General features: G+C 41.6%; 95 protein-coding genes and 1 pseudogene (1 of these 96 cut by a window edge). 14 read left to right on the forward strand and 82 right to left on the reverse strand.

What is annotated here, in order from left to right:
- The 14 genes and pseudogenes from G589_RS22310 to G589_RS0117880 all read right to left on the reverse strand — a co-directional run.
- Nucleotides 1-323 carry the 5' portion of a WecB/TagA/CpsF family glycosyltransferase gene (locus G589_RS22310; RefSeq protein WP_242826480.1) on the reverse strand. The gene continues 1,111 nt to the left of window position 1, outside the view, so 323 of the gene's 1,434 nt are visible here — the first part of the coding sequence; it begins with the start codon at nt 321-323; its stop codon lies beyond the left edge, outside the window.
- Between the two features lie 11 nt (nt 324-334).
- Complete coding sequence (locus tag G589_RS0117835) at nt 335-1,774, reverse strand: hypothetical protein (protein WP_026523061.1); 1,440 nt, start codon at nt 1,772-1,774, stop codon at nt 335-337.
- A gap of 8 nt (nt 1,775-1,782) precedes the next feature.
- A complete protein-coding gene (locus G589_RS0117840) occupies nt 1,783-3,261 on the reverse strand; it encodes an MBOAT family O-acyltransferase (RefSeq protein ID WP_026523062.1) in 1,479 nt (492 codons plus the stop codon).
- A gap of 6 nt (nt 3,262-3,267) precedes the next feature.
- The gene (locus tag G589_RS22500; RefSeq protein ID WP_442855625.1) at nt 3,268-3,360 is read right to left on the reverse strand and encodes a Fe-Mn family superoxide dismutase; all 93 of its coding nucleotides are present in this window, start codon (nt 3,358-3,360) and stop codon (nt 3,268-3,270) included.
- 49 nt (nt 3,361-3,409) lie between these two features.
- Nucleotides 3,410-3,568 carry a Fe-Mn family superoxide dismutase gene (locus G589_RS22475; protein ID WP_334291258.1) on the reverse strand — a complete coding sequence of 53 codons (159 nt, stop codon included), beginning with the start codon at nt 3,566-3,568 and terminating at the stop codon, nt 3,410-3,412.
- Between the two features lie 51 nt (nt 3,569-3,619).
- The gene (locus G589_RS22405) at nt 3,620-3,886 is read right to left on the reverse strand and encodes a hypothetical protein (RefSeq protein ID WP_330366754.1); all 267 of its coding nucleotides are present in this window, start codon (nt 3,884-3,886) and stop codon (nt 3,620-3,622) included.
- A gap of 70 nt (nt 3,887-3,956) precedes the next feature.
- The gene (locus G589_RS0117850; protein WP_026523063.1) at nt 3,957-5,774 is read right to left on the reverse strand and encodes a hypothetical protein; all 1,818 of its coding nucleotides are present in this window, start codon (nt 5,772-5,774) and stop codon (nt 3,957-3,959) included.
- 1 nt (nt 5,775) lies between these two features.
- Nucleotides 5,776-7,374, reverse strand: a complete 1,599-nt coding sequence (locus G589_RS0117855; RefSeq protein ID WP_155832585.1) for a hypothetical protein — start codon at nt 7,372-7,374, stop codon at nt 5,776-5,778.
- Nucleotides 7,375-7,394: 20 nt separating this feature from the next.
- Nucleotides 7,395-7,868: a hypothetical protein gene (locus G589_RS20650; protein WP_051192577.1), complete on the reverse strand. Its 474-nt coding sequence runs from the start codon at nt 7,866-7,868 to the stop codon at nt 7,395-7,397.
- Nucleotides 7,849-7,959, reverse strand: a pseudogene (locus tag G589_RS21765) (Fe-Mn family superoxide dismutase); the annotation flags it as partial. The pseudogene G589_RS21765 and the gene G589_RS20650, both read right to left, overlap by 20 nt.
- A gap of 24 nt (nt 7,960-7,983) precedes the next feature.
- Entirely contained in the window at nt 7,984-9,471 is a 1,488-nt protein-coding gene (locus G589_RS0117865; RefSeq protein WP_026523065.1) for a hypothetical protein, read from the reverse strand.
- A gap of 73 nt (nt 9,472-9,544) precedes the next feature.
- Nucleotides 9,545-9,901 carry a hypothetical protein gene (locus G589_RS0117870; RefSeq protein WP_026523066.1) on the reverse strand — a complete coding sequence of 119 codons (357 nt, stop codon included), beginning with the start codon at nt 9,899-9,901 and terminating at the stop codon, nt 9,545-9,547.
- A 555-nt stretch (nt 9,902-10,456) separates the two neighbouring features.
- A complete protein-coding gene (locus G589_RS20655; RefSeq protein WP_051192580.1) occupies nt 10,457-11,227 on the reverse strand; it encodes a TylF/MycF/NovP-related O-methyltransferase in 771 nt (256 codons plus the stop codon).
- 59 nt (nt 11,228-11,286) lie between these two features.
- Nucleotides 11,287-12,768, reverse strand: a complete 1,482-nt coding sequence (locus G589_RS0117880) for a flippase (protein ID WP_026523067.1) — start codon at nt 12,766-12,768, stop codon at nt 11,287-11,289.
- Between the two features lie 247 nt (nt 12,769-13,015).
- Between G589_RS0117880 and G589_RS22355 the strand changes: the two genes are divergently transcribed.
- Nucleotides 13,016-13,600, forward strand: coding sequence for a hypothetical protein (locus tag G589_RS22355; RefSeq protein ID WP_026523068.1), 585 nt, complete (start codon nt 13,016-13,018; stop codon nt 13,598-13,600).
- A 20-nt stretch (nt 13,601-13,620) separates the two neighbouring features.
- Complete coding sequence (locus G589_RS22505; protein WP_442855624.1) at nt 13,621-13,740, forward strand: hypothetical protein; 120 nt, start codon at nt 13,621-13,623, stop codon at nt 13,738-13,740.
- Between the two features lie 114 nt (nt 13,741-13,854).
- Here G589_RS22505 and G589_RS0117890 read toward each other — a convergent pair whose 3' ends face one another.
- The 25 genes from G589_RS0117890 to G589_RS0118020 all read right to left on the reverse strand — a co-directional run bounded on the left by G589_RS0117890 (nt 13,855) and on the right by G589_RS0118020 (nt 45,449).
- On the reverse strand, nt 13,855-14,472 hold the full coding sequence (locus tag G589_RS0117890; protein WP_026523069.1) for a CatB-related O-acetyltransferase: 618 nt from the start codon (nt 14,470-14,472) through the stop codon (nt 13,855-13,857).
- A complete protein-coding gene (locus G589_RS0117895) occupies nt 14,473-15,555 on the reverse strand; it encodes a glycosyltransferase WbsX family protein (RefSeq protein WP_026523070.1) in 1,083 nt (360 codons plus the stop codon).
- A gap of 15 nt (nt 15,556-15,570) precedes the next feature.
- Nucleotides 15,571-16,716, reverse strand: a complete 1,146-nt coding sequence (locus G589_RS0117900) for a DegT/DnrJ/EryC1/StrS family aminotransferase (RefSeq protein ID WP_026523071.1) — start codon at nt 16,714-16,716, stop codon at nt 15,571-15,573.
- A gap of 9 nt (nt 16,717-16,725) precedes the next feature.
- Nucleotides 16,726-17,235, reverse strand: coding sequence for an acyltransferase (locus G589_RS20660; RefSeq protein ID WP_035776609.1), 510 nt, complete (start codon nt 17,233-17,235; stop codon nt 16,726-16,728).
- Between the two features lie 35 nt (nt 17,236-17,270).
- Nucleotides 17,271-18,350 carry a Gfo/Idh/MocA family protein gene (locus G589_RS0117910; protein ID WP_035776611.1) on the reverse strand — a complete coding sequence of 360 codons (1,080 nt, stop codon included), beginning with the start codon at nt 18,348-18,350 and terminating at the stop codon, nt 17,271-17,273.
- A 48-nt stretch (nt 18,351-18,398) separates the two neighbouring features.
- Complete coding sequence (locus tag G589_RS0117915; protein ID WP_026523073.1) at nt 18,399-19,535, reverse strand: glycosyltransferase family 4 protein; 1,137 nt, start codon at nt 19,533-19,535, stop codon at nt 18,399-18,401.
- Nucleotides 19,536-19,576: 41 nt separating this feature from the next.
- On the reverse strand, nt 19,577-21,514 hold the full coding sequence (asnB, locus tag G589_RS0117920; RefSeq protein ID WP_026523074.1) for an asparagine synthase (glutamine-hydrolyzing): 1,938 nt from the start codon (nt 21,512-21,514) through the stop codon (nt 19,577-19,579).
- A gap of 256 nt (nt 21,515-21,770) precedes the next feature.
- Nucleotides 21,771-22,970, reverse strand: a complete 1,200-nt coding sequence (locus G589_RS20665) for a glycosyltransferase (protein WP_051192581.1) — start codon at nt 22,968-22,970, stop codon at nt 21,771-21,773.
- A gap of 458 nt (nt 22,971-23,428) precedes the next feature.
- Nucleotides 23,429-24,574, reverse strand: coding sequence for a PIN domain-containing protein (locus tag G589_RS0117935; protein WP_026523076.1), 1,146 nt, complete (start codon nt 24,572-24,574; stop codon nt 23,429-23,431).
- Nucleotides 24,575-24,582: 8 nt separating this feature from the next.
- Complete coding sequence (locus G589_RS0117940; protein WP_026523077.1) at nt 24,583-25,287, reverse strand: hypothetical protein; 705 nt, start codon at nt 25,285-25,287, stop codon at nt 24,583-24,585.
- A 99-nt stretch (nt 25,288-25,386) separates the two neighbouring features.
- On the reverse strand, nt 25,387-25,578 hold the full coding sequence (locus G589_RS0117945) for a hypothetical protein (protein WP_155832586.1): 192 nt from the start codon (nt 25,576-25,578) through the stop codon (nt 25,387-25,389).
- A 224-nt stretch (nt 25,579-25,802) separates the two neighbouring features.
- A complete protein-coding gene (locus G589_RS0117950; protein WP_026523079.1) occupies nt 25,803-26,579 on the reverse strand; it encodes an AglZ/HisF2 family acetamidino modification protein in 777 nt (258 codons plus the stop codon).
- Nucleotides 26,580-26,588: 9 nt separating this feature from the next.
- Entirely contained in the window at nt 26,589-27,200 is a 612-nt protein-coding gene (hisH, locus tag G589_RS0117955) for an imidazole glycerol phosphate synthase subunit HisH (protein WP_026523080.1), read from the reverse strand.
- 19 nt (nt 27,201-27,219) lie between these two features.
- On the reverse strand, nt 27,220-28,383 hold the full coding sequence (locus G589_RS0117960; protein WP_026523081.1) for an N-acetyl sugar amidotransferase: 1,164 nt from the start codon (nt 28,381-28,383) through the stop codon (nt 27,220-27,222).
- A gap of 4 nt (nt 28,384-28,387) precedes the next feature.
- Entirely contained in the window at nt 28,388-29,551 is a 1,164-nt protein-coding gene (locus tag G589_RS0117965; RefSeq protein WP_051192583.1) for an N-acetyl sugar amidotransferase, read from the reverse strand.
- Between the two features lie 71 nt (nt 29,552-29,622).
- Nucleotides 29,623-30,759: a dTDP-4-amino-4,6-dideoxygalactose transaminase gene (gene rffA / locus G589_RS0117970; protein ID WP_026523083.1), complete on the reverse strand. Its 1,137-nt coding sequence runs from the start codon at nt 30,757-30,759 to the stop codon at nt 29,623-29,625.
- A gap of 610 nt (nt 30,760-31,369) precedes the next feature.
- Nucleotides 31,370-32,962: an AAA family ATPase gene (locus tag G589_RS0117980; protein WP_026523084.1), complete on the reverse strand. Its 1,593-nt coding sequence runs from the start codon at nt 32,960-32,962 to the stop codon at nt 31,370-31,372.
- A 335-nt stretch (nt 32,963-33,297) separates the two neighbouring features.
- Nucleotides 33,298-34,536 carry a polysaccharide biosynthesis C-terminal domain-containing protein gene (locus G589_RS0117985; RefSeq protein WP_026523085.1) on the reverse strand — a complete coding sequence of 413 codons (1,239 nt, stop codon included), beginning with the start codon at nt 34,534-34,536 and terminating at the stop codon, nt 33,298-33,300.
- An 18-nt stretch (nt 34,537-34,554) separates the two neighbouring features.
- Nucleotides 34,555-35,601: a polysaccharide biosynthesis protein gene (locus G589_RS0117990; protein WP_026523086.1), complete on the reverse strand. Its 1,047-nt coding sequence runs from the start codon at nt 35,599-35,601 to the stop codon at nt 34,555-34,557.
- Between the two features lie 24 nt (nt 35,602-35,625).
- The gene (gene wecB / locus G589_RS0117995; protein ID WP_026523087.1) at nt 35,626-36,786 is read right to left on the reverse strand and encodes a non-hydrolyzing UDP-N-acetylglucosamine 2-epimerase; all 1,161 of its coding nucleotides are present in this window, start codon (nt 36,784-36,786) and stop codon (nt 35,626-35,628) included.
- Nucleotides 36,787-36,789: 3 nt separating this feature from the next.
- Nucleotides 36,790-38,049: a glycosyltransferase family 4 protein gene (locus G589_RS0118000; RefSeq protein ID WP_026523088.1), complete on the reverse strand. Its 1,260-nt coding sequence runs from the start codon at nt 38,047-38,049 to the stop codon at nt 36,790-36,792.
- Entirely contained in the window at nt 38,042-39,418 is a 1,377-nt protein-coding gene (locus G589_RS20670) for a sugar transferase (protein ID WP_035776617.1), read from the reverse strand. The genes G589_RS0118000 and G589_RS20670 overlap by 8 nt, the downstream gene beginning before the upstream one ends.
- Before the next feature lie 80 nt (nt 39,419-39,498).
- Nucleotides 39,499-42,336: an LTA synthase family protein gene (locus G589_RS21525; RefSeq protein WP_051192584.1), complete on the reverse strand. Its 2,838-nt coding sequence runs from the start codon at nt 42,334-42,336 to the stop codon at nt 39,499-39,501.
- Nucleotides 42,337-42,442: 106 nt separating this feature from the next.
- On the reverse strand, nt 42,443-43,924 hold the full coding sequence (locus G589_RS0118015; RefSeq protein ID WP_026523089.1) for a DUF6056 family protein: 1,482 nt from the start codon (nt 43,922-43,924) through the stop codon (nt 42,443-42,445).
- Nucleotides 43,902-45,449, reverse strand: coding sequence for a hypothetical protein (locus G589_RS0118020; protein ID WP_026523090.1), 1,548 nt, complete (start codon nt 45,447-45,449; stop codon nt 43,902-43,904). The genes G589_RS0118015 and G589_RS0118020 overlap by 23 nt, the downstream gene beginning before the upstream one ends.
- 124 nt (nt 45,450-45,573) lie before the next feature.
- On the opposite strand from G589_RS0118020, the gene G589_RS20680 reads away from it, so the two are divergent.
- Both G589_RS20680 and G589_RS0118030 read left to right on the forward strand, forming a co-directional pair.
- Entirely contained in the window at nt 45,574-46,968 is a 1,395-nt protein-coding gene (locus G589_RS20680; protein WP_051192586.1) for an MBOAT family O-acyltransferase, read from the forward strand.
- A 13-nt stretch (nt 46,969-46,981) separates the two neighbouring features.
- Nucleotides 46,982-47,995, forward strand: coding sequence for a hypothetical protein (locus G589_RS0118030; RefSeq protein WP_155832587.1), 1,014 nt, complete (start codon nt 46,982-46,984; stop codon nt 47,993-47,995).
- Here the strand turns inward: G589_RS0118030 and G589_RS0118035 are convergent.
- The 7 genes from G589_RS0118035 to G589_RS0118065 all read right to left on the reverse strand — a co-directional run bounded on the left by G589_RS0118035 (nt 47,978) and on the right by G589_RS0118065 (nt 54,468).
- Entirely contained in the window at nt 47,978-49,471 is a 1,494-nt protein-coding gene (locus tag G589_RS0118035) for a hypothetical protein (RefSeq protein ID WP_026523092.1), read from the reverse strand. The two genes, G589_RS0118030 and G589_RS0118035, sit on opposite strands and share 18 nt — an antisense overlap.
- 32 nt (nt 49,472-49,503) lie before the next feature.
- Complete coding sequence (locus G589_RS0118040; RefSeq protein ID WP_026523093.1) at nt 49,504-50,124, reverse strand: RloB family protein; 621 nt, start codon at nt 50,122-50,124, stop codon at nt 49,504-49,506.
- Nucleotides 50,124-51,296: an AAA family ATPase gene (locus G589_RS20685; protein ID WP_026523094.1), complete on the reverse strand. Its 1,173-nt coding sequence runs from the start codon at nt 51,294-51,296 to the stop codon at nt 50,124-50,126. Before G589_RS20685 ends, G589_RS0118040 begins: the two co-directional genes overlap by 1 nt.
- A gap of 56 nt (nt 51,297-51,352) precedes the next feature.
- Nucleotides 51,353-53,074 (reverse strand): hypothetical protein, encoded by a 1,722-nt coding sequence (locus tag G589_RS0118050; RefSeq protein ID WP_026523095.1) that lies wholly within the window; start codon nt 53,072-53,074, stop codon nt 51,353-51,355.
- Between the two features lie 154 nt (nt 53,075-53,228).
- On the reverse strand, nt 53,229-53,603 hold the full coding sequence (locus tag G589_RS0118055) for a desulfoferrodoxin family protein (RefSeq protein WP_026523096.1): 375 nt from the start codon (nt 53,601-53,603) through the stop codon (nt 53,229-53,231).
- 19 nt (nt 53,604-53,622) lie between these two features.
- Nucleotides 53,623-53,781 carry a rubredoxin gene (gene rd / locus G589_RS0118060; RefSeq protein ID WP_026523097.1) on the reverse strand — a complete coding sequence of 53 codons (159 nt, stop codon included), beginning with the start codon at nt 53,779-53,781 and terminating at the stop codon, nt 53,623-53,625.
- 45 nt (nt 53,782-53,826) lie between these two features.
- The gene (locus tag G589_RS0118065) at nt 53,827-54,468 is read right to left on the reverse strand and encodes a flavin reductase (protein ID WP_026523098.1); all 642 of its coding nucleotides are present in this window, start codon (nt 54,466-54,468) and stop codon (nt 53,827-53,829) included.
- Between the two features lie 296 nt (nt 54,469-54,764).
- Here G589_RS0118065 and G589_RS20690 point away from each other — a divergent pair, with 296 nt between their 5' ends.
- On the forward strand, nt 54,765-55,766 hold the full coding sequence (locus G589_RS20690) for a type II toxin-antitoxin system antitoxin SocA domain-containing protein (RefSeq protein WP_051192588.1): 1,002 nt from the start codon (nt 54,765-54,767) through the stop codon (nt 55,764-55,766).
- A 2-nt stretch (nt 55,767-55,768) separates the two neighbouring features.
- Nucleotides 55,769-56,425: a DUF3800 domain-containing protein gene (locus G589_RS0118075; RefSeq protein WP_026523099.1), complete on the forward strand. Its 657-nt coding sequence runs from the start codon at nt 55,769-55,771 to the stop codon at nt 56,423-56,425.
- A 150-nt stretch (nt 56,426-56,575) separates the two neighbouring features.
- Here the strand turns inward: G589_RS0118075 and rfbG are convergent, their stop codons facing one another.
- The 5 genes from rfbG to pseC form a co-directional block, all read right to left on the reverse strand.
- A complete protein-coding gene (gene rfbG / locus G589_RS0118080) occupies nt 56,576-57,649 on the reverse strand; it encodes a CDP-glucose 4,6-dehydratase (RefSeq protein ID WP_035776622.1) in 1,074 nt (357 codons plus the stop codon).
- Nucleotides 57,650-57,669: 20 nt separating this feature from the next.
- Complete coding sequence (locus tag G589_RS20695) at nt 57,670-58,962, reverse strand: type II toxin-antitoxin system HipA family toxin (protein WP_035776623.1); 1,293 nt, start codon at nt 58,960-58,962, stop codon at nt 57,670-57,672.
- Entirely contained in the window at nt 58,959-59,300 is a 342-nt protein-coding gene (locus G589_RS21530; protein ID WP_051192590.1) for a helix-turn-helix domain-containing protein, read from the reverse strand. The genes G589_RS20695 and G589_RS21530 overlap by 4 nt, the downstream gene beginning before the upstream one ends.
- A 169-nt stretch (nt 59,301-59,469) precedes the next feature.
- A complete protein-coding gene (locus G589_RS20705) occupies nt 59,470-60,270 on the reverse strand; it encodes a hypothetical protein (protein ID WP_035776624.1) in 801 nt (266 codons plus the stop codon).
- A 600-nt stretch (nt 60,271-60,870) separates the two neighbouring features.
- Nucleotides 60,871-62,067, reverse strand: coding sequence for a UDP-4-amino-4,6-dideoxy-N-acetyl-beta-L-altrosamine transaminase (gene pseC, locus G589_RS0118100; RefSeq protein ID WP_026523101.1), 1,197 nt, complete (start codon nt 62,065-62,067; stop codon nt 60,871-60,873).
- Between the two features lie 133 nt (nt 62,068-62,200).
- On the opposite strand from pseC, the gene G589_RS20710 reads away from it, so the two are divergent.
- The gene (locus G589_RS20710; RefSeq protein ID WP_022768282.1) at nt 62,201-62,395 is read left to right on the forward strand and encodes a DUF6465 family protein; all 195 of its coding nucleotides are present in this window, start codon (nt 62,201-62,203) and stop codon (nt 62,393-62,395) included.
- 58 nt (nt 62,396-62,453) lie between these two features.
- On the opposite strand, the gene G589_RS0118110 is transcribed toward G589_RS20710, so the two are convergent.
- From G589_RS0118110 to G589_RS0118125, 4 genes are all read right to left on the reverse strand, one after another.
- Nucleotides 62,454-62,921 carry a putative toxin-antitoxin system toxin component, PIN family gene (locus tag G589_RS0118110; protein WP_051192592.1) on the reverse strand — a complete coding sequence of 156 codons (468 nt, stop codon included), beginning with the start codon at nt 62,919-62,921 and terminating at the stop codon, nt 62,454-62,456.
- Nucleotides 62,872-63,177 (reverse strand): type II toxin-antitoxin system RelB/DinJ family antitoxin, encoded by a 306-nt coding sequence (locus G589_RS0118115; RefSeq protein ID WP_026523103.1) that lies wholly within the window; start codon nt 63,175-63,177, stop codon nt 62,872-62,874. The genes G589_RS0118110 and G589_RS0118115 overlap by 50 nt, the downstream gene beginning before the upstream one ends.
- Nucleotides 63,178-63,362: 185 nt before the next feature.
- Nucleotides 63,363-63,548 (reverse strand): hypothetical protein, encoded by a 186-nt coding sequence (locus tag G589_RS0118120; RefSeq protein WP_022768284.1) that lies wholly within the window; start codon nt 63,546-63,548, stop codon nt 63,363-63,365.
- Nucleotides 63,545-64,411 (reverse strand): hypothetical protein, encoded by an 867-nt coding sequence (locus G589_RS0118125; protein ID WP_026523104.1) that lies wholly within the window; start codon nt 64,409-64,411, stop codon nt 63,545-63,547. The genes G589_RS0118120 and G589_RS0118125 overlap by 4 nt, the downstream gene beginning before the upstream one ends.
- Before the next feature lie 151 nt (nt 64,412-64,562).
- Between G589_RS0118125 and G589_RS0118130 the strand changes: the two genes are divergently transcribed.
- Entirely contained in the window at nt 64,563-65,726 is a 1,164-nt protein-coding gene (locus G589_RS0118130) for a sensor histidine kinase (protein ID WP_026523105.1), read from the forward strand.
- Between the two features lie 167 nt (nt 65,727-65,893).
- On the opposite strand, the gene G589_RS0118135 is transcribed toward G589_RS0118130, so the two are convergent.
- The 26 genes from G589_RS0118135 to G589_RS0118260 all read right to left on the reverse strand — a co-directional run bounded on the left by G589_RS0118135 (nt 65,894) and on the right by G589_RS0118260 (nt 97,024).
- Entirely contained in the window at nt 65,894-66,619 is a 726-nt protein-coding gene (locus G589_RS0118135) for a lysophospholipid acyltransferase family protein (protein ID WP_026523106.1), read from the reverse strand.
- Between the two features lie 4 nt (nt 66,620-66,623).
- The gene (locus G589_RS0118140; RefSeq protein WP_026523107.1) at nt 66,624-67,670 is read right to left on the reverse strand and encodes a 5'-3' exonuclease; all 1,047 of its coding nucleotides are present in this window, start codon (nt 67,668-67,670) and stop codon (nt 66,624-66,626) included.
- 131 nt (nt 67,671-67,801) lie between these two features.
- Nucleotides 67,802-68,386 (reverse strand): GNAT family N-acetyltransferase, encoded by a 585-nt coding sequence (locus G589_RS0118145; protein ID WP_242826481.1) that lies wholly within the window; start codon nt 68,384-68,386, stop codon nt 67,802-67,804.
- Nucleotides 68,387-68,681: 295 nt separating this feature from the next.
- Entirely contained in the window at nt 68,682-69,509 is an 828-nt protein-coding gene (locus tag G589_RS0118150) for an endo alpha-1,4 polygalactosaminidase (protein ID WP_026523109.1), read from the reverse strand.
- Between the two features lie 17 nt (nt 69,510-69,526).
- Nucleotides 69,527-70,291: a hypothetical protein gene (locus G589_RS21535; protein ID WP_051192594.1), complete on the reverse strand. Its 765-nt coding sequence runs from the start codon at nt 70,289-70,291 to the stop codon at nt 69,527-69,529.
- 1,448 nt (nt 70,292-71,739) lie between these two features.
- A complete protein-coding gene (locus G589_RS0118160; protein WP_026523110.1) occupies nt 71,740-72,378 on the reverse strand; it encodes a cytidylate kinase-like family protein in 639 nt (212 codons plus the stop codon).
- A 151-nt stretch (nt 72,379-72,529) separates the two neighbouring features.
- Nucleotides 72,530-73,246 (reverse strand): ABC transporter ATP-binding protein, encoded by a 717-nt coding sequence (locus G589_RS0118165; protein ID WP_026523111.1) that lies wholly within the window; start codon nt 73,244-73,246, stop codon nt 72,530-72,532.
- A 29-nt stretch (nt 73,247-73,275) separates the two neighbouring features.
- Complete coding sequence (locus tag G589_RS0118170; RefSeq protein WP_026523112.1) at nt 73,276-74,034, reverse strand: ABC transporter ATP-binding protein; 759 nt, start codon at nt 74,032-74,034, stop codon at nt 73,276-73,278.
- Nucleotides 74,035-75,111 (reverse strand): branched-chain amino acid ABC transporter permease, encoded by a 1,077-nt coding sequence (locus G589_RS20720; protein ID WP_051192596.1) that lies wholly within the window; start codon nt 75,109-75,111, stop codon nt 74,035-74,037. It lies immediately after the preceding gene.
- Between the two features lie 37 nt (nt 75,112-75,148).
- A complete protein-coding gene (locus tag G589_RS0118180) occupies nt 75,149-76,033 on the reverse strand; it encodes a branched-chain amino acid ABC transporter permease (RefSeq protein WP_026523113.1) in 885 nt (294 codons plus the stop codon).
- 97 nt (nt 76,034-76,130) lie between these two features.
- Nucleotides 76,131-77,291: an ABC transporter substrate-binding protein gene (locus G589_RS0118185; RefSeq protein WP_026523114.1), complete on the reverse strand. Its 1,161-nt coding sequence runs from the start codon at nt 77,289-77,291 to the stop codon at nt 76,131-76,133.
- 146 nt (nt 77,292-77,437) lie between these two features.
- Nucleotides 77,438-77,962 carry a hypothetical protein gene (locus G589_RS0118190; RefSeq protein WP_026523115.1) on the reverse strand — a complete coding sequence of 175 codons (525 nt, stop codon included), beginning with the start codon at nt 77,960-77,962 and terminating at the stop codon, nt 77,438-77,440.
- A gap of 129 nt (nt 77,963-78,091) precedes the next feature.
- A complete protein-coding gene (locus G589_RS0118195; RefSeq protein WP_026523116.1) occupies nt 78,092-78,361 on the reverse strand; it encodes a hypothetical protein in 270 nt (89 codons plus the stop codon).
- A gap of 142 nt (nt 78,362-78,503) precedes the next feature.
- Nucleotides 78,504-79,124, reverse strand: coding sequence for a DUF4234 domain-containing protein (locus G589_RS0118200; RefSeq protein WP_026523117.1), 621 nt, complete (start codon nt 79,122-79,124; stop codon nt 78,504-78,506).
- A gap of 89 nt (nt 79,125-79,213) precedes the next feature.
- Nucleotides 79,214-80,497, reverse strand: coding sequence for a chloride channel protein (locus tag G589_RS0118205; protein ID WP_026523118.1), 1,284 nt, complete (start codon nt 80,495-80,497; stop codon nt 79,214-79,216).
- A gap of 4 nt (nt 80,498-80,501) precedes the next feature.
- Nucleotides 80,502-80,837, reverse strand: a complete 336-nt coding sequence (locus G589_RS20725) for an Hpt domain-containing protein (protein WP_051192600.1) — start codon at nt 80,835-80,837, stop codon at nt 80,502-80,504.
- Entirely contained in the window at nt 80,827-82,551 is a 1,725-nt protein-coding gene (locus G589_RS0118215) for a two-component system response regulator (protein WP_026523119.1), read from the reverse strand. The genes G589_RS20725 and G589_RS0118215 overlap by 11 nt, the downstream gene beginning before the upstream one ends.
- Nucleotides 82,552-82,793: 242 nt before the next feature.
- Complete coding sequence (locus tag G589_RS21775; RefSeq protein ID WP_022768304.1) at nt 82,794-83,108, reverse strand: DUF1858 domain-containing protein; 315 nt, start codon at nt 83,106-83,108, stop codon at nt 82,794-82,796.
- A gap of 185 nt (nt 83,109-83,293) precedes the next feature.
- Nucleotides 83,294-83,569, reverse strand: coding sequence for a barstar family protein (locus tag G589_RS21540; protein WP_051192602.1), 276 nt, complete (start codon nt 83,567-83,569; stop codon nt 83,294-83,296).
- A 208-nt stretch (nt 83,570-83,777) separates the two neighbouring features.
- Entirely contained in the window at nt 83,778-84,635 is an 858-nt protein-coding gene (locus G589_RS22320; protein WP_242826482.1) for a ribonuclease domain-containing protein, read from the reverse strand.
- Nucleotides 84,636-85,181: 546 nt separating this feature from the next.
- The gene (locus G589_RS0118235; RefSeq protein WP_026523120.1) at nt 85,182-86,327 is read right to left on the reverse strand and encodes a pectinesterase family protein; all 1,146 of its coding nucleotides are present in this window, start codon (nt 86,325-86,327) and stop codon (nt 85,182-85,184) included.
- Nucleotides 86,328-86,774: 447 nt separating this feature from the next.
- Complete coding sequence (locus G589_RS0118240; RefSeq protein WP_026523121.1) at nt 86,775-88,349, reverse strand: glycoside hydrolase family 28 protein; 1,575 nt, start codon at nt 88,347-88,349, stop codon at nt 86,775-86,777.
- 97 nt (nt 88,350-88,446) lie between these two features.
- Nucleotides 88,447-89,292 carry an alpha/beta hydrolase gene (locus tag G589_RS0118245; protein WP_026523122.1) on the reverse strand — a complete coding sequence of 282 codons (846 nt, stop codon included), beginning with the start codon at nt 89,290-89,292 and terminating at the stop codon, nt 88,447-88,449.
- A gap of 14 nt (nt 89,293-89,306) precedes the next feature.
- Complete coding sequence (locus G589_RS0118250; protein WP_051192604.1) at nt 89,307-89,816, reverse strand: hypothetical protein; 510 nt, start codon at nt 89,814-89,816, stop codon at nt 89,307-89,309.
- A 144-nt stretch (nt 89,817-89,960) separates the two neighbouring features.
- The gene (locus G589_RS0118255; RefSeq protein ID WP_026523124.1) at nt 89,961-96,761 is read right to left on the reverse strand and encodes an InlB B-repeat-containing protein; all 6,801 of its coding nucleotides are present in this window, start codon (nt 96,759-96,761) and stop codon (nt 89,961-89,963) included.
- A 50-nt stretch (nt 96,762-96,811) separates the two neighbouring features.
- Entirely contained in the window at nt 96,812-97,024 is a 213-nt protein-coding gene (locus G589_RS0118260) for a hypothetical protein (protein ID WP_026523125.1), read from the reverse strand.
- A gap of 1,143 nt (nt 97,025-98,167) precedes the next feature.
- Between G589_RS0118260 and G589_RS0118270 the strand changes: the two genes are divergently transcribed.
- From G589_RS0118270 to G589_RS21545, 6 genes are all read left to right on the forward strand, one after another.
- Nucleotides 98,168-99,043, forward strand: coding sequence for a hypothetical protein (locus G589_RS0118270; RefSeq protein WP_026523126.1), 876 nt, complete (start codon nt 98,168-98,170; stop codon nt 99,041-99,043).
- A 52-nt stretch (nt 99,044-99,095) separates the two neighbouring features.
- Entirely contained in the window at nt 99,096-99,764 is a 669-nt protein-coding gene (gene sdaAB, locus G589_RS0118275; RefSeq protein ID WP_026523127.1) for an L-serine ammonia-lyase, iron-sulfur-dependent subunit beta, read from the forward strand.
- A 1-nt stretch (nt 99,765) separates the two neighbouring features.
- Complete coding sequence (gene sdaAA / locus G589_RS0118280; RefSeq protein ID WP_026523128.1) at nt 99,766-100,647, forward strand: L-serine ammonia-lyase, iron-sulfur-dependent, subunit alpha; 882 nt, start codon at nt 99,766-99,768, stop codon at nt 100,645-100,647.
- 188 nt (nt 100,648-100,835) lie between these two features.
- Nucleotides 100,836-102,875, forward strand: a complete 2,040-nt coding sequence (locus G589_RS0118285; protein WP_035776627.1) for an endo-1,4-beta-xylanase — start codon at nt 100,836-100,838, stop codon at nt 102,873-102,875.
- 301 nt (nt 102,876-103,176) lie between these two features.
- The gene (locus tag G589_RS20740) at nt 103,177-104,079 is read left to right on the forward strand and encodes a hypothetical protein (protein ID WP_051192606.1); all 903 of its coding nucleotides are present in this window, start codon (nt 103,177-103,179) and stop codon (nt 104,077-104,079) included.
- A gap of 217 nt (nt 104,080-104,296) precedes the next feature.
- Nucleotides 104,297-104,677 (forward strand): hypothetical protein, encoded by a 381-nt coding sequence (locus G589_RS21545; RefSeq protein ID WP_155832589.1) that lies wholly within the window; start codon nt 104,297-104,299, stop codon nt 104,675-104,677.
- A gap of 149 nt (nt 104,678-104,826) precedes the next feature.
- Here the strand turns inward: G589_RS21545 and G589_RS22180 are convergent.
- A partial coding sequence (locus G589_RS22180; protein WP_026523131.1) for an MBG domain-containing protein occupies nt 104,827-108,351 on the reverse strand: 3,525 nt, incomplete at its 5' end.

The raw sequence follows: 108,351 nt of genomic DNA on the forward strand, positions 1-108,351 counted from the left end.
GAATCCGTGCTCATGTGTATAGCATAATGATACACAAAAGCAAGCGTCACAAGAATACACCTGCTCTTGAATACTGTAGCAAAATTCTCTATGGGGTCCTGGATAAAAATCGATGTCTTACGAGTATCATACAGCAGATAAACAATAACGTGAAAAACACACATGGTAATAACTACAGAAACGTAAATGCCGTTAAAGTAGCTGTGGGAATGGATTGCGTCTCTTCCATAGCGTACCAAAAGAGCTATAGCCATAGCCATGATTATAGCAATTTCATCAATTATAAAAACTCTAATGATTGGATAATTGGTTCTGTTCTTCATTCGTACAACTTTTAATCGCCTAATTCAGCCTTAATCACTTCCGTACCATTGTATACATTCACTTGCATTGCATCAACAATATAGTCCAATTTCTCATCGAACACTAAAATGCTGATTCCATTGTATTCAGGCGAAAAGATATCTTCTCCTAATATTATATTGGCAAACTCATCATTTTCTGTCTTGTATATATTCAGATCCGTTGTTCCCAATTCTTCATAATGGCTAAACTCAGCTGAGCCATCAGAATACCAGCTTACATTCCCTGATCTTAAAACAAAGATACCGCCCTTTTCATAATCTTCTTGGCTTATTCCAAAATCAGCCAAGGCTGGCCAAAAGGCATCATCTCCCACAGCCCTATAATTGCCATTAAGTGAAATCAAAACACTAAAATCAGAGTATCTATCCTTCAGCAAATCAAGATACTCGGACACCTCATTACATTCTCTAATATTATACCTGAATTGTCTATCAGAAAGATATCTCACATGGTCATCCCACAGCTCATATCCGCTCTCTCCTCGCCTATCAGGAAGCGAATACTCCGAAACCAAGACATCAGATATAGCTCTGGTAATTTTCTCAGCTCCGTAGTCATTAAGATGATCTGTATCTCTTAGGTCCTTGGAAAAATCAATTCCATATTCCTGATAATCTTTAATATAGTTTAAGAATCTGCATCCCTTTGACTCAACATGAGCCTGAAGAGCATTTTGCTGGTTTTGCTGTTCTTCACTTGCACAGTATGGAGCAGCAAAGAATACCGGTTCAACCCCATTTGATTGGCATACCTCGATAATCTTATCTACATGTATAAGTGTGCTTTCTGATAATTCAACTGTACCTTCAGATATCTGGATTGGCTCAAAAGCTATAGTCTCAATACTACCTCGGTATCCACGAATATACTCTTCTGTTGATATAAAATCTTCCCTGGTAAGCTCTTTATATCTTGAATGGACTATAGGAAGCCTCAATAGCATGTCCTCTAACGTTGTCCTGTCAAGCTTGTTATTCCTTACAACATTAAGTGTGTAATCAATAAACCTTGGCGAAAACTTTGAAGTAAGTGCTGATCTGTAAAAAGAATCTAACGTGAATTCTTCGCTTAATAACAGATAAGTTTCTATCAGCGCCACCTTGGGCTTATTATTAGCAATGACTTCCTTAACGAAGTATTCAGTACCATCTCCCAATTGACCGCCGGCAGAAAGCGTATAGCTTGCAATTCCATTCTCACTCCACAATATTCCGTTATTAACAGTACATGCAGCGTGTGAACTTCCAAATATCACTACATCAATAGGGACATCTGTACTATAAAAATTATCTGCACCACCACCGCTTCCGGTATTCTTATATCTTAATATACCATATAGCTGAGAAACAGTAATAATCAGCAGCAATACAAACGCTGTAATCTCAAATAGAAATGCATTTTTCTTCATTTGGTACCTCAAAACTGAAAGTATATAAACTGTTGTGATTCAAATCCAGGACCATATTCACCAAAAACTATAGTAGCGAGCACCACAACAAGTATAAAGCATACTCTGAAAACAGCAAATTCCCCTACAAGCCACTGGCTTATAGTTAATCCTTTTCTTGTTCTTATAAAGTCAACAATTGTTAAGAGAAGAACAGCTGCAACCAATATCCACATTTCATTAACATCTAACCCATAAGAATAAATTGTGTCTCCTGATAAAATCCACCAATCCGGCTTTGTAAACAATCTATGGATCAGAGTGTATGCCTGTGAAAAACTATCCGCTCTAAAGAACACCCATGCAAAATCAACAGCCACAGTAACTATCGCTGCTCTGCAAAGTACAAATCCAAAAGAATTTTTGTTTACTCCAAGCTTTTCTTCAATCTTATGAAGTGTAGGCTTAGCAATATTCTCAGCAATCTGTAAAATACCATGTATTGCACCCCAGAACACAAACGTCCAGTTAGCGCCATGCCATAATCCACTAAGAACGAATACTATAAACACATTAATGAGCTTTCTTGCTTTACCCTTACGATTGCCACCAAGTGGAATATACACATAATCTCTAAACCATGATGATAGTGAAATATGCCACTTTCTCCAAAATGATGTAACTGAAGTTGCAAAATATGGAGCATCAAAATTCTCCATAAGTCTAATACCCATAACCTTTGCAGCACCAATTGCAATCGTAGAGTAGCTTCCAAAATCACAATATATCTGAAGTCCAAACCCAAAGAATGCCATGAGCAGCCCTACACTACCATAAAGGTTTAAGTTTGAATAAACATTATCAACCAGTATCGCAACTCTGTCTGCAATTACTAACTTCATGAACATTCCCCAGCACATCTCAATAAGGCCTTGCTGGACATTATCAATCCTGTATATATCTTTTCTTTCTTTAATAGCAAGATCTTTTAATTGTCCCAAAAGATTCCCGCTTCTCTCAATAGGCCCAGCCACAAGCTGTGGAAAGAATGACACAAACAGCGCATAAGTTATAAAGTTATGTTCAGCCTTGGTCTTTCCTCTATAGCAATCAATTGTATATCCCAGAGCCTGAAATGTATAAAAAGAAATACCTACAGGCAACAAAACATCGATGTGCCTTGGTACTGAGTGTGAAACATATCCAATTGTATCAAGGAAGAAATTGAAGTACTTAAAGAAAAACAAGATGCCAAGATTAGAAACAATACAAAGAAGCATTATCAGCTTCCTGTTTCTTAGCACACTTGTTTTTTCCATTAGAATAGCGCATAAATAGGTGATTACTGTAGATGCCAATATAAGCACAATATACTTAGCTTCCCAGCACATGTAGAAGAAGTAGCTGCATACCAGCATCCACGGAAGTCTAACCTTTTTAGGTACACACCATAAAAGCAGTAAAACTATTGGAAAGAAAATCAAAAAATCAATACTGTTAAATAACATAACTCCTTAAACCACAACCTTATCATACAGGTCAGATACTTTCTTCCAGTCAAGGACTTCCCAGAACGCCTTAACATAATCTGCCCTTAAATTATTTATTTTTCATATAATATGCATGCTCCCATACATCCAATGCAAGAATAGGAGTTCAATCAGTTCCCTCACTAAAAGGATTGTCCTGATTAGGAGATGCTGTTACATAAAGATTACCAGCTTTGTCAGCTGAAAGAAATGACCATCCTGCTCCAAACTTACCCGCAGCAGCTTTTGAAAACTTATCAATAACTTCATCCAGACTTCCAAGTATCTCATTATTCTTATCTGCAGGTTTTCACTTTGGAGCTTTAACAGCATTTAGCTAGAGCGTTGAGAAATAAAGATTATGATTATAATATCCGCCTCCCTGATCTCTAAGTCTTTTCCTCAATGTTTCATAAGTAATAGACTCAAGAAATGATAACACATTTTCTACGGACTTGTCATTAACTCCTGCTTTCTCAGCAAATTCATTAAACACCTTGATGAATGCTGCATGATGCTTGCCATAATGAGTTCCCATAGTGAACTGGTCAATATATGACTTAAGCACATTTATTTCAAAATCAAGTTTATCCTTCTTAAACATACAGAACATACTTAATCATTATCTAGAGCATGTATTTCATACTATATGCGTTTTTATCATGCAGTAAATACTATGAAGTGTAGAAATAATCATAAAGCACATCTGACACTTTCTTATACTCAACACCCTTATTAAGTGTTTTTTGTAAATGTGTTCGTATAATTTCAGGCATCTTTTCATTTGTTGAATAAAGATAAAAATTGTCCTCCTCTACTAATGCCCGCATTGGATTTTCTATTCCAGAAGCTCTAACAGTTTCCATTACTGTAGGCGTAGGCGCAAGCCATCCGCACAAATATATAACATTTCTAAATGTATTATGGTATTTTTCCCTTGTTATACTCATAGGATTATTAGATATATATAAATCCGTCATAGCATATATGCATTCATCATTTTGGTTAAAAGAATATAGTCTTCCTGTTATATCTGCTTCATTATTCACCACATGTCTATCCTTAATATAAAGCCAATTATAAATCATGCCTCCAGAATAAACCAACGTAACTAATGTAGAAGCAACTATCATTGCAGCAACTATATGCTTTATATTAATGCGTAACTTCCAATAATCTAAGTACTTATTAAATCTACAATTATAGCTAAAGAAACAATTGAAGTATAAAATCATTAATATGAAAAGTGTAATAAAGGCCCCATACTCAGCTCTCCACATGAATCTTCCCACATATGTAAAGTATCCGTACACTACATACAACGCACCTAAATTTAATAAAGAATATATCTTTGCGAAACTATCACCCAAAACGCACATTAGTAATATCATGAGGTAAACTGAAATCAGCACCCCTTTGCTGGCAAATGGCGCATGATTCCATGCTTTAATAAGATTTATAAAAGCTAGCCCAATTACTCTTAAGCTAACTCCATGCCCGCTATTACTAAATGGTTTTTCTATTAATGCAACTTTGTCATACCACTCGACAGTGAAAAAATCAGTATCAGCAAACATCCAGCTACGAAACAACTCTAAGTCATTCTCATCGGTACTAATTTCATCATATCGATTTGGGTCATGATCATAAGTCGCACCATAAAAATCTCTTATAAGTGTGCTTTTCTTGTCATATTCCCAAAATGTTCTCCATTCTGGATTATTGTTTCTGAATATCCACTCAGAAAAGAAAATTATAACAATAGATACAGCTAACAGTATAAAAACTAAAACAATGTTTTTGTTACTAGCCTCATGTCTTACTCCCTTAGTAATTAAAATGACTGCCAATGCCAACAAGAATGGTATACACATGTATAAGCATTCTATTCTACAAGCCGCTCCAATGAAAAAAAAGAATATACCTAGCAGTATTCCGAACAAGTTTTTGTTATTTCCTCTGATAAATTCAACCATGCATAATATTCCCGTAGCTATCCACAATGCCGCACACCTTGTGTACTGAATTGATATATAGCAATCTCTCGCCATGATAAGATTCATAATCATCGCAATACTTATAATAAATCCTCTTGAAGCAAATTTTCCATTACGCAGCATTTTAAATGCGATTATTTCACTTATTACCACGATGGATGATACATTCATTATTATCATTATTAAGTAATACCAATCCACCCATGGTAACAGTCTGTTAAGAATTGCAATAGGTATTCCATACAAAACATTACTATATGGGATATAATAGCAATACTTATCTCCAAAAGCACCTACGCTCATTAAATTACGAAAATAATCATCGCCTCCTGCATAATCAAGTTCTCCTCCAGCAACACTAACTATACAGAACAATAGCGAAATTATTATGACAATAAAATAACTCTTTTCTTTTTTATAAAGACTTGATAAATGCATTTCCATACAATGTTTATATCCTTTTAAACCCGCGCAGAGACATATCCCTGCTATCATTTTACGGCTCCGAAGAATTTTCATCTTCTAATACATAACCATATTGACCATAAAAGGTCACCCTATCCATTGCCAGAACCGATTGCTTATTGTAAAACCTAGCTGTGCACACATTCGCCCATGCATCTTTATCATATTCAGAAAGCGAGAAGTGCTGAAAAGGCCCTTGATCATAATTCATTTGCGGAACAATTACATCGCTACAAGTATCATCACTAAGTAAAGCTATCCGCTCTCTCATCTGATAATCGTAATCCATAAGTGCACCGCTTTTAATATAATTAATGCATAAATAGTCAACAGTATTTCCCACCAAGTGCTTACCCATCACAAGACAAAACATCACCACAAATAAAGCAAAACCAATCATTATATGCTGCTCAAACCACTTACTGTCAATTAATTTACTGCTAGGCATGTACTTTAGCAATATCGTCTTCGCCCATGCCCCAATATACATACATAGTACTGTAGTACTAAGCATAAACACAAAATAGTAAGCATTATACACTCCACTAGAAAAACCAGTTGCCTCATTAGATTCTTTTGCTACTAAGTTTATTAATTCTTCTGGCGCGTGGACACATGAAACTATCGCCACATGCACGAACAATGCAATAATAGGATTCTCTATAGGATATTTACAACGATGTGGGTCAAATGCATAAAATGAAATAATAAACAATGCAACTACAAGAATAAATAATGGCCTTATGTAATAATAAAAACTCGTCTCACGATACTCTCCCAATAGCCCCGCCTTCAAAGATCTTGCCAAGACAATAAACAATTCTCTAAAACCAACATGAAGATTACTCCCACCTCTAGCATGATTTCCCGGAGCTATTACGCTTATGTATAAAGAAACCAAAAATGGAATAAACGGCATAAGTAAAAATAACATTCTTTTCTTACTTGATGAGAACAGTATTCTGGCAGCACACAAAAGAAATACAGTTAGTAGTAGCACTGCAGGTGGATACCCACACCCTCCCACCATTACGACAAGCGGAATCGTCCAAAGCAACATGCCAATATGTTCATATAATAAATATCTGATCAGCATGGTAGTTACTAAAATTGCGAGTATCACAGGTAATGTATAGGCTATAACTCCTATGTAAAAAAAATAGCCATATTTAGGGGATATAATGAATTGAAAAAGAAAGAACGAGAAAATAAAAAAAACTGTATAAAACGTATTAGTATCAATCTCAAAAATATCTACTAATATGGTTTTCAAGAAAACATAATGAGAAAGCAAAACTAAAGCAATCGCAAAAACAGGTACAATAACGTATGCCTTTTCGTTAAAAACAGATGGTTCAAACTGATGAACAAAATTACAAAACCAAGTTCCCTGCCAGGTATTATATGTTTCACCTGCTTGTATTAGCGCAGTTCGAAATACGTAACTTGCATTACCTCCGTCCATTATTGCTCTATGAACACTAGCACCGAAATTCATATCTTCAGCCGAAGCATAATTGAAGGGAATCATCCAAATGATAGGTATTATAGATACAACAAAAAGGATACCAGCAAGTATAGCAATAAGTCTATTCGCCTTACTCGAATCTCGAATTTTAACATCGTTCAAAAAAACACTCCTCATCAAACTCATTCGCCTCCAACATCAGAATCTCCTCTAATGATTCTTCTTATCACATACTGTGGGGAATTGTTAATACAAATATATATACGTCCAATATATTCCCCCATCATTCCCAACACGCAAAGTATAGCACCGCCAATAATTAGAATGACGGAAATTGTAGACGCCCATCCAACAGGCGCAGTAGGACTAATTAGCTTTTTTACAATGTTCCATAATGCATATACAAATCCCATCGACGCAGTCATTATTCCAAACATTTCAGCAAATCTTAATGGCTTAATGGAAAATGCAGTAAAACCATTGAACCACAATGCTAATAGCCTCTTTAACGTATAACCAGACACTCCTTGAAGACAATCTCTGTGGTTAACAGTAACATTGCAAATACTGTTCGTTGACCTTAAAACAAGTCCTATAACATAAGGATATGGCTGCTCATACTTAATCATTTCATCATTAACCAACCACTTGATCATACAGGTCAGATACCTTCTTCCAGTCAAGGACCTTCCAGAAAGTCTTAACATAATCTGCCCTTAAATTCTTGTATTTTAAATAATATGCATGCTACTAAACATCCAAATTGTACCATTAATATCTCTTTCTTTCGAGTTTGCTTGTCCGTACAGCTTTCACAACAGCGAATATTGGTGTTATTGCCCCACTTAATACCGCACTCCACACCACAGCAGTAATCACAAATCTGCCATACTCAAATCCCATAAATATCGTTCCATCAGTTTCAGCTCCTTTAGGTAAAGCAATCTTCGTCATAATCATAATAATTATAAATCCAGCAAATAATCCAACAAAAGCAAAAAGCCTTTTTTGTTTTGTTTTTTGATGTGCCACTGTAAGCCTTTCCTTCCATTTATCATAATCTATACTGTAAGAAAAAGCATGATTAAAACGCATCAGCGGTGCAATGATCTTTGTCTTTACTTTCAGTTTTCCTTCGATTAACTTAATAAAGCTGGTGTAGGCTAACCCGACAAATATAAAGGATATATTCTTAAAAGACAGATTGAATAAAAGCGGCTCTACTATGCCAATAGTCGCATAACTTAATACTATTGCAATCTCTGTTCCTGCCTTCCGCTTTATCATATCTTCTATGGCAATATGATATAAAAGATTCACAACCAAAAATAATATAAGTCCATATTGCAATAACAAATAAAGCTGCGACTGGTGGATTACCGGATAGATAACCGACTCCGGATCAGGATCATTAAGACGTTGCCCAAACAACGATATAGTGTTATTAATCCAATAATAATGACCAATGTAAAGACGATGGAGCCAACTCAAAAAATGAGTATTTCCCTCACCTCCAAATATTTCACCTTCATATAAGACTGGGCATAAAATCCCGATAAACGAGCAAAAAAGATAATACCCATGAGTGAGAAGCCTTGTAAGCAAAGAAAAATTGCACTTGAAACGATAGTAATAATGCAGGACTAATACCAGACTTCCCACTATCAAAGCTGTTTTTGCAAAACTATAAATAAATAGATATATTAATCCTGCAAACAATAAAAGTGATATAGAGACAGTTCTTCTTTTATTTTCATTTTTGTATAAAAAAAGAACCATCATCATGAAAACAAGATAGGGTACCATTATCACATTCAATTGTAATAAACTAATTGACCTCCTAAGAATATCGCCAACAGGAGTCGCCAATGGATAATACTCCTTATCTTGAATAAGACCAAACACACATAAAAATATCATCACTCCATATGCAGTACCTGATAAAAAAAGCGAAAGTCTAAACAATCTTTCGACAGATATCACTCTAGCACCTATCATCATTGCAAAGAATAATAGTAGTCCCTTTTCTCCAGATAGTACATACGCCAAAGAAGCAACTATAATCAACCCCAGATCACACATACGAGTGAACAACGATTCTGAATTCATTAAATAGCTCAACAGGAAACATACAGCTCCTATCAAAAGAGTTATATTATATCCCATGTTGCCTTCTACCAAGCCTAATATTCTTGTGGTAAACAACACAAGAAAGAATATAACATAAAATATTTCAGATATTTTTATCCTGCCTTCCATACCATACTGTTCCTTATCTCAACAAAAAATCACATCTCATTAAAACTTCATATAAGCCTCTACTAAATAAGCACTAAAACGAACAGGCAACAAGCCTACGCCCCTCTACTTTATAAACAGTATCATTACTGATATTGTCTTTCCCACCAAATACTACAGCAAATTCTTTGGCAAATTGCTCATCTGCAGTATGAAACAGCACATAATCAACATCATTTTCAATTAACAAATCAATCCACTCCTCCGGTTTCATAACAGTTGTATTTGGATTATCATCGTTTCTGGCAGTAGGCCGGATAGGCGCAGCTATAAGTATTCGTGGACGTGAATAATATCTCATCTGAAGCCACAACTTAGTATCGTCATCATCATAAGAAAGAAAACATTCAGCCCATTGGGCTGTGCGAACATCATGTGTGATCTGATCCATACCTGGCCTCCTTTAAAAAACTAGTTATTTTTTTCAGTTTTTTAAAGTAAACCATAGTAGTGGATTAAATCAGGGCGCGTTATTTGACGCTTACTTGTAAACAAGTTGCCTGTTGCTATGATGACCAAAATCTCTGTTCACTACAATATCAGAATGCAATTCTAAACAATTCCATCATTTTCTAGACATATTCTATAATCGTTGAAAAGCCTCCACTAGACAATATGTAATGACCTCCACTATGTAGCAACGTGGAGGTCATTACATATTGTCTAGTTAGTTTTTTCAGTTTTTTAAAGTTAACCATAGTAGTGGATTAAACCATAGGCGCGTTATTTGACGCTTACATCATTTATACCATAGCCTTGGTATAATTTCGCGGGAACGCAGGTTAAAACAAATTCTTCGTTCTTACTTCTTTTATAACCGAATGCAATATATCCATGTAGTAACAATGCTTGTTTCAACCTTGGCTAACATTCTCCTTATAACGCTAACTGCTGCATTATCAAGCTTTCGTAATCTATAAATCATTCTAATAGAATATTGCATATGTTATTTTACAATAACAAGCGTACCCGCATAATCAGCTAACGGTACAATATGAAATTTAGTATTAAGATATTCTTGGGCATCTTCAATAGCCTTATGTGCGCCTTCTGTAAGCTCTTCGTAACAATTATAATCATGCATAAAAATATATCCACCAGCAGACATTCTTGGCCAAAAAAACTTTAGTCCTTCAAACAAAGGGCGGTAATAATCCATATCTAATGACACAAAAGCAAATTTATCATCTTTTTCTTCTTCAACTGTATCAGGAAAATATCCCTTTCTAATAACAGCATTCTCCGGAGTTATTAGTCTACTTTTAACAACTTCTATCTGTTCATTAGCTGAATGTCTCTTAGCTGTATCCATCACCCCTTTACTATTAGGCAAGCTCTTAAGATTAAATTTTTCCATTTGTTCCTGCAAATCCCTACTATCAAATCCTTCGTAAGTATCGTAGAGGTAAATCTTTCTATTTGAAAAGCAACGATTTATCGCGCTGCTAAACTCACCAAGGAATACACCTGCCTCAGCACAACTCCCCTCAATATCCTTATTATTAATCTCCTCAGCTACTAGCTCTAATGTTCTATATCTGACGTAATCAGAATTCCATAATTCCTTAGCAACCATGCTTTTTGAGTGCTCATCATATAGCATTGTATCAATAATCCTAGATCCATCATTCACCAATCCAACATGTAATCCGAATCGCTTAGCAATAAGATTGTGCAATCCTAAAGATTTCTCAAATAATTCTTTTTTTATGCCCATTGAAATGCTCCTTTGTTACTTTTCTTGTCTATACTTTGTAATATAGAAATCTAAACTATTTAATCCTTGTTCTTTTTTCTATTTAATACACCTACAACACTATTTAACGTAGTTACAACTAACTGATATCTGCATAAGATCAGAACGGTCACATATACTATTATAGATATAATTATAGAAACAACAATAGTAATAATCGAGTTGCCTACTATAATTTTGGACAAAATACAAATCACCCCAACCAAAATAGTTCCTATAATGGGTGGGATAAAATGCTGTTTCTTGTTGCCAAAATCAACCGCTTTATCAACATTAATTATACATATAATCGCTACTATCATATTCGCCAGCAACGTCGTTATAGCTGCTCCAATAATACCACATCTAGGAATAAAATATGCGTTCGAAATAATGTTAAACGCCATTGCAGCAATCCATGCAATAGTAAAAGTTTTATCTTCTCCTTTCGGTAGTAACACTAAATTTCCAAAAATATTAATCAAAAACATAAATATCATTGAAACAGAAAGAATCATTAAGCATTCTGAGGCTTCAACAAACTCTCCTCCAGCTATAGCCATTAGTACATCATCTGCTAATATAAACAGTCCAACAAAACACGGCAGTCCCAAACAAAGAGTGAAATCCACAACAGAATTCAAAAGTGCATTGATCCTGTTATAGTCTTTATTATTAAAACTAATAGTAAGTCTAGGAAGCACTACCCACGTAATTGAAAGTATAGCCTGTGTCACTAAATTATAAATTTTCATCGCAGTACTGTACAATCCAACTTCTCTATCACCCTTCATAAATCCTAGCATAGAAACATCAAGATTGTTGAGAATTTGCTGACTTAACAGCATGGTAAACAAACTCATAATAGGAATCATATGACGTTTCCACTCTATTCCATGAATCAAATCAATAATAAGATGTACTCGGCAAAATCTCTGTCTGTGCCATACATTGAGAACACTTGCGCCTGCTGATGATATCATACTGATTACTGCAAACTTTAAATAATCTTCTGGACGACGTACAAATATAAACACCAATAGAAGGCTAATGAATTGAAACGCAACTGTTCTTACTGTGATAAATCTAAAATCCTCCATAGCTGAATTCAACCAATCAGCTCCTACTGTAGTTGCAAGAATACTTAGGCTCTGAATCGCAATAAGATGTCTATAATCTTCTAGCTTATTATTTGCAAATAGAAACAGCATCAAAAAAAAATACGCTATAACTGTCGTGACAATACTAATACTGAATATCTGACTAGCTGTATCTTCTAGTGCTTTATCATCATTTCTAACTGCCGAACATGCGCGAATAGCATATGTAGAAATTCCAAGCGTTGCCAGTAAACTGAAATAAGAAACAATTGATGTTCCAAAATTAACCTTTCCAAAATTTTCAGGAAGAAGCACCCTTGAAACATAAGGAAATATCACAAGCGGAAATAGTATAGACGAAATGGTCTTAATTGCATTATAAATAGTATTTCTTTTTATACTCACATGGTTACTCTGATTCATTAAGTAATCCTTTCTTTTTATTTCTGTCTGTTATTTAAGATTCTTTATTCGCCTTCTATTAATGCCATAACCATGGGCATTTTCACCACTTTCACGCTTCTGTGAATTCGTCTTTCTTGCTGCGTTTTGCTATAATTATTAATTAATAAGCAAATCTATGATTCAATTGTCGGAAGAACAACTGAATAATCTTAATAAATAAGCTCTGGTCATCATTGTTTCATCTTTGCAGGACCAGCTTGCTTCCATGCAGTCACAGCTTGACTCTGCCAACGCTCAGCTTGCCGATACAAACCGTCAGCTTGAGATTTTTGTAGAGCAGCTCCGCCTCATGAATCAGCGTCAGTTTGGCAAACGTTCTGAGTCTGTATCTGAGATTGATGGCCAGCTTTCAATGTTTGATTCTTTCAATGAAGTTGAAGCTACCATGGATTCATCAGCTCCTGAACCTGAAATTACTGAAGTTATCATTTCTTCCTACAAACGTTCTAAACGCAAAGGCAAGCGTGAAACTGACCTTGATGGTCTTCCAGCACGTGTCTTTGACCACAAGCTTTCTGAAGAAGAACTGGCCAAGAAATTCCCTAACGGCTACAAGGAGCTTCCAGAAGAAGTATATAAGCGTCTTCATTTAATCCCTGAGACATTTATAGTTGATGAACATCATGTCCACGTTTATGCATCAAAAGATAACAACGGAAAAATCGTACGAGCTGAAAGGCCTGTTGATCTGTTCCGTAACAGTATCGCAACTCCTGCACTTGTTGCCTCTATCATTAATGGTAAGTATGTTAACTCAGTCTTACTGAAACAGCCAAAGCCAATGGCATAAATACCTACGACTATCTGGAGTTGCTGCTGCCCGAAATTCCAAAACATCAAAATGATAAAAATCTCGACTTCTTGGACAAGCTTCTTCCGTGGTCGAAAGATGTTCAGATAAAATGTCCCAGCAAGTTTAAAAAATCATAATTAACTTATCAAGGTTCTACTCTATGAATCGCCAGTAAAATGGCGGTTTCTTTTTTATTTGGCACTCATGAATGAGGACTTATGATTCTTCAAGTTACCACACCGAATATAATTTCACAACCTCTTTGGCAGCCAATTTAATTGCTCTTTATCAACTAGTTCATCTGACCATTCATTCTTATGTTGCAAAATCATTTCGATTGAAACCCTAGAAAAATTTATTTTTAAAAGCTCATTAATCATTTCCTCAGAATGCCTATATTTTAAAATATCTGCAGGATTTCCTCCGACAACGGCATATGGAGGAATATCTTTAGTTACAACAGATCCCGCTGCCACAACTGCTCCTTGACCAATATGCACCCCAGACAATATAGTCACGTTTTGTCCAATCCATACATCATCACCAACAACTATATCGCCCTTTGAAGTAGCCTCATACTTCTGATTACAGTATTGAACTTTAAATGGATACGTCGAAATTGTATCCATACTATGTTCGCCACAAACGATAAAATACACGTTACCTGCTATGCTACAATAGTTTCCTATCTTCAACTTATATGTGTCCGAAAAGTTTATCACATGAATAAGACCATATGAGCCATTCCCAACTTCAACTAATAATGGATTAAACTCTTCAGCCATATACGTAAAATTATGTCTGTTCTTCCTTCTCCATCTCCTACGTTCAACCAATAACCGAACTCTATAGTAAACTGAGGCTATCATTTAATTTTCCCTTTCTCCCATAACATCTGCAATTGCCTCTAAATAACCTTTGCCATACTTCAAATCTGGTTCTAGATGATTTCCCTCTCCCCATTCATTCCATGATTGAACTATTACAATTTGATGATCATCTTTTTTGGTTGAAACAATCTTTTTTGCCCTTAACAATACTTTTTTAAAATATCTAGGTTCACAGTCTTTCAGTATTATAGCATTTCTTCCTGACCTTGGTGAATGATCCCAATTAGGTGCCACAACCGGAATCACATTATCATTTTTGCAATCATCAGTAACCATATACTTGATTGCATCCTTATAATTAAAAACGGTTGGAAATCCGAACAATTCTCGCTTTATTTTTAATAATACCTTTCTGGCAACACTTAATCTGTGATGAATGTTAATTGTGTCCATGTTGTAAATTGCATCAATTCCCAGGTCCAGTATTTCTTCCTTGCTCCTGCTATCGAAATCAGCGGCAGCAAAATAGAAACCTGTCAATCCCTCTTTTTCTGCTAACCCCCTCCAGCATTCAACAAAATTTTTTACTTCATCTCTATTATCTAACGGATAATGAATAATAAAAAAGAGTTTATTGTCAACTCTAAAGTACCTCTTGTCTTTAAATAAAGGCAACATCCTATAAAAAAACTTTTTATAGTCATCTTTTCCTAAATAGCGTTGCTCTTGAATGATAAGATTTCCTTTTGCTTCATTATTCCAAAACTTTTTTTCCCAAGAACAATTTGCCCATCCTAAGCAATAACTAATTTTAATTGATTCATCATTATACATATCCCATAATGGTCCGTCTAATTCAGTCACGCCATTTCCAAACCAATATGTCCAATAGCAAAAAGCTTCAATTCCGTATTCCTGAGCCATTTTTGCCTGTGCTCTTCTTGTTTCCGCCACTCTTAGGTCATAGAATCCTAAATCAGCAGGAATATGTGGTTCATAATGGCCTTTATATAAAGGTTTCGCTTTCGCAACATTTGTCCACTCAGTAAATCCTTTTCCATACCATCTATCATTAGTTTCTGTGGGATAGTACTGTGGTAAATAAAATGATATAATTCTCATCTAAATCTCCAATAATCAAACCCAAAACCCTAAAATAAGCTCAACAACTCGAGCCACTTCACCTTGTTCCATATATGGTGAAAGTGGTAACGAAAGCACTTCATTACACAACTCATTTGTTACAGAACAATCAAAAATCCTATTTTTACCATTTAAATATTTAAATGCCTGCTGCTCATGCATAGCTTTGGGATAATAAACAAATGAAGGAACATCATTAAGCTTTAGCTGTTTTTGCAAGTCATCCCTTTCTTTTTTACCAGAAAGTTTGATGGTATACTGCGCCCAAGATGAAGTAAATCCTTTCCGGATGAACGGCAATTTAATCCTATAGTCTTGTTTCTTACTTAATAATTCCGTATACAAGTCTACAATGGCATTCACTTCGTTAATCTCAGCATTAATGAAAACATCAAACTTAGCTAGTAAAATAGCAGCTTGCATCGTATCCAGCCTTGAATTCATTCCAATTCTGACATTATCATACTTCATTGTTCCTTTACCATGAACACAGTATGATCTTATCAAATCAGCCCATTCATCATTATCTGTAAATACTGCACCTCCATCACCATAGCAGCCAAGTGGCTTCATTGGGAAGAAGCTTGTGGTCGATATATCGCCAAAAGAACAAGCTTTTTTCTCGCCAATAGCTCCGCCAAATCCCTGTGCACCATCTTCAAGTATAAGAAGATTATATTTATCAGCAACTTCTCGAATTCTTGGATAATCGGCAGGTTGTCCAAATAAATCTACTGCAACAATTACTTTGGGCTTTAGTGTCCCATCTTCTAAAACAGACTTTATCGCAATCTCAAGCTTATCCGGATCAATATTACATGTATCATATTCAACATCAACAAAAATAGGTGTTGCGCCGGCAAACGAAACAACTTCTCCGCTTGAAAAAAATGTGAAGTCTGGCACAAATACCGCATCGCCTTCGCCTATTTCCCATGTCATCAACGCCAAGCTTAATGCGTCTGTTCCGTTTGCACAGGTTATACAGTGCTTCACGCCCACATAATCAGCAAGCTTTTCTTCAAGTTCTTTTACCTGGGAACCTGAAATGAAATTGGCATCATTTATTACCCTTGCTATTGCAGCATCTATTTGTTCTTTATTAGCTGCATATTGTTTTTTTAAACTTCTAAATTCCATACTATCCTCTTAATTGTGAAACCTATCTATTATATTCCCTTTCTTGTCCACCTTGGCGATCGGAGTAGCAGGAATACCCGCCACGAGTGTATACGGCTCAACATCTTTGGTTACCACAGCACCTGCTGCCACCATTGCATATTCACCGATTTTATGTCCACAAACTATTGTTGCATTTGCTCCAATGCTTGCTCCATGTCTCACTAAAGTTTTCTTGTATCCTACATGGCCTTTGGGAAACTCAGCCCTAGGCGTAAGATCATTTGTAAATACGCATGATGGGCCACAAAAAACCCCATCCTCCAATTCTACACCCTCATATACAGAGACATTGTTCTGTATTTTGACGTTATTACCTATAATAACATTGTTTGACACATTTACATTTTGACCAAATGAGCAATTTTTTCCTATCCTAGCACCAGATTGCACGTGACAAAAATGCCATATTTTTGTGTCTTCTCCGATAATAACATCATCGTCAATATAACTACTTTCATGAACAAAATAATCTGCCATAGAAACATCCTCGATTTATGAGACTTTGTACCGTATTATCCTTGAGAGAATCGGCCTTTAAAATCCATTGTGGAACACTCTTTAAGTGGTAGTTTTACCGTTTCTCCTGTGGCTGCAGCTTTGTATATAGCCAAAACAAGCTCAAGCGCTCTTCTTCCTGCTTCACCATTAACATATGGTTCTCGGTCATTCTCAATTGCCTCTATCATATCCTTATACAAAGGAGTATGTCCGTATCCATATACATTTGGGGGATTCTCGTGAAATCTTGCCTTAACCTCCTCCGGATCATCCAGCATATCAGAAAAACGCCATTCCTCTATAACATTTACGGATTGCCCACCTGCTTTTACAGTACCTTTTTCTCCAAACAGATATAACGTTTCTTCAAGGTTTTTAGGATAAATATCAGTCGTTCCTTCAACTATACCATATCCACCATTAGCAAACTTAATAATAGCGATGCCTAAATCCTCTGCATCAATATAGGGATGATTGAGCCTGTCTGTCATTCCAGCAACTTCTACAACATCATCGCCCATCATCCACCTTAGTAAGTCTATATTATGGATACACTGGTTCATAAGAGCTCCGCCATCCTGTTCCCATGTTCCTCTCCAGGAAGCGCGATCATAGTATTCATGATCTCTACACCAACGTACATGTGCAGTACCATAAAACATCCTTCCAAATCTGTCTTTTTCCACTGCTTCTCTAATCTTTTGGATTGATTTGTTGAAACGATTCTGGTGATTAGCACATACCTTTACATTCTTTTCTTTTGCTTTTGCAATAATCTTATCCGCATCAGCCAACGACAAGGCAATGGGTTTCTCTATTATCACATTGCATCCAGCGTCTATGCAGTCTAATGCTATCTGAGCATGTTTACCAGATTCAGTAGCAATTGCCACCAGCTCTGGGTGCACCTCTTTTAACATCATCTTATAATCTGTATACTGTGGAATGTCCGTGCTTAAATCGAATTTAATTACTTTGTCGCGTATATTATTACTATCAATATCACAAAGTGCTACAAATTCTAAGTTGTTTGCCTTTGCAGCCGCTATGTGATTTGGTGAGATGCGTCCACACCCTATTAGCGCATATTTCATTTTCATCCTCCAATCCAGTTTTCTATCCTATTTATAATTATCTACTTTTCACTTTAAATATACTCTTGAGAGAATAGCATAATCCAATTTCTTTAATGCAAGATCATAACCCATTCTTTTATACTCTTCAACCAAGCTTGCATTTTCTTTAATCTGTTCAATTAGCTCTTTTAGTTTATCAATACCATCTACATACAATACCGAGTCTTCATATAGTTGCTTGTATGAACGCGTAGGCGCAACAACTAACGCACACCCTGAACATAATGCAACCTGGCTTGTTGCAGACTGGGATCCAGGCTGAAGATAAACATCAGTTCCGCATAATATATCTAGGAGTTCTTGTCCATTTTTCCATCCTAAATATCTTATTCTTTTATCATTAGCTATCAACTCATTAAAACACTGTCTCTCGCTTTCAGGGACACTTCCAATTATAAATAAAACTAGTTTTTCACTTATAACTGACGAAAACGCTTTGATTAACTCAATAGTCTTTTTCTCTTTTGATAATTTCCCTGAATGAGATAGAATTATCGCATCTTCTGGCAAATCATATTGCTCAAGAAGTCTATTACGCTGTTCATTCTGTCTATCTTTGCTCTGAATAATACCTCCCAGCGGATATAACTCCATTTTTTCATCAGGCAAGCCATACATGTCAACCAAATAATCTTTTGTTTCTGCTGTAATATAGAGAACTTTTTTGATTTGCTGAAGAGCTCTCTTAATAAAGTATCCATGTATATACTTATACGCCAACTTGGATACCGCCGTTTTAGCTGTATTTGTAAAATCTTCATGTGAATCCACATAAAAAGTCACGTTATTCTTCTTTGAATAACACGCCACATCCATTAATTCATATCCACATAACCCATGATAAAGAATGACATCTGGCTTAACTTCTTCCAGAATTTTTTTGAGTTTACTCACTTTCTGTATCTTGTTAGTAATAAACCTATTAATTACATAATCATAGTTCAGCCTAATGAGCCTCATTCCATCATCCAAAACAATATCTTCTTCATCAACACTCTGCAGGACTCCGTTGACATATTTGGAAGCATTGCTCACAAAGACAACTTTATGACCATCCTGAATATTCATTTGTGGCAAAATGTTGTCTTGATAAAGCATACCTTCAGTATAATAACTCAGTAGCCCAATGTGTAAAATAGTCATTATTCCATCTCACAGTACATCAAATTATTTTATTCATAAATTTAGAGAGAAACGTCAAAACGTCTCATAAATATTTCTAAAGCCAAAAATTTTTCAAACATATACCCCCTTTTACCTTTATGATAATTCTTTTTAATTTTGCGGACATTAAATATATCTCCCGTTCTAGGGTTGTCGAAAATCTCTTCGATTTTATTATTATCTAGTAAACTCTTGTATCTATTTTCGGGGCTAGGCCATCCAAGCTTTATTTTGCGCCAAACTATATCATCCGGTAAACGGCCTTGCATATACTCACGCAATGGATATTTTGTATATCCATCCTTTATCTTTAGTCTCGGTGAAATATTAACTGCATTTTCGATATACTTGTAGTCAATGAACGGAACTCTGCTTTCCATTGAAAAAGCCATATAAAATCGATCATCAATATGTAGAATCGTCGGCAAAGTTGTTTTCCTAATCTCCTTATAATGAAGATCTTTAAGGCTTTCCACTTTCAAAGCATCAAAAAAACCCTTCTTTGAAACCATATTAAATACTTGCGATATTCTAATTCCAGTGAGTGCCCTTACGATGCAATATGCTTGTCTAATAAAACTTGACGAGAAATATATATAGTAAATAAGCGTTTTCCAAAAGCCATAGCCACTATTGTCTTTGATATAACAAAACTCTCTAATAAACTTTCCTACTCCATCTTTTTTCAAGACATCTCTCAGATACGGTCCATAGTACATGGTATAGCCAAACATCAACTCATCCGAGCCTTGTCCATTCATCAGTACTTTTATTTTTCTTTTACCTACTTCTTTTAGTGTTAAGAATGGTCCTAGGCAGCTAAATCCAATTAGTTCTTCTAAATGCCATATCATGTCTGAGAAGTTTCCATAAATATCTTCTTCCTCTGGGAAAATATTCTCATGGATAGTCTTGCAATAACCGCTGACCATGTTAGCATAGTATGACTCATCGATTTCTGTTTGATCTTTATAGCAAGTTGTGAAGGTCCTTAATCTGTTTTGACCGAATAATGATTGATAATAATCAGATACAGCCATAACAATCAATGAGCTATCAACGCCTCCAGAAAGGAGGGCTCCAATCGGAACATCGCTTCTAGTTCTAACTTGAATAGCATAAGATAATGTGCTCTCAAAATCCAATTGATCATATTCCATAAGCAACTTATCTTTTATTTCAATATCCCAATATCTGTATTTCTGCATTACAATCTCATTATCGGCACACTTTACCACAAGGTTACAGCCTGCAGATAACGGCTTCACACCTAAGATTAGAGTTTCGTCATAATAATCATAAATGTTTAGAATCATTTGGGATAATGCATTCTTTTTGTTCAACTTTCTGGGAACCGAATCTATACTGCAAAGCTGCTTTATTTCTGAAGAAAAAGTAAAACATTCTTTATCTGCATAATAATAAAATGGTTTTGCTCCCAAACGATCTCTGGAACAAAAAAGCTCTCTGGTCTGATAATCGAATATAGCAAATGCCCACATGCCATCAAATTTCTTTACACAGTCACTCCCCCAATAATCATATGCCGCCAGAATAACCTCTGTATCAGATTCAGTTTCAAATCTATAGCCTTTTTCTAATAATTCTTGTTTTACTTCAACATAATTATAAATTTCTCCATTAAAGGTTAACGTATACCTATTATCCTTGTATTCCTTAGTCATAGGTTGATGACCTTTATTAGTCAAATCTATGATACTAAGTCTTCTATGTCCAAGTCCGCAAAAAAAAGGCTTATCATCATCAGAAATATCTGAAAGGCCGTATAATCCACTTACAGTGTCGTTTCCTTTATAATCCATTTTCTTATTAGAGAAATCAATAAGAGTATATCCCTCATCATCCGGGCCTCGATGTTTTGCAGCATTATTCATTTTCTCTAAATCAATTGAGCTTAGTTTTCTATTAAGCTGAACACACCCACAAATTCCACACATGGTTGTTATTGCTCCCTCCGGTACTGTAAAAAACTCCTTAATAGGCTGTTAAAATATATATCAAAACACTTTAATATGGTTGACAATAGTTTTCATGCATTATCGGTATAATTCCGTAATGCGTGATCTGCTAGTCCTTACTTCAATCAAATCAATATACAGTATCTCATAAACCGCATCAACAAATCTATCGCACATATCTTAGCGGAACACAACAAGCGAACATGTCGAAGCTCGTTATTTCATTCCTAAAGAATCACGATTCCCCGACCAAAACAAAAGTAATATTCTCATCTTTTAGCAAGCCTGATAGCTTGATTATCCATTCACCGCCTTTGCGCTCACTCATAATATTAGGCGCCAGTGCCAAAATGACTTTGTTTTCGTTTGAAATTCCCAGTTCCTGCCGCAGCAAATTAGCATCTACATACCGAAAAATACTAGTATTAATTCCGTTGTGTATGACACGCATTTCTACGTTTTTAAGGAATGACATCCCTACTCTGTCTCTTAACCACTTCGAAGGCGTCACTATACTAAAATTCAAATCTTTTAGAGTATCTTTTTTCTCCTGAAGCATTTTGGCTGTTTGATCCAACCACAGGCTTTTGGGATACTCTTTGACCGCTGGACAGTTGCCACATTTGTCCATAAATCCATTGCATTCGTATGCATATCCGCACTTGCCAGTGTACATATATTCACAATGGAATGTCCAAATAACAGGAATATCTTTCTCTTTTATGTAGCTTAGGAGCATTTTGGTATTCACGAAATACGCATGAAGCTCGTGAATGTGAATAATGTCCGGTTTATAATTCTCAATGAAATTAATAAGTCTTAGCGTAGAAAAATACGAGAAACATCCGTTATATCCTGTTATTCTGGAAAGACCTGCGTGCAGATATGTCTCTGCATCTATTCCAAATTTATAGATATTCTCCTCTATAATCTTAGGTCCTCTGCCATAGCACACAGCGGCCTCTCGACCGTCTGCTCTAATATTCTTATACAAGTCATAGACTATTTTCCCAGTAGAAGAGTTTTTACAATTTACATCTATTAGAAGCACTCTTTCTTTTCTTCCATTTTTGTCATACTCTTCCATGTACCTGCGTGCCATTGTGGCACTTGAATATTCATTCTGAGCCTGATTTGCAAGATCTGGATACCTGCTATTTAGTTTTTCTTTAATCTTTCCCTTTAACCCTTCCAAGTCCCCATATGGTACAAAGTCACTTTCTGATATGAGAGATGTTTCTTTGGTTCCACCTGTATCAAATCCCACAACCGGAGTCCCACAACATTGTGCTTCTACGCATGTTGTCGGAAAGTTTTCACTCTTGGAACAGATTACAAACACATCTGCCATAGAATAGTACTGGGCGAGAAGGGATTGATCGGTGGTTTTAGGGAGGAGGATTGCGTTGGAGGGAATGTTGAAATTCTTATCCACGATTTATATCATCCTTAAAAATGCTATTGGTTGAAATACGGCTTATTACCTCGGCTAAACCGTATGTTTCAAGTATCCTATTAGCTTCATTGAAAACTCTTTGTTTATTATTGTCTGATAGTTTTACATAATCTCGTCTTAGTTCTTGAGTTTTTTCAGATAGTTTTAACATAAAACGGCCGTATTCATGTTGTTCGTTTAAGTCATTCACTGTTTGTTTCTTATATAACATCTATTTGTGGAATGTAAATAAAGCCTAATTGAAGCATGTTTTGCTAAATCCTTTATATATTAACATAAAAATGTTGGCACGGAAAACCACACCAACATTTAGCGCATATACAATTTCGTACGATTCATCTGGATCTGTATTTAAAATTGGATGCAACAAATAACCTTTCCAGTATTTTCAAGAATCGTGTCCTCTTGCTTGACTATAGTTCATATCTCAATCTGTCTTATTTTATTACATCATTAGTCATAGCTTGCCTTAGCACTTCTAACTCCCTGTTCTTTTTATCAAGTACCTCTAATAACTCATTTTTCTTTGCTACCGTATTGTCGTATTGTATCTTAATATTCTCAGGTAGCATCAACCCTTGCTTGTTGTATTTATTATCAATATCGTCAACTATTTTTTGACGTCGTTCTATACGTTTTTGAATTTTATCTATTGTTTCCTCTGTCCTAGCTAGTTTTTCAGTTAGAGAAACACTTCTGCTTTTTAATACTTTTTTATTCTTCTTATCCGATCTTTCAAGGTTGATAACTTCATTAATTGCACTCTTTTCAATCTGATTCTCGTTTTGTTGATTATATATGCTAATAAAACCATCCATAGAGTACATATGAAAACACTGCCCAGTTACTGTCATAAATTCTTTCCTAAGTTCAATTCTAGGTCCTATTGTTCTCCCCTTTACAATATTCCACCAATCCTCCTTTTGATCATTAGTCACATATACTATCCCAACCTTTTTTTCCTTTGCATATTTTAGTATTTGTTTCCAAATAACCAAATCCCCAAATGCGTTGTTATCGCTATGTTGACTCTTCTTTTTTTCGTCTTTGTATCCTGGCGGAATGGAGTCTTCATATCTTTTTTCACCTTCCTCCTTAATCTTATTAAGTTCATCAACACTTATTTTCTCTCCAACCCTTCCCTCAAAAATGTCTAACACTTTATTGAGGATTTCATCATCTTCAGAATTTGTAACCAACAGATTTCTATCCTTATTACTATCAAGCCATTTATACAAATATCTGTTCAATTCAGAAATCTCATCATCATTAGAAGACATACGTAGAGTACTAATGGCGTTTTCTGTAAAAGAGGTTATTTCTTTTTTAAATTGATCATATCTATGAACAGTTTCATAAATCACATCACATCGTTCTGACATATATTCATACGCTACTTGGTATGGAATCCATATCCGATCTTTAAAAGTTGCCAAAGCTTCCAACAAAGAATTTCTTGTTTTTGCAGAATATCTATATAAATTCAATAGAACATTCGTATCAAAAACAAATACAGCATTGTTCCATAATTCTTGTTTTTCTTTATTCGTTGGTTCTAGATACTCTACAATCGCACTTCTCATCAACAACCTCACGCATATATAGCCAACAATTCTAATTCTAAAAAATCCTCTTCCACTTCAATACATTCAAAATCTTGTTTTCGTTCAGAAGCTATTTGTTTTCTTATTGCTCTATTTAGCCCCAAAAAGTCCTTATATATATCAAACACAGGTAATGGCCTGTCTTTATAATGTTTTCTTGATTCTAACTTTGCAATAATGGTTACTTCTTTTCCCTCATAATCTTCCAATTCGTTGTAATCTACTAGCAAATTATCAGGTATTGCTTTCCCTATTCCCAGCCAATAATCACAAATACTACCCATTTCACAAAACAAAGGAATCGTCATCTTAGAATTTTTAATTACTGTTTCCAATAGCTTTCTTTCTTCACTATCATCAATTTGCGTTTCACCAAGAAGTAATGATTTGTACTCATTGACCAAATGAATCATATCAAATCTTTCTGGAATATACATTTCAGCAGTGAAACGCAAAATCGAAGAAACACGGATGTCTTTAACTGATAAATCATTATTATTATCAACATAATCAACATAGTCATCACTTTGCTTAAGCAACTCTTCAAACCCCTTGCACTCTAACAAATAATTCACTTCTCTATTATAGTCTGCTATTTCTTCAGTTATGTTCGATTCAATCATTTTTCCACAAATAAGCGCTGAGTATTGATCAATCTTTTTTTTATTAAAGTATACCAAACTATTAAACATTTAAATAATCCTTTCCTCTAAAAAAGTAACGTAAGCAACAATAAATGCATGTAGGTTCTTCTGTCATCCATACAATTATTTACTCACGTCATGTAAATTTTATTTGTTACCTCGAAAAACAAGCTTATCTCCTTCAACTGAAACAAACAGCTCATAATCTACTGTGACCTTTCTTTTTAAAATATTATTAACCTCGTTAATAAAATCTTGAGCAACAGAAACAATAGCCTTATAATAACTATTAACTTCCTCAATACTATGATCGTAAAAAACTATATCTTTGTTGTCCAAATCCACATCCATTTGATGTACAATTACATTTCTTGTATGGAATGCTTCCTTAAGAGCTTTCTCTCATTCTTTATTAATAAGTCTACTTGTACTAATATTGAAATGACTTGCAACCTTAAACAGTTGCTCGGCACTTTGCAGACTGTCAAACGATAACTCTTCTTTCAAAACTCTTATTAATTCTCTCCTACTATTATTTCATATCTTCTATCAATATTAGAACATCAAATCAATTCATCATATATCCCCGTCCGCACAAGCTCATGCTCTCTCGGTGCCGTAATCAACACTGCTCTCAATCTTCCATAGAATACAAACACGCTTCCACCTGCTGCCGCATGGGCATGACCTTCAATGAGGACTTTCTTAATATCCCGGATGTCACCCGCACCACCTATGGCTGTAACTGGGATGTCTACAGAGTCTGCAATGGAACGAACAAGTTCTATGTCGTAGCCTTGCATCATACCATCGTTATCAATGGAGTTGATGATAATCTCACCACCGCCAAGTTTAAGAGCTTTTTTTGCTAAGTCTACAGGATTCTGGCCTGTTTTTCTTGTGCCGTCTTCAACGTAAGCCTCGTAGCCCGAGGTAGTTCTTTTAGCATCTATAGAAACTACTATACTCTGGCTTCCAAATAGAGCTGCTGCCTCTTTGATAAGATCCGGATTATCTACAAGAGCGGTATTGATAACAACCTTCTCATAACCAATCGCAAAGAGTTTTCTGATTTGATCAATGTTAGCGATTCCTCCACCGTAGCTAAGGGGCATGAAGGCTTCACTGGCGATATCCGCCAAAAGCTCAAAGTCGGGTTCTTTGTGATTCTTGGTTGCACCTATATCAAGGATTGAGAGTTCGTCTACGCCTTTGATATTGAATATCTTAACTGCGTTAACTGGATCTCCAAGGTACGTTCTCTCGCCAAATTGTTTTGTTTTTATTAGGTCCCTGTAATCTATGAGAAGAACAGGGATTATTCTTGGCCTATTGTACATGGTTATTTCTCACATTTTTACAAAGTTTTCGAGGAGGTTCATACCGAAGCTATGACTCTTTTCAGGGTGAAACTGAACGCCCATAATATTGTCTTTTACCACTGCGGCAGCAAATTCATAGCCGTAGTCACAGGTCATCATGACATTATCAAGAGATTCGCATACTGCATGATATGAATGAACGAAGTAATAACGCTGTCTATGGTCAAAGAGATTGTGAGTAAGCGGGATGTCTTTTTTAATATCCACTATATCCCAACCCATATGGGGAACTTTGAGGTTCTGGTCCTGCACCTGAAAGCGATTGCTTTCGAATGGTATTAAGCCAAGCCCCTCTAGCTGACCTTCTTCACTTCTCTTCCCCAATAGCTGCATTCCCAGACAAATACCGAGAATTGGCTTTTTATCCATGTTTGCTACATTCTTTATGTACTGCGCAAGTCCGGTTTCATTAAGTTTACTCATACCGGCATCGAAGGCACCAACACCCGGAAGGATTAGCTTATTACACTTATCCAGTTCAGATATATCGGAGGATATTATTGCCTTTTCTCCGATGATCTTTAACATGTTTTTTATAGAACCTAGATTTCCCAGGCCATAGTCAATAATTCCTATCATATATGTACCAGTATCAATTTTATACGCGCATATTTCTACGCTCCAAGCCAAGCATTTTACTGACCGCAACTCCGAGACGTATCATCCACATTGAATTTTTATAGTCTGCCGGTGTCTTCTTGGGGCCTTCTATTATTGTATCAAACTCCTCTGTGGATATCCCAAGTTTCTTGGCAACATATTCTTTATCCTGAATCATGAGCTCCGGATCATATGGAGGCTGTTCCAGGATCTTAATCGCCTCTTCCCTTGTTCTTGTACCTGCAAGGATCTCATTGGATAGTACATTCTTGCGAGTGTCAAACCCAAACTTATGAGGAAGATAGTACCCTTCAAAAAACCTGGTGAATACATTCTCGTAATGCTTATTCTCGTACTTATTCCAACCATATTTCTCATGCAAAAGCTGCTCAGCTTCCGGCTTATTATAGATGACATGGTCCAGCGGATATACTCTGTGCATTTTTTTGAAATATCTGTAATATATCTTATACTTGAGCAATCCACAGGTTGGATAGGTTTTAAGCTCTCTTTTCCCAAACTTCTTATGGATATTCATGGCCATTTTAAGATCATTCATGTAAATCCACTCTACCGGAGGACGAATGAATTCAGTGGCATTATTAGATCCGGTGAGGACATAGTGGATATCGTGCTTCACAGCATAGTTATACAGAGCTGAGAATATCGCGTGATCCTGTGGAAAGTCCTGGGAAGATATGCCTGATTTAAAGAATGAAAGCTGAAGGTCAGCCATCTCCTTCCAGTTAATTACTTCGGTCCACATATCAAGATCAAGACCTTTGACTATCTTCTCAATATTGTCTACCGCAACATTAAGATTCCAGCCAGTATCTACAACAAAAGCCAGTGGCCTTAGCCCCATGACTTCTTTTGCTATATACGCCAGGTAGGAACTGTCAGCTCCGCCTGAAAGTCCCAAAATGCAATCATATTCGCTGTGTTTTCCGGCTTTCTTTATTGTTTCTGCCAACTGCATAAGCTCCTCCATACGATTTTCCTTAGGTTTCCAGTATGGAGCTATGTTCTTATCAAAGTTACGGCAGTGATCACAGACTCCATTTTCGTCAAAAGTTATCTTGGAGTCTGTCGTATCCATTACGCAGCGTGTACAGCGCTGATAGGGACGGATATGTGTTGCTGGTTCGTTGTTGGTTTGCATTATCTTATTTCCTGATTCGCTTTTCTATTCCAAGAAGCTCATATAGTCTGATTCCCATATTATAGATATGCTGCTGGTTTCTGAACTTAGTCCGACATTTGGGAAGGTCGTAGAGTCTCTGCAACTCCTCTTCCGTGATTTCAAGCCTCTTTGCCACCTCTGTAAATAACTCTTTTGCCTCGTCATCAGTGATTGGCGGTTTCTCGAGAATAGCAAGTGCTTCATCTCTTGTCATCTGGCCTGTTACAACAAGACTAGAAAGCTGAGCTCTGCGGATATCGTGACCAAACTTAGTTGGAGACCAGTAACCTTCCAGGAACTTTGTTATGAGATCTTCGAAGTGTTTCTGTCCATAAGGCTGATAGCCATATTCTTTTGCAAGAGTATCTATCATTTCCTGTCTGGTAATAGGCACAAGGTTAAGCGGCTTTATTGTCTTAACTCCGAGAACATAGGGAATCCAAAATTTGTGCTTGAAACCATTTGTGAATGTATAATGCTTGATAGGAATGTCACAATACTTACGTATAACGTCTTTCATGAAGGTACCATCGCCGGTTGGTCCAGATCCTTCAGCCCATGATTCAGGATCTGCTATTATTTCAGTCGCAATATTGTAACCATTGAGGATGTACTTAACTCCCAGTTTTCTTGAATATTTATCTATAATTGCAATAAAGGCGTGATCTTGAGGAGCATCCAACATTTCCAGCCCTGTCTTGAACCAAGCAAGCTGCATCTGACGCATTTCTTCCCAGTCCATTTTCTCTACGTGGAGCTCTACACCAAGTTTATCTGCTAGCTTCTTGATATTGTCTTCAGCAACAGGAAGATTCCAGCCTGCATTAATGTGGAACACAAATGGTCGTAAGCCCCACTCTTTTACAGCAAGATGAAGCATATAGGAGCTATCAAGGCCACCACTAAGGCCAAGAATACAATCATACTTGTTATTTTTACCACTCTCTTTGATAGCTTTGATAAGATCTTGCAACTCTTGTTCATGGCCTTTGCCATAATTCCACTCTGGAAGGATTCTTTTTTTGTATTCGTTGCAGCGCATGCACACGCCATTTTCATCGAATGTGATGTCTGGGTCTGATGTGTCCATGACACAATTGGTGCATATCTGGTATTCTCTTGATTGAGGTAATATTTTTTGTGACATGTAATTAATTTACTCCGATTCTATTAAGATGGTTGAATTTGCCACCACATCTCTGACAACTAATTTAGGTATCATGAAAATTTGTAGTACTCCTTGACTCTCATCACAACTTCATCCAGATCCTCATCTGTGAGCTTGTAGTACATAGGGAGCCTAAGGAGCTTCTCACTCTCCTTGGTGGTGTACTTATCCTCTCCCCTGAACTCGCTGTAGATAAGCCCCGCCTTAGCAGAATGGAGCGGTACATAATGAGAAGCCGGAAGGATGTCATTGCTAAGGAGGTACTCTATAAGACCCTTTCTTTCCTCAAAGTCCTTACATTTTATGTAGAACATGTGGGCATTGTGAACACACTCTTTTGGCACATAGGGCAGTTCAATAAGACCTTTCTCCTGAAGAGGGTGCAGTGCCTCGTAGTATCTGTTGTAGTGATTTAATCTGTCGGCATTGATTTCATCTGCCATCTGCAGCTGAGCATAGAGGTAAGCTGCGTTCATGTCACTTGGAAGATAGGATGAACCGGGCATGATCCAACTGTACTTATCAACCTTGCCGAGCTTATAAAGGGTTCTGTTTGTTCCCTTTTCTCTGACGATTATAGCGTTATCAACATAAGTCTCATCGCGAAGAAGAAGCGCTCCGCCCTCACCCATGCTGTAATTCTTGGTCTCGTGGAAGCTGTAGTTACCGAAATCTCCGATGGCACCGAGTGCCTTGCCCTTGTAGGTTGCCATAACGCCCTGGGCAGCATCCTCGATAACAAAGAGATTGTGTCTCTTGGCGATATCCATGATGGTATCCATCTCACAACCGACTCCTGCGTAGTGCACAGGAACGATGGCTCTTGTCTTGGAGGTGATTGCCTGCTCGATTTTTGTTTCATCAATGTTCATGGTGTCAGGTCTGATATCAACAAAGATAACCTTGGCACCTCTTAAGACAAAGGCATTGGCAGTTGAAACAAAGGTGTAGGAAGGCATGATGACTTCATCACCCTCTTTGATATCTGCAAGGATCGCTGCCATCTCGGTAGCGTGAGTGCAGGAGGTTGTAAGAAGAGCCTTTGTAACTCCCGTCTTTTTCTCGATCCACTCGTTATCTTTTGCTGTGTAGGGGCCATCTCCGCAGATCTTCTGGTTCTCCACACACTCTTTTATATAATCAAACTCTTTTCCCGTATAAGGGGGAACATTGAAACTTATTCTCATTGTGGTTCCTTTTTTGATAAAAATTTCTTACAAAGTGATAGGGTATAGATAGTTTAAGGCGATGCTTCGCATCGCCTTATTATACAATGTATTGGTGAGAGGGGCAAATTCATTGATATATATTAGCCTTATGAGTTAGCCAAATATACATCTCATAACTGTTTAATCATTATAATATATTTACCAAGCAGTATTTGTCAGACAGCTTATTCACCAATGTCTTCATTGCAACATCTGCATCATGACCAAACTTATCTCTTTCTTCCAATCTTGGTTTTTTAAGATACTTGTAAACATTCCAATCAAAATATACATATTTCTTCATATAATCTTATACCCCATCATAGCATACTCTCATTTATTGAAGCGTGCAGAGAATATAGATTATCTATAGCGATACCTGCCTTTATTTAGAAATCTTTAGTTTTGTATTGCCCTAATTCCTCGTCGAATATATTTCGATAGTCTAACCTAAAAATTTTGTTCTTTTAATTATTCTGCTAAAGACCTTTTAGTTTGTCCCTAGGGTGTGCGGACGAAGTCTTGAACCGTCACCCCTTTTATGTTATTTAGAAAAAATCTACAACAATATACATATCTTCTTAACAATTTAATGAAAAATATCTCTTTCCAGCTCTTTATATACCTCCATATCCGGAGTAATTAACTTTGACAAGGTGTCTCTCATTATCATATCACCACTATTTCCGCAGCCAGTAATTCCAAGTGCCTTTTTCCCTTTCGTGCAGATATCGTTCGCGGCGGATTTAAAATCATCTGTTGGATTGCCCCGATTAACGCTATCTTCCAATGCCTGTTGCTTAATAAGAAGGAGTTCCGCTTCTTTCTCTGGCTTCCCAACACTAACACACCACTTTTTCAACACTTCATCATCTAAAAGAAACGCCTCGATATGCCTACGAGATAGTACCCTCACGCCTTCCTGACCTAAATCACATATTTCTTCTTGACTTCTATCATCTCTATCAACAATTTTAATTTTCCTCGATTCAGGGGATATTCTACCTACAAAATCTATAATTTGCTGCTCTTTTCCAAGACTCTCACAGTCTCCTAAAGAGTAAAATATTGTTCTTGAATACTTCTTTGCAAAAATATTAGTATAGCATCTCGCATCAAAATCCTTGCGTTTCTTTCCTTGTGTAGTTCCCTCGCAGAACACAATTGTTTCAGGTGAAATAAACGAAGCATAATCATCCAATGCGATTTCAAGCATTTTATTCCATAAAACAGAATCACACTCTGATGGCGTAATATTTACTGAATCATCGAAATCATATCCATCAAAATTCAAGAAAACAACCTCTCCAGAATGCAACTCCGAAAGTCGCTTGGCTTCCTTCATCATTCCAAAAGAATGGGTAGCAATCCAAAGTTGAGAAGTATCTGACACAAGTTCAAACAGTATTGAAAGCAATTTCGCTTGTAAACTAGTATGTATATGCGTTTCTGGTTCATCAATGCAATAAACGGTATTTTTGTAATATTGATTTTTGATAACAAAATCTAAAAGTAAGTCAAAAGCAGCTTTCTCCCCACCAGAAAGCTTTTCATATCCATACCTTCTAGTAGATCCTTTATCAAAATAAAAATCTGCCTTTTCAGTAACAAGACCAAGCTCGGTTAACAATAAATCCGGAAACAGCTCATGTAATGGTTCTCTAATTTTACTAATCAATTCATCGCGTAATGAAACCACTAACTTATCATTATTCTTTTCATCAAAAAACTCAACCAATGTAGCAGATATCAATCGTTGATAATTGTCATCTACAGACGCATCATTCTGAATCATCATTTTGTTATCTGCTCTATATAGCGGTGATGGTATGGTCTTTAAAGCTGTTATAGAAACATTAGGGGAATTTCTGTAAGCTGTACGAAAATAAAAGGACTCCTTGAATTGATCCTGGGTAAACTTTCTAATATCATCATAAAAATCAATGTCTACAAGATTATATCCTTGTCGCTGATCGTTTCTATCCTTTTTGCAATAGTCGTTATCTGCTCCATTGTTATAACCTTTAAAAAGATGCCAAGCCTTAAATGAATCAAACAAAGAACTTTTCCCACACCCATTTGGTCCAATTAGAGCCACCAGCTTTGCAGTTTCTGGTATTCCTTCTATGGTCAAGTCCGTAAAGCGCTTAAATTGATCAAGATGAATACGTTTAATTTTCATTTTAGTCTTGTCTCCCCATTTAGGATTACAATTGTCCAAGCACCATTGTAAAGTAACGCTATGTTCCATAAACTCTATGTATCATAAATCTACTTAATTAGAATATGTTGAAACATCAATTTCTATAAGCTCATAGAACTTGCGACATTTTCAAACATGAGTAAGTCTTATGAATCAAAATCAAAGTAAATCACCAGCTAAAGTGTAATTAAGAAATAGTTGTAATTGCATCTCCTAAGCATTTATAGAAGACTTCTCATACATGATAAGATCTGAATTCACAACCATGTATGTTCATTACCAATCTACATGACTGGCCCTTAAAAATCCATACCTTAGTGAATATCAACCTGCTCATAAAATGTATCAGGATGATTCTTATCAAAAGCTTCATTTGCCCACATAACAGTGACAAGATTCTCAGTATCAGAGAGGTTGATGATGTTATGTGTGTATCCAGGAATCATCTGAACACCGCGCATCTGCTCGCCGGTGACTTCAAACTCGATTACCGGATATTCTTTTCCGGTCTCGGGATCAATTCCAATTCTACGTTCCTGAATAAGAGCATGGCCGCTTACAACTATAAAGATCTCCCATTTAGAGTTGTGCCAGTGTTCACCTCTTGTAATGCCCGGCTTGGCAACGTTAATGCTGACCTGACCACAACTTGCAGTCCTTATGAGTTCAGTAAAGTTTCCACGATTATCAACATGACCATTAAAGCTGTATATCATCTTCTCCGGAGGAAGATATGAAAGATATGTGCTATAGAGTTTTTTGGTAAATGAGCCGTTCGGAATCTCCGGCATTACAAGAGTTTCAGGCATTTTTTTGAAAGATTGAAGTGTATTAACAATCTCACCAAGAGTTATTCTGTACACGGTTGGAACATGACAGTACCGGCCGGTACTGTCCTTGGAAGATACAATCTGTCCATTCTCATCATAGTCACAATGATGCTCCTTGCCTTCAAGTGCATCCAGCATCTCACTAACAAGGTCATCTATATAGCAGAGCTCAAGCTCTGTAGACGGGTCATTGACAGTATACGGAAGATCATTGGCCACAGCATTACAAAACGTCGCTACAGCAGAGTTGTAATTTGGTCTGCACCACTTACCAAAAAGATTTGGGAAGCGATATACAAGAACTTTAGCTCCCGTCTCTTTTGCATAATCAAAGAAAAGTTCTTCTCCTGCAAGCTTACTCTTACCATACTCAGAGCCCTCAAAGCGACCTTTTAAGGTTGCCTGAACAGAGCTGGATAACATAACTGGACACTTATTACCTGCTTTTTTTAGCTCATTTAAGAGTTTCTCAGCAAAGCCAAAATTCCCTTCCATGAACTCTTTGTTATCCTTTGGCCTGTTGACTCCTGCCAAATTGAAAACAAAGTCACATTTTTCGCAAGCATTGCGCAGTTCTTCATCGGAAGAGCCAATATCATATCCAAATATTTCAGTTATACGAAGGTTAGGCCTGGTCTGATTCTTGCCATCTCTTATTTCATATAGATTCCAGACAAGATTTCTTCCGACAAAACCATTACTTCCGGTTACAAGGATTCTCATAAAACAATCCTCCGCTTATTATGCTTTTTTTAATTCCTCAAGCTGCTCTTTTACATAATCCGTGGTAAGTATCTTCTTGACAGTGCCATCTACATCAAGTCTGTTGGTGTTATGTGATGTATAGCTCTCATCAGCCTGAGTCTCCACCTGGCCATTGATGAAGTACTTGTCGTAGTTAAGATCTCTATTGTCTGCAGCAACTCGGAAATACTGGCCCATATCCTCGCTGCGAAGTCTCTCCTCCTTGGTCATAAGGGTCTCATAGAGTTTCTCGCCATGTCTGGTACCTATTATCCTAGTCCCGGTATCGCCAAAGAGCTGCTGGACAGCCTTGGCAAGATCTCCTATAGTGCTGGCGTCAGCCTTCTGAATGAACAGGTCTCCGGGATTAGCATGTTCAAAGGCAAACTTAACAAGATCCACAGCTTCATCCAGATTCATAAGGAATCTAGTCATGTCAGGATTTGTGATGGTAATAGGCTGTCCGCTCTTGATCTGATCGATGAACAGAGGAATCACAGAGCCTCTTGAACACATAACATTGCCATATCTGGTACAGCAGATTACTGTCTCTCCTCTTTCTGCTGCCACCCTGGCATTGGCTTTTACTACGTGCTCCATCATGGCTTTACTTGTACCCATAGCATTTATTGGATATGCAGCCTTATCTGTTGAAAGGCATACAACGCGCTTTACACCGTTCTCAATAGCAGCATGAAGCACATTATTAGTTCCCTCAACGTTAGTTTGAACAGCCTCCATAGGGAAGAACTCGCAAGATGGAACCTGCTTTAGCGCAGCTGCGTGGAAAATATAATCAACGCCAGGCATAGCATCCTTGACCGCCTGAGGGTCTCTAACATTTCCAATATAGAACTTTACTTTCTTCGCATGATTAGGATGTAACAACTGAAGCTCATGTCTCATATCATCCTGCTTCTTCTCATCTCTTGAAAATATACGTATCTGTCCTATATCAGTCTCCAGAAAATGTTTAAGTACTGTATTACCAAAGGAACCTGTTCCCCCAGTGATCAGTAGCGTTGCTCCGCTAAACTCACTCATTTCAAAATCCTCCAAATCTAAGCATTACTCTTTTCGCCAGACCATACGATTAACAACTCCAGTATAGCTCTGGATTATCTTTACAACCTTGTCAGAAACGTTCTCATCCATATAGTCAGGAGTTGGAACGCCAAGGTCTTTATTGTCATTCATTGCTGTAGCCACCTCAACTGCCTGTAGAAGTGACTTGGTATCTATTCCTGCCAGAATAAAATTAGCCTTATCGAGAGCTTCAGGGCGTTCTGTAGAAGTTCTTATGCAAACTGCTGCCAATGGCTTACCTATTGATAGATAGAAGCTGCTCTCCTCAGGTAGTGTTCCACTATCAGACACAACGCAGAATGCATTCATCTGAAGATGGTTGTAGTCATGGAATCCTAATGGCTCATGCTGAATAACTCGTTTATCCAGCTTGAACCCACTATCCTCAAGACGCTTTTTACTCCTAGGATGGCATGAATAGAGGATAGGCATATCGTATTTCTCTGCCATCTCATTTATTGCAGTGAAGAGAGATGTGAAATTCTTCTCCGTATCGATATTCTCTTCTCTATGAGCTGAAAGCAGAATATATCGTCCCTTTTCAAGTCCAAGTCTATCTAGTATATCACTCTTCTCAATGCTATCCAAATTTGCTCGAAGAACTTCTGCCATGGGCGATCCTGTGACATAAGTTCTCTCTTTTGGCAGTCCACACTCTGCAAGATATCTTCTAGCATGCTCCGAGTATGCCATGTTAACATCTGAGATTATATCCACTATCCTTCTGTTCGTCTCCTCGGGAAGGCATTCATCCTTACATCTGTTTCCTGCTTCCATATGGAAGATTGGGATATGGAGTCTCTTTGCTCCAATGACTGATAGGCAGCTATTGGTATCACCAAGGACCAGTACTGCGTCAGGCTTAATCTCTACCATAAGGTTATAGGAAGCTGATATTATATTGCCCATGGTATCACCAAGTGTATCTCCTACTGCATCCATATAAACTTCAGGCTCATCGAGATTCAAGTCCTTAAAGAATACTCCGTTCAGATTGTAATCATAGTTCTGGCCTGTGTGGGCAAGTATCACATCGAAATACTTACGGCATTTCTTAATTACTTCTGAAAGCCGTATTATCTCGGGTCTTGTTCCAACTATTATAAGTAATTTTAGCTTTCCATTGTCTTTAAACTTATGCATTTATTATTTCTCCCGATTTAAATAACGTTCAAACTCGTCCATGAGTTTTTGTTTTTTGAAGTTGGCTTCGAAATACTCTCTGGAGTTTACTCCTAAGTTATGACGTTCCTCTTTAGACATAGCTGATATATCCTGTATTGTTTCTGCAAGAGATTTTGCTTCACCAATCGGAACACATCTTCCACAATTTGCCTCTTCTATTATACGCTTTGTCTCTCCACTTGCGGAAGCAATTATAGGCATACCACAAGCCATATAGGATTGGAGCTTAGCAGGAATTGTCCACGTAAATAATTCAGTATCCATAAATGAGATATATGCTGCATCACATAGTGCCAAAATGTCGGGAATTAGTTCCGGGGACTGTCTATCAATCATGATGAACATGTCTTCTACACCTGACTGATGGATTTCCTCCATGAGTTTGCTTTTATATCTACCATCCCCAACAATGACGTACCTGATATTTTTTATTTCTTTTAATAACATGGCAGCTTGAGGCAGTATCTGAAGGCCTTGAGCATATCCAATATTTCCAGTAAAAGCCACCTTAAATGTCTGATCGTTCTGCAGTTCTCCAATGGCTTTCGTATCTGTGGCCAGTTCCTTTTGGATGTTAAGATTAGCTGTTTTCTTATCGACGACACTATAAAACTCTTCTGCATATTGTGGCCAGTAATGGACCTTGATTTCAGGCACAGATTTTTTCCTGCCTGTTACTGCTTTTACAAAACTCGGACTAGTAACAAATATCTCATCACAGGCTGCATATATTTTGTCGACCATCCTATCAATAGGACCGATTATCAATCTATTCTTAATTCCAGTAACAATCTCTACATTTTCAGGCCATAAATCCTGAACATAAAGATAAAGGGGTACTTTATGCTTTTTAGCATACCTTACCCCTATTTTACACTGTGTCATAGGTGATGTTTCAAACATAAAGACGTAATCGGCTTTGATCTTCGCAAAGATATTCCAAAAGAATCCTGATATAGGAAATGAAAAGTAATTCAGCACCATTCCTATAGGCGTATGCCCTCTTGGTATCAGCGGAATTCTAATGATTTTGACACCATTCCAGGTTTCTTTTCGTTTTTTGAACAGACCATAGCCTTCGTAAAAGCGTCCTTGAGGGTAATTAGGGATACCTGTCAGTACAGTAACATCATACCCACGTTTTATCCATTCACAACAAATATCATTTATTCTGAACTGTTCCGGATGAAAGTACTGACAGATAACAAGGATTTTACTCATGCATCTCCTTCTGCCTTTCTTCTGAAAAGCCCTCAGTACTATCTTTCTGAACCAGTATCTTTACAGTCTCAAACAAAATCTGAAGATCCAAAAGTAATGAGTAATTGGTTATGTAATAGATGTCCATTTTAAGCTTACTAAGAGGACTTGTGTTATATTTCCCGAACACCTGTGCAACACCTGTAAGTCCCCCTTTTACCTTTAGTCTAAAGGTAAACTCCGGGATATCTTTTGTGTATTTCTCAACATGTTCTACACGCTCAGGTCTGGGACCAACGATAGACATATCACCCTTAATAATATTGATAAGCTGTGGTAGTTCATCTATTCTTGTCGGACGAATTATGTGTCCCACCTTAGTTATTCTGTCATCAGCTTCTCCTGCAGGGTGTGGTCTTCCATCTTTTTCAGCATCCACTATCATAGATCTGAACTTAAGGATACTGAATACCTTGCCCCCTACGGTTACCCTATCTTGTCTGAAGAACACAGGGCCGCCGTCTTCCAGCTTTATAGCAAGCGCTGTTATGAGCAAAATAGGACTAGTAACGATCAATCCCAGAAGCGAAAAGATAATATCAAAAGCTCTTTTCACAAAAAGCTGATGGAAACTTAATCCATTGTTTCTGCAAAGATAGAGCGGTGTATCGAAGAGATTTATATTCTCTGAATTCTTGCCTATTATGTCTGATATCTTGGGTGTAAGGTAAACTCTTTTACCAATGCGGAAGCATTCCTTGAGAATATCATTCTTGAGTTCTGATGGAATGTCATTAAGAAGAACAGCTTCGTAGTCATCCAGTATTGGTATGATATTATCTACACCCTTTGCTATGCTTATGGACTTAACGATATGATATTTATCAGGTCTGCCATCCATGAAACTGATAGCTTCATGAGTATTTTCTCCATATATTTCCAGTATCTGTTGCGGTTTAAATAATTTCCTGTATAAATCAACTAACGGAAGTGTTAGAAGACATAATACTAATGACTGCACTATTGCCAGGAGAAGATATCTCCATAGAAAGTTAGGGAAATAGCGGAACTGTCCTGTAATGGCACAAGAGACAAATAATTCAATGAAATCCACAGAAAATAGAGCCATAGTCTGGGATGCCAAAAGATTAGCCTTTCTATCTACACCAATAGTAAAGGCTTTAAGATTCTTGCCAATAAAATAGTATAGAATTACATAAATACCAGTAGCCATAAAAAGGTTGCCGATACCAAGAAGGGAACCGGTATTATTGTGGACTGATACAAATCTGTACCACACAAAGAAAAACATGGCCGTTGCTATCAAGCATAAAGCGGCCATGCATAGCCATCTATATATATATCTATTTTGAATCCTGACTTTATTCATTGTTGTTCCAATCTGATAAAGTTATTACAAAAATTATACTATAAATCTCTCCCTGTTCAATAGCAACGTCTACGTACACATCATCTTTCCAATCTGTATGGTCTATCTGACCATACATTGTAAGTTACCTGATCTTCAAGAGCTCCGGTCTTAAGATTATATACTGCTATATTGATTCCAGGCTCATTTCTTGAACATTCCTGTCCATTTATTATCACCGAAGAGTAATATGTATTATTCCAAGTGCTGCATGACAGATCAATGCGAACGCTGTCACAGTCACACTGAAACTCCAGATTGTGAGTGTCACTGTCCTCATATACTCTATCTCTGGTTATTATTGCATAAGCACAACTATCGTCTTTGGCAGAAACAAAACTATCCAGCCCAATATCTTTTAGCACGCTCGCTGATGCCTCGTCCAACCTAGCAGGAGCTCCATCCATAGTGCTAAGCACTATCACACGATCTTCCAAATCCTCAGATATTTTGCTCATGTATTCTGCAAACGTTCCTTTAATTAGATTCAGCTCTCCGTGCCAATCCATCAGCTTACTTTCAACTTTTGTTTTATCATAGTACATATAAAGCTCAATATACATATCATCGTAATCATAACCGCTAAGATTAAGATTTGCTGTATATGTGCCAAGGTCATCTCCATCAAAATCAAACATTATCGGGTTTTTGTAATGTTTTTTGTCCCATATGACACCTCTCAGCGATGTACCTGCAACAGAGTCTTTATTGAACGCATCAAGATTTGACGCAGTGATTGTCACCTCATTTCCCTGCATTTGTATATCAGTATTGACCCTTGCCTGATCTCTATCAACGTATGAAAGGTCAAAACATGCGCTATCCAACACTGTTTCTGTATTATAATCATATATTACTATATTGAGTCCATCGGCTCCCAAAGAGTACTCATCACCATTTAGAACAATACAGCTATGATCTTCAGAGCTCTCTAAATAAACCGGCAGTTCATTGCCTTCAAGAACTCCAAGATAATACAACAACTCCTCACTGGTTTCACAATAGGTACTGCTTACATCTTTTACACCATAGAAGTTGAGCTTTTCGCTCTTATACAACTTATCCGTCATGCCAAAGCTTCGAATAACATTAAGATCTGCTCCTGTTGCTGTTCCCGAGAAATCACCCTGAGATGACATCAGTACTGCTATATTGTTATAGCCTTTAAGAAGATCTGCATATATGGAAATACTATCATGTGCCTGCAGCGGAAGATATCCGGACAACTCACCTATCTTATATTCCTTATCACCTTTTGCGAGTATTGATATCGTTCCGGATTTATCCGGGAGTTTCTTAAGTGAAATATCGCATTCATAGCTTCTATCAGGTTGAAGTTTCAATGTAGTCTTTGATACTTCCTTCATATCCTGATCATAAGCTATCGCATAAACTTTTTTCACATTATCAATGTTGACAATGTTATCTGCTTTTATTCTGATTTTATCATTATCTTCGTCATAAGATATGACATTGACATCCGCATCCGGAAGCCAGCCATTCTGTCGCATGGTCTCTTCATCAATCTGGATTCCTGCCATTGAATCCATAAATGATGAGCCTTTTTTGAAATTAGCATTTATCTCAGCAAAGCCATATTTCTCCTCCAATGTCTGTTCACCGGAAAATAGATTAACTCCCAATCCCAAGTGTTGCCCATCTATCTCAGCACCGATGGCAGCTAAAGTAGTAGGGAACATATCCAGAGTAGAATACAGGATACTCTCTCCCGCTCTTTCTTTATCTACAGCAGAATTGAATATAACAGTATATGTTCTCCTATTATATCCATCAGGAATATCTCTGCAGAAATCCTCATTCATCGTTGTATGATCCCCACAGACCACTATCGTAGTATTGCTATAGAAATCCTGTTGCTGTATCCAATGGACAAAGTCTGTAACCTGACGACTGGAGCATGCCATAACGTTTGCATACTGATTATCACCGAATTCATTCTCACAAAGGTCGCATACATATCCTGTAGGAAAATGAGTATCTACCGTAAGCATAGTCAGATTAAAGGGTTCATCTCTGTTTGATAATTCCTTTAAATCAGCCTTGGCATTTTCAAAAAGTTTCTCATCCTCATATCCCCAAAAAACATAATAATCGGAGGGGATTATCCCATTATCCAGGGCATACGGATAATCATGGATAACATAATTTCCATGCCCCTCATAAAATCCTCTTCTTCCACCAAAACTTGCATCCGAACCTATAAGAAGCTCCTGATTATATCCCTCTCTTGCCAGAATATCTCCTATAGAAGTAAGCCCAGGGAAAAAGCTTTCCTGCTCAGACATCATGTTTTCGCCAATATTTATCTTAAGTGGTAAGCCTGTACTCTGGGCAAACATAGCTCCCATAGTCCATGTAGTTCCATAAGGTACCAATGCGCCATTTATCGTACTATCCGCCGAAAAGCATTCGCCCTCTCTGGCAAGCTCTGTTAATTCAGGAATGCACCCATTCTCAAATCCACCTCCATCCTCAACATCAGCGTAAGTGGTTTCCATCGATTCCAAATAAATATAAATAAGATTTCTCTTATGCTCCGGAAATGTAATCTGAGTGGTACCGGCATCAACATAGTTATCCTCAATGAATGTTGATTCATCACCCATATTCTTCAGATAATCGGTTACATCCAGTGTTCTCCAAAAAACCAGAGTACATATTCCGGCAAAAGCCAAAGAAGTTATCAGTGTGACAACCGGAATCTTTTCTTTTATCTTTATTGATTTAACACGGCTTAAAATAACCACACCGGCTGTTACTACTGCTGCCGGAGCAAAACACTTCAAAAAGAAGTTGGAAAGCATATCACTTCCAACTCCTCTCATTGGCGCTGTCAGCTCAAACACCAGCTCATCCATACTAAGTCTCGTCCAGGTAGTAAGACACCAAATAATGCTAAATCCTAAGAGAGTAAATATGAAGGTAAAAACAAATGTAATTATTTGTAAAAATTTCTTTTTCATCTTATTCAGTCGGAATCCTTGCAATTGAGTTTACGCCATACAAATAGGCAATTTCACTATTAAAACCAGCATTCGGGTCATTTTCTCCACAGAGATAAAAATTCATAAACCCAGGTAATGACTTAAAATCATCAGAAAACTGGAGTTCAATATCCTCCCCGGCATGATTGGGAAGATCTTCTATCATGCCACGTACTGTCGCATAATTTTCCTGATAGACACCTTCTTTAAGATTCTCACGATTAATATTAAAGCTGTGATCTACGAGCCTAAAATCTGTCAGGCAGCAAAACAGAAATACAGCCAATAATGATATAATCACCAACATCTTCTTTTCAGTATGAGTAAAGAATAGCTCAGATGTATAAGCCCCTAATGCAAGGGCAAATAAGCTGTATCCAAGCATAAATCCCATTATAATGACAAAAACGCATCTGTTTGGTGTCCAATATGAGGAATATCCGTACACCACAGGAAATACTATCACAAAAGGAAGAGGAAGTAGTAATGCTCCTGATATTAAGAGAGTTTTAAGTCTAGGAGCAAGCTCTTTCGCACAGACAATTCCGATAATGAATACAACCAGGAGAACAAGCGCAAAATTTCTGCGATTAATGAGCCATTCCAGATTATCGTAGAATCCCTTCCAGGAATTACCAAGTGCATTTATGATTCCACCGGCATTTTCTCCTTGCGCAACATCCTGCCTTTCATAGTTTCCCGGCGCTATAACAGTGATAATAGCACCTATAAAAGTCGCAATGAAAAGGGCTGCTAAATCCCATGAAATCTTATGAGATTCCAACCATCTGACAAAAATCCAGACAAGAAGCATCCAACATACTGCCCCTACAAGGGCTAAAGTTCCTCCTCCAACAAGGAACATAAGAAACAAGGAGAATCCAAATGTGATTCGCTTAGCCACAATACTAGAGATTGATTCTGATTTATCCCAAAGTATGATTGCCAACATAAAAATGGTCACAGGTATAGTGTAGGATGTAATACCGGAAAACCAGTAATATACTTCATAAAAAGGATCAAATGCTGTCATTCCATATATAACAGATGCAAGTACTACCATTCGTGGCATCATATCCTTTAGTCCAATTCTTCTTAACAATGTCAGGACAAATACACTAAATACGCCGAAGAAACAAACGCTGTTAGCCACCATGATGATCCTCAGCATTCTAAAGCCGCCCTGATTTGCCGGGCTAAGCAATGCCTGAATGAACATGCTGAAATAGTTACCCTGCCAGTGCATATATTTATCGGTCATGAACAGCCAGCAGCAATACAGGTATGAACTATGAACTTCATGGAATCTCTCAATAGTAGCCGCATGAATAAAGTCATCATCTATAAAGACAGAATATGCAGATGTGATTATTGTAGGTAATACCATGTATAGGACTGCAGCAATGCACAACGCAATGGTAAGTATATTCCGTATGCGCTTATTTCTCTGATTTAGTTCCACGTTGGATCCTCCTGCTGTCAATTACTGTACATAAAGCGCATGATGCGCAAGGAATAATGCTAAATACATAGATGAACACGTACTGACTGGTAATCTCCGATGCCAAGTGGAACAGAAATCCGCCTATAAGCATCAAAACGGGGAGTATACCCTCTTTTCTGAATCTGAGATTCTTAAATGAGATTATGCAGTATATACAAGCAAGTATATATATCAAGTCTACTAATGCGCTCATATATCTCTCTGAGAATATTGCCAGCCATCCACCATTAAATAAGCTGTGTGTAAAAGGATTATCAACCTTCTGCCCCAAGGCTTCCATAGGTCCACACCACAGCGACTGAAAATGCGGATCACACCAGGTTGTCCAAATCTTGACAGCAAAAAATGAGGCAGTTCGTGATGGATCCTCGCTCCAGTATTCCATGAGCTCAGCCATTTTTTCACTGGCCATTTCCTTAGTCTTTTCCTGATCAAAACCGGATTCCCTAAAGGTATCCATGTTGTAGCCATTGTACCAACCGCCGCGTCTTCCGGTTCCCTGCTCTTCAGGCATAAGGCCCATGACAATATTCAGAGAATACGGATGTCCACCATCAAAATTTATACCGGTGATCCATCTCCAAGTCTGAAGGAAGGAAGCATTAATAATGATCGGAATCAATACAACCAGAATACACGTCGCAAATCTCTTTATATCTGCTTTTCTTACAGCTTCGATAAATATAATTATTCCCACAGCAACTACTGCGATGATGCAATTAGGTTTAAAAATATATGCTATGCCCAGGCTGATGGCACAGAATAACCAGTTGAGTTTACCTATTTTCTTGAAATGTCTTGCTAAGAAATATCCTCCGAGATCAACGAAAAAGAGCCCAGGCACCCAACCATAAACAAAAAGAATAAAATAAAGAATAGGCAGGAAACCAAAGGATAAAAGGATGGCATATTTTGCTGTCTTCGCACCATAAAGAAGCTCTGTTGTCTTCCAGGTCACAAACATTACCGCTATTGTAAATATAAGGTTTCCAATAAAGAATATCTTTGTATTATTCCATATAGAAAGCAATCCCATCTCGTAAGTCAACATCCCAAGCTGATATGGGAAATATCTCATATAGAAACCATCCGTTAGCCCCTCGTAGTCATGTGCCATGAACTTAACAGCATGCTTGTATATCATATAAGCATCCGCACGTATGTCACCCGGCACAGTTGCAATAATAAATGCCCCAGCTGCAATATAGACCAATGATAATGCAATAAAGAGTTTAAGTGGAGTAACTTTATCGAGTACTTTGTTAATAAAAATCAACACAGCCAATAATGCAATTAGCAGTATGTAAAATACTATGCCATTCCTTATCAGCAGCATATACTCATTTCCATCGCTCTCAATATGTCCATGAATCAGAAAACTACTGGCAGATAAGAATCCCAGAATGACTATGGCAAATACCAGAATGATCCTATAGAAGACATTTGAAAGTTTAATATTTATCTTATTGGACTGATTGTCCATTATACTAATCCTCCAGTCAACCAAATATCACACAAATTATACTATAACAAAGGTCATTTTACTAATCTACTGTATGCTATACTGTTATGAGAAATGATATCATTGTTTAGCTCAGGAGGCAGACATGCCCGTTTATACCAAGCTATATGGCTTGTTTTTCTTAAGCATATGCATAGCGCTATACTGCATTTCATATTTCTTTAAAGACTCCAGGCACAGATCTGTGATCACCAGGCTATGCCTTCTTGTTGGCAGTCTTGTTTTTTATGCCTATGCTGGTCTTGGGTTTTTGCCTGCTCTTATTTATGTTGCATTACTGACCTATATTGGCGGTCTTGTTATTTCAGGCAGGAAAAGTTCTTTTCCATTCTTTGCTATTCTTTTGTTTGCCCCACTTGTCGTTTATAAAGTGCTGGATTGGAAAGTGTCAGGCATACTGCTGCCGTTGGGAATATCCTTCTTCACATTGCAGGCATATTCATATCTGCACGATATATATAAGGGTGAAATCGAGGTTGAACGTTCGCCTATAACGATAGCTCTTTTCACATCGTTCTTCCCTTCGGTTTCATCAGGTCCCATACTCAGGGCTCGTACACTTATCCCTCAGCTAAATGAGCCTAAGGGGTTTGACTACAACAGAGTTACTGACGGCATGAAGTTATACTGCTTTGGCCTGTTTAAAAAAATGGTCCTGGCTGATAATATGGCTGTGTATATCCAAAATGTAAATTCCGAGTTTGCAAATGGATATGTGCATGGGCTTGCTGTTCTATTATCTGCAGTGATGTACTCTCTGCAGCTGTATCTTGATTTCTCCGGATATTCTGATATTGTCATCGGAAGTGCCAAGATTCTTGGATTTAATATAGACAGAAACTTTGATCATCCTTATCTGGCCAAGACTATTACTGAGTTTTGGCGGAGATGGCACATATCACTTAGCAGCTGGTTACGAGATTATATTTATTTCCCTCTCGGCGGAAGCAGAAAAGGGATTGCAAAGACATATGGCAACATCATTATTGTCTTTTTGATCAGCGGATTCTGGCATGGAAATGGCTGGAATTTCATTATGTGGGGACTGATTCATGGTCTATTCCAGTGCATTGAGAGATTTGTTGTTACTATCACTAACAAGAAGTATAAAGGCAGTCGCTTACTTACATTTATAATGGCTACTTTTGCATGGATGTTCTTCTCTGCGGAAAGTGTTACAGATGCCCTGAATAAGCTATCAAGTTTTTCTTTGATTCCTAATGATATAAGTGCCGTATTCTCAGGAGCTAGCTCTCTTGCTGAAGTGCTTCAAATTCCGGCAGACTATAGGTTTATCCTGCTACTGATTGGTCTTGCAATCTTTGGGATTATCAGTTATTTAACATACGAGAAAGACGGACTTGAAATAATAAGAAAGATACCTGCTGCCCCGAGATGGATCCTGTACAACCTGCTGATACTGAGTATCCTTTTCTTTGCAGCATCAACACCTGTCAGCTTTATATATAATAAATTCTAATCAGGAAATACTAATGAAACGATTGATCAAGAAACTGCCATTATTGCTGATTCCCCTGATAATTTATGTCTTTGTTGTGTATAGCAATGATATATTCAATGTTTTCCACTATAACAACATCAGGCAAACATCAGCCAGCAGTAACGAGAACTACATAAAGACAAGATATGTCATTGAGAATCCCGATAAATTCAACGCCTTTATTCTGGGATCTTCCAGAGTCGCAAATCTTCCGAAGGATGGGCTTCCTACAAGTTTGGATGGAGAAGCGCTTTCCTGGTACAACATGACATATCCCATGGGTTGTCCAAAAGACAATTTGGAAACATTAAAAACCTTTATAGACAATGGTGTTGATGTTAAATGCGTAGTTATGGGGATTGATGAAATCTCTATGTACAGGACATATAACGATAACGCGGACGATCTCATATACGCACAATACCAGGAATATCAGAGATCACCCCTAAAGTTCTTTTACTCATATCTCAAAGTAAAGCCGAATTTCAATGTGCTGAAAGAGGCTTATACACAAACAGCTGATGACAGGCTTGATACTGAGCTCTTCTATGAGTATGGAGTTGAAAGGCCAAATGTTGATGTGGCTCCTCCTACAGAAGATGCTGAGATGGTAGGGTCTCTGGGGTGTGGGTATTATGGCGGATCAGAGAGCATAGATGCTATTGGAGAGATTGTTGAACTCTGTGAGGAAAATGGCATAGTGCTAAAGGTCTTTTCCTCTCCTATACTGGAGAGCACTTACATGGAAGCTGCTGAGAAGGGGTATTTTGATTTCCTCAGAGATGTGGCAAATTGCACTGAATACTACAACTTCTCGGGGCTCAATGAATATACCACTGATATGAAATACTATTTTGATGCATCACATTATAAGCCCTATGTTGGGCTTGAGATGGAAAAGATCATATTCTCAGAGCATCCAAGTAATGATGTGTCCCAGTTCGGAGCATATATAACCAAAGATAATATTGATGAGTTAATAACACGGTTAGAAGAAGAATACTGAGTATTGGCCATAAGTTGCTATGGTGTAATCGGTTATGCCCTTGCTGTCAAGAGTATTCTGAAGGACAGGGGTTGTAGCCTCGGTTGTCACGATAAAGTATTCTTCACTTGGATCAGTGGTTGGCGGATACCAGCGGGTATCAGTAAGCCACAGTGCAGGTTCCATAGTGTCCATCTGGATGGGTGCTACAATCAGGTGGCCATTTGAATAAGTGGTGAGCATCATGGCGTAATCAAAGGTTGCATAACCATGTGTGTAGCCCTTGGATTCAAGGTCACTGACCATTGCGTACTCTGTGGAATTAAGAGTGTTGTCGCTCGCTATCAGTGCTGTGTAGGCATGCGTTATGCTGATGACAGATAACAAAGCCACAAAAGTCACAAGTACGGATGTAAGCTTCCAGTCCATGAATGATGCAAGTGCTCCACAGCCTGCTGCAATGACGAATACGACCATTATGTAATATCTGGGTGTGGAGTCCAAAGTAGTGAATGACGCTGCAAGCATAGCTAGTATTAGTGATAGCAGGATTGTGAATACGGCGATTATTTCCGGTTTTGTTTTTATCTGTCTGATGATTGCCCACCATCCGATAACAGCTAATAGGAGCAGGATGATAGCTACGATGGTCGCAAATCCGTTTGCGCGTATCAATTCGAATGTCTCCGGGATAGCTGTGCCAAACAGTTTAAATATACCTTTTCTGAAGTTGGATGAAGTGTCTTCACCAAAGGGTGCATATATTCTGGCTGCTATGTAATTAATTGCAGATAATGAAAGAAGCCATATTGGTGTGGCAAAATTTAACTTCTTTACTTCGTTTCTGTCACGCAAATTGATCAGGATAAGCGTGATAAGTCTTAAAAATTCTACAGCGCAGAGTGGCAGATATACCATGGCAAGGCCACGAAGTCCCTGCATTCCAAGGAGCCAGGACAAAATCGCTAAGAGTATAGTTGAGGGGATTCGAATTCTCTTTTCCCTAAGAAGGCGTGCGTATGCGGTCATAAGCAGGAAAAGGGTGATGATATGCGGACTGTAATAGCACGCGTACAGGGCAAACATCTTAAGACCTGCAATATTCCAGGCTGACAGGATGAATGGAATAAGGCAGGCTGTCAGAATACCGGTGGAGCTATAGCCCACATAGGCATAGAAACGTACCATGCACAGGATCAGAAGCAATATAAGTAAACTGCAGGCAATTCCAGCCGATAGGTTCATGTTCCCACAGAGCTTGTAAATAGGGGCAGCCAGGTTTGGCATTGAAACGATGCGGTTCTCAGTGGATGACACCCAGGTATCGGGGGGCAGGCAGTTGTTGCCGGCAAGGACCATGCCATACACTGCTTCTGCGCCTACGTCAGATTCCATGTAGGCTGTGTAATGGAAAAGGTTTGCAAATATATAGAGACCTGCAGTTAGGGATAAGAGCAGGATCAGGAGTATGTTTGTAATGCGTTGCAGACGCGTCATTTATGTGTTATTTCCTTTCGAGTTATTATATCTTAAATCGTCAAACACTTAATAAAGTCTACCATATCTGTTCTTGGATTACATTCTATCGAAGGCCATACCATGCCTTCATAATTTGCTACCAGCTTTTCGGCATTCAATACTGCATTATCAAGCTTATCTTTGCATATCTCATAACAGTCCAAGTTCTTTTCATAGTTTTCAATGTACTTCTTTAGGTCTTTTACCACCTGGTTTCCATTTTCATAGAATTTTGTGGTGTATTTGAAATGCAGTAACAGCCATATCTCAAAGACGGGATTTGATACTATGAATGAAATGGCTCCATTCACATTCTTATTAATTAAAGCCATTACTTTATCAGCTTTCTTCTTATCGTTATCAATGTCAAGGACTATGAAACCTTTATCCCCGCTAGATGCAGATAATCCAAGTTCTCTCCATTTAGCGAGTAAGGTTTTATATAATGCTTCTGCATCTGTTTTGGATCCGGCTTTAACAAAACGAATATAGTATTCTTTTCCCTGTTCCTGAAAATTTGATAGATAAAGCGTTTCAGTCTTGTTTCTGCCTTCAGCTATAACTAAATAAGTCACGCGTTCTTTCTTGGACTTTGTTCCTCGCCTCTTTAGCGAGATATCACGTTTTGCCATTACAATTCCTCCCCACGAATATAAGGAATTGCACCATAGCGGCCAAGAAGATAGCCTTTCTCGATATTATCTTTCTTCCTAACCCCAAATTCATCCAATGAATACAGATCAGATACACCAGTCTTATTGTTCTTCTCAGTAAAGTACACCTGGTCTCTTCTGAAAGTAGATAATGACAGCAAAGAAGTATCATGAGTAGTAAATATAAGTTGGGCACCAGACTTGTTAATTTCTTTATCTCTGAACATATTTATAAGATGTCTGACTATAAATGTGTGAAGGCTCTTGTCAATCTCGTCAATAAATATAGTCATCCCTCTTTCAAATGCATCTTTTAAAAAAGGTCCAAGAAGAAAAAGCTGATTGGTACCAAGCGACTCTTCCCTCATGTCCAGAACATAGTTGGTAGTGTTGTCTCCTTCTCCTATGATATGTTCTGTGTGAACAATCATCTGCTCTAGAATTCTTATCTTAGATATATTAATATCTGCCACCTGAAGAAGTCTCTCTGTAAAAGCCACATACGCATCCCGGTTAGCGCCTTTATAGTGCTCAAGCGAAATATTTGCAATATTCTGCGCATCTGTAAACATTGCAAGTTTTTCAGAAAACCATTTATAAGGAATCATTGTGCTTTCTGTATTCCAATTAGTAGCTGTGGCCAAGAACAACTTGTTTGGAGTATTAAATCTAACCAACGGCTCAAGTATCCCTTTTTGAGATTTAAACTCATAGTCCTCTTCTTTTCGTTCAAAAATCAGTGTAGGTCTTTGACTTGAGTATTTATATAAATACTCTTCATGCACTTTCATGTTGTCTGCCGAGAAACCATATACGTATCTGTTTCCATCTTCCGCAATAAAAATAAACTCAAACTCAGAGGGCTCAAGCATCGTATCACTGTCAAACTTAAATGGAGCAATTCCAAAAATAGGCTGATCAACCTGAATCATATTGGAGTTCTTTATAAAGATAAGCGCAACAGTCATTGCCTTATATAAGCTTGTCTTTCCGGATGCATTGGCGCCATAAATCGCAATGAGGTTAGAGGCTTTATATCCATTTTCTTCGTTTATATTTTCAGGATGCTCGGAATCTGCCGATGGATTCAATGCTAAAACGGCCTTTTCTTTAAAAGACATGAAATTCTTAACCGAAAATTGAATAAGCATATGCTCATACCTACCTTTCTAGTATGAGTATATGCTTATATTTAGGTTAAGTCAAATTATATTTTTGATAATTGCGCTTTTTGCGCAGATTTCAGATTTATAATTCCATAAAACGCATATATCATTACAAACAGCGTTGTTATCATCGTAATGATGTAGGAGACTTTCTGAACCAGTGTCTTGCGGTAGGTAACCATCAGGTGGCCTACACCTTCTCCGTCTTCAGGCATGAAGACTCTAACGTAGCCGTTGTCGTCGTAGGCTTCGCCCACCGAAAGCTCTTTTACCGGGCTACCATTGTCGTCTGTTAGATAAGCTCTGTAGCCGTAGAAGAAAACGTAGGGCACGTCATAGTATTTCTTGTCGAGAAGAATCCAGGTTTCGTAATACTTGTTGTCATCGTGTTTGAAGCCGTCGGCGCTGCTTCCGTCATCGCAGCGGGAGTTATTGACATCTATGCAGGCACTGGGCTCACACTCGACGGGGAGCCAGTCACCACAGGAAACAGCATAATCTGTTGCTGTCTCAAGGTATGTCAGATCCAGTTCGGTGTTGCGGCCGTAAGCTGCAGGGTTATAGAAATCGGGCTTGATATATGCTCTGCCGGCAATGATAAGAACGATGCAGGAAAGGGCAAACACGAGCTGGTTCTTGATGAGCGGAATGCCTTCTTTTTTTAGTATATCATTCTTAAAATTCTTAAATACGAGTGCATAGTAGATCACCATAAGAGACATGACCACAATAGAAAGCCTGTCGGTCTGCTGGAAGAACACGAAAAACTTTCCGAGTGGGCTGCTCCAGAATGCCTGTGAGAACATAAGATAAATGTGGAGTGCAGTTATGATGAGGTATGTCAAACAGTCCATATATAGCTTGTGAGTTCTTATTGTCGTGTAGATAAAAAGAACTGTGGCGAGTATGAACAGCACAAAATAAACAGGTGTGATGGTGTTAATTGCCTGGGAAAAGCTCAAAACATGGTCTTGGGCTTCTATATAGTTATCATAGATAGCCTTGTATTTGGAGTGGGCAGCTTGTTCCAGTGCCGGCATCCAGTACTCTGCAGTAAACAGAAGGCTGATCATGCTTATGCCGAAGAGTTTACCGAGGATCTTGGGGGTCCTGATAATGTCTTTTACATTAATAAGGGCAATCATCAGGAGGGCTACCATCAGAGATACGAAGGAAAGATGATGGCTTAGAAGGACTACTACGATGCCTATGCCATACTCGATGTAGCCACCCTTTTCGTCCTTAAGCGCGTGGCTAAGGCCGCACATTGCCATGGGCATGAAGGCCTGGGCAACAAAGGCGCCGATTCCGAAGCCGCCATAGAGGTTATACCAGAGGAAATATGTGCCAAAGTAGAGGATGTCGGCTATCAGGGCGGTCCGTTTGTCGCCGATCAGTTTGGACATGCTCTTGTATGAAGCTATGGCACCGATTGAGCCTCCGACTATGATATAGAATTTAAGCGCGGGGATTATGTCCATTCCCAGAAGGACGAGAATAGCTGATGGGTACAGGAAGAAATCAGAGTAGAAGAAACCTACTCCGTAGCCGAAGCCTCGCATTAGCATCGGGCGCATTTTGGCCGGGAAGATGCCTAGTTTCAGGGTTCTTACCAGGGACAGGAGGCGGCCGTAGTGGAAGCCGTTCTCAAAGGCGCTGGGAAGCTCTTTTGCATAGAATGGGACGAAGAATGCAAGGAGCATTAGTATCAGGATGGCTAGGTGAAGGCCATCTTCTTTTAAGAGCTTTTTTATGCGGTTCATAGTTGTTCCCCCCAACTTTTTAGACGCTTTTCATGTTTATTCTAAGGAATGAATGGGGGATAGTCAATGATGCCGGTGGATTTGCAGGAATGAAAAACAGGCTTCCCAATATTGGGAAGCCTGGATGTGGTGTGAAATTATTTAATTGGCTCTGTTAAACTTCCTTAACCCACAAGCCGTGAAGGTTGCAGTATTCATATACTGCTACTGCCTTTTCACCGGCTGCGAGTACGAATTCAGCAACAGGCTTCTCAGAAGGCTTAAGGTACTTGATCTGAGCGCCGGTTGTTGTTTCAAGAGCGATGAACTGGATGTAGTGTGCATCCATCATAGGATGCTCAACCTCTCCTACCTGAACCTTAATTGTATTTCCATCTACTGTTACTGCAGGTACGTGCTTCTCTACTGCACCATCAACTGCTCCGGGTACAAGCTCTTTCATTGGCTGTCCGCAGCATGCAACCGGTACGCCTGAGTCAACTAATTTAGTGATAATATTTCCGCAAGTTTCACATCTGTAGAATTTCATTTTTGTTTTCCTCCTTTTTTTATTCCTGTGGTGAAAAATCATCTTTGCCTACGCTGCAGAGTGGGCAGGTGAAATCATCTGGAAGGTCTTCCCATTTGGTTCCGGGAGCGATGCCATTATCGGGATCGCCTGCTGCCTCGTCGTAAACATAGCCACATACATTACATACATATTTCATAAGATTAGTCCTCCTATCTTTGGGGTTCATATTTGGGGGCATCTGTTATCGGATGATCTTTTCAAAGTCGTCTTTGCCGTGCTTGCAGATTGGGCAGATGAAGTCGTCGGGAAGGTCTTCGCCGACATATTCATAGCCACAGATTGTGCAGCGCCACACGGTCTCGCCCTTTGGTGTTGTGCCTACTGCCTGAGGTTTTGGCTTGATGTCGCTCTGATAGTACTCGTAAGTGCAGGACTGTGCGTCCGCGAGAACTGTCATGAAGGTCGGTTCGCAGATGAAGAGAGTGTGTGAACCGAGGTCAACAAGCTCTTTTACCTTAAGAGAAAAGTAGGCGTTGGTACCATCTGTTATATATGGAATGCCATTGTCGGCAAGAGCGTAGTTGCCGGTCGCATAGTCTGCGCCGAACTTGTCGACATCGCGGCCGGACTGGAACCCGAAGTGCTTGAAGAGATCAAAGGTGGCTTCTTTGCTGATGACTGATATGTTGCAGGCCATTGTGGCTTTGATCATGTCATGGGTGTAGTTAGCCTTGTTAACTGCGATGGAAATGGTGTTGGGGTCTGACGCTACCTGGACTGCGGTATTGATTATGCAGCCGTTCTTCTTGTCGCCCTGGACTGCAGTGCAGACAAAGAGGCCGTAGGACAGCTTGTACATGGCTTTGTTGTTGAATTCCGGCATGGCTTTTTCCTCCTGTTGAGATTAGAGTGATAACAAAATTTAGTTTGTTAGTATACTTATAATTATACAAAATGGCGATAGGGAATGGAAGCAGTTGTAGAATATTTTTAGATTGAAATGGTACACTATTGTAATTAGTGTACCATTATGTTAAGATGAGGTTGCATCACGGAAGAGATGGGGTGATATAGATATAGATGGATATATATGTAAAATTTTTCTTTGGTAATAATAAGAATAGTTTCGTCGTAATCCTGTCTATGCATAAGGCAGGCGATTATTAAGAGGTTTGAATAATGAGTAGCGAGAATGATGGAATATTGTGTTGGAAATGTAGAAAACTAGTCCCTTATACAATTGAGACTCGACATAGACTGCGCGTAATTAATGGCAAAAAATATGAGTACAATGAACGCTATGGTCTATGCTCAGAGTGTCATAGTGAGATATCTGTTCCGGGACTGATGGACGAAAACGAGAATCGCTTTGATATCATTTACAGGCGGTTATCCGGCATTATTACCAAAGGTGATATTCATGAACTGCTGAACAAGTATGACATCGAGAAAAGGCCACTATCCCACCTTCTTGGATTTGGGGAGCATACTATTTCCAGATACCTGGATGGACAGATTCCCAAGCGTGAGTATTCTGATCTTTTGTTGCGTTTACTGCACGATCACCTTGAGATGGAAAAAGTTCTCGAAGAAGGCAAGGGTAGAATCACAAATGTAGCTTATAACAAAGTGAAGAAGAAAATTGCTCTGATAAAGCAGATGACAAGCTATAACACAAAACTAGAGTTAGTTGCGTTGTATATTGTTAACTCGCAGTATGAAGTCACAGACTTATCTCTTCAGAAGCTACTCTATTTTGTTAAAGCTTTTTCGCTTGGTGTTTTTGACGGAGAAGCTGTATTTGATGGTACATGTGAAGCCTGGGCTTATGGGCCGGTTTTTCCTGATATTTACAAAAAATACAGAGCATTTGGCGATTCACTTATACCTAAAATCAATCCGGATCCAAGTTGTTTTGCAGGACTGAAAGCTGAGGATAAGAAAATTATAGACTTTGTGCTTAATACGTTCGGAAGGCTGAATGGTAAAGTGCTGATGGATATAACTCATAAGGAAGAACCATGGAATACTGCCAGGATCGGACTAGAGACCTTTGAAACGTCTAAAAATGTTATATCCGATTCGAGTATAGGCGATTACTATAAAGGAATTAACAAGATATATGATCTGACTACGCGAGAAGGTGTAAATAAATATATTGATAGTTTATTTGAGGAATAAGGATGGATCGTTACTTAATTTTTGATGAATCAGGCAATTTAGGAGCAAATGGCCGTTTCTTTGTAATAGCATGTGTTGATACGTATAACTTTAAGCCTTTACACAACGTAATGAAAAGGAAACTTGGAATCGCCAAAAAGATCTTTATTGAACTTGGAAGCCTACATGCGCATGAAATTAAAGCTAAGGATGCATATCCTTGTATTAAATACCATATTGCTGAAGTTCTATCCCAGAAAGACATACGAATCTCGTATATAGTTGCAGATTTAAAACACGTTAGTCCTAAACTCCTAGAACAGAAAAATATATTTTATAATTACTTAATGCGTATTCTGATGGATCATCTACTATCTAAGGATGATGAAGGCTCAACTATCCATGTAATCTATGATAATCATACAACAAAAGTAGGCTCTGTAAATTCACTCGAAGAGTATCTTCTACTGCATTTTGTTTATGACAAAGGCTACAATCTAGATTTAAAGTTTAAGTGCATGGATTCCGACTCATCTGATGCATACGTTGTTCAAGCGGCTGACTATGCAGCCAACGCAATTTACAGTCATTTTGAGTATAACGTGAATACTTACTATGACCTACTCAAACTTGTAACCAAGCATAAAATCAAATTTCCTACTAAAAGTTTTATGAAATAATTCATATAGTGCTTGAAATCAGTGCCTATTGATTGTAATATAATAAGACCAAATATTGTTATGATTTTAAGGGTGTGTAAGCCTATTATAGCGTGCGAACATTTAAGCATAAGTTGCCTGTGTGGCAACCACTATATTAGCAGCACCCTTTTAATAATTAATTATTTGTCTTCTAGTGAAATCATACATATCTTCGCCGTTGTTCCAGGCTTTGTACCACTCTACTGTATTGCGTATAGCTTCATCTACATGCCACTCAGGTTCCCAGCCGAAGGTGGTGCGGGCTTTGGTGCAGTCGAGCTTGAGGAAGCTAGCCTCGTGCGGTGCATTGGCTTCCGCATGATTCTCCCAGGTTGCGTTATCGCCCCAGTATTTTACGAAGTAATCAGCGAGGTCTCCAGTATTGATGCAGTCCTCGTCGCGGGGACCAATGTTGTAATAACCAGAAAAGCTCTTTTCCCCAGATTGACGCATAGCGATCATAAGGTAGGCGTAGAGGGGTTCCAGTACGTGCTGGTAGGGCCTCGTGGAATACGGGTTGCGGACGATTATGGGCTGGCTCTTGATTGTTGCTCTGACGCAGTCTGGAATGATGCGGTCGTTGGCAAAGTCTCCGCCGCCGATCACGTTGCCGGCTCTGGCAGTGGAAATGGCCGGTGATTCCGGGGCTGAGAAGAATGATTTCTTGTAGGAATGGGTCACGAGTTCAGAACAGCTCTTGGAGTTGGAATACGGATCATAGCCGTCGAGCTTCTCATCCTCAGTAAAGCCGTGGTTCTCAAGGTCGTTGTTCTCGTAGACTTTGTCGGTGGTGACGTTGAGGAAGCTGATGGCGCCCGGGTGCCTTCTGAGGCACTCGAGGATATTCACGGTTCCCATGACATTGGTCTCGTAGGTATAGCGCGGATCCTTGTAGGAATCGCGGACTATGGGCTGCGCAGCAAGGTGAAGGACTATGTCGGGATTGGCATCTGTGTAGGCTTTCTCCAGTGATGCGAGGTCGCGGATGTCGCCGATGGTGCTGTGGATGTGGTTTTCAAGGCCCAGGATTGTGAAGAGGTCGGGCTCTGTGTTTGGGGCTAAGGAGTAGCCGTAGACTTCTGCTCCAAGCTCTTTTAACATAAGGCAAAGCCAGCTGCCTTTGAAGCCTGTGTGGCCGGTGAGGAAGATGCGCTTGCCGGTGTAGAAGTTCTGAAGTTCGGTGAATTTATTGGATGTGGCCATGATTATTCTCCTTTTATATCTTAATTATCGAAAATTATGTCTGAAACCATTTTTATGGTTTTGTCACATATCCCATTTTTTCGAGATATCTTTTCCCAATTAGACACTGCTACGGTAACATCATCAATTATGTGCTCAATTTTGGATGTACTGATTCCCATGGTTTTACCGGATTTAATCAAGTCTTCTTTTGTGATCCCTACAGTCTTACCATTGACTGTCATCTGATGTGCCTTTAGCCATATGTTGCTTAGATTATATGAAAACGTCAAATCATACGCAGGTGCAAGTCTCCACTTTCCGTTTCTATCCATCAGAAACGAAATATTCTTTACATGGTCATCCTGATTTACAGCAAGCACATTAAATACCATTCTCCTGTAAAACTGCTCTATCTCATCAGCAGTGAGTTTCATTTCACGCATATAAGTAACAGCCTGTTCATAGCTGCACATCGCCGGTACACTGTAATCAATATGCGCTAATGCACCTAGAGTTTGCATGTGCAGCTTCCCATTATCGCCTCTGTCAAAACGTTTTGTCATGAAATGGTTGCGCCCGTTTTCAGAAAATATCCTGCACTCACTCATCTCTATGCCTGCCAGTTTAGCCATTTCATAGTATGAATACTCTATAAGTGTATACTCAGGCTCATCTTCTAAGTTATGATCTCCATTTCCGGACACACCATCAAACTTCATCAGCCAGAAATCATATCCTTTTTCCGGATTTATTTGTCCAGATCTGATCACACCTTCTTTTTCATTCCAGGCTATAATTGCCTTAGCTCGTGCGCCTCCGGCTGAAGTGCCAAGTTGAAGGAGCTGAGAGTATGTGAGATTGTCATTTGCCTTGATTTTGATTTCTTGTCGCCGATTTAAAACTTCCGAAGCAAATTTAACCATTTCATCCAGGTCAATTCGTTCATTTATATCAGCCTCAGGGCCTTGAGCCGGAACATACTCAAGCGCTCCCATAGCTCTTTTGCCTGTATAGCATAACCTGTCTATAACATTAAAGCTGGATTCTGTCCTACCTTGATCTGCCAGCCACCTATTAATCACGGCATTTCCAAATTTGTCAGGTAATGAATCTGCAATCAAACCCGGAACGCCTCTAAATGACTCACCTATATCAGGAAAGCGATAGACTCTGCCAGACAAAGGCATTTTAAGAGGAGAAAGCTCAATTCCTGTTCCAACAGCATTTTGAACAAAGTCATGATCATATTCAAAATCGGCAACTCTTCCACCTTCTGGTAGATGTAATATACCTATTCTGGTTCCCCAGATATAAACTTCTGCGTAATTCATTGTTCATCTCCCCATTTAAATGCTTTTTTAGCGCTATTGGATGCCTTATAATCCATCTTGTGCGCTCTTTGCTTAGTCTTACCTCTGAGCTTTTCAAGAAGAATCGATGGCCTATTATCCATGTCGGGTATGGCACTTAGTATTGATTCCGCAAGTTCAAATGCAATTGATAATTTTAAAAAATTCTCCAACGATATGTCTTCGCCATTTTCAAATCTCTGTATTGAGCGCAGGGAAAGTCCTGTGATGGATGCAAGCTCCTTCTGGGTTATAGAGCTTTCTACTCTAAGCCTTTTCATTCTCTTACTAATGTTTTGCAGGTATGCTTTCGATGTCATGGTTTATTCCTCCAAGAAAATGATAACATTTCGAGACTTAATGTGCAAGATTTTACGTTTTACATCTGGATTATGGGGTTAATCCGCAATTTATTGCATGTTATTTGCAATCATAGGCTAGCGCAATTTGCGCAATTTACACAGTCTAGCACAGGCTAGATGGCTACGACTAGCCCCATTTACTGCTGAGGACATCACCCTTGAGGTAGAGATTGCCTCTGGTGTTTGATTTGACGGGTTCGAACAAGCCTCGGTCAGTCATGTAGGCCAGGTTCTGGCGTGTGCAGGAAAGCTCACGGCAGCACTCCTGGGTGTCAATTATGTTGTGGTCTGCAAAGGTTATGAAGTCGGAAAGGGATAACGGGATTGGCTTGCCTGCAGTATAGAGTTCTGATGCCGGAACATCTATGGAATTGTTGAAGGTGATGTAATAGCCACCGGTTCCGACCATGCATGAGTTCAGGAGTTTTGGGTTTTTGCAAACTTTTTCAGTTATGTCATCGTTATCTAGTTTAGTCAGGTCGATTTTTCTTGTTTTATTGTCTGCGAAGAAACAGAGAATGTTGCGATTGTCCAGTACTGTGCAGTCTGTCAGATTTCTCTTTTGCCTGGCCATCACGTAGTCAGGGAGGGTGGAGAGTTCGCGGATTGAGAGGCTGTCCTGGCAGCAACGGCCATGGGATAGCTCGAGGAATTTCATCTCGTCGTACTCTTTGAGTTTATGGGTTCGGAGGATGCTGGAGATGTTCTGGCGGGTGCTGGGGATGATGCGTCCACGAACCCACACGAGACTTGCTTCTCTTGGGATTGTGAACACTCCTCGTTTAACAAAGGTGGCAAAAAGGAATGGCGCAGTCCATTCGTCAAGGTCATCCTCTAGTTCAACTATGAAGGTCTTCACTTTTTTGTAGTATAACAGTATACCCACTGTACGTCCTAAATAATCATCATATATTTCATAGCACTTCATTTCTAATTCCTCCAATTTAAAATTGTAGTGTTTTATTTGACGTGCGTCAAATATTTTGGCGTGTTACAAAATATGTATGGAAGATGTGGGAAATGTGCATCACAAGACAGAGTATAGAGCCGTGTTGGTTTGAATTGATTTTTTAATTGCATCACAAAAATTGTCATATGCAAAATTAGTTGGAAATTACAAACTCTTTTCATGGCCAAGATTTAAAAAATTTGATGGCTAGCTCTTTTCCTGCATACCAGTACTCGGCCTACGGATGTCGTGTGATGTAGTTTGGGGTAAAGATTGTTTTTGAGCCGGTTGCAGCGTTTTGCAATTTCCAACTATTTTTTCATATGGCAATTTTTGTGGGGTGGTCGTAATTACGTTTCCAACCAACGTCCAAAGGGTTGGACCCTTGTGATGCAAAATCGGGCCTCAACTCTGGAAATGGTCCCTCATCCCCGTCCCCAGGGGTCAAAAATGATCCCTTGACTCCGTCCCTAGGGCTCAAGAAATGAGCCACTGACTCCGTCCCCAGGGCTCAAAATGGCAAAGAAAAAGCTTCCCCGGTGGACGGGGAAGCCTGAATGGTTCGGAAAGTTGATGCTATTACTTTCTGTAGTAGTTGATGATCTTCTTGACTGCGGTGATTACGCTCTCTACGTCTTCGTCTGTCATCATCGGGTAGAGAGGAATGCTCATGATGCCTTTGTAGATGCTCTCGGCTACTGGGCAGAGGCCTTTCTCGTAGCCCATCTTCTGGTAGAATGGGAAGAAGTAGACCGGTACGTAGTGGACCTGGCACTGGACGTTCTCAGCGCTCATGGCATCGAAGAACTCACGGCGTGTGCAGTTGAGCTTGTCGAGCTTAAGCTGAATGATATACAGGTGCCTTGTTGTGTCGGACTGAGGAATCTCTTTCTGGATGAAGAGCTCAGGGACGTCGGCGAAGGCTTCGTTGTATCTCTTTACGATCTCTTTTCTTCTATTTGAGAACTCGGTGAGCTTCTTGAGCTGGCTTGAAAGGAGCGCTGCCTGGAAGTCAGTCATGCGGTAGTTAAAGCCAAGGGTCTGCATCTCGTAAACCCAGATCCCCTCAGGGTTCTTGTCGACGAAATCTGCAGGGTCATGAACGATTCCGTGCTGGCTTGCAAGGTGGAGTTTCTTGTAAAGCTCAGGGTCGTTGGTTGTGATGGCTCCGCCCTCTCCGGAAGTGATGGTCTTGACCGGATGGAAGCTAAAGCAGGTCATATCGCCAAGTGAGCCCTCGGGCTTACCATTGTACTTGGTGCCGATGGCGTGGGCTGCGTCGATGATCAGGGTCAGTCCATGCTTGTCGCAGATCTCGCGGATCCTGTCGTGCTCGACTGCCTGGCCTGTAAAATCAACTGCAACGACTGCCTTGGTGCGCTCTGTGATATGCGCCTCGATTGAGTCGGGATCTATGTTGTAGGTCTCAGGATTAACATCTGCGAAGACAGGCTTAGCTCCAACATAAACCGCGCAGTTAGCTGATGCTGCGAAGGTCAGAGGTGTTGTGATGACTTCATCCCCGGGACCGAGGCCTGCTGCGATTGCTGCACAGTGAAGAGCTGCTGTTCCGTTACAAACTGCAACAGCGTATTTAGCTCCTGTTACTTCGCAGAGCTTTTTCTCCAGTGCTGTTACTGATGGTCCGCAGGTGATAAGGTCGCCCTTAAGTGTTCCGGCAACTGCAGCAACGTCATCGTCGCCGATCCACTGGCGGCCGTAAAATATCTTTTCCGATCTGACGGGTGTTCCCCCGTGTATCGCAAGTTTCTCCATTAGGTATTCCTTCTTTCTGAAATTGATATAACTTATCATAACATAATTTCCCAAAAGTTGAACAATTCAAAAAAGCGTATTATAATATCACCTAATAGTTTACATTTTCTTTTATGAATAGGGAGGAACTAAAATGGCAGCAAAGGTTAACACAAAGATTGAGCTTCAGTTTGGCGAGAAGGCTGTTACTGATGATACACTTGTAGCAGCAGCTAAGAAGGCTTACGGCAAGAAAGATATCAAGAATCTTGACATCTATGTTAAGCCTGAAGAAGGCAAGGCTTACTACGTTGTAAACAACGATGTAACAGGAAGCTTCGACCTTTAATTCTGAGTTAGTTCAAAATGTTTGGGCCTCTACCTGATGGTAGGGGCCCATTTTTCACTTAAAAGTTCTGATTATTTACAATCTCCATCATTTCAGCCGGCGTTACAATAAAATCCCCTACCGGATAATGCTTATTATTTCCGGTGACAAGATATGAATTATCTTCTCTCTTCTCCATCGCAACTTCATAAAAGATTAGATCGTCCATATCTATAAGAATCTCTCCTGTTGGCTTTGGGAAAACCTCAACACCGTATTTCATTATCATCTTTATTACTGATAATATCTTTTCTTTGCTAAACCTAAATTTAGGTCTGCAAAGCACATCATAATACTCTTCTATAATGTCCCTATGATAAAGAGGGATTATTATTCCTTCTGCAATAGCAGCATAAACTTGGACTGTAGGAGAATCCTCATTCTTAGTCAGAAGCGCAGAAACCAAAACATTGGTATCTATTACAGCATATATAGTTTTATTCTTTTCCACGCTTACGTGCAGATCTTGCCTCTGAAATCTCAGCATTGATTTCTTCTAAAGTCATCTCAGGCAGATCAGCTGCCTCCTTTCGTAAACCATAAAATGCTGCTCGTATATCTTCTCTTCCCGAACTCGGATCAGATAAAACCGCATCGAAAGGAAGTCCTCTTACCTGTTTGCTCTTCCTTAAAAACATTCTTAAAGCTGTAGGCAGATCCATCCCCAATTCTTCATATATATAGGAAACTTCCTGTTTAAGATCTTTATCTGCCCTAAACTGAATCAGTACTTGTTCCGACATTTTAACCCCTCCTTTTGTACATTATTATTAGTTGATATGTATTTGCTTATATTTTGTTATGTATGTATTTGTCATGTGTTTGTAATGTAATTATACAAGAATGCCTTAAACTTGGCAACACTAAAAAATCCCGCTACTTGAGCGGGATTCTAATGTTTGCAGTATAATATGCCAATTTATCTGAACTAGCCAACGTTCTTGGCGGCTATGAAGCAGGCGATTGCCATGATGACAGCGATGATGGCGAAGATCCTCATCCATTTGAAGGTCTCGGCCTCCTCTTCGCTTGCTTTATTTAGTTCTCCGATCGTGAAGAATACGACGCCGGCGATGAAGATTGCTGCGGCGTATATCAGGAGTAATTTATTCATAGGCTGAAATCTCCGAAGACGCTGGTATTGGTTGTGGCTTTCGCTGTTGTGGTGTAAGCCTTGATGATGGCCTTGGCGAGGTCGTTGCTTGTTGCTACTTGATCTTGTGCAGCGGTTGTATCAGTTGTTTTCGCTGAAGTATTTGAACTGTTGTCTGCTATTGTCTTAAGCGCTGCTGTCAGTGAGTCTGTGGCTGTAGTGTTCACGCCAAGCGAGTTTGCAAGCAGTGAATTCACGTTGAGCTGGTCCAGAGACTGGGTCTGGAAAGGATTCGCTGCTGTAGTAGTGTTCTGGCCAAGGGATGATGTAAGGGCAGATGATACGCTGTTTAGGGCGTTTGTACTGCCGGAGCTTGTGCTCTCTTCATCATCAGTTTTAAATAAGGAATTAGCGATCAGGTTGCCGGAGAAGTATCCGGAGTTCGAAAGCTCTTTTAACGCATCAGTACTGAGTGTTCCGGCGTAAGCATCGGCGTTGGAAGACTTTGCAGTGTTGGCATTTGTCGAAGAACTGCCGCTCTTGTCTGCACCCGATGTGGCTGCCACGCTCTCTTTTGCCGAAGATGCACTCTTACCGGCCTCGGAAATCTCGAGGAAAGCGCCGTTTATCTGCTCGAAAGTGGCGTTTATCCCGTCAGTTGCGGACTTGACCTGGCTCTGAACCATGGCTCCGATGTCGGGAACCTCGTCGATTTCGCGGGTCTTGCTCTGGATGTTGGCCTTGATGGCCTCCGAAAGATCGGCCTGGAACTGAGCTTTATCCGCCATTTCCTGGGCCCTTTGGGTTGCCTGCTGGCCAATGTCTGAAATTGAATTGAGATATTTGTTGACGGCCTTTGTCAGCCGCGAGATATCAAATGACATTTATTTCCCCCAAAATAAACAACTATACCTACCATTATTATACACTATATCATATACTTATGTTATGGAAACCACGAGATTTAGTCATTTACGACACAGATTCAGATACAATTTAAAACAGCTGGCAAGGTTCGAGTCGACCCCGGAGGTCGTGGAGCAGAAATCCAAAATATCCATCATTCTATTGCTGGGGTTTGTGGCCTATGCGGCCATTACGATCTATCCCTCCATCAAGAGCGGATATTATCATGGCGTGGTGACAAATATTTCCATTATTGTGTTATTTCTTTTATCTATATTGCATTTAAAGCTCTACAAAAATCACACCATAACAACGATACTGACTTCATTTACGCTCATTGCGATCCTGTTCTTCCACTTCATCATGGAGGTTGACTGGACCATCGGAATGGACGCATTCTGGCTCTTTATCCTGGTCATGCCCTTCATCACTGACTATCTGGCAGGTGCGATCTACGGGACGATCGCGGCGTTTTCAGGGCTTCTCCTCAGTATACTGTGCTTCCAGACGCCCATGCTCTATTACCTGCAGCCCTACGGCAGCAACATGGTGCAGTGGTATACGGTCATTTACCTGGTTACCATGATCGCTGCGGCGGTCATTTCCTACGAGCTGACGGCGTATCAGATTGATAAAAAAGTTTCCGACGAAAAGATTGCTTATTACCAGTCGGAGCGCACCGGACGTCTTAAGAAACTCCTCTCCGTTTACGAGAGCAACGAGCAGACCATCCGCAAATACAAGCACGACATCAGGCACTTCAACCGTGTGCTGGCGGGCTTTATCCAGAATCAGGAATACGACAAAGCCGCATCCTACCTGCAGGAATTCGACTCCATGCTCGAGGGTGTGACGGCTGTTTCCTTCTGCGAGAACACCATCGTCAACGAGCTCCTGACCATCTACGCAAGCCAGTGCCAGAAGCTCGGCTTCAAGCCCAGGATCAGGGCAGATGTGCCGGAGCACTTCGCGATTGAGGAAACGGACCTGACATCGCTTGTGGCCAACGCCCTTGAGAACGCAGTCGAGGCCCTGAATCATGTAGATCAGGACAAAAGAGCTCTTCAGGTCGAGATTTCTTTTGACGGGCGAAAGTTAAAGCTCATGACGAAGAACCCAGCGGGAAGAGAGATTTCATTTAAGGATAACGGACTGCCGATCAGTACGAGGCCGGTGCAGAGCGGTATTGGTACTGCTCAGATTAAGGCTATTGCGGAGAAGTACGGCGGAGTGGCGAGCTTTTCGCAGGAAGATGGGGTATTTGTAGTTAAAGCTGTTATGACGTGTATGTGATGTGGAGTCAGTGTGGACGGTTCTCTTGGGGAGTCAGTGGGGACGGTTCTCTTTGACTCATTTAGCTTTGCAAAACGAGTCAAAGAGAACCGTCCCCACTGACTCCCCAAGAGAACCGTCCACACTGACTCACGCTGACTCCACGCAAAAAGCATCCTGCCGGGCGATTATGCGCTGGCAAGATGCTCTTTTATTTTGTCCTTTATTCTGTTCTCCACCATTTCTGCGATCTCGGTGGTCTTCATTCCCTTGTAATCTTCATAATAAATCGGATCAAGGTAGTAAACATAGGTCGTAACCGGGCCCTTGTGTGGGCTGTTGTAAACCTTGTAGGAATCAACCAGCGCAACCGGCACGATCGGTGCCTTGGCCATCTGTGCAAGCTTAAAGCTTCCGGGTTTGAAGTGCTCTACGATATTCTGATTATTCTCCTTGTAGCCACCCTCCGGGAAAAGGATGAATTTCTTTCCCTGAGTCTTGATCTCCTGCGCCATTTCCTGGAAAACATGCAGAGTCTGGCGAAGATCGTCAAGTATGATTGATTTGCCATCCACCAGCATCAGGAATTCCGCAACCAGTATGATGTGCGCCTTGGCCTCGTCCATTACGAAGGACAGGGGCTTTTTGTGGACGCTGAAAATTCCGGGAACATCGTATTTGCCCTGATGGTTGGGGTAAAGAATGTAACCTCCCTCCTTTGGGAGCTTGTCCTCGCCGTAGCAAATGGTCTTGTAGCCTGAGGACTTGTTCATCTTGTCAACCATTGTCCGGGCTACTGCGTAGCGCTCCTCGACGCTGTGGCGCTCGGGATGGCGCATCCAGATTCTGGCTTTTACCACATAGTAAATGATGCGGTGAAGGTTAATTAGTATTGTTTTTGTATAATTGGTCATGGGGTTAAATCATCTCCAGAGCAGCAAAAAGTGACTTAAATCCGTACTTTTCGAACTGCTCTTTGGCCTTTTCTTTATTGATATTGAGTTTGAAATCATCCAGATTGTCGGTTATTGGATAATCTCTGCGGATCTGAGCAAGGTCTTTTGACAAAAATGCCATGTCCCTGTACTCGCCAAGCGCCTTCATAGGGCTGCGACTGATGCCAAGATCCTCCTTCCAGGATGTGGCAAGGGCCTTGAGATCCTTGTCCGTCGGGCAGGCGTCGATGGCTTCATAAATGCCCTCAACGGTGCCATAATGCGCAAGAAGCGGGATCGCAGCGCTGCTGACGCCCTTAACTCCGGGGATATTGTCGCTGCTGTCGCCCTGAATGCCCTTGAGATCCGGGATCTGCTCGGGGCGCACGCCGTACTCCTTAAGGCACAGGTCGGGAGTTACCTCGAAGGCCTTGTCGGGCAGGCTTGTAAGCTTCTTGTTCCAGCCAAACTCCGCGCCGTACTTGGCCTGGAGCTCGTCCGCTGTCTCCTGCTTGGTCTGGATCAGCCACACTCTGGTGTAGTCGCTGACCAGCTGAAGGTAGTCGTGATCTTTCGTAATTATATATGAAGGAATCTGTTTTTCAAATTTAGTTGAGGCGCTGCCAACGATGTCGTCAGCTTCGAAGCGGTCGTCGAACATAACGGGAAGTCCAAGCTCTTTTAACAAGTCTTCCATGTTCTGGAACTGCTCCTTGAGCGGCTCCGGGGTGTCGCCTCTGTTGCCCTTGTAGTCCGGATATTTCTCACGCCTGAAGGTGTCCCTCGTGGTGTCGAAGGCAAACATCATGTGCGTGGGCTTCTGCTCAGCGATGATCTTCAGGATCGTGCGCATCATGCCGTACATGGCGTTTGTGTACTGCCCCTGGTCATTATGCATGATCTGGGAAAAGAGCTTTTCCTTCTTCTCAGGGTCTTTTTCAAAAAGCAGAGCCTTCGGGAGGTTGCCGTAATAGTTGGTAACCAGCATGGAACTGCCGTCTATAAGGATGAATTTATCTGTTGTGCTCATTTGTTAATCCTTGTTTGATAATTATCTACTTATTATATAGAAAGATTGGGTGGATTGGCAAGCTTGTCGTGGATGCTGAGCCGGCGGCATTTAGCCGATTTGCCTGCTGCGCAGATCAGTGACTGCTTGCATCAGAGTGCCTTGGTAAAAAATCTTGTCATGGCGCTGTGTTTAACGAAGTCCGGGCGAGGGATTTCGTTGTAATTACATTTCTCATACAGGTGGATTGCAGCTTCTAAGTTGTCGTGAGTCTCGAGGTATGAGGTTTTAAAGCCTGCTTCGCGCATCTTATCTTCTACTAAGGTCATCAAGTCATAGCCAAGGCCCTTGCGCTTTACGGAATTGTCCAGGTAGAGCTTCTGAAGTTCTGCTGTGTTTGGCATCGGGTCGAACCTCGCAAAGCCTACTCCGCCCAGGACTGCGCCTGACTCGTCTGTCAGAACGTAGTATTTGTGGTCTTCGTCGCAGTAGTAGTCGCTGAGGTGATCGAGGCCGTCGTCGTAATAGACTGTTCCCGGGATGTCGAGTTTGTGTTCTTTTAGGTTGGTTCTGATAAGGGCCGCTACGGCTGCGTTGTCTGACGGGGTCAGCTCGCGATAGGTGTAGGGCTTGGCATCAGTGTGGGCGTCGGTTTGGGTGCTGGTTTGTGCGCCGGTTTGGGTGCTGGTTTGTGCGCTGGTGTTTTTATTCATAGGTTTTGGTGCTCCTTGTTCCAAGTAGTACCATTATAGCAGAATTGTTGGTCGGGTTTACCTAATTAATATTTGCAGAAAAATGCCGGTACATTGGCAAGATGTACCGGCTTTTAGGTAGGAGATTTCTTATGACTATTGTATTCCAAGTGACTTGGCATTGCCACTTGGTTAGTCTGAGCCGCTAAGCTTGGCTAGCTGTAGTGGCTCGTATGTTGTTTTTTGTTGTTAGCTTTTGCTAACATGGTTATATTAGCATAGGCTAACACGAAATGCAAGGGGTAAATTCGAATTTTTTGCAAATTTGTTTTAAAAGAGCTTAATCATAATAATTCAGTTCTATAGAGGGGGATACATAGTACTTGAAGTTGTGCTTATGGCAATAGCTTTTAATTCGGGCCACAATAAAGGGATTTTTGGTGTATTCCAAAAGATATACATCAATGCCCTGAGCCGAATATTTCTCGATATAATTTGTGAAATACTCCATGTCATCTTTTGTACTTTTAAAAGACCTTCCGGTGTCCCAATCTATTCTTGTGAAAACAGATTCCTGATTGATTCCGGTGATGATGTCATCTGCCCTGCCACCACCGGCAGTATAAGCTTCAACAAAAGCATCTCCGCCATTCACGATAACATCCGCGCCTGTGGCCTTAAGGCCTTCCATGATAACAGAAAGGCCTTCCAGTATCTCAGGTTCGGGGTACTGATAATAAACGTCGCAGTTATCCACAAAGTAGCCATCAATCCCTTTTTCCAGCAATTCCGGTGCAAGTGTTTCAAGCACAAAATCCTGCCAGATCGGCGAAGGTACATCGATCCACCTTTCCTCATCCCAATGTTCATAGTCGCCAAGAGTCAGGGCTTGATATTCATCGTAGTAGGCGCGGAACGTCTCAAGCGATCCGACGTTGATGTAACTGTATACTTTGTGTCCCTGCTGTTTGAAGCTTTCTATGGACGCTTTTTCATAATACTGCGCGTCAATTACCACTGTGTCATACGTAGAAAGCCTCTCCAGGTCATCTTCGTAACTTAAAAATACTCCGTACTGATCGTTGTTATAGGAACAGGACGTGATTATAAGGGCTATAAGCGCCGCGGCTATAAATGCCACGGCTATGATAGGGCTATATTTCTTCATAATAGGCTAGTATAGCATCATATAAGATAGCGCTCAATTACATCTATGACAGCCTCCATTGTAAAGGGATGCTTTTTGTCTTCAAAAGTCATGATCAGGTTAACTCCTGGAATATATCCATTGTTGAAGTACAGTTTAAGCTTTCGACTTGTCTTTTCAACATATTTGGGATCGTCTATCCTGCCAAAATGTTCCCAGATGATCAGCTTCTGATTTCTGCGGCTTTTGAGAACAAAGTCAGGATAAAGCTCCACTCCGTCAAGCACAAGTTTATTTTCATAACGATATGCTATTCCTTCAGCCAGAAGTCCATCTGCTATGCTGGCTTCCGACTTGGAGCGCACCTTTTCTCCTCTGATTGTAGGGTGCGTTAGTTTTTCGGGATACTTCATATTTTTCTCATAAGGCTCGTTTTCCCAGTTAACATCTACAAGAAGCTCCCTGTAAGGAGATGTCTTTTGCAGGAATCTCCTGTAGTTGACCTCACTACAGTTTCTCAAATAGCGCTCAATACAGTAAAGCTCATTTTGCTTGTCCAGCATAACTGCTCGGTCATAGGCTTTCCTGGCAAGCTTCTTAGCATGCATCAGATTTCCTCTCTTGATGTATGTGCGGGAATATTTGCCATCTTTTTCTTTTCGCTGAACATACCATTGTGGCTTACCTTTTGAGGCGCTGATCACAAGTGTTCCCTTGGGGTAGCGCTCAATATCCCTTTTCAGCTTTTTGATTTCTTTTGCCAGCTGCACTTTTCTGGCGGTGTAAAACTCTTTTCTATGCATAGTCTCCTTTTCCGCATGTGACAAATATGTGGAAAAAAACAACTCGGCATATCTGTACATGCTTATGTAATTTCTTTTATCCACGATTAAGTGCCTGTGGATGCGGCAAAAATCAATAATCCGGGGAAATTTGGAAGAATATCCTGGGAATCCCTAGAAACAAGGTTGATTGTATCAGAATGAATTGAATTTGTGAAGAGGGGAAATGGGGTCGATTTTGCAAAATATAATAGGACACAAAATATTCACATTTTTATATCTGTTCTGACTGTTGGTCAGCGGGAATTGTCAGACAATTTTTTCTTTGGATTTATGTGGGTTCTACGGGTGTTATGAAACTTTTTTCCAAACAGAATTAAATGCTCGGAGAATTATGTTGCAAAACGGCAATAAATTTTATCATTTTATATTGAATGCAATATATTTACTATGATATATTTTCACTTGCGTCGCGCTACGAGAGTCTGCCTGAGCATCACAAGAGGCGTTCGCCAAAAGAGCTCACGGCAAAGCATCACAGGTAGGGTACGCACAGCCTGACTTATGGTAGCATCTAAATTCACCATGTTTATGAGAAGATGTGCGAGGTGAGTAACTTGTCAAAGGGATATTCACCATTATGTGTCCTCGTGGTCACAGAGAAGCCTTCAAGGCAAAAAGTCAACCGGGCATCAGAGTGGACGATCGTTCAAAAGCCCATGGTCATGCATCAAGAATCTACGATTTCCGAATTGGAAGTCATCCTCAACCCGGATTTTTGATAGCGTCTTAAGATTGTTTATGATGTGAAATTCATTGATTTGTTTTTTAGAGCAAGTAGCTTTACTCCACAGCTGCTTGCTCTTTTTTTGTGTTAGAGGGTTAGTTCTGCATCACAACAGAAGTTATATGGGCTCCATGGTATGATTGGATTTTTTAATTGCATCACAAAAATTGGTATATGAAAAATTAGTTGGAAATCACAAACCCCTACGTATGGAAAATTTCATGCCTATCACAGTGGCTACATCACAACTGCCGGCTCCACGGGACCTTGTGATGTAGTTTGGGGCCAATATAGTGGTGGGCCTCCAAAATCTTTTTTGCAATTTCCAACTATTTTTTATATGGAAGTGAGTTGTGGGGTGGTCGAAATCACGTTTCCAACCAACGTACACTATAGGTCGCCGTGTGATGTAGTTTGGGCCATAATATGATGCAATTCGAGTTTCAGACTGCGATATTATCTTATTTCATTCGCAAACCACAATATTGGTACATATAAATAGCAATACATTGATATGTAATGCAGAAATAGCAAGCAACAGCCATAAATACACGCATGACACCAAAGGCACAAAAAACGCCGCAGACCTGATAAACCAGGCTGCGGCGAAATATTTGCATAAATAGGCTTTCCCAAGCAAATGCATTCCCATAGTCATAATCTATGGCCAAATATAACTTAATTAGTCAAATATATCTTCCCCAAATCTAACCTTGGCGTGAGCCTTAATAGCTTCCACGCACTTATCAAACCCGAGCTTGCTGCTGTCGAGGCAGAGGTCGTAGTTCATGGCGTCGGTCCACTTATGGCCGGTGTGGTGCTCGTAGTAGACTGCACGGAACTTGTCTTCCTGGGCCATGAACTTTACAAGTTCATCGTGAGGAAGGCTCTTTACCTTGGCTGCCTGTTCCTCGAGGAATGGCTGCGGCGCATGGACAAAGACGCTGAGGGCGTTGTCGTAGTCCTTAAGGACGAAGTCTGCACATCTTCCGACAATGACGCAGCTGGTGGTTTCTGCAAGTCTCTTGATAACCTTGGCCTGGTAGTTGAAAAGATTGGCCTCAGATGTAAACTCCTTGCTATCAGGGCCGATGAGTTCGCCTTTATACACATTGACCGGGGTCTTGAAGAATCCGGTATTTCTTACTCTCTCGTCTGCATCGAGGAAAAGTCCGAGGCTAATGCCGCTCTCCTCAGAAGCAAGATGAATAAGTTCATGGTCGTAGTAATGTATTCCAAGATCATTGGCCAGCATCTCGCCGACGGTTCTTCCGCCGCTACCATACTGACGCGCAATTGTGATGACGATGTTTCTCTTCATCCCTCAAATCCCTCCATACTAAATTAAATACCTTCTACATAAATTATACTTCTAAATCACCCTCAAAAACAGTATCGTGCATTAATTCAAATACAGAAATGATTCTTATCCAAAAACCATTTCTGTAATATTACTACATATTCAACTCCGCTTACTCGCCCAGATATGCCTTCCTGATATCTTCGTCGTTCAGAAGATCCTTCGCATCGCCTTCTTTGGAAATGCTTCCTGTCTCAAGGACATAGGCTCTGTTTGCAATAGAGAGCGCCTTGCGGGCATTCTGCTCAACCAGGAGCACGGTAACGCCATCTTTGTTGACGTCCTGGATGATATTGAAAATCTCGTTAACGAAGATTGGTGAAAGACCCATAGAAGGCTCGTCCATGAGGATCAGGTCCGGATGAGACATAAGAGCCCTGCCCATGGCAAGCATCTGCTGCTCACCACCTGAAAGTGTGCCGGCAAGCTGATTCTTACGCTCTTCAAGTCTTGGGAATCTCTTGTAGATATCCTTAAGGGTAGCGTCCATTTCAGCCTTATCGGATCTTGTGTAAGCGCCCATCTTAAGGTTCTGGAGTACTGTCATCTCGGCAAATACTCGTCTTCCCTCAGGAACCTGGGCCATGCCAAGACTTACGATCTTGTGGCTGGGAGTCTTGGTAAGCTCGACGCCCTTATACTTGATCTCTCCTGTCTCAGCCTTGAGAAGGCCTGACAAGCTGTGAAGTGTGGTAGTCTTACCTGCGCCGTTAGCACCGATCAGGGCCACGATCTCACCTTTATCAACATGGAATGAAATCCCCTTAAGGGCCTGGATCACGCCATAATATACACTTAGATCTTTTACTTCTAAGATTGGTTCAGCCATAAATTAACCTCATTACTAATAGTTTTTGTTTATTCACCCAAATACGCTGTAATAACTTCCGGATTGTTCAGCACTTCCTTGGTATCGCCCTGGCAAAGCACACGGCCAAAGTTCAGCACTGTCAGCTTCTCGCAAATACCTGAAACAAGCTTCATATCATGCTCGATCAGAAGGATTGTCATATTAAATTCCCTGCGGACAAGTGCGATGGTGTCCATCAGCTCTTTTGTCTCATTAGGATTCATGCCGGCTGCCGGCTCATCAAGCAGAAGGAGCTTGGGACTTGTTGCCATGGCTCTCGCGATCTCAAGCTTACGCTGCTTACCGTAAGGGAGGTTGGCTGCGAGGTAGTCACGCTCAAGGTCCAGTCCAAAGACCTGTAGAAGACGCATAGCCTCGTCGTCCATCTCCTTCTCCACCCTCTTGTAATTGCCGATGTGGAGCATGCCCTCGAGGGCACTGTATTTGTAATGCTCGGAAAGTCCGACCTTTACGTTGTCGATAACCGACATGTTCTTGAAAAGTCTGATGTTCTGGAAGGTTCTGGCGATTCCGGCGTGGTTGATCTCGATGGTGCTCTTACGAGTGATGTCCTCGCCGTCAAGCCTGATGATTCCTTCGTTTGGCTTATATACACCTGTCAAAAGGTTGAAAACTGTAGTCTTTCCGGCGCCGTTAGGTCCGATAAGTCCGTAGAGCTCGCCCTTTTCAATCTGTACGTTAAAGTTGTCAACGGCGCGAAGTCCGCCGAATGAAATGCTCAGGTTGTTTACTTCAAGAAGTGCCATTTAAGCCACCCCCTTATTTCTGCGGAAGATAATTCGACCGATTAAGCCGAACATTCCGCTCTTTCCAAATTTCTTTTCCCTCCAGGCGATGATCTTGGGTGACCAGTTAACGATCATCATCACGATCAGAATGATAGAGTAGATCAGCATTCTGTAGGTGTTAAGGCCTCTGAGCAGCTCAGGAAGCATGTACAGGATGCATGCTGCGATGACGCTTCCGCGAATGTTTCCGATTCCGCCCAGTACCACGTAAACCAGGATCATGATCGATGCGTTGTAGCCGAAGTACTGTGAAGAAGCCGTCAGGGTTGTGATGTTATGGGAGAAAAGAACTCCCGCAGCCCCTGCAATTGCAGCAGAAATGGTAAATGCCATCATCTTGTAACCTGTAACGTTGATGCCTGTTGCTTCTGCAGCGATATAGTTGTCGCGGATGGCCATGATCGCACGGCCGTCGCGAGAATTGATGAGGTTCTGAACTATGAAAAGAGATATCAGAAGCACCACAATACCTATGGTGAAGTTAGCGTTGTGAGGTGTTCCGGTGATTCCCATGGCGCCGTTGACGATGACGTTTCCGTCGGCCTCCATATTAAGATCCATGGCGCTCTTCATGTTCATGTGAAGGCCCTTGGAGTCGATTCCGATGTAAAAAGAGTTGATGACGTTCTTGATGATCTCACCAAAAGCCAGGGTTACGATGGCCAGGTAGTCACCTTTAAGGCGCAGTACCGGGATTCCGATAAGGAAGCCAAACAGCGCAGCTACGCCGATTCCGATGATGAAAGCGATGATAAATCTCGGAACTGTGGGAAGTACGTTCTCTGTTGCTTTGGAAAAGAATGCGCTGGAGAAGGCTCCAAGGCACATAAAGCCGCAGTGTCCGATGGAGAGCTCACCAAGGATTCCGACGCACAGGTTCAGGGCCACGGCGATGACAGCGTAATATGTCATGGGTACCAAAAGACCTTTCAGATGGCTTGAGAGATTGCCCGTCAGCATCAGGATTTCAAATACGATATAGGCAAAGATTACGATGCCGTAGGTTATGAGATTGTTCTTGGTGACTTTATTCATAGTTCGCACTCCATATAGAATAATTTCATGTTTTTGATCAGACCTTTTCTTGTACTACTTTTCCAAGTATTCCGGTGGGCTTAACCAGTAGCACCACTACCAGGATTCCGAACACGATCGCGTCGGAAAGCTGTGATGAAATATAGGTTTTGGACAGGATCTCGACGATTCCGAGAACCAGACCTCCGATCATGGCGCCTGGGATTGAACCGATTCCACCAAGAACCGCTGCGACGAAGGCTTTGATACCGGGCATTGCGCCGGTGTATGGAGAAAGGGACGGATAAGCCGAGCAAAGAAGCGCTCCGGCAACAGCAGCTAGTGCTGAACCGATGGCAAAGGTAAGGGCGATGGTTCTGTTTACGTTGATGCCCATAAGTGCTGCAGCGCCCTTGTCCTCTGAAGCTGCAAGCATTGCCTGTCCCTGTTTAGTCTTATTAATAAAGAGCTGAAGAGCGATCAGGATAACCACGCTGACAAGAATGGTCACGATGGTTACGCCCTGGATCTTGAGCTGTCCGCCTGCAAAGGAGACGCCCTCCCACTTGATAACTGAAGAAAATGACTTGATATCTGCGCCATAGATAAGAAGTGCGATGTTCTCAAGAAGGTAGCTGACACCGATGGCTGTGATGAGAACCGCCAGAGGTGAAGCTGCTCCACGAAGAGGCCTGTAAGCCACGAACTCAGTTGTTACGCCCAGGAGTGTGCAGAGCACAATTGCAACAATAATGCCCACTGCCGAATTACCTGAAAGTGCTGCGCTCACTGAAAAGATAATATAGCAGCCCACCATGATAAAATCGCCATGTGCGAAATTCAGCATCTTGGCAATACCGTAAACCATGGTGTATCCCAGGGCAATTATGGCATATATGCTTCCTAAGCTAAGTCCGTTAATGAGATAAGTCAAAAAACTCATCGGCCACCTCCAAAGTGTCTTTTAATAATAAAGAGAACGAGGGATACCTTTGACAGCATCCCTCGCTGGATGTCTAAAACATTATATCATAGAAAACTTATTCTGCAGATACGTAAACGCCACCCTTGATAACAACAGCCTTAGGCTCTTTGTTAGGCTCGCCGTTTGCAGACCATGTCATCTTGGCAGATGTAAGACCTGAAGCCTCGATCTGAGTCATAGCCTCTGTGAGCTTTGTTCCAATATCTGAAACGCTCATGTCAGGTGTAACACCGCTCTTCTCGATAGCTGCCTTGATGATGTAAACTGCATCGTAAGCATCAGCTGCGAACTGGTTAGGTGTCTCGCCGTACTTCTCGTTGTACTTCTTAACGAAGTTAACTGTGAGGTCATCTGTTGCATCAGCTGCGAAAGGTGTAAGAAGCATAAGTCCCTCAGCAAGTGATGTGTCGAAGTTCTCAACTGTAAGGATACCGTCCATACCGTCTACACCGAAGAATGTAGGAGCATATCCCATTGTGTTAGCCTGTGTAAGAATAAGAGCTGCATCTGAATAATAAATAGGAAGGAATACAAGATCAGCACCTGCATCCTTAGCCTTCTGAAGCTGTACAGAGAAGTCTGTGTTGTTGTCCTGTGTATAAGCCTCAGCTGAAACTATCTCGTAGTTCTTGCCCTCAGACTCCTGAGCGAACTTCTGGTAGATACCTGAAGAATAAACGTCTGAGCTGTCGTAGATGATACCAACCTTAGTTGCGAGGTTGTGATCACTGATATACTGAGCAGAAGCGATACCCTGGTTAGGATCTGAGAAGCATACACGGAATACGTTGTCATACTTAACGCAATCCTCAGCTGATCCTGAAGGTGTAAGCTGGAACATGTTGTCTGCCTTTGTATTCTCTGAAACTGCGATTGAGCAAGCAGATGTTGTTGATCCAACAAGGATCTGCATTCCCCAGTCCTTAAGAGTGTTGTAAGCGTTAACTGACTTCTCAGCGTTGAGCTCGTCGTCCTCGCCCTTGTACTCGATCTTAACACCGTTAATTCCACCGGCCTCGTTGATCTCGTCTACAGCGATCTGTGCGCCGTTAACTACTGCGTTACCGTAAGCAGCTGCTGCACCTGTAAGAGGTCCGATAGCACCGATCTTGAATGTGGTTGATCCTGAAGCTGCTCCGCTGCCACATCCTGCAAGCATTGTAAGAGCAAGAGCAGAAGTCATAACTGCACTTACTACTTTGTTAAACTTCTTCATATTATTCCCTCCTCAAATGTATATTTGTATACAATGTTATATCTTAAGTTAAATCAATAGTTAAGAAAAGTCAATACTTTAAAGCAAAAAAGTGACTCCCAAAAATATGGGAGCCACCGATAGTTCTTTTAACAAAAAAGCGTTCCTTAGCGGTAATAATCGTTCTCGGCCTTCTGTAGCATCTTGGCCTCCTGGATCTTGTCGTTAACGTCAACCAAAAACTGGTGATTGGTCGGATCCGATATGAACTCAAGGAAGTCTGATGCTTCCTTATTCTTAAGCTTCTGGATCTTGGTCAGGTACTCGAAGATCTCCTCGTGAGTCTTGCCCTCGTTGTGGAACCTGTCAACGATGTCGAAGAGCACCATAAATCTGCGCATCCTCACACGGGTGTTGATCTGATGAATTTCAAAAAAGATGGAAAAGATAAAGATAATGGCTGCTATTCCAAGCACCGTAAATACCGCGCCATAAAGAGTAAGCCCTGATCTGATATTAAGGACTCCGGCGGTAACACCTGATATTGAGAAGATAAACAAGGAAACTAATAGAATGATCAGCCTTGCCTTATTCCTGGCTCTCTGGGTAAGTTCCATTAAACGAACAGCCAGACCAAACACTACATAAAAGACTAGTGCAAAGGCAATCCCCACATACGCTAATTTGAGCATTGAGTCATCCCCCTATGAATTAATTGTAGCAACCTTTTTGCACCAAAGCAACGAAAGTTATACCGTATATTAATTAACGAAAAAACGCCACAGCCCAAAATATGTTTGAACCGTGGCGTCTATATGTTATTAGTATTCTATTGCGCGGAACTCATCAAACTGAGGATCCTCAACAAATTCCAGGATCAGATTCAGTGGTGTAAGGCCGATGGCCTCGTGATGAATCTGCTGCTTGATAACCATCTTTTCATAGGTAGAAAGCTTGTAATATTCCGGATGGCTCTTCGCATACTTCTCATTTAACTGGTCGAATAGATTGTACTCCGGATCGCCCCATGCTAATACTTCGGCTGTCTTTAGGTTTGGTTTGAACGGAGAATACTTCAGCTGGTCAGACATAATCAGTTGTCCTTTCTCTAGTTGCAAAGCTCGACGTCAGAAACCGAAGGTTATTATAACAACCTCTATATGAAATTATAGCATAGAGTTTAATAAATTTTAATAAAATTACACAAAAAGTTTATAATTTGGTATTTTTGTTTCAGGCACCGATTCCATGTGCTCTGTTGTAGCCACGGCATACAGTGTTTGTGTTGTTGATGATGATGTTCCATCCAATGAAAACACCGATACCACACAGGAGAACTCCAAGGAGCATCCAGAGGAGAACTGCTGTACCACCCTCGGTGGTAGGCTGTCCGTATCTTGCGCAGTTGTTCTGAAGCCTGTTACCAAGCTGATAGTACCAAACATATGCAAAAATACCGCATGTTACAAGTGAAAGCAGGAAGAAGAGCCAGAAGTTCATTGTTTCTTCTCCGTCACCGTCGCAGGCGATGTTAACATCCTGAATAAGCTGATAGATGAATACCCAGCTGTAAATACCACATGTAACGATTGTAAGCAGAATATATACCAGAAGGCTACGGTCTGTTCTAAGTGGCATGAAACCGTATGGTGCTGAGTAGGTATTTCCAAAGTTAGGGCCGGCTGAGCTGTTTGCTCCGGCTGTACCATTTGCGCTATCTGCTGAAAAGCCCTTTATCTCGTCGTTTGCAGACTCCTGAGTTGCATTCTGATCTGCTCCCTGAACAGGTGCTCCACAATTAGGACAAAACTTCTCCCCATCATTTATCTGTGTCCCACAATTACTACAAAACATAATAAAATCCTCCTTAACCTCTACATAAACAACATGTTTATTATAGGTAAGGAGGATTTTTTTGTAAATATAGAAATATTCTGAGTCCGTCACATAGTGTCTCGGTTTACGAACTTGTTATGGAACTTGGAATACATGATCTTCTGGCTGCTGTAGAGGCTGTGATAGCCGGAGAACGTGTAGCTCAGCGCCACGGCCAGCAGATAAAATGGCATTCCTTTAAATCCAAATAGCTCGAAGCAGATAAACAGCGATGAAATCGGGCAGTTGGTAACTCCGCAGAACAGCGCTCCCATTCCGACAGCTGCGCAAAGTGCCGGGTCAAAGCCAAAGAGCTGTGAGTAAATGCATCCGAAGGTCGCTCCTATATACAGCGCCGGGACAATCTCGCCGCCCTTATAGCCTGCACCGAGAGTCAGAGCTGTGAATATCATCTTAAGAAGGAATGCAAAGTACGGAGCTTCGCCCTTGATTGCCATCTCGATGACGTTCATACCTGCGCCGTTGTAGTATCTTGTGCCGGAGAGGTATGTCAGGGCTACTACGATACATCCGCCTACGAAGATCCTGATGTAAGGATTTGGCAGGAGCTTCTTGTAGGTCTTTCCCGAAAACTTGAGTGCTTCGCAAAAAATAACACTCACTATTGCGCACAGCAGTGCAAGTACGCCGGTGAATATCGCGTGATATGGCGTGAACTCCGGGACTACATTTACTGCGAACTGCTCTCCCGTCGCTCCCATCCATTCGCTGATGCCCTGGGCCACCAGTGCCGAAACAACGCATGGAACCAGCGCCGAATAATACATAACACCTACATTTTCAATCTCCATTGCCATAAACGAAGCTGTCATGGGTGTCCCGAAAAGTGCGGAGAATGCAGCACTCATGCCACACATGGTGATTATCTTGACGTTACCCTCTTTTAGTTTAAAGAGCTTGCCCAGATTATAACCGATACTTCCGCCCATCTGCAGAGCTGCGCTCTCACGGCCTGTTGATCCGCCGAAGAGGTGTGTCAAGGTTGTTGAAATAAATATCAGGGGAGCCTTGGTAATAGGCAGGATATCCCCCTCCTGAATAGACTTGATGACCAGGTTCGTTCCCTTGTCCTCGTAGTCCTTACAGATTCTGTATAAAAAGACAATCAGAAGTCCCGCCACAGGAAGGCCCAATATAATATAGTCATGTGCTATCCTAAATTGTGTTGCAAAAATAATTGATTTAGAGAATATCGCACCTATAGCGCCCACAACAAGTCCTGTCACGCTGCCCAAAAACAGCCACCTGAACAGCACTCTTATGCGCCCCCAGAGGTCTACCTCATGAAAATGTTCAATTATGAATGATAAGGGATTCTTCTTCTCGTCCATGGCTTCACTTCAGCTCTTTTACCTGATCACGCTGCTCCATTAGCTTATCATAAAGCGGCTTATAATCAATCTCTTCTCGCCCACGAAGGTGCTCGGTCAGCTCACAGATGGTCTCATAGAGTGGCCCAAGAGCGAGGTTTCCGATGACGCCCTTTAGCGCATGCACTGTCTCAAAGGCCTCCTCAAGGTCTTTTGCCTCAAGGTTACGGCCAAGGAGCTCAAAGCGCTCGTCGGACATGCCAAGCTCTATCATTTCAATATAGAAGTCCTCCATGCCCATGCATCTCTCGAGGCCTTCATCTACGTTTGCACCAAATTCCCTCAAGGAATCAATTGTCATGGCAGCTCCTTTCTATAAGTTTCCCAAACTCGCCGGCGGTAAGCGGCTTTGAGAAATAATAACCCTGTATGATGTTACAGCCCGCTTCCTTTAAAAGAGCAAACTGCTCATACGTATCAACGCCCTCGGCAATGACCGGAACCTTCAGAAATTCCGCCATTCTAAGGACGAACTCCACCATGTGCATCTCCTTGTTGTCAGGAGAAATATCTTTTATAAAGGCCATATCGAGCTTGAGCGAGTCGATGGGCAGGTTTGTCAGCATGTTCAGGGATGAGTAGCCCTTTCCGAAGTCGTCCATGGCTACCTTAAAGCCGTGGCTTCTTATGTTTTTTACGACTTCGACAATTCCGCTGACGCTGTCTGTATAGGATGACTCGGTGATTTCCAGCGACAGATCCGAGTTCTCAAGGCCATTCTCCTTGACAATGCCGTTTAGGAACTCCAAAAGGTCCGGGTCAAAGATCTCGGCGCTTGAAACATTTACCGAAACATGCACCGTAACGCCGTATATTTCCCGCCATCTGCGGATCTGACGGGCGGACTCACGCCAAACATAACGGTCGATTTCTTTTATATGTCCGTTTTCCTCGAAGAGCGGAATGAAGAAATCCGGGCTCACAAAGCCAAACTTCGGATGCTTCCATCGAATGAGCGCCTCTGCGCTGCAAAGTACGGGGCGCTGTCCGGAAATGTCATACTTTGGCTGGAATACGACGCTGATCTGATTGTTCAAAAGAGCTTCATCCACGTCCCTGAGAAGTCGCTCTTCATAGAGCTCTTTTTCATGCATCTCGTTGTTGTAGATGGCAACCTCAGTGTTATGGGCGTTTCTGGATATGGTGTTGCAAGCCTGAAGGGCGCGGTCGAAGCGCTGCTGAAGGGTGCAGGAGCGATAAAGGTCAGGATACACGCCGATTCGAAGCTTTGCATTTATGTTATTCATGACTTCGCCGAGCTTGTCAAGAATTGTCTTTTTCAGGTAGTCGTAGTCCTTCTGGTGCTCGATGTAGAGGTAGAAGCTGTCAGCGTTGTGGCGGCAGGCAACTCCTCCGTAGGCTCTGGCAACGGTTCTTACGCCCTCTGCCATGCTTTTTAGGACTGTATCGCCAAAGACTCGGCCGTAGAGGTCGTTGATCAGGTGGAACTTGATGAAGTTTACAACCACTGCGTCCACCTGCTGTTCAGGGTGGTACTTGTCGTACTCATGGCAGTACTGGACGAAGAAGTCCCTGGTCATGAGGCCTGTGAGGCGGTCGATTCCTGTGGCTCCGATGATGGTTTTGTCGATGAAAAGCTCGATGGCACGGCCCACTCTGGCCTTTATGACTTCGGGCTTGTCGTAGGGCTTACCAAGGAAGTCTACTGCTCCGCGATGAAGGCTCTCAACCTCAGCATCCTTGTCGGTTGTAACCACAACAACCGGTATGTTATGAAGGTCTTTGTCTACTCTCATGGCATCGAGCACAGCAAAACCGCTCTTTCCCGGCATATGTAGGTCGAGAAGTACCAGGGAAATGGCGTCCTTTTCAGTCTGGATTATGCTTATGGCCTCGTCGGCTGACGTGGCGAAATCTATGTCATACTCATCACCCAGGATGTTGCCAAGAATGCGCAGATTGACCGGCTCATCATCTACGATAAGGATGGTTCGCCTGAAATCCCGGCCGTGCTTGGCTCCTATATCCAGTTTGTTGGAGCTGTCCATTGTCATGAGCAATCACCTTTTTGGGAGGGTGAGGTGTTACTGGTGTGTTAGTGTGCTTGTGTATTGGTGTACTGGTGTGGCGCGCACTAGTAATGCATATTAATTATACTATGAGTAATTGCATGTTAACGTAAAAATATATACTTTTTATGGATTGTTTTTGGATTCTTCATGTTTGGTGGGGAATAGATGCATGTGAAAAGCCCCCGGGACCTTTTGAGTCTCAGGGGCTTTACGTGTGTTGTTAATTAAGCGTTGTGCTCGAGAAGATAATCGTTAAGGGCGTCTGTGATCTCGTCGCCGTCGATTCCATGTACTGCACAAGCCTCAGCAAGTGACTCCATCTGTGATGCGGGACATGAGATGCATCCCATTCCGCACTCCATAAGGAACTGCGCTGCAAGTGGGTGCTGTCTGATGATGTCTCCTACAAGCATGCTGGAATCTATGATGTCACCGTTATCGGCTGTTGCGCCGGCATTCTCGTTCTTTAACTCTTCTGACATTGTGTTTCCCTCTCTTTCTGTATCACTTCCAAAGAATAAATCTTTTAATGAACCCATAATTAATGTACTCCTTTATACAATTCGTTATTCTACTCCTATAATCGATTGTGCGCAAGATATTTTTTTGATGCGCGTAGTTATGGGATTTGTGCTGATTGTTTAATGTATGTGGTTATCAGATTTAGCCTAATATTATTTGCACGTAGTTATGAGATTTGCGATAGATTTCATGGTTGGTTGGATCAGGGGTAGAATCTGATCTTGAGGTTGCTTGATTCCTTCTGAGCGCGGCTGGTGAGCTTTTTAAGCCTGTTCAGGTAGTCAGGATTCTCCTGCTCCATGGCGCTTGTATTATAGATGATTATGTTCCAGGCGTCGGTTATCTCTGTCAGTACGTCATATAGAGCGTCCAGGTTGTGCCCGTAATGCTCCGGCAGAGGTAGCTCTTTTGCCAAAATATCGTGAAGTTCGGACTTGGTGGTAACGTTCGAAAGGTCTATGTAAAAAACTTGTTCCATGCGTGTCTCCTGTGGAAAGGTGATGTGGTTGTTTGTTGCAATACGTGATTGTGTTGTGTTTGTATTGCATCTGATGTAAAGCTTGGTAGTCATGGTATATGATGTTTCTAATGAAACGGTTGGCTATCAGGATATGTGCTTATTCAGATGCTGTTCCTGATTGTTAGGGCTCGTAGAGGAGTTCAAAGCTATTACCGTAGGCTGTATGCTACGGCTCATAGAGGAGTTCGAAGCTCTCGTAGTGGTCGCCGGTATAGTAAATGTAGCCATCGTCCGAGTAGATTATGCGCTTGGCGCCTCGCTTGGACTTGCCAAGGGTGCCAATATCGCACTCGTGATACTCCTTGTCTTCCGGAAGAAGCCCTTCATAATTGCCAAAGTAATCGCCTCCGATGCACTTGCCCGGTGCGTAATCTTCCAGGGAGCCACCCTGCCAGCCAAGCTTCTTGGCGGCTTTCTTGGTGATGAAGTTCTGAGGAAGCTTGCCATAGGTGTGGATGTACAGCGCCACGTCCTCCTTGGTGGTGTAGGTGCCATCTTCGGGGATGAGATCGGAAGGTGACTGGGATGCAGCTTCCGAGGCTGATGATTTATCTGACTTCTCGGCTGTGGCAGATGAGAGCTGCGATGTAGCTGTGCTTGTCGCATCTGTTGTTGATGCTGCCTTAGATCCATCTGAACCTTTGGCATCTGTTGTTGATGTCGCCTGAGTGGCATTTGAGCTTGTCACATCTGTTGATACTGCTTGAGCGGCATTTAAGCTTGTGGCAGCCTTGTCCGAAGTCTCTGCTGTGGCAGCTTTTTGGCTTGTATCCTGTGAGGCTGCGTCGGTACTGGTGCTGTCTGGCGCTTCAGTCGGCAAAGATATCAGAGTTGTGGCTTCTGAGGCTTCTGTAGGCTGCTCTGTGGATGCTGTTGTGGCTTGCTCGGTAGCTGTAGTCTGCCCAGGTTGTTCAGGCTGCGTTGCAGGCTTCTTCTGGCAGCCAGTAAAGAGCAGGAACATCGATATTATAAGGATCAAAGGCAGGACTTTAAGCCTGCTTCTCTTTTTTCTTGTCAAATTCATCTTGTTTTCCCTTTATGTTTGCTTGCGGTATTTGGAACTAATGATAGAATACCTCAAATCATGAAAATGCTTGTAAAGTTCATCACAAAGCCCTCCAAACAAGTCTCTTGGTTGGAAAGCTTTTTTCAAATGCATAATAAAGATTGATATATGACAAAATAGTTGGAAATCACAAACCTCTACACTTGGATAATTTCATGCCTATCACTGTAGCTACATCACAGCACTCGGCTCCGCGGTACGTTGTGATGTAGTTTCTTGTCAATATTGTTAGGCGGCTCCAAAATCCTTTTTGAAATTTCCAACTAGTTTTTGTATAGAAGCAAGTTGTGGGGCGGTCGAAATCACGTTTCCAACCAACGTACAAAATATCCTGCCTTATGCTGAAGTTTGAGCCAAATTGATGCATCTCTGGTGACTCAGAAGTCTTGAGTCAAATTGAAGCATCCCAGCTGACTCAGAAGTTTTGACTCAAACTGAAACGTCCCCGGTGTCTCAAAATGAGTCAACCTGAAACGTCCCCGGTGTCTCATTGTGCGCAATGAGTCAAAGAGAACCGTCCCCATTGACTCCCTGCACGAGTTCGTCGGCGCGGCGGGTGATTTCTGTTGCTAGGGATTCGTCGATGTCGCGGACCCATGGGTTCTTGTGCTCAAGAGAAGCAGGCTTGCCTGCCTCAGCGCCGCTATTTGGTGCCTCAGAGGCAGTATTTGAACCCTCTGCACCTATACCGGTAGCAATCCTTGTGCCAAACTCGCCATAAAATGTATTTGGCTCGTCCTTTGTTATTCCGCCCCAGCCTGAGAAGCGCTCGGGAGCTATGCTATCGTCCATAGTACAATTAAGGAATACTGTTCTGGCCTCTTCTCTCCAGGGTCTGCCTAGGAAGACTGAGCCCTTCTCACAGCCTGAAGCGCCGGTAATTGTGCAATTTCTGAAAACAAATCCCAAATTATCCTTAAGTCCGCATGCTGCGGTAACATATCCATTTATAATGCGTTCAGAAACATCGATCTGATCCTTGTCAACGCCTGAGCCCGAAGCCCCGGAAGCTATAGTTGTGCTGCTTGCTGACACACCTGCACTACTTCTTCCGAACATCCTGTCATTGCAAGTGATCACACAGTCATCAAATACCGCATCAGCGCCGCCAAAGATGAAATCCACATCACCAACAATTTCGCAATTCTTGTAATACTGCTTGGTCAGGCGCCTCTCAGTCATCATGCGAGGCCCCATAAACCCGTTCTGCTGCCTTGCAGCCACTGGAAGTGGCGCGCAGAACAAGGTGTCCTGGCAACCGGTCATCTTTACATTCTCAAACCTGCAGACATCAGCGTCTGCATATACAGCCACAGCCTGACCCACAACTCTGCCATCTCCGGCAGAATTCCTGATGGTCATATCCTTGACTGTCACCTTCTTGCCACCAAAGAACGCAGTATATGTCCTGAAAGTCCCACGCTTGCTGCCATCAGGCATAACTTCATTTGCATAATCATCATAATCAATGACCGTCTCAGCCATTCCTGAGCCAACAAAAGTTATATCCTTCTTCTCGCAGAAAATCTTCTCCTTGTAAACTCCGGCACCAATCTCAATCACCGCGCTCTCATCATAAGGCACAGCATCAATTGCTTCCTGTATTACGGAGTAATCTCCGCCGCTTTTCTCAACCTTAATTGTTAACATATACACCTCATTATTCCATGTATTCAGCGTCATTTACTGTCCTATATTTTTTTGCTTATCAGACAGTAGCGTGCATTCAGTCATCAAGCTACTAGCTACTGTCCTTGTGCAATTTTTAATACAAGACAGTTACGCATTTCTATACACTTCATTACCAGCTACTGTCTCTGCACATTTTTATCTTCAAGACAGTAACACTCTACCTATCATTGCTTTGATAGCAACTGTCCCTGCTTGATTTTTGATTCAGGACAGTTGCACCCCACCAATCGTCGACCTGATAGCTACTGTCCTTGCATAATTTTTGCCTCCAGACAGTAGCACTTGCCAAATCACCAAGATGATGCTAACTGTCCCCTTTGATTTTTCGTTCCAGGACAGTACATGCCGCCAATCAATAAGTTTTCTCTTACTGTCCAGCCTTCATTTTACCCCAAGACAGTAACCTCACCTGTACTCAACCCTATCCAGAGTCTTGTTCTCAACGCCAACAAGCTCCGGCTCTGCATCCGCTGAACCACAAATCTCAACATCCCTCAGCACCAGCTCCTTGACGTTCTTCGCATAGACACTTCGACCGGTCATTTCGTCGAAGTTGTCCATCATTACAGGCCTCTCGGGCACGCGCTCTTCTTCAGATGCAAAGGACACCTTGATGTCCTCAAAGCGCAGCTCTCCGATAGGGCTCTCCGGCAGGCCTACTGCACAGAGAACGCAAGCAGAAACGCCACTTGCCACAATATGTCTGCCACAAATGCTGCCGATCACGGGAGTCATCTCGTCAACCGGCGCCGGTGCCTGGTTCTGCACGTAGTCGCTGTGACCGTCCGGGTCGCAGAAATAGAACATATTTACAGTGAAAGGCATGTGAACGCCCTCCATCACTATATTTTCAAACAAAATGTCATCAAGAATACTTCTCTCGCCTCGTCCGCGCCTTGTCTTGATACGAAGTCCCCTGTCGGTGCCGATAAATTCGCACTGGGAAACCCTTACATCCCTTACGCCGCCTGCTGCCTCTGAGCCAACAGTAACGCTGCCGTGGCCTCTTTCAAACTTGCAGTTGCGGATCTGCACTCTCTCAGTAACCTTGTGGTGCTTCAGCGCCATGTAATACTTGCCGCTCTTGATCGCCATGCAATCATCGCCTACGGAGATCACGGTTCCTAGAACCCTTACATCGCTGCAGCTCTCAGGATCAAGGCCGTCAGTATTAGGTGAATCCGAAGGATTGTGAATATACAAGTTAAGGAAAGCCAGGTCCTCACTATAATAAGGATGCACTGTCCAACAAGGTGAATTCTGCACTGTCACGCCCTGAACCCTTACCTTTTTACATCTGCACAGGAACAGGGTCTTTGGTCTCCAGGCAATTCTCTTAACCTTGGCATCCTTCCACCAGTCAGAGTTCTGCGCATTTCCGTCAATGACGCCGGGGCCGATAATATCCAGATTCTCCGCATCAATCGCCGTAACGAGCGACGCAAAGTTATCCAGAGGATTACCCTCCCAGGTACCCAGATTGTACTCATCAGCTTCATCCGTCGACATAGTCATGCCCGGTAGCACGGGAATCTTATTCCTGTCCGTCTCTCCGAGCAGCACAGCGCCATCATCAAGCCAGAAAGTCATGTCAGACTTAAGGAAAATCGGTGTAGTAATGTACTTACCTGCCGGCAGATACACAGTTCCATCCTTCGGGCAGGCACAGATAGCCGCCTGAATAGCCGCTGTATCGCTGGTTACGCCATCTCCCACAGCTCCGAACTTCCTGACGTCCAGAAGCACAGACTCATGTTCTGTCACAATCTCTTTTTCCACAAGCTCTCCGCCTGCATCCACGCCAATCTTATATTTCTTATCAGGTAAAAGACCCATCACCGAAATAACGTTTCTGTCAGTCCTGAGCCTCTCTGAGCCATCCACATAAACGCCAAACTCCGCAGTCTGCTTAAACACTGCATCAGAGTCAAGCTCGATGGTCACACTCCTGTTAAAAACCTCTACAATCTTAAAATCCATGAAACCCTCCAAATAATAAAAAAGCTAATATGCAGTTACCTACATATTAGCATATTTCCTATACAAATCCCCGTAAAATCATGAAGTAAAAGTGGCATCAATTTCCCGCAATCCACTCATCAATTACTTCCGCCGTCTCATCCAGCTGCCGGTCAGCCGTGATCTCCGGCTCTCCATCGCCCTTCTGGATCCCGTAATTTCCGAAATACGAATGAATACCGCCCTGAATCACATACTCAACAGCATCTTCCGGCCAGTCCTTCTTGGCTTCTTCGTATTTCTTCATATTGACAACCGTGTCATTACTTCCCAGGATGGACAAAAGACGCAGATCCGTCCCTGCCAATGAATCCATCGGGTATGAAGCGCACAAAATTATGCCCTTGTACTCCCCGGAAAAATGAGCCCCTGACTCCGTCCCCTGGGTCCATTTTTCAGAATGAGCCCCTGACTCCGTCCCCATGGTCCATTCTGCGAGGTAGCGTGTGGCTGCGACTCCGCCAAGGGAGTGGCCTGCCAGGTACCAGTCCAGGTCCTCAACCGACTCGGAATCGCCCGGCCTTGCAGCCTTTAAGGCATCCACAGCATTGATACTAAGGAGAGCCACATTATCTGCCATTTTGGGCAAAAGACATATGTACCCCCGCTCAGCAAGTCGATACATAAGGCCGCTGTAAGCCGTGTACTCAACCTTTGCTCCGGGATAAAAAACTATTACCGCCCTGTACTCCTGATTCTGGGGCAGAAAAACCATGCCCTCCGGTGCAGTAAAAGTATGTACCTCCTCCGAGAGCTCATCTGCAAGCTCGGAAATTACTGTATTATCCGCATTATAATAATTGCCGGTGTAGATCTTGAAGGCCGCAAAGAGGCCTGCAACGATCAGCACCAGCACTATTAACACGCCAAGTATTATCTTTTTAAATCTGCTCTTGTTCTTCAAAAAGCCTCACCAATTCACTGTCTCAGAGCTCTGTCCATGATCTTAACAAGTTCAAGTGCGCTGACAAAGTCTATCTTCTCATTCTTTTCCTGGTGGATCACATGTCCCTGCCAGGTGGAATTCTGTCTGTAAACAACCTGGATTACAAAGGTTCCAAGCTTACCCTTTTTATTCTGGACGTTGCGAACGCCGTTAGCCTCGGATATCACCTCAATTGGGAGCTTGTCCGAGAGATTCTTTTTCTTATAACCGATGTCGTCCCTTGATCCCTTCTTGAACATACGGGGTGCAAGGCCACGCTGAGGGAAATCCCACTCGTCATAGAGCTCTTCAAGCTTCATCATAAAGTCAGTCATACCGTCAAAAGGTATTGGGTTGTCCGCATACTGATGGTATATAAGTCCCTGATAATCTGCGTTGTCATCACTATCAATGCAGGCGCAGATCAGGTTCCTGGCAAAAAGCATCTGCTTAGATTCGCTCATATCCTTCTTTAATCCTCTTCTGAAAAATTCTACAATCATAGCTATTATAACCCTTTATTACCTTTAAAGGAACAGATTTCCTAAAGGTTCTTAAGAAAAGGAGCCGTATGATCTGACTCACACGGCCCCTCGCGATAAGAGAAAACTTCCAGCTAAAGCGCCGGTTGCTTCTTTACTTTTTAATTACTTCTCTTCCTCTTCCTCTTTTTTTCTTGTGAGTAAAAGAGCTGTTGCAACCGCTGCTGCAACGAGAACTGCGAAGATTCTTCCCGGTACGTTTGCTTCGTCGTCAGTTCTTCCTCTTCTTGCTCCGAGAACTGCTGCTCCGTCAGTTTCTCTTGTTGCTCCGAGAACTGCTGCCGGTGGAGCTGCTAAAGGAGTAGGTGCTGTAGGTGTAGGATCGTCAGTAATTGTTGTACCGCCTCCTGGAGGAGGTGTAGGTGCATTTGTTACTGTAAGTGTACCATAGGTGTAATTAATTCGGTAGTTGAGATCAAGATCGGTATCTCCTTCAGGAACTGCTACGAATGTGTTGCTGCTAGATCCAACTGCTGTCTGTGTTCCTGTTATGTTGTATCTTACCTTGTCACCTACGCCCCAGTCCTTATCGGCTGTGATGTTTGAGTTTGTAAGAGGAGTTCCGTCGTAAACCTTAGTTGCACTGCCTGATGTCAGGTTGATGACCATCGGATAGATGGTAAGTTTTCCTGAATTTCTCTCAACCAGTACGAACTGATCCGTTACATCTACGTCTCCGTCAAATACCTGCATATCACCTACGATAGGAAGCTCGTAATCGCCGGCATTTCTTTCTCTTGTAGGTACTGAAAGTCCCCTAACCGTGAATTCTACGCCATTGATTGTTACTGTAGGATCGCCGCTTTCACCATCATCAGCATCTGCTTTGATCGGTGCGAACATCTCTCTAAAGAACTCTACTGCTCTGCCTGCTGCCTCAATGATGATGTTCTGTGTAGGGCCTTCACCTCTGAGCTCGTATCTAAAGCCATCATAGTAATTACCGGTGTAATCTCTTTCGGCATCTATTGCTGTTGCATAGATTCTGAACTCTTCGCCCGGGCCAAGAGGATCGATTATAAGTTTTCCGTCATTGATATCAAATGTTACCTCAAAATTCTTATTATTGTTGGTGAACTGCTTGTCGCTAAGTTTCATCGGGTATTCACCAACGTACTTACCCTTAGCAATTGCTTCGCCAGTAAAAGAGATGTAGCTTTCTTTGTAGAGCGGATTAGTAATCGGAGCGACTTTGTATCCTTCAACCTCTTGCTCCTGTCCGTTGTACTTGGATTGCTTCTGTTCACCTTGGATATTAACTGTTATTTTGAGAGGTGTAATCTTGATGTAACCATCTTCCTTAGTAATCTTAAGTTTTGACGTTACATCTACACCATCTGCATTGACGATTACAAGTTCATCACAGGTTGCAGGTACATCTTCTTCAGTAACATCTGTTGCTGTTGCATTTGATATTGCTGTCTGAACAGTGTACCCACCGTCCTCAGGAAGTCCCTGAACTTCTACTGTTGCACCGTGAGCTTCTCCGTTGTACTCGAACTCTCCGCCGGTTGTTATAACTTTGATTTCTCCTGCGAACTCTGTAACCTTAAGAGTTCCGATAGTCTCATCGAGTTCGTAGTTACTCTTCTTAGCTGTTCCGTTCCACTCAAGCACGTAGCTATTAGGCACATCACCAACGTTTGTGATGGTTCCTGTTGTTGTGAAGGTTGCTGTCTCGTTATTAACAAATCCGGAAATGCTTCCCTCTGCTGTAAGTGGCTTACCATCATATACCTTTTCTGCATCAGGTGTTACGATTGTAAGAGTTGCAGGTGTTACTTCGATTGTATCGTCAACGTATGTGATGTTGTCTTTCAACTTACTTGTTACATCTTCGCCTGCTGCATTCCTGATGATCAGCGTATCTGCTGTTGCTTCTACAGGAGCTGTTGTAACATCTGTTGCTGTTGCGGAAGAAGCTGCTGTATCAAGTCTATAGCCTGTTGGAAGATCAGAAACTTTTACAGTCGCTCCGTGAGGTTTTCCATCGTATGTAAATTTACCACCTGTTGTTGTTACTACTATTTCTCCTGCATACTCCGTTACTGTAAGTTTTCCTACAGACTCAGATTCGATATAGTAGTTGCTTTCCTTGGCTGTTCCATCCCATTCAAGGGTGTAGGTATTATCACTTGTTCCAACCTCTGTCTGGCTGCCGGTAACTGTGAATGTCGCTGTCTCGCCATTTACAAGGCCTGTCATCTCACCGTCTGCTGTAAGAGGTGTTCCGTCATAAACCTTCGAACCAGGATCCGTAATAATTGTTATCGGAGCAGGTGTTATTGTAATGCTGCCATCAATCTTTGTGATCTTCAGCTTATCTGTAACATCTTTGCCTGCTACATTTCTGATGATCAGTATATCTGCTGTTGCAGGTACAGGGTTTTCTGTAACATCTGTTGCCTTAGCTGAGGACTCTGCTGTCTCTAAAGTATATCCTTCAGGAAGCTTGGATACTGTTACAGTTGCGCCTTTCTCACTGCCATCATATACGAACTCTCCACCTACTGTAGTTACTGTGATTGCAGCTGTGCTCTCGGTAATCTCAAGTGTTCCGAGATTCTCAGAAACCGTGTAGTCTCTCTTGTCTGCTGTAGCACCTTCCCAATCCAGTGTATAGGTGTTAGTTACTTCACCCGGAGTTGTAATTGTTCCGGTTGTTGTGAAGGTTGCTGTCTCACCATTTACAAATCCACTGATGGTTCCTTCTTTTGTGAGAGGTGTTCCATCATAGACCTTTGTTGCAGATGGTGTAGTAACCGTAAGAGTTGCAGGTGTTATTTCAACTTTGTTTTTCTTTACATCACCAAGAACAAATGTTATTGCTTTGCTGTCAAAGAGTGAACTTGTATTCTTGAACTTACTTTCGTATAGCGAGATCTCTTTTGACTCATAAACATGTGTTGCGGAAATATCAGTCTCTCCGTCGTAATCGACATACTCTTTTTTATAATTTGAATCTCCTGCGATGTCTGTTACTACGAATTTAGTTACTGTTACTTCCTGTCCATTGTAAACCTGAGTCTTCTGAGTACCTTCAACAGTTACTGTTATCTGCTTAGGGCTGTAAAGTACGTAGATTACGTTGTCATTGCCCTTATGTACTGTGTAAGGAGCGTCGATCTGAACGCCGTCCTGATATCCAACGTTCGGTCTATAAGCATTAAGCTGTGTGCCGTTAAGGGTAATTTGTGCTCCTACTCTTGCTGTCGCCGGGTCTGACTCTCCAAGGTAGTGTGCCAGATCGGTTCTTGTTGTAACCTCACCCTTGTAGTACTCAATAATGTAGGTACCTGTTACACATTCCCAAACTGCGTAGAGCTCATTTGGAAGCTTGTTGTTATCAGCTGCTATATTTTCTCCGGCATTGATCTCAACTGTAGCGTCCTCGCCACCGGTTCTGCTCCAGCCCTTGAATTCGTAGCCTTCTCTTGTAAATCCGCACTGCTCTGCTGTGAGAGCGATAACCTTCTCGTTTACAAGGATTGGTGCTGTTGTTACGTCGCTGCCTTGTCCGCCGTTTGGCTTGTAGGTGATAGTTGTTGTAACTCCTGCATCTCCGCCTGTCTTGATGTACTGAGCGATAAGTGTTACCTTGCCGTTCTTTACATAATCAGGTGTGATCTCGAAGCATCCGTTTGGATAGTAGATAATCTGTGCACTATCGCCATCGATTGTCCATCCAACGAAGGTATATCCTGAAGCCGGTGTAGGAGGTGCGCCTACAACTACGTTTGAACTTGCTGAGTAGTTATATTTATCTACAGGTGCGTTACTTCCGCCGTTTGCGTCGTAGACTACCTTAACTGTTCCGGGGTTACGCCACTTAGCTACCAGTGTAGTATCATGAGTTACTCCGCCGTAGCCGTAAGGTTTTCCATTCTCGTACCATCCGATAAGTTCGAAACCATCTTTTTTGGTATTCATTAGTGAAGTCTTATTTACTGTATCACCATAGTCAAGCTCGAAGGATTGGTCCTGTCCATCCGGAAGTGTTCCACCTTCAGCCTCCAGAGTTACTGTATATCTCACAGGTACATAGCATCCGTAAACTACCATGTTAGCTGCCGGCATCTTACCTGTCCATGTAAATGCCTTTGTTCCGGCTGCATCCAGGAACCAGCCGTTAAACTTGTAACCCGGTTTGCTTTCATCAAATTCAGGAACAACAGGAGCCTGTCCTGAATAAGGTGATATAAGTGCGTCATATGGCACACCTGTTACAGTCTTAAGTGTTGTAAGATTTTCTCTGTAGTTTTCTATAAAGGTAATGTCATATTTAAGTCTCTCAAAGCGGATACGAAGTTCTGAGAAACCACCCGGAACTGTTGCATATGTACCATCGGGTTTCTTGTCTCCGAGAGTTGTCCAATTATTACCACCATCTGTACTGTAGCTATGTGCCTTAAAGCCATTGTACTTATCAGTGATTGTGAAGGATCCATTGCCAACCTTTGTTGAATAAGCTGCTTCAGTTGGCCATGACCCATCAGTCGCCTGAGTATAGAACCTTATATATGTCTGACCTGCTAAGTCTTCTCCATACTGATCCAGTGTCTTTCCATCCTGGGAAACACCACTAAGTCCTTTGAACAGGAATGCATTAAGGAATGTAAGTCTTGTTCCGCTTGCATCACCGCCACTTCCGCCGTTATTGTACCAAGCATGACTTGTTGGCCATGTGTAGCCATTCTGAGCAAGTGTCTGTCCATAAAGGCCTGTGTAGGTAGATGTTATATCCCATTGATGATATGAACCCCAGCCACTTCCATGTTTCTCCCATGTATGGAAGTTTATGGTCATGAGGTCTCGATCAAAGTATACGTTAACAATTGTGTCACCTTTTGCTCTGATCTCGGTTACAGGTATGTCCTGATCGCCCTTTTTCCTTATAACTTCACACCAGCTATAGTGGAAGCCTGTATCTCCCTTGCTGCTATAATTGCTACCAATTGAAGAATCGATGTGAGCGCCTGTTCTTCCGGTCTCAGTAAAGCTGGTCTTGTAGTCATAGGTCTTTTGCGAATTATCAGTTGTGTTCTTGCTATCAGAAATCTTCTGCTGCCAGATGATAACTGTATACTGGGTATCTTCTGCAGGTGTCCACTTTGCATAAAGGGTTACGTCTCTATTGAGGTTTTCGCCCCATGCAAACTCATCACCAATAACCTGGCCATCGCCTTCACCCTTCTGCTCGTACCATCCGCCAAATACATATCCTCTTCTAGTAGGAGGAGTTGGTGCTACGGTTATCTGATCTTCAAATACAGATACAGGACCTGTGAAGGATGCTCCACCGTGGTCATCACCGTCGTTTTCAACGAATGTGATCCAGTGAGCTTTCATTATTACAGGATATACTGTGCTGTGCTCTCTTGCATTAACTACCGGATAAAGAGTTGTGTCACCTTCTTCTATTGTCCATCCTCTGTGTGCGTCGTCAGCATCTTTAGGAGTTACATGTACATCACCGGTTTCGATATTTGCAGGCGCGTCGCCTTCAACGACTTTCTGTTTAACCTGAGTTACTTCTTTGTCAACGCCGATGAATGTCAGGTAGAATGTGGTTTCAATCTTAGCGTAGCACTCGATGGTCTTTTCTTCTGTGATACCGGTCTTTGGAACGAATTCTACAGCTTCATTATCAGCTTTATAGAACCATCCCTTGAATTCCTGGTTATCTCCAAGAGTAGGAACTCCGGGGTTTATAAGCTCTTCGCCTTCTTTGACGGTCTGCCTTGAGAACTCTGTATCGCCGTTCATGAAGACGTAGGTGTTTGTTACTATTTCGGTTGCAGGATTGATAATCTCAGTATCGGTTCCTACTACGATGTAAATTGAGAACTGATTTGCTTCGAATTCAGCTCCGCTTGCGCTTGCGCTTGCGATTACATCGGTGTTGCCTGAATCGTCTTTATGAATAACGCTAAAGTTTTCACCTTCAAGTTCAGAAGCGAGGGAAATTGAAACATGTACATATCTTGCATCTGCAGGCTCGATCTCTTCGCCGTCTGCATTTCTGAATGTAATGTCTACACCTTTTGCTGTCTGTGCTGCTTCGCCAATAGCGTCTTTTGCTGCATCAAGGGCTTCGTCATCTGATATTGCAGATACGTTCATTGTTGTGCCCTCAGGGAAAATTCCCTCGTCAGCTGATACGGAAACGTTCATTCCACCTGCGCTTCCGCTAAAGCTCTGTGCCGGCATCTCAGACATCTTCATGAAGTTTGCAGTAAAGGTTGCATCTTCTTCTATATTAGAAGGAACGAAGGTTGATTCTCCGCAAACTGTATTGCCATCTGCATCTACCCATGCAACAAACTGGTAATACTTGTTAACTGCTGATGCTGTGGATCCTTCAAACTTTGCTTCCTCATCGTTAATGTCGATGGTCTCGCTTGAATTTGAAACCTTTCCACCAAGAGAAGCTGTGTAAGATACTGTTACCAGTTTCTTCTTTGCTTCCTTCTCAGCTGCTTCCTTCTCGGCCTTTTCTTTAGCCTCTTTTTCAGCCAACTCAGCGAGCTCTTCTTCTGTAAGCTCTTTTTCCTCGGGCTCTTCATCTATAGGCTCGCCTTCAATTGCTTCACCTTCTGTAGGCTCGCCTTCGATGTTCTCGCCCTCAGCAGGCTGACCATCCTGAATTGTCTCATCGTTCTGAACCGGATCGCCTTCAGCAGGAGCAGGCTCTTCGGGTTCAGCCTCCACGATTTCAGGCTCTGCTGCCGGCTCTTCAACTACAGGCTCTTCTACTACAGTCTCCTGTGGCTGTGCATCACCGGCGTCCTGAACAACGTCGTCGTCAGCAAATACTCTTACGGTTGCGAGATCACTGTTGAAAGTAGTCGCAACGAGAGCAATTGCCAGAATGAATGATAAAATTCTGTTCCATTTTCTCAACATAGCGGAATCCTCCCTCACAAGAATTTTGCTAGTTAATAGGTACAAATGGGTCACGCACTACCCTTTTGGGCAAGTTCACTGCCCCTTGCTGCGTTGATTGCTTCGTCTACCAGTTGAAGCAATTCCAGAGCACTTCGGAAATGCTCTACAGTATCCTCATCTGCCCACACAACTTTTCCCTGCCAGGTACCTCTTTGGCAATCCTCCACTTTGATAATGAAGGTTCCCTTATTCTTCCCACTTAGGTGATTCTGACGTTTCATACGCTTTACCTCGTGTCATGTTTCCAGGCTATTTCGCCTATAAGATTGACAATAGGTTTCCCTTGTATCTATATGATACAAATTGCACAATCATACAAATAATCATAGGAATGCCCGTATTTTGTGGATTTAGCTTAAACTATTATTAACAAGATGAAGGGGTAATAAAGAAAATTAACACAAAATAAAGAAAATATTATGTGTTTAATCATAGATTTCTGACTTTTTGGCGTTTTATGATTGCATTTTGATTGAACCCTTTGTGCAATTTTACGAAATACGAAAACGATTGAAACTGCATAAATATTAGGGTTTCAGGAACTGCGGATTGGGCGCGATTTGGCGCCTTTTGGCGCCCGATCCGCTGTTTTGAAATTCTTAAGAAATCTTAAGAATTTTCGACGGTAAATCTTAAGATTTTTGTGCTAAGCTAGTATTCATGCGGGTTTGCGGGTGTATACAACAATCCTGCGCGCTTTTATGATTGCGAAGGGCAGATAAGCATGGCGAAAGGAGCTGAAGTGGCGGTTATTGGATGCGCGTGGCGGGCGGATGCAACTGTATTATGCAAGTTTTGCTCCGCCTACAGTAGACCAACAAAGTGCACTTGTAGCCCACTACTGTAGGGAGGAAGTTTTTCACTGTGTACACTTGGTCAATCTAAGTTCATATTCTGGGCTCTACTGTAAATCAGACATTTTCCTCTGTTTACAGTCGCCATCTAACAAGTCAATTCAGAACCGTTACGGTATCTATTGTGATTTCCTCCATATACAGTTGCCATCCTCGAAACTTCCAGGCAAGCTCTACTGTATTTCAACAATTTCTTCATCGTTACAGTAGCCTCCTCTGAACATGCCTTCTAGCCTCGACTGTATTTCAAGCATTTCTTCCTCAATACAGTAGCCTCCCCTGAACAAGCCTTCCGGCCTCAACTGTATAGATATAAATTTGCACAAGGCACAGTAGAAACCACCACGATACCCCCTATAATGCACTTCATCAGCTACCACCACTTATGAAATAAGTAAGCAAAAGAGGGCAAATGCTTGAAATGCACTATATACCCGCATATATAAGATGCCAATCAACACAAAGAAATGAATTAACGCATGAACAAATCAATCGAAAGGAACAACAAACATGAACAACAAGCAATATCTTGAAAATGAACTACAAAGATTAGACCGACTAATCAAAATAAATAGCGCCAACATAAAAAAGCACAAAAACATCCCTGATAATCCAATCTTCCAGTGTACATCAAGCAACGGAAAGCCACAGTTCAGGAGCATATCGCAAGCTTCGCTTATATCCGATACCCAGGAATCAGACATAGCAAATACAGCAGATATAGCCACACCCGGTAATTTAGCAAATGGCGGCAAATACTCTTACGTCCGCCAGTCAGACCTCGCACCAATCAAGAAGCTCGTCCAGAAGCAGTACGAGGAGCGCCTGCAGAAGGCGCTCCTTACGAACCGAAGCCGGCTGGCAAGGTTCATCAAGAATTACGATTATGACTTTGTGGACCAGATCTACCAGAAGTCAGCATTTGCGAGGAAGCAGTATATTTCGCCGATCATTGAGCCGCGTGATGAATTCATAAAGGATTGGTATGAGCAACATCCCGGAGGGATGAACCCTTATGATGATCCGCCGGAGCGCGATACATTACGAGGAGAAAAAGTCCGCACAAAGAGCGAACAACTTCTAGCAGATACCTTCTATCGTTTAGGCATTCCGTATCAATACGAGCCTGAATTTGTCTTAAATACCGGATATTGCAAATATCCGGATTTCGTACTTCTAAATGTAATCCAAAGAAAAACCTATTACTGGGAACACATGGGCCTTACAGATGAGTTTGATTACGCCACAAGAAACTTCAAGAAACTCCTGGTCTATGAGAGAAACGGTCTGATTCTTGGCGAAAACCTCATACTTTCACTTGAAACAGAAGACATGCAGCTGGATATGAAGATGGTTGACAGGAAAATCCGGGAATATCTGCTCTGATTTCCAAGCCCAATCATTAAGCGTATAATTAATCTATCCGGAGGTAATACGCATGAACATCTTCGACATCATCGGCCCTGTCATGATCGGGCCCTCAAGTTCACATACAGCAGGCGCTGTGCGCCTTGGACGCGTGGTCAACAAGCTGATTGACGAGCGCCCACTCAAAAAGGTTGAGATCACGCTCTCAGGCTCATTTGCTCAGACCTACAAGGGCCACGGCACGGACAAAGCACTCCTCGCCGGAATCATGGGCTATAAGAGCTATTCCCCTGAGATCCGCGACGCCCTCGCAATAGCCGCCAGCCGTGGAATCAGCTATACCTTCAAAACCGAGAACATCAAAGGCGCGCATCCTAACACCGCCCTGATACACTACTTCCTTGAGGACGGCAGCGAAGGCAGCATGCAGGGTGCCAGCATCGGTGGCGGAAACATCCTCGTAAACCGCATCAACGGCATGAATGTTGAGTTCAACGGCGACGCCAACACGATCCTTATCATGCACAAGGACACACCGGGCGTCATCGCAAGCGTCACAAACCTCATGCACTGGGAGTACGAGAGCCTCAACATCTCAGGTTTCCACCTCTCCCGAGACGAGAAAGGCGGAGACGCCATAATGACCATCGAGATAGACAGCAATCCCCCGGAGGAGCTTATAAGCGACATCCGCGGCATTGAACACATCACCAACGCAATCCTGATAAGAAGGGTATGACATGTTAAAATACGAATCTTTGGCAGAACTTGTTAATGAAGCCACTAAACGAAATATCAAGATAAGCGAACTAGTCCTCGCAGACCAGGCCAAAAGCATGGAGAAATCAGAGCTTGAGCTCTATGAACAGATGGAGCTTAACTTCAGCATAATGAAGGACTCCGTAGCAGACGGTATGCGCAAGGACCAGCGCTCCACCTCCGGCCTTACAGGTGGCGAAGGCTACCTTATGTCAGAATATGTCAAAAGAGCTGACGGCGGCCTTTCAGGAACCTTCATGAGCAAAGCGATCTCCCGTGCCCTGGCAGTAGCAGGCTGTAACGCCTCCATGGGCAAGATCGTGGCAGCCCCAACAGCAGGCAGTTGCGGAGTTCTCCCGGGTTGCCTTGTCAGCCTCTACGAAGACAGAGCTTTTCCGGAAAAAGACCTTGTAATGGCCATGTTTACTGCAGGAGCTGTGGGAATGGTCATCGCCAACCGTTCAAGCCTCGCAGGAGCCCAGGGAGGATGTCAGGCAGAGTGCGGAAGCGCATCAGCCATGGCAGCTGCAGCCCTGGTGGAAGTTATGGGCGGAACGCCTGCACAGTGCTCAGACGCCTGCGCCATGGCTATCTCAAACCAGATGGGCCTTGTCTGTGATCCCGTGGCAGGTCTTGTGGAAATCCCTTGTATCAAGCGCAACGTATCGAGCCTGATGATTGCCTTTTCCAGCGCAGACATGGCACTTGCCGGCATACAGGCGAAGATCCCTGCAGACGAGTGCATGGACGCCATGCGCGAGGTCGGCGAAGCCCTTCCAAGCGCCTTAAAAGAGACAGCTAGGGGCGGCCTTGCAACCACGCCAACAGGCCAAAGGCTCAAGGACCAGGTCTTTGGAGCCTGATCAAAATTCGTCAAAAGTTCACATTTTATCGCATTTTCTGGCAAGCCGGCAGCACTTTTTGAGAAGTGCCTCCGGCTTCTTATTGTTACAATAAAAGTGCTCGAGCTAGCTAGATGACGCGAATATTGTTTGGGGGAACAATATCTGCAAAGACACAAAAATAAAACTTAATAATGTGGGGAAAATGTATGAAAAATTATTCAAAGATCATCATTGCAAGGCTCACGGTGCTAATCATGCTTGTTTGCTCAATCGGACTTTCTTTCAAAGTCGACGCACAGGCAGCTGATAACACCCTTCTCAACACCTATGGTGCACAGTACGGATATTCCGGAACATGTATCAATCTTTACCAGCTCAGAGACGCTAATCAGCTCAGTCTTTTAAAACAGCAGTACAACAGCATTACGCTTGAAAACGAGATGAAGCCCGATGCGCTTCTTGGAAATTCCGCAAGACTCATCAGTGTCAGCGAAGCCAGGAACAGAGGCTACTACATCCCTGACAGCTACAAGGAATCCTACGTTCCACAGATCAATTTCAGCACAGTCGATGAAGTCATGAAGATCTGCTATCAGAACGGCCTGAAGATGAGAGCTCACACGCTTGTTTGGCACTCTCAGACACCAAGCTGGTTCTTCAGAAATGGATATAACGGAAACAGCTCTTTTGTCAATTCATCAACCATGGATGCCAGGCTTGAGATGTACGTTAAGACCGTGATGAATCACGTCTACCTCAGCGATTACGGCAGTGTTGTCTATGCATGGGACGTTGCCAACGAAGTCATCCACGCCTCAAACTCAGGCTGGGAGGCAGTTTACGGCAACAACAAGACAAACGCTTCTTATGTTAAAAAAGCTTTCAATTACGCCTACGACTGTCTCGATTATTTCGGTCTTACGGACTCGGTAAAGCTCTTTTACAACGATTACAACACGTACATGGAAGTCAACAACGTAATCACTCTTGTGAATTACATTAACCAGGGCAAAAAAGTCTGCGCCGGCGTTGGAATGCAGTCGCACCTTGGAACGAACTTCCCTTCAACAGATTCTTATGTAAACGCCCTCAATTCCTTCCTTAGAGCAGGTTTTGAAGTTCAGATCACAGAGCTGGACATCACCAACAAGGGCGATTCAGATATGGCTAACTACGCTTACAACCTCTTCAAAGGCATCAACAACGCCAAGAAGAACGGCGGTAAGATCACAGGCATCACCTGGTGGGGACTTTCAGATCAGACAACATGGATCAGCAATTCCGCTCCTCTTCTGTTCTCAAGACCCGGCCAGCCAAAGCAGGCCTACAGCAAAGTGCTCCAGGCCTACACAGATGTCTTTGGCCAGGGCAGCAGCGTAACACCACAGCCCACACCTACACCACAGCCAAGCACCAAGACAGCTCACATCGACGATGGCTGGTATTATATCAAGAACACTCTTTCACAGAAGTACCTGTCAGTTGAGGGCAATCCTTCCTCAAGCTGGGCAAATGTATTCATCAACAGCGGAACAGGCGTTGACGGCCAGAAGTGGTACGTTGCAAACACATCAGACGGCTACATCACACTGACCACCAAGCTCGGCAGCTACAGCCTCGATGTTTCCTACGGCGACGCAGCAGATGGCACCAATGTTGGAATTTACAGCAGTTATGACGGCGATCCACAGAAATTTGTGGTAAAAGAGACAGGAACAAGCGGAGTTTATACCATCGCAACCAAGTGCTCTAACGGAGCCAGCGGACTTGATGTTTATGAGAAAAAGACATCTGACGGCACCAACGTTTGCGAGTGGACCTACAACGGTGGCACAAACCAGCAGTGGTCCTTTGAAAAGGTAGATAACAGCTCCTCTTCACAGCCTGCGCCTACTCCCGAGCCGGAGCCCACTCCAGAGCCCGAACCGGAGCCACAGCCTGAGCCCACTCCTGCAGCATCAGACCTTGAAGCAACAGCATCCATCAACAGCTGGGGCAGCGGATACACTGTAAGCTTTAAGATTAGCAACAACACCGGAAACACAGTAAACGGCTGGACCCTCAAGGTTCCCACAAGTCAGCTCAATATGAGCTCCTCATGGAACGTTAACGTAACCAAGCAGGACGGCAACTACGTGATCACTCCCGTTGACTGGAACAGATCCATTCCAAGCGGATCATCCGTAGAATTCGGCTGCATCGGCAGTGGCCAGATCGGCAATTCACTCTCTCTTACAATAGAGTGATTAACTTCATAGATCCTTCTTAGAAAGGCGCAACCCTCCGGGGCTGCGCCTTTTCCTTGAGTCACCGGGGACGTTTCACTTTGACTCATTTTGAGTCAATGGGGACGGTTCTCTTTGACTCCCTCACCTTAAGGAAATCTTAAGAATTCTTCATAAAGTCTTAAAGACTTTTGGTATGCTCATGTGATAATATCTTCTTCGTGCTCCTCTTGAGCACGTTCTATGGCACTTCGCCATCTATCATTCCAGGTATGCGCATACAATGGATATCACAAAGGCAACACGAAGGAGGAATCAATAATTGCCATCTAATTCAATAACCAGCCCAAAGTACAAAGACTCTGTCTTTCGCATGCTCTTCAATGACAAAAAAGAGCTTCTGTCACTCTACAATGCGCTGAACAATTCAAGCCACACAAACCCTGATGATATAATCATCAACACCATCGGCGACAGCACGTTCCTAAAGGTCAAGAATGACGTCTCATTCATCTTCAACTATGAGCTAAATGTATTCGAGCATCAGTCAACTCCATGCCCCAACATGCCACTGAGAGACCTGTTTTACGTTGCGAAGCTCCTCAAGAAAATCACTCAGGAAGATGACCTGTACGCTTCCAAACTGGTCAAGATCCCTACTCCGAAGTTCTATGTCTTTTACAACGGCACAGAACCTCTGCCGGACGAAAAGATCTATCGACTCTCTGAGCAGTTTGAGAAGCAGACAGCAACTCCCGATATCGAGCTCACTGTCACAGTCCTCAACATCAACGAAGGCAACAATAAAAAGCTCATGGCTGCTTGCAATACCCTAAAAAGCTATAGCATTTTCGTATCGCTCGTGAGAAAATATATTAAAGAAATACCGAAAGATATCGATGATAAAGAGGAAGAAATCAAGTCAGCTATTAATCATGCCATTCAGGATTGCATTGACCAGGATATCCTGAAAGCCTTTTTTGAAAAGCACAGAAGAGAGGTACAAGACATGACATATTGGGATTATAATGAAGAACTTCACAATAAGACTATTGCTACGGAAGCAACTGAAAAAGCTGCTTTGGAGATAATACGTTTTGGGCGCGAAGAGGCTATCCCAGACGAAAAGACCCGTCTCCGAATAAAAAGACTCGGGTTATCCGATGCCACCATTGATGAGCTCTTCGCTCAGATCGATGCTGAAACAGCTAATTTAATACAATAGTAATTAAGGCGCAACCCTCCGGGGCTGCGCCTTTTACAACGGCACAGAACCTCTTCCGGATGAAAAGATATATCGCCTATCCGAACAGTTCGAAAAGCATACAGTCACTCCCGATATCGAGCTCACTGTAACAGTTCTCAATATCAACGAAGGAAACAACAAAAAGCTCATGGACGCGTGCAACACCCTAAAAAGCTATAGCATTTTCGTATCGCTCGTGAGAAAATATATAAAAGAGATACCTAAGGATATTGACGACAAAGAGGAAGAAATCAAGTCAGCTATTAATCATGCCATTCAGGATTGCATTGAACAGGATATCCTGAAAGCCTTTTTTGAAAAGCACAGAAGAGAGGTACAAGACATGACATATTGGGATTACAATGAAGAACTTCACAATAAAACTATTGCAAATGAAGCGACAGAAAAAGCAACGCATAAAGCAGCGCAGGAGATGATACGTTTAGCTCAAAGCGGTGGTATCCCTGATGCACAAACAAAAGTAAGCCTCAAGAATCTTGGCCTGAACGATGATACAATCGATGATCTCTTTGCTCAAATGAAAGATGAGAAGCCTACCGTACTTTCTTCAAATTGAATAGCTCAATAATTCTAGCGCAGTCCTACGGGGCTGCGCCTCTTTATTTTTAGGCAAAAGAAATAGCGACCGGCCGGGGTTTATTCCGGTCAGTCGCCATTTTATTGTTTAGTTCTTATTTGAGGTAGTTCTCAAACTGAGATTAAATCTTAGTCCTCTTCTTCCTCTTTCTTCTTACCTGCGATGAGTGCAGTGATTGCTGCTGCAACTGCCATAACGATTGCAAATACTCTTGCATTAGTGTTTGCTTCGTCCTCAGTTCTTCCACGTCTTGCTCCAAGAACTGCTGCGCCATCAGTCAATGCATCTTCTCTTCTTGCTCCAAGTACTCCTGCAGGTGCTGCAGCTGTTGGTGTAGGAGCATCAGGAATCGGTGTAGGATCTGAAGGTGTATCTCCACCGCCTGAAGGTGCTGCAGTGATTGTAAGAGTTCCAGGTACATATGTTACCTTGAAGTTGCCCTGAAGGTATGTACCATCCTCTAATAGCTCTGCATCAACAGGTGTTGCTGTGATTGCATATGTTCCTACGGCATTACCTGCTGCACGTGAAATGTTGTAGTTAATACTATCCTCGGCCTCTGCCTGAAGATTCTCGTCATCAGCCTTTACAACTGCTGTAAGTGTAGGATCAGACTGTGCTGTAGTTCTGCTATAACTGTTAGCTGTTACTGTTACAGGTGCAGGTGTTATCATTAGTGTTCCCTTATCATATGTAAGGTTGAACATGTCTGTTACATCATTGCCCTGAGGGTCTGTTATAACAGGTTTACCAACGATATCAAGCACATATCCGTCAGCCTTAACATCCTTAGCATTAACATCTACATTAAGCCCTGATACAGTGTACTCTGTATCGCCAATTGTTACGGCATGAGGATTTTCTTCATCAGCTGCAACTACCATAAGAGGTGAAATCAGATCTTTAACAAAATCTGTAGCTGCATCAATCACTCTTCCAAGAGGATTCTTGTTCTCAGACTTATTACCTGTAAGGATGTAGTCAAAGTCTGCACCGGTCCATGTCTTTCCGGAATAGATCTTTGAATCATCCAATGTACTTGCAATAATGTCAAAGCTTACAGGATTGATCTCAAGATATCCATCCTCTACCTCAAAGGTTACATCAAAGTTATCATTGGTGTTAGCAAACTGCTCAGCAGCCAGGTTCATCATGTGCTTACCGGTCTTAGATTCCTCTACCTTGTCTGTTCCGGTAAAGCTAATGAACTCTTCTTTATAGATGTCTTTACCTGTTGTTGAAACAAGGTCAACAATGATATTACCCGCTGCCGCATCAGGTGCATCCTCAAACTTAACTTTATAGCCTGTTACTGTATGTACCTTTCCATCGTAGTCAACAGTGTCGTTATTACCTGTTACTTTTACGACTACCTTAGCAGGCTCTACAGTTACATAACCATCTGTTACAACGAATCTTACATTTGAGAAGTTTTCATTGTTGTTTGAGAACATGTCAGGTGTAAGTCCCATGTACTCTGTTCCGGCATTTGTAATCTCAGCAAGAGCAGCTCCGTTAAAGTCGATAAATTTCTTTACATCGTACAGATCTGTATTAGCCTTAGCTGTATAGCCTTTAGCTGTGTGAACCTTGCCGTTATAAACCTCTGTTACAATTGTACCTTTGATTGTAACTTCTGCGTCGATAGCACCAATTGTCTGGTAACCATCTGTTACTTCAAAGACAACATTTGTGAAGTTGTCATTTGTATTGGCAAACATTGAACCAGCAAGATTCATGTTTGTGGTTCCATAATTGGTTCTCCTTGCTGCAGGCTGACCATTCTCAAGATCCATATCGGGAGCAGGAGTGAAGGTCATATCTGCAGAAGTATCATACAGATCGGAACTTGCTGTAGCTGTGAAGCCACTTACAACATGTTCAGCTCCATTAAAGTCATCTGTGCTGTTAGCACCTACGATTTCAACCTTTACAGCAATAGGATTGATTGTAATATAACCATCTGTGACATCAAATGTTACTGTTTCGAAGTTCTCATTGTTATTGGTGAAGTCATCTTCTGAGAGTTCCATATAAGTGGTTCCGGCATCCTCTCTTGAAGCAGTTGCTTCTCCAGTAAATGAGAAGTCATTTGCTGTGTAAAGATCAGTGCTGATCTTTGTCACATCATAGCCCTGAACTCCATACTCCGTTCCAGCATAATCCTTTGTATCATTGTGTCCTGTAATACTTACTGTCGCATTGATCTTGTTAATCTTTACATAACCATCTGTGATATCAAAGGTTACAGTACCAAAGTTCTGGTTATTGTTTGTGAACATGGAAGCTGTAAGTCCCATGTCTGTCTGGCCTGCATTAGTTCTTGCTGCCTTAGCCTCACCACTGAATGCAAAGTCGTTCTTAGTGTAAAGCTCGCTTGAGATCTCTTTTACCTCATAGCTTTCAGCAACATGTTCTGTGCCATCATAATCCTCAGTTACTGTGTTACCAACAATCTTAACTGTCACATCAATCTTGCTGATATCCACATAGCCATCTGTTACATTAAAGGTTACTGTCTTAAAGTTTGTGTTCTTGTTTGCAAACTGCTCAGCTGTAAGGCCCATTTCAGACTTACCTGCTTCAGTTCTTGAAACCTTAGCTTTTCCAGTGAACTCAAAATCACTTGTAGTGTAAAGAGTAGTACTGATATTTGTTACATTGTAGCCCTCAGCAGTATGCTCCTGACCATCATAAGCAGTCTCAACCTTATTACCTACGACTGTTACTGTAACATCGATAGGATTGATGGTCATGTAGCCATCTGTTACGTTGAAGGTTACTGCCTTAAAGTTTGTGTTCTTGTTTACAAACTGCTCTGATGCAAGACCCATCTTCTTGGTTCCGGCATCCTTCTGTGTTGCAGATGCAGTTCCTGTGAATTCAAAGTCTGCCTCAGTGTAAAGAGGGTTACTGATCTGAACACTATAATCTGTTACAGTGTGATCCTGGCCATCGTAATCCTTTGTATCGTTGTTACCTGTAATTGTTACTGTTACATCGATAGGATTTACAGTTTGATAACCGTCTGTTACGTTGAAGGTTACCTTTGCAAAGTTACTGTTCTTGTTTGCAAACTGCTCAGCTGCAAGACCCATCTTCTTGGTTCCGGCATCCTTCTGTGTTGCAGATGCATTTCCACTGAATGTGAAGTCAGCAGTTGTGTAAAGTGGATTGTTAATCTCTACATCATAGCCTGTTACAGTGTGGTCTTTTCCATCATAGTCAGTTGTGTTGTTGTGACCTGTAATCGTTACAACTACTTCATTAACCGCTGTGATGGTCTGGTAACCATCTGTTACGTTGAAGGTTACTGTCTTAAAGTTGTTATTATTATTTGCAAACTGTTCAGCTGCAAGGTTCATGTTGGTTGTGCCTTCATTCTTCCTTGTTGCTGTAGGCTCACCCTTCTCATTAACAACAACATTCTGTGCCGGTCTGAAGATAAAGTCTTTATCTACATCATACAGAGTTGAACTTGCTGTTGCTGTATAACCTGTAACAGTGTGATCCTCTCCATCATAAGTTGCAGTATTGTTTGCACCTACAATTGTTACTGTTACATCGATAGGATTGATTGTCTGGTAACCATCTGTTACTTCGAATGTTACTTTCTTAAAGTTGTTGTTCTGGTTTACAAACTGCTCAGGTGC

Source organism: Butyrivibrio sp. VCB2001 (genome assembly GCF_000423965.1).
Lineage (GTDB): Bacteria > Bacillota > Clostridia > Lachnospirales > Lachnospiraceae > Butyrivibrio.

What these genes read in the sequence shown, in the direction of transcription:
- G589_RS0117835 (WP_026523061.1), bottom strand. Translation starts at nt 1,774, where the DNA reads ATGAAGAAAAATGCATTTCTATTTGAGATTACAGCGTTTGTATTGCTG.
- G589_RS0117840 (WP_026523062.1), bottom strand. Translation starts at nt 3,261, where the DNA reads ATGTTATTTAACAGTATTGATTTTTTGATTTTCTTTCCAATAGTTTTA.
- G589_RS22405 (WP_330366754.1), bottom strand. Translation starts at nt 3,886, where the DNA reads ATGTTTAAGAAGGATAAACTTGATTTTGAAATAAATGTGCTTAAGTCA.
- G589_RS0117850 (WP_026523063.1), bottom strand. Translation starts at nt 5,774, where the DNA reads ATGATAGCAGGGATATGTCTCTGCGCGGGTTTAAAAGGATATAAACAT.
- G589_RS20650 (WP_051192577.1), bottom strand. Translation starts at nt 7,868, where the DNA reads ATGATCAAGTGGTTGGTTAATGATGAAATGATTAAGTATGAGCAGCCA.
- G589_RS0117865 (WP_026523065.1), bottom strand. Translation starts at nt 9,471, where the DNA reads ATGGAAGGCAGGATAAAAATATCTGAAATATTTTATGTTATATTCTTT.
- G589_RS0117870 (WP_026523066.1), bottom strand. Translation starts at nt 9,901, where the DNA reads ATGGATCAGATCACACATGATGTTCGCACAGCCCAATGGGCTGAATGT.
- G589_RS20655 (WP_051192580.1), bottom strand. Translation starts at nt 11,227, where the DNA reads ATGGGCATAAAAAAAGAATTATTTGAGAAATCTTTAGGATTGCACAAT.
- G589_RS0117880 (WP_026523067.1), bottom strand. Translation starts at nt 12,768, where the DNA reads ATGAATCAGAGTAACCATGTGAGTATAAAAAGAAATACTATTTATAAT.
- G589_RS22355 (WP_026523068.1), top strand. Translation starts at nt 13,016, where the DNA reads ATGCAGTCACAGCTTGACTCTGCCAACGCTCAGCTTGCCGATACAAAC.
- G589_RS0117890 (WP_026523069.1), bottom strand. Translation starts at nt 14,472, where the DNA reads ATGATAGCCTCAGTTTACTATAGAGTTCGGTTATTGGTTGAACGTAGG.
- G589_RS0117895 (WP_026523070.1), bottom strand. Translation starts at nt 15,555, where the DNA reads ATGAGAATTATATCATTTTATTTACCACAGTACTATCCCACAGAAACT.
- G589_RS0117900 (WP_026523071.1), bottom strand. Translation starts at nt 16,716, where the DNA reads ATGGAATTTAGAAGTTTAAAAAAACAATATGCAGCTAATAAAGAACAA.
- G589_RS20660 (WP_035776609.1), bottom strand. Translation starts at nt 17,235, where the DNA reads ATGGCAGATTATTTTGTTCATGAAAGTAGTTATATTGACGATGATGTT.
- G589_RS0117910 (WP_035776611.1), bottom strand. Translation starts at nt 18,350, where the DNA reads ATGAAATATGCGCTAATAGGGTGTGGACGCATCTCACCAAATCACATA.
- G589_RS0117915 (WP_026523073.1), bottom strand. Translation starts at nt 19,535, where the DNA reads ATGACTATTTTACACATTGGGCTACTGAGTTATTATACTGAAGGTATG.
- asnB (WP_026523074.1), bottom strand. Translation starts at nt 21,514, where the DNA reads ATGTGTGGAATTTGTGGGTGTGTTCAGCTTAATAGAAAACTAAGCTCA.
- G589_RS0117935 (WP_026523076.1), bottom strand. Translation starts at nt 24,574, where the DNA reads ATGAGAAGTGCGATTGTAGAGTATCTAGAACCAACGAATAAAGAAAAA.
- G589_RS0117940 (WP_026523077.1), bottom strand. Translation starts at nt 25,287, where the DNA reads ATGTTTAATAGTTTGGTATACTTTAATAAAAAAAAGATTGATCAATAC.
- G589_RS0117950 (WP_026523079.1), bottom strand. Translation starts at nt 26,579, where the DNA reads ATGTACAATAGGCCAAGAATAATCCCTGTTCTTCTCATAGATTACAGG.
- hisH (WP_026523080.1), bottom strand. Translation starts at nt 27,200, where the DNA reads ATGATAGGAATTATTGACTATGGCCTGGGAAATCTAGGTTCTATAAAA.
- G589_RS0117960 (WP_026523081.1), bottom strand. Translation starts at nt 28,383, where the DNA reads ATGCAAACCAACAACGAACCAGCAACACATATCCGTCCCTATCAGCGC.
- G589_RS0117965 (WP_051192583.1), bottom strand. Translation starts at nt 29,551, where the DNA reads ATGTCACAAAAAATATTACCTCAATCAAGAGAATACCAGATATGCACC.
- rffA (WP_026523083.1), bottom strand. Translation starts at nt 30,759, where the DNA reads ATGAGAATAAGTTTCAATGTTCCCCCTTATACGGGAAAAGAGTTTGAT.
- G589_RS0117980 (WP_026523084.1), bottom strand. Translation starts at nt 32,962, where the DNA reads ATGAAAATTAAACGTATTCATCTTGATCAATTTAAGCGCTTTACGGAC.
- G589_RS0117985 (WP_026523085.1), bottom strand. Translation starts at nt 34,536, where the DNA reads ATGAGAATCCTTGTAACCGGAAGTAATGGTTTTGTCGGAAGAAATCTT.
- G589_RS0117990 (WP_026523086.1), bottom strand. Translation starts at nt 35,601, where the DNA reads ATGAGTGAGTTTAGCGGAGCAACGCTACTGATCACTGGGGGAACAGGT.
- wecB (WP_026523087.1), bottom strand. Translation starts at nt 36,786, where the DNA reads ATGCATAAGTTTAAAGACAATGGAAAGCTAAAATTACTTATAATAGTT.
- G589_RS0118000 (WP_026523088.1), bottom strand. Translation starts at nt 38,049, where the DNA reads ATGAGTAAAATCCTTGTTATCTGTCAGTACTTTCATCCGGAACAGTTC.
- G589_RS20670 (WP_035776617.1), bottom strand. Translation starts at nt 39,418, where the DNA reads ATGAATAAAGTCAGGATTCAAAATAGATATATATATAGATGGCTATGC.
- G589_RS21525 (WP_051192584.1), bottom strand. Translation starts at nt 42,336, where the DNA reads ATGGATGAGCTGGTGTTTGAGCTGACAGCGCCAATGAGAGGAGTTGGA.
- G589_RS0118020 (WP_026523090.1), bottom strand. Translation starts at nt 45,449, where the DNA reads ATGGACAATCAGTCCAATAAGATAAATATTAAACTTTCAAATGTCTTC.
- G589_RS20680 (WP_051192586.1), top strand. Translation starts at nt 45,574, where the DNA reads ATGCCCGTTTATACCAAGCTATATGGCTTGTTTTTCTTAAGCATATGC.
- G589_RS0118030 (WP_155832587.1), top strand. Translation starts at nt 46,982, where the DNA reads ATGAAACGATTGATCAAGAAACTGCCATTATTGCTGATTCCCCTGATA.
- G589_RS0118035 (WP_026523092.1), bottom strand. Translation starts at nt 49,471, where the DNA reads ATGACGCGTCTGCAACGCATTACAAACATACTCCTGATCCTGCTCTTA.
- G589_RS0118040 (WP_026523093.1), bottom strand. Translation starts at nt 50,124, where the DNA reads ATGGCAAAACGTGATATCTCGCTAAAGAGGCGAGGAACAAAGTCCAAG.
- G589_RS20685 (WP_026523094.1), bottom strand. Translation starts at nt 51,296, where the DNA reads ATGCTTATTCAATTTTCGGTTAAGAATTTCATGTCTTTTAAAGAAAAG.
- G589_RS0118050 (WP_026523095.1), bottom strand. Translation starts at nt 53,074, where the DNA reads ATGAACCGCATAAAAAAGCTCTTAAAAGAAGATGGCCTTCACCTAGCC.
- G589_RS0118055 (WP_026523096.1), bottom strand. Translation starts at nt 53,603, where the DNA reads ATGAAATTCTACAGATGTGAAACTTGCGGAAATATTATCACTAAATTA.
- rd (WP_026523097.1), bottom strand. Translation starts at nt 53,781, where the DNA reads ATGAAATATGTATGTAATGTATGTGGCTATGTTTACGACGAGGCAGCA.
- G589_RS0118065 (WP_026523098.1), bottom strand. Translation starts at nt 54,468, where the DNA reads ATGCCGGAATTCAACAACAAAGCCATGTACAAGCTGTCCTACGGCCTC.
- G589_RS20690 (WP_051192588.1), top strand. Translation starts at nt 54,765, where the DNA reads ATGAGTAGCGAGAATGATGGAATATTGTGTTGGAAATGTAGAAAACTA.
- G589_RS0118075 (WP_026523099.1), top strand. Translation starts at nt 55,769, where the DNA reads ATGGATCGTTACTTAATTTTTGATGAATCAGGCAATTTAGGAGCAAAT.
- rfbG (WP_035776622.1), bottom strand. Translation starts at nt 57,649, where the DNA reads ATGGCCACATCCAATAAATTCACCGAACTTCAGAACTTCTACACCGGC.
- G589_RS20695 (WP_035776623.1), bottom strand. Translation starts at nt 58,962, where the DNA reads ATGAATTACGCAGAAGTTTATATCTGGGGAACCAGAATAGGTATATTA.
- G589_RS21530 (WP_051192590.1), bottom strand. Translation starts at nt 59,300, where the DNA reads ATGACATCGAAAGCATACCTGCAAAACATTAGTAAGAGAATGAAAAGG.
- G589_RS20705 (WP_035776624.1), bottom strand. Translation starts at nt 60,270, where the DNA reads ATGAAGTGCTATGAAATATATGATGATTATTTAGGACGTACAGTGGGT.
- pseC (WP_026523101.1), bottom strand. Translation starts at nt 62,067, where the DNA reads ATGGAGAAACTTGCGATACACGGGGGAACACCCGTCAGATCGGAAAAG.
- G589_RS20710 (WP_022768282.1), top strand. Translation starts at nt 62,201, where the DNA reads ATGGCAGCAAAGGTTAACACAAAGATTGAGCTTCAGTTTGGCGAGAAG.
- G589_RS0118110 (WP_051192592.1), bottom strand. Translation starts at nt 62,921, where the DNA reads ATGCTGAGATTTCAGAGGCAAGATCTGCACGTAAGCGTGGAAAAGAAT.
- G589_RS0118115 (WP_026523103.1), bottom strand. Translation starts at nt 63,177, where the DNA reads ATGTCGGAACAAGTACTGATTCAGTTTAGGGCAGATAAAGATCTTAAA.
- G589_RS0118120 (WP_022768284.1), bottom strand. Translation starts at nt 63,548, where the DNA reads ATGAATAAATTACTCCTGATATACGCCGCAGCAATCTTCATCGCCGGC.
- G589_RS0118125 (WP_026523104.1), bottom strand. Translation starts at nt 64,411, where the DNA reads ATGTCATTTGATATCTCGCGGCTGACAAAGGCCGTCAACAAATATCTC.
- G589_RS0118135 (WP_026523106.1), bottom strand. Translation starts at nt 66,619, where the DNA reads ATGACCAATTATACAAAAACAATACTAATTAACCTTCACCGCATCATT.
- G589_RS0118140 (WP_026523107.1), bottom strand. Translation starts at nt 67,670, where the DNA reads ATGAGCACAACAGATAAATTCATCCTTATAGACGGCAGTTCCATGCTG.
- G589_RS0118150 (WP_026523109.1), bottom strand. Translation starts at nt 69,509, where the DNA reads ATGAAGAAATATAGCCCTATCATAGCCGTGGCATTTATAGCCGCGGCG.
- G589_RS21535 (WP_051192594.1), bottom strand. Translation starts at nt 70,291, where the DNA reads ATGCATAGAAAAGAGTTTTACACCGCCAGAAAAGTGCAGCTGGCAAAA.
- G589_RS0118160 (WP_026523110.1), bottom strand. Translation starts at nt 72,378, where the DNA reads ATGAAGAGAAACATCGTCATCACAATTGCGCGTCAGTATGGTAGCGGC.
- G589_RS0118165 (WP_026523111.1), bottom strand. Translation starts at nt 73,246, where the DNA reads ATGGCTGAACCAATCTTAGAAGTAAAAGATCTAAGTGTATATTATGGC.
- G589_RS0118170 (WP_026523112.1), bottom strand. Translation starts at nt 74,034, where the DNA reads ATGGCACTTCTTGAAGTAAACAACCTGAGCATTTCATTCGGCGGACTT.
- G589_RS20720 (WP_051192596.1), bottom strand. Translation starts at nt 75,111, where the DNA reads ATGAATAAAGTCACCAAGAACAATCTCATAACCTACGGCATCGTAATC.
- G589_RS0118180 (WP_026523113.1), bottom strand. Translation starts at nt 76,033, where the DNA reads ATGAGTTTTTTGACTTATCTCATTAACGGACTTAGCTTAGGAAGCATA.
- G589_RS0118185 (WP_026523114.1), bottom strand. Translation starts at nt 77,291, where the DNA reads ATGAAGAAGTTTAACAAAGTAGTAAGTGCAGTTATGACTTCTGCTCTT.
- G589_RS0118190 (WP_026523115.1), bottom strand. Translation starts at nt 77,962, where the DNA reads ATGCTCAAATTAGCGTATGTGGGGATTGCCTTTGCACTAGTCTTTTAT.
- G589_RS0118195 (WP_026523116.1), bottom strand. Translation starts at nt 78,361, where the DNA reads ATGTCTGACCAGCTGAAGTATTCTCCGTTCAAACCAAACCTAAAGACA.
- G589_RS0118200 (WP_026523117.1), bottom strand. Translation starts at nt 79,124, where the DNA reads ATGTTTTGTAGTAATTGTGGGACACAGATAAATGATGGGGAGAAGTTT.
- G589_RS0118205 (WP_026523118.1), bottom strand. Translation starts at nt 80,497, where the DNA reads ATGGACGAGAAGAAGAATCCCTTATCATTCATAATTGAACATTTTCAT.
- G589_RS20725 (WP_051192600.1), bottom strand. Translation starts at nt 80,837, where the DNA reads ATGACAATTGATTCCTTGAGGGAATTTGGTGCAAACGTAGATGAAGGC.
- G589_RS0118215 (WP_026523119.1), bottom strand. Translation starts at nt 82,551, where the DNA reads ATGACAATGGACAGCTCCAACAAACTGGATATAGGAGCCAAGCACGGC.
- G589_RS21775 (WP_022768304.1), bottom strand. Translation starts at nt 83,108, where the DNA reads ATGGGTTCATTAAAAGATTTATTCTTTGGAAGTGATACAGAAAGAGAG.
- G589_RS21540 (WP_051192602.1), bottom strand. Translation starts at nt 83,569, where the DNA reads ATGGAACAAGTTTTTTACATAGACCTTTCGAACGTTACCACCAAGTCC.
- G589_RS22320 (WP_242826482.1), bottom strand. Translation starts at nt 84,635, where the DNA reads ATGAATTTGACAAGAAAAAAGAGAAGCAGGCTTAAAGTCCTGCCTTTG.
- G589_RS0118235 (WP_026523120.1), bottom strand. Translation starts at nt 86,327, where the DNA reads ATGTTAACAATTAAGGTTGAGAAAAGCGGCGGAGATTACTCCGTAATA.
- G589_RS0118240 (WP_026523121.1), bottom strand. Translation starts at nt 88,349, where the DNA reads ATGGATTTTAAGATTGTAGAGGTTTTTAACAGGAGTGTGACCATCGAG.
- G589_RS0118250 (WP_051192604.1), bottom strand. Translation starts at nt 89,816, where the DNA reads ATGATTGTAGAATTTTTCAGAAGAGGATTAAAGAAGGATATGAGCGAA.
- G589_RS0118255 (WP_026523124.1), bottom strand. Translation starts at nt 96,761, where the DNA reads ATGTTGAGAAAATGGAACAGAATTTTATCATTCATTCTGGCAATTGCT.
- G589_RS0118260 (WP_026523125.1), bottom strand. Translation starts at nt 97,024, where the DNA reads ATGAAACGTCAGAATCACCTAAGTGGGAAGAATAAGGGAACCTTCATT.
- G589_RS0118270 (WP_026523126.1), top strand. Translation starts at nt 98,168, where the DNA reads ATGAACAACAAGCAATATCTTGAAAATGAACTACAAAGATTAGACCGA.
- sdaAB (WP_026523127.1), top strand. Translation starts at nt 99,096, where the DNA reads ATGAACATCTTCGACATCATCGGCCCTGTCATGATCGGGCCCTCAAGT.
- sdaAA (WP_026523128.1), top strand. Translation starts at nt 99,766, where the DNA reads ATGTTAAAATACGAATCTTTGGCAGAACTTGTTAATGAAGCCACTAAA.
- G589_RS0118285 (WP_035776627.1), top strand. Translation starts at nt 100,836, where the DNA reads ATGAAAAATTATTCAAAGATCATCATTGCAAGGCTCACGGTGCTAATC.